Source organism: Geodermatophilus sp. SYSU D00698 (genome assembly GCF_054050335.1).
Window position 1 is genome coordinate 1 of sequence record NZ_JBJGZD010000020.1, and the last position, 98905, is coordinate 98905.

Annotated in this window: 90 protein-coding genes, 4 tRNA genes and 1 other RNA gene; 54 read left to right on the plus strand and 41 right to left on the minus strand. The window is 76.2% G+C overall.

What is annotated here, in order from left to right:
• The first annotated feature begins 283 nt into the window (after positions 1–283).
• On the plus strand, positions 284–508 hold the full coding sequence (locus ACI8AB_RS17145) for a hypothetical protein (RefSeq protein WP_387988482.1): 225 nt from the start codon (positions 284–286) through the stop codon (positions 506–508).
• 113 nt (positions 509–621) lie between these two features.
• Here ACI8AB_RS17145 and ACI8AB_RS17150 read toward each other — a convergent pair whose 3' ends face one another.
• A complete protein-coding gene (locus ACI8AB_RS17150) occupies positions 622–3588 on the minus strand; it encodes an acetoacetate--CoA ligase (protein WP_456951108.1) in 2967 nt (988 codons plus the stop codon).
• Positions 3585–4298 (minus strand): 4'-phosphopantetheinyl transferase family protein, encoded by a 714-nt coding sequence (locus ACI8AB_RS17155; RefSeq protein WP_456951109.1) that lies wholly within the window; start codon positions 4296–4298, stop codon positions 3585–3587. The genes ACI8AB_RS17150 and ACI8AB_RS17155 overlap by 4 nt, the downstream gene beginning before the upstream one ends.
• A 309-nt stretch (positions 4299–4607) precedes the next feature.
• Here ACI8AB_RS17155 and ACI8AB_RS17160 point away from each other — a divergent pair, with 309 nt between their 5' ends.
• Both ACI8AB_RS17160 and ACI8AB_RS17165 read left to right on the plus strand, forming a co-directional pair.
• Complete coding sequence (locus ACI8AB_RS17160) at positions 4608–7181, plus strand: alpha/beta fold hydrolase (protein WP_456951110.1); 2574 nt, start codon at positions 4608–4610, stop codon at positions 7179–7181.
• A gap of 334 nt (positions 7182–7515) precedes the next feature.
• Complete coding sequence (locus ACI8AB_RS17165) at positions 7516–8517, plus strand: glycosyltransferase (RefSeq protein WP_456951111.1); 1002 nt, start codon at positions 7516–7518, stop codon at positions 8515–8517.
• A 56-nt stretch (positions 8518–8573) separates the two neighbouring features.
• Here the strand turns inward: ACI8AB_RS17165 and ACI8AB_RS17170 are convergent, their stop codons facing one another.
• A complete protein-coding gene (locus ACI8AB_RS17170; RefSeq protein ID WP_456951112.1) occupies positions 8574–9662 on the minus strand; it encodes a glycoside hydrolase family 16 protein in 1089 nt (362 codons plus the stop codon).
• Between the two features lie 421 nt (positions 9663–10083).
• Here ACI8AB_RS17170 and ACI8AB_RS17175 point away from each other — a divergent pair, with 421 nt between their 5' ends.
• Both ACI8AB_RS17175 and ACI8AB_RS17180 read left to right on the plus strand, forming a co-directional pair.
• Complete coding sequence (locus ACI8AB_RS17175; protein ID WP_456901607.1) at positions 10084–10752, plus strand: glycoside hydrolase family 16 protein; 669 nt, start codon at positions 10084–10086, stop codon at positions 10750–10752.
• A 14-nt stretch (positions 10753–10766) separates the two neighbouring features.
• Positions 10767–11780, plus strand: coding sequence for an endonuclease/exonuclease/phosphatase family protein (locus ACI8AB_RS17180; RefSeq protein WP_456951113.1), 1014 nt, complete (start codon positions 10767–10769; stop codon positions 11778–11780).
• Between the two features lie 68 nt (positions 11781–11848).
• Here the strand turns inward: ACI8AB_RS17180 and ACI8AB_RS17185 are convergent, their stop codons facing one another.
• The 12 genes from ACI8AB_RS17185 to ACI8AB_RS17240 all read right to left on the minus strand — a co-directional run bounded on the left by ACI8AB_RS17185 (position 11849) and on the right by ACI8AB_RS17240 (position 24935).
• Positions 11849–12406, minus strand: a complete 558-nt coding sequence (locus tag ACI8AB_RS17185) for a serine acetyltransferase (RefSeq protein WP_456951114.1) — start codon at positions 12404–12406, stop codon at positions 11849–11851.
• Complete coding sequence (locus ACI8AB_RS17190; RefSeq protein WP_456951115.1) at positions 12403–14244, minus strand: hypothetical protein; 1842 nt, start codon at positions 14242–14244, stop codon at positions 12403–12405. The genes ACI8AB_RS17185 and ACI8AB_RS17190 overlap by 4 nt, the downstream gene beginning before the upstream one ends.
• Complete coding sequence (locus ACI8AB_RS17195; RefSeq protein ID WP_456951116.1) at positions 14241–14612, minus strand: hypothetical protein; 372 nt, start codon at positions 14610–14612, stop codon at positions 14241–14243. The genes ACI8AB_RS17190 and ACI8AB_RS17195 overlap by 4 nt, the downstream gene beginning before the upstream one ends.
• A 32-nt stretch (positions 14613–14644) precedes the next feature.
• Positions 14645–15247 carry an acyltransferase gene (locus tag ACI8AB_RS17200; RefSeq protein ID WP_456951117.1) on the minus strand — a complete coding sequence of 201 codons (603 nt, stop codon included), beginning with the start codon at positions 15245–15247 and terminating at the stop codon, positions 14645–14647.
• On the minus strand, positions 15244–16560 hold the full coding sequence (locus ACI8AB_RS17205) for a lipopolysaccharide biosynthesis protein (protein ID WP_456951118.1): 1317 nt from the start codon (positions 16558–16560) through the stop codon (positions 15244–15246). The genes ACI8AB_RS17200 and ACI8AB_RS17205 overlap by 4 nt, the downstream gene beginning before the upstream one ends.
• Positions 16557–19130: a glycosyltransferase family 2 protein gene (locus tag ACI8AB_RS17210; RefSeq protein WP_456951119.1), complete on the minus strand. Its 2574-nt coding sequence runs from the start codon at positions 19128–19130 to the stop codon at positions 16557–16559. The genes ACI8AB_RS17205 and ACI8AB_RS17210 overlap by 4 nt, the downstream gene beginning before the upstream one ends.
• Positions 19131–19163: 33 nt before the next feature.
• Positions 19164–19988 (minus strand): polysaccharide deacetylase family protein, encoded by an 825-nt coding sequence (locus ACI8AB_RS17215; protein ID WP_456951120.1) that lies wholly within the window; start codon positions 19986–19988, stop codon positions 19164–19166.
• A complete protein-coding gene (locus ACI8AB_RS17220; protein WP_456951121.1) occupies positions 19985–21007 on the minus strand; it encodes a glycosyltransferase family 2 protein in 1023 nt (340 codons plus the stop codon). Before ACI8AB_RS17220 ends, ACI8AB_RS17215 begins: the two co-directional genes overlap by 4 nt.
• Positions 21004–21897, minus strand: coding sequence for a glycosyltransferase family 2 protein (locus ACI8AB_RS17225; protein ID WP_387988466.1), 894 nt, complete (start codon positions 21895–21897; stop codon positions 21004–21006). Before ACI8AB_RS17225 ends, ACI8AB_RS17220 begins: the two co-directional genes overlap by 4 nt.
• Before the next feature lie 374 nt (positions 21898–22271).
• A complete protein-coding gene (locus ACI8AB_RS17230; protein WP_456951122.1) occupies positions 22272–23234 on the minus strand; it encodes an alpha/beta hydrolase family protein in 963 nt (320 codons plus the stop codon).
• Positions 23235–23340: 106 nt separating this feature from the next.
• Positions 23341–24393, minus strand: a complete 1053-nt coding sequence (locus tag ACI8AB_RS17235; RefSeq protein ID WP_456951177.1) for a PHP domain-containing protein — start codon at positions 24391–24393, stop codon at positions 23341–23343.
• Positions 24390–24935, minus strand: a complete 546-nt coding sequence (locus ACI8AB_RS17240) for a DoxX family protein (RefSeq protein WP_456901616.1) — start codon at positions 24933–24935, stop codon at positions 24390–24392. Before ACI8AB_RS17240 ends, ACI8AB_RS17235 begins: the two co-directional genes overlap by 4 nt.
• Positions 24936–25077: 142 nt before the next feature.
• On the opposite strand from ACI8AB_RS17240, the gene ACI8AB_RS17245 reads away from it, so the two are divergent.
• Entirely contained in the window at positions 25078–25719 is a 642-nt protein-coding gene (locus ACI8AB_RS17245; RefSeq protein WP_456951123.1) for a hypothetical protein, read from the plus strand.
• 85 nt (positions 25720–25804) lie between these two features.
• Here ACI8AB_RS17245 and ACI8AB_RS17250 read toward each other — a convergent pair whose 3' ends face one another.
• The gene (locus tag ACI8AB_RS17250) at positions 25805–27247 is read right to left on the minus strand and encodes a phosphatase PAP2 family protein (protein WP_456951124.1); all 1443 of its coding nucleotides are present in this window, start codon (positions 27245–27247) and stop codon (positions 25805–25807) included.
• Positions 27248–27267: 20 nt separating this feature from the next.
• Complete coding sequence (locus ACI8AB_RS17255; protein WP_387988461.1) at positions 27268–27801, minus strand: CGNR zinc finger domain-containing protein; 534 nt, start codon at positions 27799–27801, stop codon at positions 27268–27270.
• Between the two features lie 136 nt (positions 27802–27937).
• On the opposite strand from ACI8AB_RS17255, the gene ACI8AB_RS17260 reads away from it, so the two are divergent.
• From ACI8AB_RS17260 to ACI8AB_RS17270, 3 genes are all read left to right on the plus strand, one after another.
• On the plus strand, positions 27938–29098 hold the full coding sequence (locus tag ACI8AB_RS17260) for an MFS transporter (RefSeq protein WP_456951125.1): 1161 nt from the start codon (positions 27938–27940) through the stop codon (positions 29096–29098).
• Positions 29099–29192: 94 nt separating this feature from the next.
• Positions 29193–29281 (plus strand) — tRNA-Ser (locus tag ACI8AB_RS17265).
• A gap of 21 nt (positions 29282–29302) precedes the next feature.
• Positions 29303–29375: transfer RNA gene (locus tag ACI8AB_RS17270), tRNA-Arg, on the plus strand.
• A gap of 62 nt (positions 29376–29437) precedes the next feature.
• Here the strand turns inward: ACI8AB_RS17270 and ACI8AB_RS17275 are convergent.
• The gene (locus ACI8AB_RS17275) at positions 29438–29905 is read right to left on the minus strand and encodes a DUF6194 family protein (protein ID WP_456951126.1); all 468 of its coding nucleotides are present in this window, start codon (positions 29903–29905) and stop codon (positions 29438–29440) included.
• A 63-nt stretch (positions 29906–29968) separates the two neighbouring features.
• On the opposite strand from ACI8AB_RS17275, the gene ACI8AB_RS17280 reads away from it, so the two are divergent.
• Positions 29969–30709, plus strand: coding sequence for a MerR family transcriptional regulator (locus tag ACI8AB_RS17280; RefSeq protein ID WP_456951127.1), 741 nt, complete (start codon positions 29969–29971; stop codon positions 30707–30709).
• Positions 30710–30830: 121 nt separating this feature from the next.
• On the opposite strand, the gene ACI8AB_RS17285 is transcribed toward ACI8AB_RS17280, so the two are convergent.
• The 3 genes from ACI8AB_RS17285 to ACI8AB_RS17295 form a co-directional block, all read right to left on the minus strand.
• Positions 30831–31676: a universal stress protein gene (locus ACI8AB_RS17285; protein ID WP_456951128.1), complete on the minus strand. Its 846-nt coding sequence runs from the start codon at positions 31674–31676 to the stop codon at positions 30831–30833.
• The gene (locus tag ACI8AB_RS17290) at positions 31673–33097 is read right to left on the minus strand and encodes an amino acid permease (protein ID WP_456951129.1); all 1425 of its coding nucleotides are present in this window, start codon (positions 33095–33097) and stop codon (positions 31673–31675) included. Before ACI8AB_RS17290 ends, ACI8AB_RS17285 begins: the two co-directional genes overlap by 4 nt.
• Before the next feature lie 64 nt (positions 33098–33161).
• Positions 33162–34478 (minus strand): alpha-hydroxy-acid oxidizing protein, encoded by a 1317-nt coding sequence (locus tag ACI8AB_RS17295; protein ID WP_456951130.1) that lies wholly within the window; start codon positions 34476–34478, stop codon positions 33162–33164.
• Between the two features lie 264 nt (positions 34479–34742).
• On the opposite strand from ACI8AB_RS17295, the gene ACI8AB_RS17300 reads away from it, so the two are divergent.
• The 9 genes from ACI8AB_RS17300 (at position 34743) to ACI8AB_RS17340 (ending at position 44077) form a co-directional block, all read left to right on the plus strand.
• The gene (locus ACI8AB_RS17300) at positions 34743–35660 is read left to right on the plus strand and encodes a hypothetical protein (RefSeq protein WP_456951131.1); all 918 of its coding nucleotides are present in this window, start codon (positions 34743–34745) and stop codon (positions 35658–35660) included.
• Positions 35661–35685: 25 nt separating this feature from the next.
• Positions 35686–36183 (plus strand): MarR family winged helix-turn-helix transcriptional regulator, encoded by a 498-nt coding sequence (locus ACI8AB_RS17305; RefSeq protein ID WP_456951132.1) that lies wholly within the window; start codon positions 35686–35688, stop codon positions 36181–36183.
• 97 nt (positions 36184–36280) lie between these two features.
• Positions 36281–37771 carry an HAD-IIIA family hydrolase gene (locus ACI8AB_RS17310; RefSeq protein WP_456951133.1) on the plus strand — a complete coding sequence of 497 codons (1491 nt, stop codon included), beginning with the start codon at positions 36281–36283 and terminating at the stop codon, positions 37769–37771.
• Entirely contained in the window at positions 37768–38790 is a 1023-nt protein-coding gene (locus ACI8AB_RS17315) for a glycosyltransferase family 9 protein (protein ID WP_456951134.1), read from the plus strand. Before ACI8AB_RS17310 ends, ACI8AB_RS17315 begins: the two co-directional genes overlap by 4 nt.
• Positions 38787–39767 carry a glycosyltransferase gene (locus tag ACI8AB_RS17320; protein WP_456951135.1) on the plus strand — a complete coding sequence of 327 codons (981 nt, stop codon included), beginning with the start codon at positions 38787–38789 and terminating at the stop codon, positions 39765–39767. The genes ACI8AB_RS17315 and ACI8AB_RS17320 overlap by 4 nt, the downstream gene beginning before the upstream one ends.
• Complete coding sequence (locus ACI8AB_RS17325; RefSeq protein ID WP_456951136.1) at positions 39764–41008, plus strand: glycosyltransferase; 1245 nt, start codon at positions 39764–39766, stop codon at positions 41006–41008. The genes ACI8AB_RS17320 and ACI8AB_RS17325 overlap by 4 nt, the downstream gene beginning before the upstream one ends.
• 20 nt (positions 41009–41028) lie before the next feature.
• Positions 41029–41709 (plus strand): D-sedoheptulose-7-phosphate isomerase, encoded by a 681-nt coding sequence (locus tag ACI8AB_RS17330; RefSeq protein WP_456951137.1) that lies wholly within the window; start codon positions 41029–41031, stop codon positions 41707–41709.
• A complete protein-coding gene (rfaE2, locus tag ACI8AB_RS17335; protein ID WP_456951138.1) occupies positions 41706–43085 on the plus strand; it encodes a D-glycero-beta-D-manno-heptose 1-phosphate adenylyltransferase in 1380 nt (459 codons plus the stop codon). The genes ACI8AB_RS17330 and rfaE2 overlap by 4 nt, the downstream gene beginning before the upstream one ends.
• 74 nt (positions 43086–43159) lie before the next feature.
• Positions 43160–44077, plus strand: a complete 918-nt coding sequence (locus ACI8AB_RS17340; RefSeq protein ID WP_456951139.1) for a glycosyltransferase family 9 protein — start codon at positions 43160–43162, stop codon at positions 44075–44077.
• On the opposite strand, the gene ACI8AB_RS17345 is transcribed toward ACI8AB_RS17340, so the two are convergent.
• From ACI8AB_RS17345 to ACI8AB_RS17375, 7 genes are all read right to left on the minus strand, one after another.
• The gene (locus ACI8AB_RS17345; protein WP_456951140.1) at positions 44068–45708 is read right to left on the minus strand and encodes a VWA domain-containing protein; all 1641 of its coding nucleotides are present in this window, start codon (positions 45706–45708) and stop codon (positions 44068–44070) included. The genes ACI8AB_RS17340 and ACI8AB_RS17345 overlap by 10 nt on opposite strands.
• A gap of 124 nt (positions 45709–45832) precedes the next feature.
• Entirely contained in the window at positions 45833–46810 is a 978-nt protein-coding gene (locus ACI8AB_RS17350; RefSeq protein WP_456951141.1) for a UDP-glucuronic acid decarboxylase family protein, read from the minus strand.
• A 173-nt stretch (positions 46811–46983) separates the two neighbouring features.
• Positions 46984–48327 carry an ABC transporter substrate-binding protein gene (locus ACI8AB_RS17355; RefSeq protein ID WP_387988443.1) on the minus strand — a complete coding sequence of 448 codons (1344 nt, stop codon included), beginning with the start codon at positions 48325–48327 and terminating at the stop codon, positions 46984–46986.
• Between the two features lie 113 nt (positions 48328–48440).
• Complete coding sequence (locus ACI8AB_RS17360; protein ID WP_456951142.1) at positions 48441–49604, minus strand: branched-chain amino acid ABC transporter permease; 1164 nt, start codon at positions 49602–49604, stop codon at positions 48441–48443.
• Between the two features lie 5 nt (positions 49605–49609).
• Entirely contained in the window at positions 49610–50491 is an 882-nt protein-coding gene (locus ACI8AB_RS17365) for a branched-chain amino acid ABC transporter permease (RefSeq protein WP_387988441.1), read from the minus strand.
• A gap of 35 nt (positions 50492–50526) precedes the next feature.
• Positions 50527–51327 carry an ABC transporter ATP-binding protein gene (locus tag ACI8AB_RS17370; RefSeq protein WP_456951143.1) on the minus strand — a complete coding sequence of 267 codons (801 nt, stop codon included), beginning with the start codon at positions 51325–51327 and terminating at the stop codon, positions 50527–50529.
• Complete coding sequence (locus ACI8AB_RS17375) at positions 51320–52120, minus strand: ABC transporter ATP-binding protein (protein WP_387988439.1); 801 nt, start codon at positions 52118–52120, stop codon at positions 51320–51322. The genes ACI8AB_RS17370 and ACI8AB_RS17375 overlap by 8 nt, the downstream gene beginning before the upstream one ends.
• Before the next feature lie 258 nt (positions 52121–52378).
• On the opposite strand from ACI8AB_RS17375, the gene ACI8AB_RS17380 reads away from it, so the two are divergent.
• Positions 52379–53614, plus strand: coding sequence for a PucR family transcriptional regulator (locus ACI8AB_RS17380; protein WP_456951144.1), 1236 nt, complete (start codon positions 52379–52381; stop codon positions 53612–53614).
• Positions 53615–53689: 75 nt separating this feature from the next.
• Here ACI8AB_RS17380 and ACI8AB_RS17385 read toward each other — a convergent pair whose 3' ends face one another.
• From ACI8AB_RS17385 to ACI8AB_RS17395, 3 genes are read right to left on the minus strand one after another with little or no spacing between them, the layout of a single operon-like run.
• Complete coding sequence (locus ACI8AB_RS17385; protein ID WP_387988437.1) at positions 53690–53923, minus strand: DUF2630 family protein; 234 nt, start codon at positions 53921–53923, stop codon at positions 53690–53692.
• A gap of 36 nt (positions 53924–53959) precedes the next feature.
• The gene (locus ACI8AB_RS17390) at positions 53960–54871 is read right to left on the minus strand and encodes a prephenate dehydrogenase/arogenate dehydrogenase family protein (RefSeq protein ID WP_456951145.1); all 912 of its coding nucleotides are present in this window, start codon (positions 54869–54871) and stop codon (positions 53960–53962) included.
• Complete coding sequence (locus tag ACI8AB_RS17395; RefSeq protein WP_387988435.1) at positions 54868–55311, minus strand: PaaI family thioesterase; 444 nt, start codon at positions 55309–55311, stop codon at positions 54868–54870. Before ACI8AB_RS17395 ends, ACI8AB_RS17390 begins: the two co-directional genes overlap by 4 nt.
• On the opposite strand from ACI8AB_RS17395, the gene ACI8AB_RS17400 reads away from it, so the two are divergent.
• The 5 genes from ACI8AB_RS17400 (at position 55310) to ACI8AB_RS17420 (ending at position 57753) form a co-directional block, all read left to right on the plus strand.
• Entirely contained in the window at positions 55310–56017 is a 708-nt protein-coding gene (locus ACI8AB_RS17400; protein WP_456951146.1) for an O-methyltransferase, read from the plus strand. The genes ACI8AB_RS17395 and ACI8AB_RS17400 overlap by 2 nt on opposite strands.
• Positions 56014–56517 carry a tRNA adenosine deaminase-associated protein gene (locus ACI8AB_RS17405; RefSeq protein ID WP_387988433.1) on the plus strand — a complete coding sequence of 168 codons (504 nt, stop codon included), beginning with the start codon at positions 56014–56016 and terminating at the stop codon, positions 56515–56517. Before ACI8AB_RS17400 ends, ACI8AB_RS17405 begins: the two co-directional genes overlap by 4 nt.
• A complete protein-coding gene (locus tag ACI8AB_RS17410) occupies positions 56514–57170 on the plus strand; it encodes an HAD-IA family hydrolase (RefSeq protein WP_387988432.1) in 657 nt (218 codons plus the stop codon). Before ACI8AB_RS17405 ends, ACI8AB_RS17410 begins: the two co-directional genes overlap by 4 nt.
• Positions 57167–57655, plus strand: a complete 489-nt coding sequence (locus tag ACI8AB_RS17415) for a nucleoside deaminase (protein ID WP_456951147.1) — start codon at positions 57167–57169, stop codon at positions 57653–57655. The genes ACI8AB_RS17410 and ACI8AB_RS17415 overlap by 4 nt, the downstream gene beginning before the upstream one ends.
• A 10-nt stretch (positions 57656–57665) precedes the next feature.
• Positions 57666–57753: transfer RNA gene (locus ACI8AB_RS17420), tRNA-Ser, on the plus strand.
• Positions 57754–57867: 114 nt separating this feature from the next.
• On the opposite strand, the gene ACI8AB_RS17425 is transcribed toward ACI8AB_RS17420, so the two are convergent.
• The gene (locus tag ACI8AB_RS17425; RefSeq protein WP_456951148.1) at positions 57868–59562 is read right to left on the minus strand and encodes a protein kinase domain-containing protein; all 1695 of its coding nucleotides are present in this window, start codon (positions 59560–59562) and stop codon (positions 57868–57870) included.
• A 43-nt stretch (positions 59563–59605) separates the two neighbouring features.
• Entirely contained in the window at positions 59606–59953 is a 348-nt protein-coding gene (locus ACI8AB_RS17430) for a hypothetical protein (protein ID WP_387988429.1), read from the minus strand.
• Positions 59954–60109: 156 nt separating this feature from the next.
• Here ACI8AB_RS17430 and ACI8AB_RS17435 point away from each other — a divergent pair.
• Positions 60110–60194 (plus strand) — tRNA-Ser (locus ACI8AB_RS17435).
• Between the two features lie 59 nt (positions 60195–60253).
• Here the strand turns inward: ACI8AB_RS17435 and ACI8AB_RS17440 are convergent.
• A complete protein-coding gene (locus ACI8AB_RS17440; RefSeq protein ID WP_456951149.1) occupies positions 60254–61195 on the minus strand; it encodes a DMT family transporter in 942 nt (313 codons plus the stop codon).
• 189 nt (positions 61196–61384) lie between these two features.
• On the opposite strand from ACI8AB_RS17440, the gene ffs reads away from it, so the two are divergent.
• The 21 genes from ffs (at position 61385) to ACI8AB_RS17545 (ending at position 82950) form a co-directional block, all read left to right on the plus strand.
• An RNA gene (ffs, locus tag ACI8AB_RS17445) (signal recognition particle sRNA small type) lies at positions 61385–61480 on the plus strand.
• Between the two features lie 93 nt (positions 61481–61573).
• Positions 61574–62245, plus strand: a complete 672-nt coding sequence (locus ACI8AB_RS17450) for a YceI family protein (RefSeq protein WP_456951150.1) — start codon at positions 61574–61576, stop codon at positions 62243–62245.
• A gap of 123 nt (positions 62246–62368) precedes the next feature.
• Positions 62369–63229, plus strand: coding sequence for an IclR family transcriptional regulator (locus ACI8AB_RS17455; RefSeq protein WP_456951151.1), 861 nt, complete (start codon positions 62369–62371; stop codon positions 63227–63229).
• Positions 63226–63696: a pyridoxamine 5'-phosphate oxidase family protein gene (locus tag ACI8AB_RS17460; protein WP_387988425.1), complete on the plus strand. Its 471-nt coding sequence runs from the start codon at positions 63226–63228 to the stop codon at positions 63694–63696. Before ACI8AB_RS17455 ends, ACI8AB_RS17460 begins: the two co-directional genes overlap by 4 nt.
• Positions 63660–64934, plus strand: coding sequence for a M20 family metallopeptidase (locus tag ACI8AB_RS17465; RefSeq protein WP_456951152.1), 1275 nt, complete (start codon positions 63660–63662; stop codon positions 64932–64934). Before ACI8AB_RS17460 ends, ACI8AB_RS17465 begins: the two co-directional genes overlap by 37 nt.
• Positions 64931–65971 carry an ABC transporter permease gene (locus ACI8AB_RS17470; RefSeq protein ID WP_456951153.1) on the plus strand — a complete coding sequence of 347 codons (1041 nt, stop codon included), beginning with the start codon at positions 64931–64933 and terminating at the stop codon, positions 65969–65971. Before ACI8AB_RS17465 ends, ACI8AB_RS17470 begins: the two co-directional genes overlap by 4 nt.
• Positions 65968–67170 carry a substrate-binding domain-containing protein gene (locus ACI8AB_RS17475; RefSeq protein ID WP_456951154.1) on the plus strand — a complete coding sequence of 401 codons (1203 nt, stop codon included), beginning with the start codon at positions 65968–65970 and terminating at the stop codon, positions 67168–67170. The genes ACI8AB_RS17470 and ACI8AB_RS17475 overlap by 4 nt, the downstream gene beginning before the upstream one ends.
• Positions 67171–67174: 4 nt before the next feature.
• The gene (locus tag ACI8AB_RS17480) at positions 67175–68692 is read left to right on the plus strand and encodes a sugar ABC transporter ATP-binding protein (RefSeq protein WP_456951155.1); all 1518 of its coding nucleotides are present in this window, start codon (positions 67175–67177) and stop codon (positions 68690–68692) included.
• Complete coding sequence (locus ACI8AB_RS17485) at positions 68689–69666, plus strand: ABC transporter permease (protein ID WP_456951156.1); 978 nt, start codon at positions 68689–68691, stop codon at positions 69664–69666. Before ACI8AB_RS17480 ends, ACI8AB_RS17485 begins: the two co-directional genes overlap by 4 nt.
• Positions 69663–70547, plus strand: coding sequence for an amidohydrolase family protein (locus ACI8AB_RS17490; protein WP_456951157.1), 885 nt, complete (start codon positions 69663–69665; stop codon positions 70545–70547). The genes ACI8AB_RS17485 and ACI8AB_RS17490 overlap by 4 nt, the downstream gene beginning before the upstream one ends.
• 29 nt (positions 70548–70576) lie before the next feature.
• On the plus strand, positions 70577–71725 hold the full coding sequence (locus tag ACI8AB_RS17495) for a pyridoxal phosphate-dependent aminotransferase (RefSeq protein WP_456951158.1): 1149 nt from the start codon (positions 70577–70579) through the stop codon (positions 71723–71725).
• Complete coding sequence (locus ACI8AB_RS17500) at positions 71722–72381, plus strand: bifunctional 4-hydroxy-2-oxoglutarate aldolase/2-dehydro-3-deoxy-phosphogluconate aldolase (RefSeq protein ID WP_456951159.1); 660 nt, start codon at positions 71722–71724, stop codon at positions 72379–72381. Before ACI8AB_RS17495 ends, ACI8AB_RS17500 begins: the two co-directional genes overlap by 4 nt.
• On the plus strand, positions 72378–73349 hold the full coding sequence (locus ACI8AB_RS17505; RefSeq protein WP_456951160.1) for a sugar kinase: 972 nt from the start codon (positions 72378–72380) through the stop codon (positions 73347–73349). The genes ACI8AB_RS17500 and ACI8AB_RS17505 overlap by 4 nt, the downstream gene beginning before the upstream one ends.
• A gap of 69 nt (positions 73350–73418) precedes the next feature.
• A complete protein-coding gene (locus tag ACI8AB_RS17510) occupies positions 73419–75749 on the plus strand; it encodes a DNA polymerase III subunit gamma and tau (RefSeq protein ID WP_456951161.1) in 2331 nt (776 codons plus the stop codon).
• Positions 75750–75808: 59 nt separating this feature from the next.
• Positions 75809–76150: a YbaB/EbfC family nucleoid-associated protein gene (locus ACI8AB_RS17515; protein WP_387987505.1), complete on the plus strand. Its 342-nt coding sequence runs from the start codon at positions 75809–75811 to the stop codon at positions 76148–76150.
• A gap of 37 nt (positions 76151–76187) precedes the next feature.
• A complete protein-coding gene (recR, locus tag ACI8AB_RS17520) occupies positions 76188–76787 on the plus strand; it encodes a recombination mediator RecR (RefSeq protein ID WP_387987503.1) in 600 nt (199 codons plus the stop codon).
• Positions 76788–76980: 193 nt separating this feature from the next.
• Positions 76981–78687, plus strand: coding sequence for an ABC transporter substrate-binding protein (locus ACI8AB_RS17525; RefSeq protein ID WP_456951162.1), 1707 nt, complete (start codon positions 76981–76983; stop codon positions 78685–78687).
• Between the two features lie 88 nt (positions 78688–78775).
• Complete coding sequence (locus tag ACI8AB_RS17530) at positions 78776–79780, plus strand: ABC transporter permease (RefSeq protein WP_456951163.1); 1005 nt, start codon at positions 78776–78778, stop codon at positions 79778–79780.
• A gap of 16 nt (positions 79781–79796) precedes the next feature.
• Positions 79797–80738: an ABC transporter permease gene (locus ACI8AB_RS17535; protein ID WP_456951164.1), complete on the plus strand. Its 942-nt coding sequence runs from the start codon at positions 79797–79799 to the stop codon at positions 80736–80738.
• The gene (locus tag ACI8AB_RS17540; RefSeq protein WP_456951165.1) at positions 80735–81814 is read left to right on the plus strand and encodes an ABC transporter ATP-binding protein; all 1080 of its coding nucleotides are present in this window, start codon (positions 80735–80737) and stop codon (positions 81812–81814) included. The genes ACI8AB_RS17535 and ACI8AB_RS17540 overlap by 4 nt, the downstream gene beginning before the upstream one ends.
• Positions 81811–82950 carry an ABC transporter ATP-binding protein gene (locus tag ACI8AB_RS17545; protein WP_456951166.1) on the plus strand — a complete coding sequence of 380 codons (1140 nt, stop codon included), beginning with the start codon at positions 81811–81813 and terminating at the stop codon, positions 82948–82950. The genes ACI8AB_RS17540 and ACI8AB_RS17545 overlap by 4 nt, the downstream gene beginning before the upstream one ends.
• 3 nt (positions 82951–82953) lie before the next feature.
• On the opposite strand, the gene ACI8AB_RS17550 is transcribed toward ACI8AB_RS17545, so the two are convergent.
• A complete protein-coding gene (locus ACI8AB_RS17550; RefSeq protein ID WP_387987494.1) occupies positions 82954–83313 on the minus strand; it encodes a Rieske (2Fe-2S) protein in 360 nt (119 codons plus the stop codon).
• A gap of 99 nt (positions 83314–83412) precedes the next feature.
• Here ACI8AB_RS17550 and ACI8AB_RS17555 point away from each other — a divergent pair, with 99 nt between their 5' ends.
• Positions 83413–85497, plus strand: coding sequence for a TPM domain-containing protein (locus tag ACI8AB_RS17555; protein WP_456951167.1), 2085 nt, complete (start codon positions 83413–83415; stop codon positions 85495–85497).
• A gap of 63 nt (positions 85498–85560) precedes the next feature.
• On the opposite strand, the gene ACI8AB_RS17560 is transcribed toward ACI8AB_RS17555, so the two are convergent.
• The 4 genes from ACI8AB_RS17560 to ACI8AB_RS17575 form a co-directional block, all read right to left on the minus strand.
• The gene (locus ACI8AB_RS17560; RefSeq protein WP_387987491.1) at positions 85561–85989 is read right to left on the minus strand and encodes a PPOX class F420-dependent oxidoreductase; all 429 of its coding nucleotides are present in this window, start codon (positions 85987–85989) and stop codon (positions 85561–85563) included.
• Positions 85986–86957: a pirin family protein gene (locus tag ACI8AB_RS17565; RefSeq protein ID WP_456951168.1), complete on the minus strand. Its 972-nt coding sequence runs from the start codon at positions 86955–86957 to the stop codon at positions 85986–85988. The genes ACI8AB_RS17560 and ACI8AB_RS17565 overlap by 4 nt, the downstream gene beginning before the upstream one ends.
• A 34-nt stretch (positions 86958–86991) precedes the next feature.
• Entirely contained in the window at positions 86992–87903 is a 912-nt protein-coding gene (locus ACI8AB_RS17570) for a DUF5996 family protein (RefSeq protein WP_456951169.1), read from the minus strand.
• 132 nt (positions 87904–88035) lie between these two features.
• The gene (locus tag ACI8AB_RS17575; protein WP_456951170.1) at positions 88036–89022 is read right to left on the minus strand and encodes a pirin family protein; all 987 of its coding nucleotides are present in this window, start codon (positions 89020–89022) and stop codon (positions 88036–88038) included.
• Between the two features lie 107 nt (positions 89023–89129).
• Here ACI8AB_RS17575 and ACI8AB_RS17580 point away from each other — a divergent pair, with 107 nt between their 5' ends.
• Complete coding sequence (locus ACI8AB_RS17580; RefSeq protein WP_456951171.1) at positions 89130–90149, plus strand: methylenetetrahydrofolate reductase C-terminal domain-containing protein; 1020 nt, start codon at positions 89130–89132, stop codon at positions 90147–90149.
• Complete coding sequence (locus tag ACI8AB_RS17585; protein WP_456951172.1) at positions 90146–90910, plus strand: class I SAM-dependent methyltransferase; 765 nt, start codon at positions 90146–90148, stop codon at positions 90908–90910. Before ACI8AB_RS17580 ends, ACI8AB_RS17585 begins: the two co-directional genes overlap by 4 nt.
• Positions 90911–90933: 23 nt before the next feature.
• Here ACI8AB_RS17585 and ACI8AB_RS17590 read toward each other — a convergent pair whose 3' ends face one another.
• Complete coding sequence (locus tag ACI8AB_RS17590; protein ID WP_456951173.1) at positions 90934–92466, minus strand: Mur ligase family protein; 1533 nt, start codon at positions 92464–92466, stop codon at positions 90934–90936.
• A 111-nt stretch (positions 92467–92577) separates the two neighbouring features.
• On the opposite strand from ACI8AB_RS17590, the gene ACI8AB_RS17595 reads away from it, so the two are divergent.
• The 3 genes from ACI8AB_RS17595 to ACI8AB_RS17605 are packed head-to-tail and all read left to right on the plus strand — an operon-like array spanning position 92578 to position 96013.
• Complete coding sequence (locus ACI8AB_RS17595; RefSeq protein ID WP_456951174.1) at positions 92578–94173, plus strand: circularly permuted type 2 ATP-grasp protein; 1596 nt, start codon at positions 92578–92580, stop codon at positions 94171–94173.
• On the plus strand, positions 94167–95117 hold the full coding sequence (locus ACI8AB_RS17600; RefSeq protein WP_387987478.1) for an alpha-E domain-containing protein: 951 nt from the start codon (positions 94167–94169) through the stop codon (positions 95115–95117). The genes ACI8AB_RS17595 and ACI8AB_RS17600 overlap by 7 nt, the downstream gene beginning before the upstream one ends.
• Positions 95114–96013: a transglutaminase family protein gene (locus tag ACI8AB_RS17605; RefSeq protein ID WP_456951175.1), complete on the plus strand. Its 900-nt coding sequence runs from the start codon at positions 95114–95116 to the stop codon at positions 96011–96013. The genes ACI8AB_RS17600 and ACI8AB_RS17605 overlap by 4 nt, the downstream gene beginning before the upstream one ends.
• A 23-nt stretch (positions 96014–96036) precedes the next feature.
• Here ACI8AB_RS17605 and ACI8AB_RS17610 read toward each other — a convergent pair whose 3' ends face one another.
• Entirely contained in the window at positions 96037–96810 is a 774-nt protein-coding gene (locus ACI8AB_RS17610; RefSeq protein ID WP_456951176.1) for a hypothetical protein, read from the minus strand.
• Positions 96811–96969: 159 nt separating this feature from the next.
• Here ACI8AB_RS17610 and ACI8AB_RS17615 point away from each other — a divergent pair, with 159 nt between their 5' ends.
• Positions 96970–98790, plus strand: a complete 1821-nt coding sequence (locus ACI8AB_RS17615) for an ABC-F family ATP-binding cassette domain-containing protein (protein ID WP_387987475.1) — start codon at positions 96970–96972, stop codon at positions 98788–98790.
• Positions 98791–98905 lie beyond the last annotated feature (115 nt).

Here is a 98905-nt window from a genome sequence, read left to right on the forward strand (position 1 = left end):
GTCCGGAGCAGCCGAGCCCCCCCCCCCCCCGCCCCCCCCCCCCCCCCCCCCCCCCCCGGCCCCCCCGCCCCCCCCCCCCCCCCCCCCCCCGCGGGGAGGAGCCCACGGTCTCGTCGTCAGGTCCACCCCGACGTGCCGTCGCCACGCCGATCACCGTGACGAGTGAGGCGGCTGCGCCACCTGGCCATTCGGAACGGTGCGTGACTAGGCGATTGCGAAGCGGAGCCCTAGGCTCAGGTCGGTGCACGGCCCACCGGGGGCCCGCAGCCCCAGGAGGTCGACCATGGAGCCCGCTCGCCGCGCCGAGTTCACCGGCAACACCGCGCTCGCCCAGCCCGAGGTCCGGCCGGCGCCCGCCCCCGCCCCGAGCGCCGGCGTGGCGACCTGCAGCGACTGCGGCCACGGCCGGCAGGCGCACCAGCACTACCGCCGCGGCACCGACTGTGCGCTCTGCGACTGCGACCGGTACCGCCGCTCGCTCCTCGCCCGGCTCCTCGGCGCCCGCTGAGCACCGTCCGGCGGGCGGTCGGCTGACCGCCCCGCCGGCCAGGCGGCGCGAGCCGCCGTCGGCCCGGCACGCCGGGCGCCGTCAGCGCGGCGACCCCGGCACGCCGGGCACCGTCAGCGCGTCGACTCCCGCAGCGCGGCGTCCATGCGCGCCGCCAGCTCGGGCGTGTGCTCCCCACTGAGCAGGACGTGGTGGGAGCCGGGGATGGAGACGACCCGCAGGTCCGGCGCGACCCGGCGCCACACGTACAGCAGGTTCGCGATCACCGGCACCCGGAAGCGTGCGCGGAAGTACGTGACCGGCCCGGCGTACGGCTCGAGCCGGTAGGCGTTGAACACCCGGTAGGCGGCTGCGAACGTCTGCTTCTCCTCGTCCAGGGGCGTCACCGTGCGGCCGAAGCGCCGGCGCAGCACCCCCAGCACCGTGTCCTCGACCATGCCGGGCACCAGGAGCGCTATCCACCACGCCACGGTCCGCAGGGCGCGGGAGAACCGGGACAGGTGGTCGAAGGGCGGCTCGGTGTCGAGCAGGCCGAGGAAGGTGACCGTCCGGCCGGCTGCGGTGAGCTGCCGCGCCATCTCGTAGGCGACCAGGCCCCCGAACGAGTAGCCGGCCAGCCGGACGTCCCCCTCGGGGACCGTCTCCTGGACGGTGGCCACCAGCGGGGTGGCGATCTCCTCGATGGTGATCCCCTCGGTCGCGGCGATCCGGGGATCGGACGTCAGGCCGTAGACCGAGGCCGAGGTCTGCAGCGCGTCCACCAGGGTGCGGTAGATGTCGACGTCCCCGAGATAGCCGTGCACGAGGACGAGCGGGGTGACGTCCGGATCGCCGCGGCGCAGCACCTCGCACCGGGAGTGGGCCGTGGCCCCGGTGGTGACGGCCTTGGTCACACCGCGCACGGACGGGTCGACCAGGAAGTCCTCCAGGAGCACCGGGCGGTGCAGTTCCATCCGCAGGCGCCGCATCAGCGTCATCGCCTGGCGCGAGGTGCCACCGGCGTCGGAGAAGTGGACGTCGTCGGCCACCGGGCCGCCGAGCACCTCGGCGAACACCCGCGCCACGACGGCGTGGACGTCGTCGTCCCCGTCCGGGACGGCTGCGGCGGTCGCGGCCTCCTCGGCACGCCGGGCCGCCGCGCCGATCGACTCCAGGGACCGCGGGTTCTTCAGCGCCGACAGGTTGCGGACCGGCTGGCCCTGGAGCACGGCCCGCGCCGCGCTCTCCGACCGCTTGCCGTTGTGGGTCAGCGGGATCTCGTCGACCGCCAGGATCACCGACGGCACGTGCGCGGGTGACCCCTCCCGGCGCAGTCTCGCCCGGATGTGCCGGCTCAGCTCGTCGTCGAGCTCCGTGCCCTGCTGCAGCACGACGAGCAGCACCATGCGGCTGCTCCCCGGGGCGGCGGGGTCGTCGGTCTCGACGGCGATCGCGTCGGCGACGCCGGGCACCGCGCGGACGATCGTGTAGACCTCCGAGGGGCCGATGCGGATCCCGTTGACGTTGAGGACGCCGTCCGATCGACCGTGGAGCCGCGAGGAGCCGTCCCCGGCGATCTCGATGCGGTCGCCGTGGGTCCACGTGCCGGGGTGCTGTGTGAAGTACGCGGTCCGGAAGCGCTCCCCGTCGGGGTCCTGCAGGAAGCGGACCGGCCGCGACGGGAAGGGGTTGCGGCAGACCAGCTCGCCGACCTCGTCGAGGACCGGGCGCTCGTGGTCGTCCAGAGCGGCCACGTCCAGGCCCAGGCTGAGCGACTGGCAGCGACCCGGACGCACCGGGACCTCCGGGTGGCCGAGCACGAAGCAGCCGACGATGTCCGTACCGCCCGAGATCGACTGCAGCGGCACGGGGCCGACGTTCTCGGCGACCCAGGCGAACTGCCAGTCGTGCAGGACCGCCCCGGTGGACAGCACGGCACGGATGGCACTGACGTCGACGTCGGCCCGCGGGACGTAGCCCTCGTCCTGGCACAGCTGCAGGTAGGCGGGGCTGGTGCCGAGGACGGTCACCCCGTACCGCGCCGCCAGGCGCCAGAGCGTCTCCGGGCCGCTGATCGGGCCGTCGTAGAGGACGACGTGCGCGCCGACCGACAGGGCCGACAGCTGCCAGTTCCACATCATCCACGCCGTGGTGGTGTGGAAGTACAGGACGTCGGTCGGGCGGAGGTCGACGTGGAGGCGGTGCTCCTTGACGTGCTCGAGGAGCGAGCCCCCGATCCCGTGCACCATCGCCTTCGGCGGTCCGGTGGTACCCGAGGAGAAGAGGACCCAGAGCGGGTCGTCGAAGGCCATCCGCGGCCAGTCCGGCCCGGGGTCGTCGGCCGGCACCGCCGACACGAGGTCGGTCAGGCGGCTCACGGGGAGCCCGGCCGCCTCGGGCAGCGGCCCGTCGTCGAGCAGGACCACCCGGCGGGTCGCCGGCAGCGCCGACACGACCTCCCGCAGCACCTCGTCGGCGGGCCTCTCACCGCCACCGAGGCTCGAGCGGTCGACCAGCAGCGTGGTGGCGCCGACCTGGCCGAACCGCCCGAGCAGGCTGCTGACGCCCATGTCGGGGGTGGCGGTCGACAGTGCGGCCCCGAGACCCGCCACGGCGAGCCCGGCGACGACGATCCGCGCGTTGTTGGCGGAGATCGCGGCCACCGTGTCCCCGGCGCGCACACCGGCGTCGGCCAGGGCGCGCGAGGTCCGGCGGACCAGCGCGCGCAGGTCCGACCGCGAGAGCTGTTCGGACGAGCCGTCCCCGTGCACGGAGGTGAGCGCCGGCGACGCGTCGTCGACGCCGGCGAGCGGGCGCAGCAGGTTCTCGGCGTAGTTCAGCCGGACGTCCGGGAAGAAGCGGGCGGTCCACACGTCGTCCGACGTGCTCACCGTGTCCGCGGACCCCTCCCAGGCCAGGTCCGCCCAGTCGAGGAAGGTGCGCCAGAAGCCCCGGTACGAGGCCACCGACCACTGGTGCAGCGCCGTGGCGGTGGGGAGCCGGCGGCCGGCCACGGACTCGCAGCGGGTCCTGAAGTCCGCGACCTGGCGCACCGGTGCCGGCGCGCGCACCTCGTCCGGTGCGGTGCCGAGCTCCGTCATCTCCTACCTCCTGGCGTCAGGGCCACAGGGCTGATCACGTCCGGGTCCAGCGGGACACTCGTCGCCAGGCTGGCGACGTAGCCGGGTCGGACCGGCACCGGGGAGACGTGCAGGCCACCGACCTGCCCGCGGTCGGCGACCGGCGTCGCGAGGTCAACGGGCGACCGCCGGATGCCGGTTCCCCTCGCCTTGGCCACGGCCTCCTTCTGCGTCCACGCGCGCGTGACGGCCTCCGGCCGGTCCTCGTCCCGGAGCGCACGGAGCCGGACCCGTTCGGTCTCGGCCAACCAGTCCTCGTCCGCGGCGTCGCGGACCTCCTCGGAGCGGTGGCGCTGCACGTCCACGCCCACCAGACCGCGGCGCGCCACGGCGACCAGGGCGAGGTCCTCGCTGGCGGAGCAGGAGAAGCGCAGGGGGTCACCGGGCAGGAAGGGCCGGCCGTCGTCGGACCGCAGCGGGACGCCGGCCGGTCCCGTGCCGAGCAGGTCGCCCAGCACCCGTCGCAGGCAGGCCCGGACCAGGACACGTCGCCTCCGCACGGCGGCCGTGCCGCGCTCGGCCCGCGCCCGCTCGACGTCGTCGAGGCACCCGGCCTCCGCCGCGACGTCCCACCGGGGATCGGCGAGGTCGATCACGCGCAGGACGACGGGTGCGGGGCCGGAGGCGACGTCGGGGCGGGCGGACGCACCGCGGACCAACCGAATGACCATCACGCTCCGTGTGTGGCGTCGTCCACCCACCGTCAGGGGACGTCAAGCTAGTGGCCGGCCCGACCACTGCCAAGGGGACGGTCCGGCCGCTGACCACCGATCATGGGCTCCCGACGAGCCGCGGTGCCCGCGCGGGACGCGCACTCACCCCGATGGATGACCCCGGGGACGCGCCTCTGGGCGGCGCGAGGACGACGGAACACGATCGGAGGACCGAGGTACGACCTGACGGCGCCGGCCGCTACCGTCGTCGAGTCCAGACACGCAGAAGGAACGGTGTACATGTCTGCCCCTGCGTCCGGTTCACCCGTGACCGGCCCAGCCCGCCGCACAGGCAGCGTGGCCCCCGTCTTCGAGGCGGTGGTGGCCCAGCGGGGCACTGCGACCGCGCTGTCCGGACCCGACTCGAGCATGAGCTTCGCGGAGCTCGGTTCCCGTGCGCGGGCCGCCGCCCACCGGATCCGCTCGCTCCTGCCGTCGGGCGCTGCGCCGGATGCGCCGGTGGCGGTCCTCGCGACCCCGACCCCGGAGCTCGTGGTCGCCATGTTCGGTGTGGTGCTCACCGGTAGGCCGCTGGTCGTCCTGGACCCGCAGCTGCCGACGGGGCGTCTCCAGCAGATCCAGGAGATGGCCGGAGCGGCGCTCGCCGTGGCCGAGGGCCGGCTCGCGGCGCGTGCCGCGGAGGTCGGGACCTTCCCGGCCCTGACCGACCTGGACGCCCTCATCGCTCTGCCGGGCCCGGAGGACGCCGCGGCGGCCGACGGGGAGCCGGCCGTGGAGCCGGGGCCCGACAGCCCGGCGACCATCGTCTTCACCTCCGGGTCGACCGGCCGGCCGAAGGGGGTCGTCCACGGCCAGGCGTTCGTCGTCGCGGAGGCCGCCACCACCGGCCGGCTCATGGGCCTGACGGCGGGGGAGCGGCTCGGGCTCGTCCTGCCGCCGTCCTTCGCCCTCGGTGAGCACGCCGTCTTCGGCGCCCTGCTCAACGGGGCGAGCCTGCACGTCTACGACCCCCGGGACCGTGGCATGCGGGGCCTCCCCGCCTTCCTGCGGCAGCAGGGGGTCACGGTCCTGTCGATGACGCCGTCCCTCCTGCGTGCGCTGACCGGTGCGCTGTCGCCGGGACAACGCCTGGACGACCTCCGGCTGGTGGTCACCGCGGGCGAGGCGCTGCACGGGCGCGACGTGCGGGCGGCCCGCGAGCGCCTCGGCGCGATCACCATCGCGAACCACCTCGGCTCCTCCGAGACGGGGCAGCTGACGTTCGGGCCCCTCCTGCCCACCGACCCGGTGGGCGACGGCCCGGTCCCCGCGGGACACGTGGTCGAGGGGAAGGAGATCCAGGTCCTCGGCGAGGACGGTCGTGCGGTCCCGCGCGGCGAGGTCGGCACGCTGCTCGTCCTCGGTCCCCACCTGGGGGGATACCTGGCCGGTGGCGCGGACGGCCCGTTCGGCCGCGCCGAGGACGGCCGGGCCACGTTCCGCACGGGCGACCGGGGCCGTTACGACGAGCGCGGCGTCCTGCACCAGCTGGGCCGCACCGACGACGCGGTGAAGGTCAACGGCTACCTCGTCGAGCCCTCCGAGGTCGAGGCGGCGCTGCGCGGTCTGACCGGGGTGGCGGACGCGGCCGTCGTCGCGGTGAAGAACGACACCGGCACCGGACTCGTCGGCTACGTCGCGCCCAACAGCGACCGGCGCACCCCCTCGCCGGCGCAGCTGCGTCGCGACCTCGTCGCGCTGCTGCCGAGTTGGATGGTCCCCGCCGAGCTGGTGCTGCTGGACGAGATGCCGCGCAACGAGCGCGGCAAGGTCGACCGCGCGGCGCTCCCCGCTCCCGCCCGGCACGATCCCGAGCCGCCCCAGGGGCACTGGGAGAAGGTCGTGGCCGGGCTGTTCGAGTCCGTCCTGCACCGCTCCGGCGTCGGCCGGGACGAGACCTTCACCGCCCTGGGCGGTGACTCGCTGAGCGTCGAGGAGATGCTGACCCGCCTCGGCGAGGAGCACGGTGTCGTGCTGACCTCGGGGGACGTGGCCGAGAACGCGACGGTGCGCCAGCTGGCGGCGGTCGTGTCCCGGTCCCGGGCGGGTGCCGACGGCGGCGCGCGGGCCGGGACCCGGCGCCGGCACGCCAGCGTCGTGGCGCTGCGGCAGACGGGCTCACGCCCGCCGGTGGTGTGCTTCGCGGGCGCCGGGGCCGGAGGCCAGGCCTTCCTGCCCCTGACCGAGGCCCTCGGCGAGGACCAGCCCGTGTACGCCTTCCAGCCGCACGGCTTCGAGGAGTGGGGGCTGCCCGACTACTCGATCGGCATGGCGGCGCGCCGGCACCTCCGCCGACTGCGGGAGATCCAGCCGCACGGGCCGTACCGGCTGGTCGGGCACTCCATGGGGGGGCTCGTCGCCCTGCAGGTCGCGCGGCGCCTGGCCGCCGCGGGCGAGGAGGTCGCCTCGGTGACCCTCATCGACACCGTCCTGCCGCAGCGGCTGGTCGAGCAGGCCTGGTCCCCGGAGGCGACGGCGAACGGGGAGCACCCCGCGGTGGCCCCCCTGCCCGGGGACGACAAGTACGGCGCGCCGAAGACGACGCGTGAGCTGTGGCGGCGCCGTGTCCTGGCGCTCGCGGCCGGGGCACTGCCCCCGTCGGGCGCACGCATGGAGGGCATGCTGGAACTCGGTGTCCGGGTGTCGCTCCTGCACCGCCCGCAGCCGTGGGACGGCCGCGTCGACGTCTACGTCAGCCACCTCAACGAGGCGAGTCTCGTCGTCTGGCGGCAGCTGCTGGTCGGGGACGTCCGGATGACCACCCTGTCCGGCGAGCACAACTCGCTCCTGCGGTCGCCGTTCGTGGAGCAGATCGCGCAGGGCTTCACCACGGCTCCCTGACCGCGCCCCTCATCCCGGGGCCGATCCGCCGGACGGTGTCCACACGGACACCGTCCGGCGTCGTCTTGCCCGCCGTGACGGACGGCCGGTCCATGATCGCGGTCACGTCGCGGCGATCTCACAGGTGTGTCACAGTTTCACTGGGCAACATCCCCGCCGTGGTCGGAGCGGACGCGTGGGGGAGTGCTCGCGCAGCGACAGAGCGGTCATCGCCGATCACCGCACGCGGGACGTCCCCGTCCCGCGCGTGACGCCGGCCCCGTTCGGGTCCGGGAGGTCGCAGGAGCCCTGCACCTCCCCGGACGCCGAGCTCTGAGCACTGCGGAGGACGCCCGTGCCGAACCTGCCATCCCCGTCGGCCTGCGAGTCGGTGGTCGCCGTGGCGCACCCGGCGGAGGAGCGCCCCGCCGAGCCGACGGTCTCGGTGGTCATCGCCTGCTACACCGAGGCGCGGTGGGCGGGGATCACCGCCGCCGTCCGGTCGGCGCTCGAGCAGGACCGGCGCCCGCTCGAGGTCGTCGTCGCCGTCGACCACGCCCCCGCACTGCTGGACCGGGTCCGACGCGCGTTCCCCGAGGTCCGCGTCGTCCCCAACACCACCTCGCGCGGCGCCTCCGGCACCCGGAACGCCGGGGCGAGAGCCGCACGGGGCGACGTCGTCGCCTTCCTGGACGACGACACGCGCGCGGCACGCACCTGGCTGACCAACCTCGTCCGCGGGCTGGAGGAGACCCCCGGGGCCGTCGGCGTCGGGGGGCGGGTCGAGGCGGACTGGCCCGGGGGCGTCGTACCCCGCTGGTTCCCGCCGGAGTTCCTCTGGGTCGTGGGCGCGTCCTACGAGGGGATGCCGACCGGGCGCAGCGAGGTGCGCAACGTGTGGAGCGAGAGCATGGCCGTCTGGCGTGAGGACTTCGCCCGGGTCGGGGGCTTCCGCGACGGCTTCGGGAAGCTGGGGGCCGCCTCCAGCCCGGAGGACACGGAGTTCTGCATCCGCGCGGCCGCCGTGACCGGCCGGTCCTGGCTGTACGTCCCGGAGGCCGAGATCGTCCACGACGTCCCCGCCGCCCGGGCGAGCTGGAGCCACTTCGTCCGCCGGTGCCACTCGGAGGGGCGCGGCAAGGCCGCGATGGCCGCCCTGGACCAGGGGAGCGCGCTCGGGGAGGAGCGTGGTCACGTGCTGGGGGCCATCCCCCGCGGCGTGTGGCGTGACCTGCGCCGGTTCCTCCGCGGGGACGGGTGGGGTCTGGCCCGTGCCGTCACGGCCGGGGTGGGCCTGCTGGCCGCTGCCTCGGGGTACGCCGTCGGCCGGACCGGCGCGGTCCGGGCCGGCGCCTGACGACGGCGGCGCCGGTGACCGCCCCCGGGGGGTGGTCACCGGCGCCCGGTCCCGGGTCAGGCCGGCGCGTAGATCGTGACCCAGTCGACCTGCATGGTCGTCGTCCGCGGGTTGCCCACGCCGCAGCCGAAGGCGCCGCCACCGCCCTGGCAGCCGCCCGGCTGGGTCTGGATCGCCAGGTGCATCGGCTCGTTCGGCACGCCCTGGTGGACCGTCGTCGCCCACGGCCGGCCGTCGAGGGTGTAGACGAGGCGGCCGGGGGACCACTCGACGCCCATGGTGTGCCACTGCGTCAGGTCGACGGCGACCCGCTCACCGACCATCGCGTCGTCCCCGCCGTGGTGCAGCGTCGCCGTCGTGCCGCTGCGGTTGCCGCCGGCGTCCTCGGCGAAGTCGATCTCCGGCGGCCAGTTCGGGCCGTCCGGCCAGAGCAGGGCGGCGTACTTGATCTCGTCGCCGGCGTCGATGCGGAACCGCATCTCCCACTTGCCGTAGGTCTGACCGATCCGGCTGGCCAGACCGCCGCTGACCCACTGGCCGTTCAGCAGCTCGTTGCGCAGCTGGAGGAAGCCGCCGCTCACCTGGACCTGGGAGGGTGACCAGGTCCCGTACGGGGAACCACCGGGCTGGCCGGAGTAGGTGCGCCACTGCGGGCCCAGCGTCGAGCCGTCGAAGCCGTCGGAGAAGACCTGCCGCCACCCGGTGACGTCACCCGTGGGAGCCGGGGTGCTCGCCCCGCTCGTCGTCGTCGACGCCGGCGGCACGGCGGCCGGCTGGGGCGCGGTGGGGGACGGGGGCGTGGCCTGCGGCACCGGGGTGGAGGCGGTGGCGGACGGCGTGGGCGCGGTGGCCGGCGGCGGTACGGCGGCCGGCGGAGGCACGGCGGCCGGAGTGGTCGGCGGCGTGGTCGGCGTGACCGCCGGCGCAGGGGGGCCGGACCGCCGGGTGTCGCGGGGGACCTCGTTCCGGAGCCGGCGCTGCGAGGTGTCGCCGTGGCCCCAGGAGTTCCACCAGGAGGCGGCCTCGGCCAGCGGACCGGCGGCCGCAGCGTCCTCCGGCGCCTCCAGGGACAGGGCGACGAGGCTGCTGGCGGCCGTGAAGGCGGCCGTCAGGGCGATGAGGCGGATGGCGAGGCGCCTCCTCACGTCGCGCGGTCGGCCGGATGCACGGTGTGACGACATGGCTCTGAGTAAATATGTCGACACGGTGCGATGTGAAGAGTGCACAGGCGATGGGGACCGGTTCGTCTCTCCCAGGCCCCCTGCGCACCACTGGTCACACGCGCCCCGTCGCCCGAGGCCGGCCACGACGACCACCCGGGCCCGCCCGTCCTCCGATCCGGTTGCGTCCACCACATCCGCTGATCTCGCCTGTCCGGGCCCGTATCCTGGACTGACCATGCCGTCGCACGCTCGAGCCGCCGGGTCGCACGCCCGGACCGGCCGGCCCCGCCACGCCCTCCGCAGCCGGATGGGTGGCTGGCTCGCCGCCACCACCGTGCTGGGTCTCCTGGCGTCCTGCAGCACGGACGGCACGGAGGCTCCGGCGCCCGGCCTGAACGACGGGGTGCCCCCCGCGTCGACCGCGGCCGAACGTCTCGGCTGGCAGCAGTTCGACGGCGACGAGTTCGACGGCGCGCAGCTGGACCTCACCGACTGGCGGCTCTACGGGAGCCTGGGCGCCAACGGCATCGGGGTCCGCAGCCCGGATGCGGTCTCGCTCCGCCAGGGCTCACTGGTGATCACCGCCTGGCAGCAGTACTCCGGTGGCCTCGCATGGCACGGCGAGCCGGCCACCACCTACGGCAGGTGGGAGTTCCGGGCCAGGGTCGAGGAGGGCACGGGTTACGCGCCGGCCATCCTCCTGTGGCCGGACTCGGACAACTGGCCGATCGACGGCGAGATCGACGTGATGGAGATCGTCGCGGGCGACCGGGGGGTCAACCACACGACCGTCCACTACGGCGCCGACGACCAGCGGATCGACAGCACGGTGACCGGCGACTTCACCCAGTGGCACAACTACGCGGTCGACTGGCAGCCGGACAGCATCACCGTCTACATCGACGGCGAGCAGGTCTTCCGGACCACGGAGCCGGCCGCCATCCCGCACGGCCCGATGCACCTGGCGATCCAGCTCGACGTGGGACCTCAGGGCACGTGGATCCCCGCTCCGGACGCGACGACCCCGGAGACGGTGAGCCTCTACGTGGACTGGGTCCGGATGTACCGCTGACTCCCGGGGAGGCCGTGCCGGGTGGGCCGGGTGCGGCCGGGCGTCCCTGCGGGCGGCAGCGCGCCCGTCGCGTCGCGGGCCTGGCCGGTGCCCTCGCCGGGCTGTCGGCGGGCATCGGCCTCGCCGCGCACCACCACCTCTCCGGCAGCAGTCTCCTGGTCGCGTTGAGCGCCTTCTCCGCCCACCTCCTGGCCCTCGCCCCCGTGTCCACCGCACTGCTGGTCGCCGGCCGGCGGTGGATCGGAGCCGGCGTGGCCGCCGCACTGACCGTCGCCGCCGTCGCCGCCGTGGCCCCCACGTACGCGGGCGACCCGGTGGAGGTGCCCGGCGGGCAGCCGCTGACGCTGCTGACGGCGAACGTGAGGCTGGGCGAGGCCGACGCGGAGGGCCTGGTGGCCGTCGTGGAGCGCTCCGGCGCGGACGTCGTGTCCCTCCAGGAGCTGACCCCGTCGCTGCGCCGGGAGCTCGAGGCGGCGGGCCTCGACGAGCTCCTGCCGCACAGCGTCGTCCTGGCCGCCCCCGGCGCGGACGGGATCGGGCTGTGGAGCCGTTCCCCGCTGACCGACGAGACACGCCACGACGAGCTGACCTTCCCCGCGGTGTCGGCCCGGGTCGGCCTGGCCGACGGACAGCCGGGCCCCACCGTGCTCGGGGTCCACGCAGCCGGCCCGTGGCCGCAGGCGGCCGACGACTGGGTCCGCGACCTGGCCAAGCTCCCTGCCCTGCTGCAGCGGCTCGGCCAGGAGGCCGACGAGCACGACTCCGCCGTCCTCGTCGGTGGCGACTTCAACGCGACGTGGGGCAACGCCCAGTTCCGCGGGTTGCTGCAGGACGGGTACCGGGACGCGGCGGAGCAGCTCGGTGCCCGGTGGACGGCGACCTTCCCGGCCGGCGCGGCGATCCCCCCGGTCATCGGCATCGACCACGTCCTGGTGCGCGGCGCCGGTGCACGGGACCTGCGCACGGTGACCGTCCCCGGTTCCGACCACCGGGGGCTGCTGACCACCGTCACCCTCCCCGCGGGGTGACCCGCGCGGCGGCGAGGCCGGCCCGACCGGAGCCGCCGGCGGGCGCGGTCCCGGCTGCGCGACGGTCCTCAGACCTCCGACGCGGCCTCGGGCCGCCGGTAGCCCGGGTCGTCCACGCGGACCAGCTCGGCGGGGACGCCGAGGACGACGCCCCACTCGGGGACGTCCCGCAGGACCAGGGACAGCGCGCCGACCCGCGCGTGCGAGCCGACGTGCACGGCGCCGACGACGACGCACCCGGCCCCGAACTCCACGTCGTCCCCGGCGCTGGCGACGCCCTTCTCCGAGCCGTCCCGCCGGACCACGTTCCCGATCGTGACGTGCTGCCGGAGCACGCAGTCGGCGCCCAGGCGCACCCCCGGGTTGAGCACGATGCCGTGCGGGTGGAAGACGCGCAGCCGGGGTCCCACCTCGAGTCCGGGCGGGAGCTCGACGCCCACGAACAGGGAGGTGAACAGCGAGTAGCCGAAGGCCAGGGCCCTCCCGGGGAGACCCCACCGCCGCACCGCCCACTGCGCGGTGCGGAACGCCACGAGCAGCAGTTGCGAGTCCGGGTACCCGGCGTTGACCTTCCAGTCCTGCGTCGCCCAGCGGAGGAACCCCCCGCCGGGGACGGCGTCGCTCACGGCTGGACGCCGTCGAAGCGGACGATCAACGCGTCGTCGTTCTCGTAGACGGTGGTCCACCCCGGCGCGCCCGTGACGGCCTCCTCGAGCCGCTGGAAGGAACCGTCGGTCACCAGGCCGTAGTACTCGGCGTACTCGATCATGCTGCGGGTGACGACCAGGTACGGCCGCTCGCCCTGGGTCGCCATGAACTCCTCGACCGCGGGCAGCCCGCCCTCGTCGAGCTGCTCCCCGCCCAGGCCGGCGAACGTGAGGAGGTCCGGGTCGCCGCCGGAGGACGGCACCCCGAAGGCGTTGTAGTCGGCCGTGAGGCGCCCGGGCCCGTTCTGGGCCCCGATGACCAGCGTGCGGCCCGGTTCGCCGTTGTCGTAGATCCACTCCATGGCCTCCACCTCGTCCTCCGAGAAGGTCGACCAGGCCAGCGTGCCGTGCAGCCCCTGGATGCTGGCCAGCGAGACGGCGACCAGGACGACGGCCAGCGCCGGGACGACGACGCGCCTCCACCGGATGCGCACCACCGCCTGGGCGATCAGGAAGGCGGTGAAGGGCAGGGAGAACAGGTAGACGCGGTAGATGGCCTCGCCGCCGTAGCTCTGCCCGAGCAGGATGAGGAACGGCGCGAACGCCAGGGCGGCGGGCACGAGCACCCGGCCGGGCCTGCGCCAGGACGCGAGCACGGCGACGGCGCCGGCGAGCCAGACGCCGAGCGCGAGCGCGGAGGCGACCGTGCTCGTGAACACCTGGCCGGCGCTCCCGGTCGTCGTCGTCACGACGCCGCCGGCGTTCTCCCAGAACCGCAGGCTGTCGAGCAGGCCGTAGGCGCTGTTGATGAAGTCGAAGCGCGGGAGCAGGTAGGCGACGGCGATGAGCAGGCACCCGAGCACCGTCCAGCGGGGCCGGACCGTCCCCAGCACCGTGAGGAGCACGAAGGCCACGACCAGCATGTACGGCGACAGCTGGTGGGCGATGGTGACGGCGGTGAAGAGCCCGTACAGGAGGGCCAGGGCGACCCAGCGGCTCCTCCGCGACACCGGTGGCACCGGTTCCGCACCCCGCACCGACCAGGCCTTGAGCCGCCGCAGCCGCGACGGCCCGCGGCGCCACTCCGTCGGGGTCCGGCGCAGCCAGGTGAGCACCACCAGCACGCAGCCCAGGCTCAGGTGGAAGGCGTACGCCTGCGGCGACAGGTAGGCGGTACCCACCCACAGTCCCGCGTGGAAGAGGAAGACCGTCAGGAACGCCACCCGGCGGTCCTCGGACAGGGTCCGGGCGATGGCGAAGACGGGCAGGCACACCAGCAGGCTGGAGGCGAACGGGGCCCACGTCGCCAGGGTCAGCGTGCTGACGCCGGTGAGCTCGCCGAGGGCGGCCACCGCCGTGAAGAGCGCCGGCCACTGCTGGTAGATGTCACGGGGGTCGGTGATGCCGTTGCCCTCGCGGAACCACTCGACGACGCCGAGGTGCTTGTACGTCCAGGCGTACTCGGGGTTGGTGTAGAGGATCGGCACCGTCGCGTCGACGACCGCCACGAGACCGACCACCCCGGCGACCAGCACCCAGGTGCGCCGCTGGTCGAAGAGCTCCACGACGAACCCGGCGCACACCAGCGCCAGGCCGACGTGGAACAGCGGACCGACCAGGGCCAGCAGGCCGTAGTCGGAGCGCGTCGCGGTGTCGACCTGCGTGAGGCTCACCGCCCACGCGGCCAGGCCGGCGAGGACCACCAGGGGCGCCAGTGCCCGGCGGAGGAGCGACGGCCGGTCCCGGTGGGGGCCGCTCTCGTCGGGGACGCCGGGGAGGGCGTCGGGCGTGCCGGCGTCGGCGAAGGCGCGGGTCACCGGCCGGCCCCCCGCACCCGGAGCAGCGCGACCGCGCAGGACACGACGGTGCCGGCGGCGAGGACCAGCAGGAGGGTGGTCGGTGACCACACGTCGAGCCAGGCCGTGACCGCGGAGGCGATGCCCCAGACCGCCAGCGAGACCACGTCGGTCAGCGCCCACGACGTCGACTGCCGGGAGGTCGGCACGTGGGCCAGGACGGCCGCGCCGGGACCCGCGCAGACGAAGGCGAGCACGGTCACGAGGCGGACCGCCTGCGGGGCGTCCACGGCGACCGCCAGGGCCGAGGCCACGGACGTGCCGATGCCGGCCCAGGCGACGAGCGTCCGGGTCCGGGCGCCGGTGCGCTCGCCGGTCCGGAGGGACACGTCCGGCACTCCCGTCGGTGCACTGGTGGAACTCATGTGGTCGCCTCTCCTGCGCCGATCCTGCTGGGTCCGACCTCGCGGACACGACGGGCGGGGACACCGGCGTAGACGCCGCGGGGCAGGCAGTCGGCCGCCACGACCGCTCCCGCCGCCACGACCACGTCGTCGCCGATCGTCACGCCGGGCAGGACGGTGACGCGGGCGCCCAGCCACACGCGGTCCCCGATCACCACGGGCAGGCCACTGGCCTGCGACCGCCACGTCCCGCCCGGACCGCGGTGGTCCGAGGTGATGATCATCGTCTGCATGCCGACGGCGCAGTCGACGCCGATCTCGACCGGCGCGACGGCCTCGATGTAGCACTGCAGGTTCAGGTAGCTCCGCGCCCCGATCCGGACGTTGCGCGGATCCCCCTCGAAGCGGCAGGCGGGGCTCACCGCGAAGGAGTCGACCGCCATGCCGCCGAGCCGGTAGAGCGTGCGGCGCAGCACCTTGGGGACGGCGAAGGAGGCCGCCACCCGGTTGAACCAGAGGTTGCGCCGGAAGACGCGCGCGTCGAGGCGCAGCGACTCGACCAGCAGCCGGAGGTCGGACCGGCGCGGCGTCCCCCGGCCGGCGGGCGGCGCCGTGGTCACGACGCGGCCTCGGGCCGGGCGGGCACCTCGGTCTCCGCCTGCCGCGGCCGGCCCGCGCTCGCCACGAGCTCCCGGTACAGCCGCCGCCCGATCGGCAGGACGGCGAGCGCCGTGACGACCTCGGCGGCCAGGTACACCAGCGCGAGCCCCTCGAGGCCGAAGTCGGTGAGGCCCACGGCGGTGACCGCGAGGAACACCACCGCCTTGACCGCGAGGGCCGTCACCAGCGGCCGCAGCCGCTTGCGCGCCACGCTCAGGGCGGTGAAGACCACGAACCCGGCGCTGAAGGGGAAGGACAGGGCGATGATGCGCAGCAGCGTGGTCCCCTGGTCGGCGTACTGGGAGCCGAGGAGGGCGAGCAGCAGGGGCGCGGCGGCCACGGAGACCGTCGTCGCCGCGACGCTCACCAGCGCGGTGAGGCGCATCGACCGCTTGATCAGCCGGCGGAAGGCGGCCGCGTCGTTGGCGTACTCGACGACGAAGGCCATGGCGATGCTCCACACCAGCGTGCCGAAGGAGACGCTGACGTACCACGGGACGTAGAAGTAGGCGGCCGCCTCGCTGCCGAGCTCCGCGGAGACGAGCACGGGCGGGAGCAGCGCGACGCAGCTGGCCAGCGCGCTGGCCGCGTAGTCCCCGGCCACGAACCCCTTGATGGAGCTCCAGCCGACGTCGGCCGACCCGGTGGACGTCGCGACGTGCCGGGGGACCAGCCGGCGGAACACGAAGGTGTTGACCACCAGGACGGCCAGCAGGGTGGGCACCACCAGCGCGGCGAGCGCACCCCAGCGGCTGGACAGGAGCACCAGCGGGAACAGGAGGGCCACGCGGAGCAGCCCGGCCACCAGGTTCTCCAGGGGCACCCACACGGCTCCGCCGAGGGAGGTCAGCGCGCCGTCCTGGACCAGGAACAGGGCGTAGCACAGCGTCGCGCCCACGAAGACCAGCGGGACGAACCACTCGTCGCCGAGGATGGCGCTGCCGAAGCCCAGTGCGACGAAGCCGAGGGTGACCACCAGGCCCATGCCCAGCGCCAGGCCGTAGGCCCGGGCGATGAAGCCCCCGGTCGCGCGGCCGGCCTGCGGGACGAAGCGCAGCAGCACGCTGACGATGTTGAGCTGGGCCAGCCCAGCCAGGAAGGTGATGGCGGACAGGGCCGACGACGCCTGACCGACCGCCGAGGCCGGCAGCAGGCGGGCGGCCACGATCCAGAACACGATGCCCAGGACACCGGTGAGGACCGTGGAGGCCATCAGCGCCACGGCGTTGAGCTCCATGGCCCGGCGCTTGCGCGGGGCCGCGGTGGCGGTCACGAGGTCTCCTTCGCGCGGGCTGCGAGGTAGGCGCGGGGCCCGGACACCATGCCCCGGAGGCGCAGCCGGCGGAGCTCCGCCGGGAGGCCCTCGAGCAGGGTGGTCACGCCGGGGTCCCGGGGGCGGAGCCGACTCCGTGCCACGGTGCGCGCTGCGTGTGCCAGCCCCACCAGGTGGCGGGGGTCGCGCGCGACGACGGCCGTCAGCAGCGCGGTGAACCCCGTTCCGTAGCCGGCCATCTGGCGGGCGAGCTCCGCGTCGGTGCGGCGGTGTGCGTGGCTGGTGATCGCCGAGGGCTCGTACCCGAGCGCGCGGCCGGACGCCAGCATCCGGACGACCATGTCGACGTCCTCGCCGCCGCGGCTGGGGGTCCCGGTGCCGAGGGCCTGGTCGAACGGCCCCTGGGCACGCAGGGCCGCGGTCCGGAAGGCCATGTTCGCGCCCATGAAGGTGCCCAGCTGGTAGAGCGAGTGCGTGCGGACGGTCCGGAGGGCGCCGTCCACGCGTCGCTGCACCAGGACCCGGTAGCGCGCCGGGTGCCAGGACCGGGCGCGCGGGCGCTCGAGGCGGAGGGTCTCGGCGACGAGCACCTTCGCCGCCCCACCGCTGTGCTGCTCGAACAGCTCCTGCGCCGGGGTCTCCAGCTCGCTGGGGACGACCAGGCCGCCCAGCCCGTCGAGGGCCGGCTCCGTCGCGAACCGCTCCGCCAGGGCCCGGACCCAGTGACGATCGGCCTCGACGTCGTCGTCGGTGAAGGCGACGACCTCCCCCACGGCCTCGTCGACGCCGCGGTTGCGTGCCGCCGAGATCCCGGGGACGGGCTGGCGGAGCAGGCGCACCCGCGGGTCGCCGAGCTCCGGCACGGCCGCGGCGGCGTCGCCGTCGGGGGTGCCGGGGCGGTTGTCGACGACCAGCACCTCGACCGGCGGGAGCTCCTGGTCGAGCAGGGCCCGCAGGCAGCGGGAGAGCCCCGCGGGCCGCTCGAGCATCGTCGGGATCACCACGGAGACGCTCGGCAGCGCACCCCCGGCCGCGACCGGGGCGTCCTCCGGCGCGGGCTCCACCAGCCGCTGCACCGCGGCGTCGCGGGCGTCGCGGTCGAGCGCCTCGGGGAGGGGGAGGGTGAACAGCCCCACCGGCCGGGCCCCGCGCCGGGCGACGACGTGCACCGCCCCGTAGCGGGCGACGTCCTCGTCGGCCAGGACGGGACCGTCGGTCCCGTCGAGGTCCCAGTGGACGACCTTGGTCGGCCGCCACCCGCCGTCCCCGGCGGGCGACGCCGCGGGGACGGCGCCGGCCTCCCGGTCCAGCCGCCGGTCCAGCCGCCGCTGCCGGATGTAGGCGCCGGGTCCGCGGAGCATCCCGGCCCGGTTCGCCGACAGCAGCTCGGCGGGGAAGTCCGCCGCGAGACCGGAGACGCGCAGGCTGTCGGAGCTGGTCATGTCCCGCACCGCCCTGCCGGCCAGCGCGGCCAGCCGGAGGAGGACGGGCGGCGAGTCGACGACCAGGGAGGTGTAGAAGGCGGTGAGGCCCGTGCCGTAGCCCTCCATCTGCCGGCGGAGCCCGGCCACGTCGCGGCGGTGGAAGTGCCGGGTGACCGCGCTGGGGCGGTAGAGGGTCGGGAGGCCCGAGCGCAGCAGGTCGGTGAAGACCCGCGTGTCCTCGGCGCCGTGCGTCAGGGTGCCGGCGCCGAGCGCGGCGTCGAAACCGCCGACGGCGCGCAGGGCCGCCGTGCGGAACGCCATGTTGGCGCCGACCCCGAAGGGGGGCAGGGGGTACAGGGGGCTCTGGCGGTCCCCGCTGCCCGGCCCGAAGTCGGCCGGCGTGAACCCGCGTCCCTTGCTGTGCCCGCCGAACTGCTCGAACCAGACCTGCGCACGGGTCGCCAGCTCGGCGGGGACGACCAGCCCGGACACGGCGGCGGCCTGCGGCCGCTCGGTCAGGGCGCGGGTCAGCTCCGACAGCCACATGGGGTCGGCGACCTCGTCGTCGTCGATCCAGGCGACGACCTCACCCTCCAGCGGCTCCTGCAGGGCCCGGTTGCGTGCCCGGGACAGGCCGGGCCGCGGCTCGACGACGTACCGGATGTCCAGACGGCCGGCGAAGCCCGCGACCACGTCCGCGGTGGCGGTGGTGACCGGCGCGTTGTCGACCACCCAGACCGCGAAGTCGGGGTGGTCCTGCGCGGTCAGGCTCTCCAGGCAGCCGGCCAGCGCCTCCGGCCGCTCCCGGGTGCACAGGACGACGCTGGCGCGGGGAGCGACGGCGAGGTGGCGGGCGTGCACCTCGCCGAAGCCGGGACCCGCGGCGCGACGGCGGCGCACGACGTCGCCCCACCGGCTGTCCAGGAGCCGCTGGAGCTCGTCGGCCCGCATCCCCTGATCGGGGAGCGGCACGACCTCCCACCCCACGGGCTCGCCGTCCAGGCGCAGCAGCAGCCACGCCTCGTCCGCGGTCGTCCCGTCCGGAGCCGTGCGCTGCAGCGGACCCACCGGGTCCGAGAGCTCGACGTCCAGGACGTGTGCCGCGGCGGTGTCGACCGCCGGGGCGGTGTCGTCGACCAGCGCCATCTCAGTTCGATCCGTCCGTTCCCCCGGTGGAGCTCATGTCAGCTCGCGGCCCAGCACGTGCTTGGCGGCGCGGCGAGCGGTGCGCCAGGCCGGCGCGGCGACACGCTTGAGGTGCGGCGCGAGCCCGGGCTCGCCCTTCTCGACGAGCGCCCGGAAGGCGTCGCCGGTGTCCCCCGGCCGGACGTGCAGGCGGGGAACACGGTACGGATCATCCGCGGACGTGGCGATCCTCCGCCCGACGATGCATCCGTTCGAGTAACCCGCCTCGGCCACCGCGCGCGCGACCCGGCGGCTCGAGTAGCCGTGGGGGTAGCAGAAGGAGACCACCGGCCGGCCGAGGGCGTCCTCGAGGGCCCGCCGGCTGTCGACCACCTCGGTGCGCAGGTCGCGGGAGGAGAGCGTGTCGAGCGTCCGGTGGTTGACCGAGTGGCTGCCGATCTCGACGCCGGCGTCCGCGGCGTCGGCCAGCTCCGACCAGCTCAGCCGTGACCCGTGCGGGTCGCCGGGCGGCAACCGGAGTCCGACGTCGCCGGTGGGGACGTACATGGTGGCGCGGGCGCCCAGCGAGACCAGCACCTCGACCGCGTTCGTGAAGTCGAGCAGGCCGTCGTCGAAGGTCACGCCCACGACCCGGGCGTCGGGGTCGGCGGCGCGGGCCGCGAGCGCCTCGGTGAGGCCGAGGAGGCGCCATCCCTCCGCGGCGAGTGCGCCGAGCTGCTCGGCGAGCTCACCGACGGGGACGGCGTGCTCGTTCGGTGCGGCCGGCGGTGCCGCCGGGGTCGAGTGGTACATCAGCACGGGCATCCGCCACCGCACCGACGGGCGCAGGAGGTCCCCGGCCACGGCGAGGGCGCTCACCGTGCACCTCCGGCCCGGGGACGGCGCGCCGGTGCGGCCCTGCCCTCGTCCGGGGTCCCGCGGCCCAGGTCGTCGACGACGGCCACGGGGGCGGCCGGCCGGGAGGAGCCCGGCCGTGCGGTGAGGTACCCGAGCCCTGCCGCCGCGACCCCGGCCACGATGGCGGCAGCCCGGCCGAGTCCGCCGACGACGTCCCCCCGGAGCGCCGCGGCGAGGTTGCGACCCACGCCGGCCAGCAGCACCGAGCGCACGTAGGCGGCCTCCTCGGCCAGGACGTGCTCGCCGGCGGTCGGGAGCGCCGCCATGTGCCGCTTGCCGGCGCCCTCCAGGTGGCTGCGGCGGAGGAAGAAGCGGAACGTCCGGCGCTCCGGCGGCACCTCGTGCCACACGACCGCGGAGGGGGTGAACCGCCAGCGGGAGCCCGGGCCGTTGTGCGCGTTGAGGCGGAGGCACAGCTCGGTGTCCTCGGGCTGGGAGGCGTCACCGACCTTGCCGAAGTCGTTGCTGAAGCCCCCGACCGCCAGGAGCGCGGTCCGGCGGACCAGCAGGTTGGCGCCCCAGACGTTGCGGACGTCGGTGCCCCCGCGCCGGGGGATCGAGCCGCCGACGACCCAGGAGAACTCCTCGGGGAACCACCGCGGCGCACCGCCCGGCCAGCGGGCCTCGATCGCTCCGCCGACGCCGGTGGCGAAGGGGGCCGCCCGGTGGGCCCGCAGCAACTCCTCGATCCAGGTCGGCTCGGCCACCTCGTCGTCGTCGAGGAAGGCGATGAGCTCGGCCGTGCTGACCATCGCCCCGGTGTTCCGCCCGCCGGACGCACCCCGGGAGTACTGGTTGGCCACGACGCGCGCCCGGTCACCGATCTCGCGGCGCAGCCGGTGCAGGAGGGTGTCGTTGTGGTCGACGACCACGATCAGCTCGACCGGGACGGTCTGCGCTGCCGCGGAGTCCACCGCGCGCAGGATGTCGGTCCAGCGGGCCTCGCTGAAGCAGGGCACGACCACGGCGACGGTGGTCATGCCACCTCCTCGACGCCGACCACGCCGGCGCGCGGCCGCAGCGCCGCCCAGTCCCCGGCCGACGGCTGGTGCCCGGTGCCGAGCGGGGACGGAGCCGTCGTCGCGGACGTGACCGACGCCGGCCGGGTGACCGGTCCCCGCGTGCCGTTGACCCGCTCGACGAGCAGGGCGCGCAGGACCCGCAGGCCGTCCCGCCAGGTGTTGAGGTTGCTCTGCCCGTGCAGGCGGGGGAACTCGAAGCTGGGGACCTCGGCGATGGTCAGCCGGGCCTTCGCCACGCGCGTGTTGATGATCGTCTCGATCTCGAACCCGTCACCCCAGGCCTTGTGGTCGCGCTCGCCGTCGGAGGCGTCGAGGGCGAGCACCGGCAGGCAGTGCGTCCAGAAGGCGTTGTACCCGTAGCAGAGGTCGCTGTAGGAGGTGCCGTAGAGCACGTTGACGATCCGGTTGAGCCAGCGGTTGCCCCACGCCCGCAGCTTGGTGATGTCGGCACTGCCGCCGCCCGGGGCGAAGCGCGTGCCCTTGGCGAAGTCGGCACCGGACGTGAGCGCCGCGACGTAGGCCGGGATCTCCCGCGGGTCGGCCGAGCCGTCGGCGTCCAGCATGACCACGATGTCGCCGGTCACCGCCCGGAAGCCGCACGCCAGGGCGTTGCCCTTCCCCCGCCGGTTCTGGCGGACCACCACGACGTCGGGACGGAGCCTGCGGGCCACCTCGACGGTGTCGTCGACGCTGCGCCCGTCCACCACGATGACCTCGTGCAGGTCCTCCGGGAGCAGGGCGAAGACGTGCGGGAGGTTCTTGGCCTCGTTGTACGTCGGGATGACCACGCTGATCCGGGGCGCGGTGCCGGGGTGGTGGTGCAGTGCGGTGCCCTCGTGTGGGCGCATGCCGGTCCTCTCGTTGCGGAGTCGGGTCCGGTTTCGCCTCTGCTCGCCGTCGGGTGGATGGCGACCAAGTCGCCCGACGGGTCATCGCTACCCGTGGTGCTGCTGCTGAGTGGTGTCCTCGCTGGCCGGTCAGTCGGCGCAGGGGAACCCGGGACGCGTGACGGCACATCGGTGTGCTGGTCCCCCGTGCCACCTGGCCGGCGTCGCACTCCCATGCTGACGGAGAGTCGTCGCCGTGTCCACAGAGTGATGGGTGCGTCACGTCATCGGGTGAACACCGCTGACGGTCGAGGACCCACGGTAGCCGATCGCCGGAGCCGTCCACCCGCCGGGGTGGACGACCCACCCGGGCGGGTGTCCCGGCCCCGGCGGGATCAGCCGAGTCGGTCGTCGACGATCTCGGCGGTCCCGGACTCCTCGACGGCCGACCGCATCTGCGTCAGCGCCTCCGGGTCGGCGTCGAGCGCCCACTCGAGGTAGTCGGTCGTGGCCTCGGCGATCACCGGCCAGGTCGGGGAGCTGTCGTCGTCGTAGGCACGGCTGTGGTCGGCGTCGGGGACCTCGATGAAGGCCTTGGGCTCCGGGGCCCTGCCGTAGAGCTCCGCGCCCTGCTCCAGCGGGATCGCGTCGTCGTTGCCGCCGTGGACGAACAGGACGGGGGCGCCGGCCTCGGCGAACGGCCGGGTCAGCTGCTGCCCGAGCTCCGGGACGAGGTAGGTCAGCTCGCCGCCGGCGAGGACGAGCGCGGCGTCGAAGCGGTCGTCGAGGTCCCCCTCGCTGCGCAGCAGGGCCGTCGTCAGGGCGCCGAGGGAGTGCCCGGCCGCGGCGAGCCGCTCCTCGTCGACGACGCCCTCCACGTCGCTGCCCTGCGTCCGGCCGAGCTCGAGGACCTGGTCGAGGACGAAGGACACGTCCGCGGGCTGCTGCAGCACGTCGGCGCGGATCTCCTCGGTCCCCTCCGCGCTCAGCGGGAACCGCGGCGCCGCGACGACCATGCCGGCCGAGGCCCAGCGGCTCAGCAGCTCCTCGTAGGCCTCGGGCGAGGCCAGGTAGCCGTGGCTGAACACGACCAGCGGGTAGGGGCCCCCACCGCCGTCGGGGTACCAGATCGTGGTCTCCAGCGTCCGGCTCGCCGCCAGTTGGTTGCCCTGGTCGTCCACGGTCGGCCTCGACGGGTCCTCGAAGGTGACCGTGGTGCTCGTCACCTGCAGCGCGGTGGGCTCGGCCGGCGTCGCGTCCTCGGGCGTCGCGTCGTCGGGCGTGGCGGAGGTGCAGCCGGTGACGAGCAGGGGAGCCACGAGTGCGAGGAGGACGCGGTCGCGCCAGCGGTTCGCCATGACCCCAGTCTCCGGCATCGGGCTGGAGCACCCCGGGACCAGGGCGCCCGGTGGGAGGTCTCACACGTCACCGCCCGACCGGCCACCGGGGGGCCGGGGACCGCGCTCAGCCGGCGGTCCACTCCAGCAGCTCGTCGGCGGTCCAGGTGTTGACCACCCGGTCGGGGTCGACGCCGGTCTCGACGGCGCGCTCGCAGCCGTTGTCCTGCCAGTCGAGCTGGCCGGGGGCGTGCGCGTCGGTGTCGACGGCGAACCGGCAGCCCAGCTCGACGGCGAGGGACAGCAGCCGCAGCGGCGGGTCCAGCCGCTCGGGCCGGGAGTTGATCTCGACGGCGGTGTCGTGCTGCGCGCAGGCGGTGAACACGGCCTCGGCGTCGAAGGCGCTCTCCGGCCGCGGCCGCTGCCGCCGTCCCTCCCGCTGCTCGCGGGGGATCAGCAGCCGCCCGGTGCAGTGCCCGAGGACGTCGGTGTGCGGGTTGGCGACCGCGGCGAGCATCCGCTCGGTCATGGCCGCGGACTCGGCGCGCAGGTCCGAGTGGACGCTGGCCACCACGACGTCGAGGCGGCCGAGCAGCTCGTCGGTCTGGTCGAGGCTGCCGTCGACGTTGATGTCGCACTCGATGCCGGTGAGGATCCGGAACGGCGCGAGCTCCGCGTTGAGCTCGGCGACGACGTCGAGCTGGCGCTCCAGCCGCTCCGCCGTCAGCCCGTTGGCCACGGTCAGCCGCGGGGAGTGGTCGGTCAGCGCCATGTACTCGTGGCCCAGCCCGATCGCCGCCTCGGCCATCTCGCGGATCGGGCTGCCGCCGTCGGACCAGTCCGAGTGCGTGTGCAGGTCGCCGCGGAGGGTGGCGCGGAACTCGGCGACGTCGTCGGCCAGCGGCACGAGCTCGGAGTGGGCCTCCTCGAGCCGGGCCAGGTACTCCGGCACCTCGCCGGCGTGCGCCTGCACGATCGCGGCGCCGGTCTTGGGACCGATGCCGCGCAGGTCGGTGAGCGTGCGCGTGCGGATCCGCCGGTCGAGCTCCTCGGGCCCGATCGTGTCGACGACGGCCGCCGCGGTGCGGAACGCGGCGACCCGGTGCGTGGGCTCGCGGGCGCGCTCCAGGAGGAAGGCGATCCTCCGGAGCGCGGCCGCGGGTCCGAGGGGTGTGCTCAGCTGGCCTTCCTCGCCTTCCTGGCGGCCTTCTTCTGGGCCTTGGCCGCGCGCCGGGTCGCCTTCTCGTAGTTCTTCTCCGTCGACTCGGCGGCGCGCCTGGCCGCGCGGCGGGCCCGGTAGCCGACCGACGGGCGGCCCTCGGTGTCGACGGCGGCGATCAGCAGGCCGCCGAGCAGGCCGGCGTTCTTGAGGAAGTTCGACAGCTGGCCGAAGCGCTCCTCCGGGTCCTCGTGCTCCCAGAAGCGGTGTCCGGCGAAGGTGGTCGGGACGATGCTCCCGGCCAGCGCGAGCGCGCTTAGGCGGGGCAGCTTGCCGAGCGCGAACAGCGCGCCCGCGCCCACCTTGATGCCGGCGTCGATCTTCACCCACTGCTCGGTGTCGCGCGGCACCTGGACCGGCAGCTGCTGGTCCGCCGTCCTGGTGATCGTGTCGACCACCGGCTGGGCCCCCGGCACACGGGTCTGCGGGTTGCGCAGGGTGTCGACGCCGCCGTAGAGGAACGACGCTGCGAGCAGGGGCCGGGCGATCCGGCGGACCAACATGGATGACCTCTTCCGTCGATGGGACCTCAGGCGTGTCCCTTGCCCAGGCAGCGGTTCGGGACACCTGATCGGAACCTAGTGATCCGCACCTCCCCGCGCTCGGTCGGTGCAGGTGCCGCCCGCAACACGGGATGATCGGCCGGTGCACCCGTCGGCCCGTCCGCAGTGGCGGCGCGCGTGGTGGGTGCTCCTGCTCGGGCTGGCCGCGATCGTCCTCTTCGGGACCGCCTTCGCGGTGCGGCTGAGCTGCGTTCTCGGGCACTGTGCGGTCCCGTCGGTGCGGCACCTGCTCGACCTCGACGCGGTCGGCGGGCTCCCGCGCCTGTTCACCACCGGCGTCTTCGTCGCCGTGGCGGCACTCGCGGGCCGCGCGTGCCGCTCGGCCACCGGCCGGGCCCGGCCGTGGTGGGCGGCGGTCGCGGCCGCGGGGCTGGCGCTCGCGGTCGTGAAGCTGGCGAGCGCGCACTCGCTGGCGGAGGCCGGGACGTCCCCGCTGACGACGCTGCTCCTCGGGCTCGCCGTCGCCGTGCCGTCGCTGTGGCTGCTCGCGGTGGCGGGCCGGGCGTGGGACGTCCCCGCGACGGTGCCGGTGGTGGCCGCGCTCGCGGGCTACGCCCTCGCCGCCCTGGGCCTCGACGTGCTCACCCACCTGGCCGGGCTGCTCGCCGGTGGTGCCGGGGCGGCGTCGGCGACGTTCGTCGAGGAGCTCGGCGAGGCGCTCGCCGCGGTGGCGGTCCTGGCGGTGGTCCGGTCCGGGACGTCGGCCGCTCACCCCGGCCGGTGAGCGGACCGGGTGGGGGTGTTCCCCGTGCGTCGCGGGTGCCGCCGGGCCGGCAGGGCGCGAGGAACGCCCGCGACGGGGCGCGGGGTCAGGCCGTGCGGCTGCAGTACACCGTCAGCGGCGCGCGCTTGCCGAACACGAACGACGACGCCGCCTCGCCCGTCTCGCCGTCGTAGGCGACGCGCTGCGGGCCCGACCACAGGTGCACGTGCAGCTCCGGCGTCGCGGAGGTGGCGTAGCCGGAGCTGCGGTCGCTGATCCCGAGCAGGGCGCCGAGCACGGCGCGGGTGCGGCTGAACGGGACGTCGGCGCGCAGGTACTGGACGTCGAGCAGGCCGTCCTCCAGCCGCGGCCGCCACGCCGGCGCCAGGCCGCGGGGGGTGTAGCGGCAGTTGCCGACGAACAGGATCCAGACCTCGACCGGCCGCCCGCCGAGCACCATCGACACCGGCGTCCCGGCGCGCAGCACCTGCGCCGCCGCCACCGCCGTCGCGGTCCACCGGCCGAGCCGCCCCTCGAGCGCGTCGCGGCGCCGCACGAGCTCCGGGTAGACGCCGATGCTCGCGGTGTTCAGGAACGGCACCCCGTTGACGTCGGCGACGTCCACGCGCACCGCCTGCCCGGCCGTCACCGCGTCGGCGGCGTGCTCGAGCGTCTCGACCCCGAGGTCGCGGGCGAAGTGGTTGAGCGTCCCCGCCGGGAGGACGGCCAGCGGCAGCCCGGCCTCCAGCGCCACCGCCGCGGCGGCCGCCACGCTGCCGTCCCCGCCGGCCACGCCGAGCGCCGTGGCCCGCCCCGACCGGGCGGCCTCCTCGAGCAGGTCGCCCACGCCGCACCCCTCGGACGCCGCCAGCACCTCGGCGCGGGGCAGCAGGCGCCGGATCTCCTCGGCGGGGTCGTAGCCCTCCGGCCCCGACCGCGGGTTGACGGCGACGACGAGGCCCTCGCCGTCGGGCAGCGCGGGGGCGCTGCTCCCGGGCCGCACGCGCGCCGGCTCGGTCGGGCGCACGGGCCACCACCGCCGGCCGGCCAGCGCCACGCCGGCCCCGATGGCCAGCCCCGAGACGACGTCACCCGGGTAGTGCACGCCCACGTGCACCCGCGAGTACCCGACCGCGACCGCGAGCGGGGCCAGCGCGGCGCCGGCCAGCGGGTCCTCCATCGCCACGCCGGTGGCGAAGGCGGCCGCCGACGACGAGTGGCCGCTGGGGAAGGAGAGGGTGTGCGGCGCCCGGCGCAGCCGACGGTCGGCCGCCAGGTTCGCCAGGTCCGGCCGCACCCGGCCGAACAGCCGCTTGAGGACGGCGTTGACCACGCCGCTGGCCACCGCCAGCGAGCCCAGGCCCCGCACCGCGCCCCGCCGCGGCGCCCCGCGGCGCAGCCCGAGCACCAGGGCGATCGCGAACCAGAGCTTGCCGTGGTCGGCCGCCCGCGACAGCCGCCGCAGCCAGCGGTCGGCCGGGCTCGCGGGCAGCGCGCCGACGGCGGCGTGCAGCCGGGCGTCCCAGTGGCGCAGCCGCAGCGGGGTCACCCGCGGGACGCTAGCCCTCCTCAGGCCTTGCGGCGGGCCCGGTAGGCGGCGACGGTCGAGCGGCTGGCGCAGGTGTTCGAGCAGTACCGGCGGCTGGCGTTGCGCGAGGTGTCCACGTAGACGTCGTCGCAGCCCTCGGCCGAGCAGACGCCGAGCCGCTGCCACCCGTGCTGGGCCACCACCTGGGACAGCCCCATCGCCACCGTCGTCGTCAGCTGCTCGAGCGCGGAGGCGTCGGGGCGCGCGTAGTGCAGGTGCAGCTCGCCGTCGTGGTCGGTGGCGTAGGGGTGCGGCCGGGCCAGGGCGAGCAGCTCGTTGAGCCGGGCGATGACGTCGTCCTGCGTCCCCGCGACGGCGACCGCGCGGACCAGGTCGGAGGTCGCGGCGGCGCGGCGGGTCTCGGCGGGGGAGAGCTCCAGCGCCGTCTCGGGGGTGAACCACTCGTCGTGGGCGCGCAGGAACGCCACCGCCCAGTCCGGATCCGCCGCGCGGTCGGCGTTGGCCAGGTCGATGGCCAGCTCCACGGCGTTCGACCCGTAGGTGTCGTAGTCCATGTGACTCCCTACCGCCCTGCTATCGTCGTAGGGGGTCAACGACTCTTGACCCCCTACTGTTCCTCTTCCTCGATCTTCCGAAGCGAGTTCCGTCGTGCGTGCGTACCTGTCCGTCTGGCGCCTGCCGTCCGCCCCCGTGCTGCTGCTCGCCGGCTTCGCCGGCCGGCTGCCCTCGGCGATGGTCCCGCTGGCGCTGCTGCTCATGGTGCAGCAGCAGACCGGTTCCTACGCCGCCGCCGGCCTCGCGTCGGCGACCTACGGCCTCGCGATGGCCGCCATGGCGCCGGTGCTCGGCCGGCTCGCCGACCGGCGCACCCCGCGCCCGGTCCTGCTCGGCCAGGCCGGCGCCTACCCCCTCCTGCTCGCCGTGCTGGTGGCCGTCGTCCTCGGCGGCGCGCCGATCGCGGTCGTCGTCGCCGCGTCGGCGGCGGCCGGTGCGGCGACGCCGCTGGTGTCGGGCACCGTGCGGGCGCTGTGGTCGCGGGTCGACCCGCGGGTGCGCGGCACCGCCTTCGCCCTCGACGCCACCGCCACCGAGCTGGTCTTCGTCGCGGGCCCCACGCTGGTCGCGACGCTCGCCGTCCTCACCGGCCCGGCGTGGGCGCTCGGCGTCGCCGGCCTGCTCGCGGTGGCCGGCGCGCTGGGCATCGCGACGTCGAGGGCGCTGCGCGGCTGGACGCCCGTGCCGGCCGCCCAGCGCACCAGCCCCTTCGCCACCGTGCTCGCCCCCGGCATGCCGCGGGTGCTGGTCAGCGGCTCGGCGCTGATGCTCGGCTTCGGCGCGCTGGAGGTGGCCATCCCGGCGTTCGCCGACGCCGCCGGCTCGCCCGGCATGTCGGGCCTGCTGCTGGCGCTGTGGTCGCTGGGCTCGGTGGCCGGCGGCCTGTGGTTCGGTGCCCGCGTGGTGAGCGCCTCGCTGCCGCGCCAGTACCGGTGGCTGCTGCTCGGCGTCACGATCGGCCTGGCGCCGCTGGCCGCGGCGTCGAGCCCGTGGGTGCTCGGCGCGCTGCTGTTCCTCGGTGGGACGGCGATCGCGCCGACGCTCACCGTGCAGAACTCGCTGGTCGGCGCCCTCGCCCCGGCGCACGCCACCACGGAGGCCTTCACCTGGCTCTCCACGATGGCCACCGGCGCCTCGGCGGTCGGCGCAGCGCTCGGCGGGGCGCTGATCGACGGCCCGCACGGGGTGACCGGCAGCCTGGTGCTGGCGGTGGCCGGCGCCGCCGTCGCGGTGCTGGTGACCCTGCTGCCAGGGCGTCGCGCGGTGTCGTCCCCGCGGGAGCGGGTGGCCGTCTGAGCCCGCCCTCCCGGCCCGGACCCCCCGGGCTGGGAGGGCCGCGGAGGCCGCTGGTAGTCTCTTCCCCGGTGGTTCCGGGGGGACTCGGACCCCGGGAGGCTTCGCCTAGTCCGGTCTATGGCGCCGCACTGCTAATGCGGTTTGGGTTAATCCCCATCCCGGGTTCAAATCCCGGAGCCTCCGCGCACGACAACTGCACAGCACGCACCCGTAGCTCAACGGATAGAGCATCTGACTACGGATCAGAAGGTTAGGGGTTCGAATCCCTTCGGGTGCACGTCTTGGTTGAGACACCGCCACGGCCCCGCTCCTCGCGCAGGAGCGGGGCCGTGGTGTTCCTCACGCCCGCGCCCGCCGCTCCGTCCGCGCCCGGGCCCGCGCGTGCGCCCGGGTCAGCAGGTCGCGCACCGTCGCCCCCGTCCGCGGCCCCGGGTCGACCACGCAGACCCAGCCCAGCTCGCCGTAGACCGGGTGGGCCAGCACGGTGTCGGTCGTGTCCGGGGCGGGCTCGTCGTCGCCGGCCGGCTCCCGCGGCGCCCGGCCGACCAGCGCGGTGAACTCCTCCCGCCCGACGCCGACGTTCACCCGGAACGTCCCGGGCCGGTCCAGCCGCGACGACCGGTCGCCGGGTGCGTCCTTCGTCACGACCGTCGCGAACGGCTGGGTCCGCGGCACGACGCCGTCGGGCGCCCAGTGGAGGAAGACGTCGCCCCAGGCCGCCTCCGGCGAGCCGTCGCCCGGGCCCGGCCGCAGGACCAGGACGCCGCCCAGTGAGGTGACGTGACCGATGATCTCGTCGATGTCCACGCCTTCGAGCGTGGCATCCAGGTCCCTGTGGAGGGTCGGGCCCGAGGAGACGGGGAGGAACCGGTGCGGAGTCTCCAGTCGGGCCTGCGGACGGTCGACGTCGCCCGGCGGGCCGGGTGCTCGGTGCAGCACGTGCGTGACCTCGAGGCCGCGGGCGTGCTGCCTCCGGCCGGGCGCACCGCGTCGGGGTACCGCACCTTCGCCGAGGAGCACGTCCGCGCGGCGCAGGCCCACCGCGCGCTCGCGGCCGCCGTCGGGCCGGTGCACGCCACGGAGCTCCTCCGCGCCGCCCACCGGGACCCGCCGGGGCTGCTCCGCCTCCTCGACGCCGCCCACGCCCGGCTCGACGCCGAGCGGCGCGACCTGACCCTCGCCCGCGAGGCCGCGGAGCTGATCGCCGGTGAGCCGATCCGGGACGTGCGGCCCTCGGACGCGATGGGCGTCGCCGAGCTCGCCGCGGCCCTCGGCGTGCGCCCGTCGACCCTGCGGCACTGGGACGCCGAGGGGCTGGTCAGCCCGAGACGGGGAGCCGGCGAGGCGCGCCGCTACTCGCCGGCCGACGTCCGGGACGCCCGGATCGTCCACCAGCTCCGCCGGGCGGGGTACGGCATCGGCCCGCTCCGGGAGCTCGTGCCGCGGTTCCGCGAGGCGGGGCGGCACGACGACGTCCGCGCCGCGCTGGCCGCCCGGGACGCCGACGTCGACGCCCGGTCCCGGGCGCTGTTCGAGGGGACCGCCGCGCTCGCCGCGCTGCTCGGCGCGGGCCTCGGGGGAGGGGATCGAGGGGCGGGGGGCCGGTCCTGACGGTCTGGCCGCGTTGGTCGGTCCACCGAGCTGTCGGTGGCCACTCGATTGCCGGCTGCCCCCGCCCACGTCCACTGTGAGCCGCATCACAGGAGGCGTCAACCCCGGGCGGGCGTGTCCCTCAACCCTCCGTGCCGCGCGGGACCACGACCACCGGGACCGGCGCCGCGCGCACGATGCGGGTCGCCGTCGAGCCGAGGAACACCCGCGCCAGCGGGCCCAGCCGGGACGAGCCCACGACCAGCAGGTCGCCGTCGGACCACCCCGCGGCGGACACCGCACCGGGCCACCCCGGGCCCCGCGCCACCGCGGTCCCCGGCGGGCCGGGCAGGCCGGCGGCCACCCGGTCCAGCTCCTCCCGCGCCTGCCCGGCCCACGCGGAGGCCACCTCGCGCTCGACGTGCAGGCCGGTCTCCGAGGGCAGCAGCGGGTCGCGCTCGGGCGCGAAGGTGACCAGGCGCAGCGGCACCTCCCACGCGGCCGCGGTGCGCTGCGCCCAGGCCAGCGCGGCGCGGGAGCGGTCGGTGCCGGCCCACGCGCAGGTCAGCCGCGTCACGCGCGGCCCCGGCGCGCCCGCCCGCGCGGCCAGCGCCAGCGGCACGGGGGAGGAGCGCAGCAGGTGCTCGGGCACCGCGCCCTCCCGGCCGAGGACCAGCAGCGTCCCGCCGACCTGCCCGACCACGGTGACCAGCCCGGCCGGCACCGACGGCGCCTCGAGGGCGACGGTGCGCACCTCGGCCACCCCGGCCTGCCGCAGGTCGTGCGCCGCCCGGCCCTGGCGGGAGCGGACGACGTCGGCGACCCACGTCCGGTACTCGTGGTCCACCCGCGGGTCGGGGAAGCCGCGCGGGACCACCGTGGCCACCACGACGTCGTCCCCGCCCGTGCGGGCGAGCGTCGCGGCCAGCCGGAGGTGGGCCGCGCCGCCGTCCTCGAGGTCGGCGGGGTGGCCGACGACGAGGGTCACCGGGGCGTCCGCAGCGCCGAGTGGGTGCGGGCGTAGGTGACGTAGACGACCGCGGCGATCGCCAGCCAGCCGGCGAACAGCGCCCAGGTGACGCCGGGCAGCCCCCAGATCAGGTAGAGGCAGAAGACCACCGACAGCAGCGGCACCACCGGGAAGCCGGGCACGCGGAAGCCGCGCGGCAGGTCCGGCTGCGTGCGGCGCAGCACGACCACCCCGATGGACACCACCGTGAACGCGACCAGCGTGCCCATGCTGGTGAGGTCGACGAGGAAGTCCAGCGGGACGAACCCGGCCAGCAGGCCGACGAACAGCGCGACGGCGACCGTGCCGCGCACCGGGGTCAGCGTGCGGCGGTCGACCCGGCTGAACAGCGACGGGATCATGCCGTCCCGGCTCATCGCGAACAGGATCCGCGTCTGGCCGTACATGGTCACCAGCGTCACCGAGAAGATCGAGACGACCGCCCCGGCGGCCAGGACGATCGCGGGCCAGCGCGACCCGGTGACGTCCTCGAGGATCACCGCGAGCCCGGCCTCCTGACCCTCGAAGGCGCCGGCGGCCTGGGCGCCGACCGCGGCGACGGCGACCAGCAGGTACACGGCCGTCACCACGACGAGGGCGCCGACGATCGCCCGCGGCAGCGTCCGGCGCGGGTCGCGCACCTCCTCGCCGGCGGTGGAGACGGCGTCCAGGCCGATGAAGCTGAAGAAGATCGACGACGCCGCGGCGCTGATCCCGGCCACGCCGAGCGGGGCGAAGGGCGCGAGGTTGCCGGCGTCGAAGGCGGTGAACGCGACGGCGGCGAAGAACAGCAGGACGCAGACCTTGAGCACGACCATGACGGCGTTGGCCCGCGCGGACTCGCTGGCCCCGCGGACCAGCAGCAGCGCGCACAGGGTCACCAGCACGATGGCCGGGAGGTTGACCGCGCCACCCGCGCCGGGGGCGAAGGCCAGCGCGTCGGGGATGCGCACGCCCAGCAGGTCGTCGAGCAGCTCGTTGAGGTACTCGCTCCAGCCCACCGACACCGCCGCCGAGCTGACCGCGTACTCCAGCACCAGGCACCAGCCGACGACGTAGGCGACGACCTCGCCGAGCGTCGCGTACGCGTAGGAGTACGACGAGCCCGCGACCGGGATGGTGGAGGCCAGCTCCGCGTAGCAGAGCGCGGTGAACCCGGCGGTGATCGCCGCCAGGACGAACGACACGACGACGGCGGGGCCGGCCTCGGGCACGGCCGTGCTCATCACGAAGAAGATCCCGGTGCCGATGGTGGCGCCGATGCCCAGCCCCATGAGCTGGCCGACGCCGATGCGGCGGGCCAGCGCTCCGCCCTCGGGGTCGCCGGCGCCGGTCTCCTCGACCATGAGCGCGACCGGCTTGCGGCGGAACAGCTGGGAGCGCACGGAGGGAGCACTCACGCGGACCTCCTCGACGGCGGGTCGACCGCGCCCACCCTCCCGCCTCTGCACGGGGGCGGCGAGTTCAGCCCACCCGGCGGAGCACCTCCGGGCCCAGCTCGGCGACCGAGGTGTGACCGGTGAGGCCGAGCGTCAGGTCGAACTCGCCGAGGACGTCGGAGACGACCTGCCGCACGCCTTCCTCCCCGGCCAGCCCCAGGCCCCAGGCGTAGGGCCGGCCGAGCAGCACCGCCCGCGCGCCGAGGGCGACGGCGACCAGCACGTCGGCGCCGCTGCGGACGCCGCTGTCGAGCAGCACCGGCCCGCGGTCGCCGACGGCCGCCACGACGTCGGGCAGCGCGTCCAGCGCGGAGATCGAGCGGTCGACCTGCCGGCCGCCGTGGGTGCTCACCACCACGCCGTCGACGCCCTCGTCCAGCGCCCGGCGGGCGTCGTCGGGGTGCAGGACCCCCTTGAGCAGGATCGGCAGCCGGGTGCGGGCCCGCAGCCAGGCGAGGTCGGCCCAGGTGATCGAGGGCCGGGAGTAGGTGGCCAGGAACGTCTCGACGGCGGCCCGCGGCAGCGGCGAGCGGAGGTTCTCCCGGAGCGGGCCGGGCCAGGCGCGGGCCATCCCGACCATCGCCAGCACCGCGGCGAGCGTGGGCCGGGGCTGGCGGTCGCGCCCGGCGGCCTCGCCCGCCTGCGCGGGGGCGGCGTCGCCGGCCGCGGCGACGCGGGCCTCGACCAGCCGCCGGAACGCCGGGTCGGAGGTGTACTGGGCGATCCCCTTGCCGAGCGCGAACGGCAGGTGCCCGAGGTCGAGGTCGCGCGGGCGCCAGCCGAGCATCGTGGTGTCGAGGGTGACCACCAGCGCCTCGCAGCCGGCGGCCTCGGCCCGGCCGACCAGGCTCTCGACCAGCTCGTCGGAGGTCGACCAGTACAGCTGGAACCAGCGGGGCGCGTCGCCCATGGCCTGCGCGCACGTCTCCATGGGCACCGACGCCTGGTTGGAGAAGACGAACGGCACCCCGAGGGACGCCGCGGCGCGGGCCACCGCGAGGTCGGCCTCCCGGTGCACCAGCTCCAGCGCCCCGACCGGGCCGAGCAGCACCGGCGCGGGGATCCGCCGCCCGAGCAGCTCCACGGAGGTGTCGCGGTCGCTCACGTCGCGCAGCACCCGGGGGACGACGGCCCACCGGTCGAAGGCGGCGCGGTTGGCCCGCTGCGTGTTCTCCTCCCCGGCGCCGCCGGCCACGTAGGCGTAGGCCCGGGCGGTCAGCCGCGCCCGCGCCCGGCGCTGCAGGGGCTCCGCGGTGGTGGGGACGAGCGGCGAGCGCCCGTACACCCCGGCGCGGTAGACCTCGTTCTGGCGGCGGCGACCGGTCCCGGCTGCTGAGTCCACGGGGCCACCGTAGTGATCCGGCTCACCGGCCCCGCCCGGCCCTCGCGGCCCCCGCGGTCCCGACACGCCGGGCCGTTCGCCGCGACGCGCCGTCGGCCCGTCGTCAACGGGCGTTCCCGGACCGCATGATGGGGGAGCGCCGCCGCCGGAACCACCGGTGCCGCGGCGTGCACGACCGCTCGAGGGGGAAACGTGCCGGTCGGGTCAGTGCCGAGGCGCACGCCCCGCCCCGTCGTGCCGACGGGGCCCGCTCTCCTGTTCGCCGTGTCCGGCCTCCTGGCCGGCTGGGTGGCGCTGGCCGGCCCCGCGCTGGCCGCCGACGACCCGGCCCGGCCCGACGCGCGCGTCACCCACGGGCCGAGCTGCCGCCCCGGCGGGGTCGCGGTCGAGGTGACGGCCGGGACCGTGGCCTACGCGGTCACGCTGGCCACCACGCGCAGCCCGGACGGCGAGGACTCCGCCGAGCTCGCCCCCGGCGAGACGGTGGTGCTGCGGACCGGTGACGTCGACTGGGGCGAGACGATCGACAGCCGGCTGGAGTACACCGCGCTCGACGGCTCGGGGACGGCGTACACCGACGAGCTCGACGGCTTCTCCTTCACCCGCCCGGCCGAGGAGGACTGCGCCGCGATCACCGCGCCGTCGCCCGCGGAGGTCCCGCCGGCCCCGATGCCGACCCCCGTCCCGGAGCCCGGTGCCCCGGCGGGCGAGGCCGTGCCGATGCCGGTGCCCGGCCTGCCCGCTCCGGAGACCGCCCCGGGAGCTCCCGCCGACGGCCCGGACGCCGGCGCCTCGGTGTCGGCCTCGGCCGAGCAGGTGGCCGCCGGCGGTGAGGTCGTGCTGAGCGCGGCGGGCTTCGGCGCGGGGGAGCAGGTCACGGTCAGCGGCCCCGACGGCACGGTGCTCGGGACCGCGGTGGCCGCGCCGGACGGCACGGTCGAGGTCGCCGTCCGCATCCCCGACGGCGGGGTCCCCGGGCCGACGACGCTCGAGGTGGTCGGCGCCGACAGCGCGCGCACCGCCGCGGTGGACCTGCGCGTCGCCGCGGCGCAGGGGCCGGTCGACCCCGACCCGCTGCCGCTGCCGCTGGTGGCGGCCGGCCTGGCGCTGGTCACCACCGCCGCGGGGCTGGTGCTGGCTGCGGGCCGGCGGCACCCCGCGGACCCGACCGGGAGCGCCTGACGCGGACCTGGGCGACGATGGTGCGGTGACCCCCGACGACGTGCTGACGACCGGGATCCCGGCCGACCCCGCGGCACTCGCCGGAGCCGCGCCGGGCGCCGCGGAGACCTGGCTGCGGATCGTGCAGGTGCACGACCGGATCACCCACCGGGTCGACTCCGCGCTGCACCGCGAGCACGACCTGTCCCTCACCGGCTTCGAGGCGCTGCGGCGGATCGCCGAGGCGCCGGGCGAGCGCGCCACGATGGGCGAGGTCGCCGAGGCCCTCGGGCTGTCCCGCGCCGGGGTCACGAGCACCGTCGGCCGGCTGGTCGAGCAGGGCCTGGTCGTGCGCGAGCGGCGGCCGGGGGACCGGCGGCTGCTGCACGCGCGGCTCACCGAGGCGGGCCGCGAGCGCGTCCGCGCCGCCGCGGTCACCCACGACGAGCTCGTCGCGCACCTGCTCACCCTCCTGGGTGACGACGCCGCGGTCGTCACCGACGCGCTCGCCCGGGTCTCCGCCGCCACCCGCATCCGCCGATGAGCTGAGGACCCTCCCGTCCCCGGCCGGAACGACGTCGTCCGGGGGAACTTCAAGCCCGTAGTGTTTGCGGGCGGTCGTGCCCGGGCAGGGCGCGATCATGTCCGTGAGCTGCGCCGTCGTCGTGCCGACCATCGGCCGGCCCTCGCTCGACGTGCTGCTCGACGCGCTGGCCGCCATGCCCGGCCCCCGCCCGGCCGAGCTGATCATCGTCGACGACCGCCCCGCCGGGTCCCCGCTGGCCGTCGACCGGCCCGGCCTCCCGCCGACCCGCGTCGTCCGCACCGGCGGCGGCGGGCCGGCCCGCGCGCGCAACCTCGGCTGGCGCACCGCCCGCACGGAGTGGATCGCCTTCCTCGACGACGACGTCGTCCCCGACCCCGACTGGTACGAGCGGCTGGCCCGGGACCTCGCCGACCTGCCCGCCGACGTCGCCGGCAGCCAGGGCCGGGTGCGGGTGCCGCTGCCGGAGGACCGCCGGCCCACCGACTGGGAGCGCGGCACCGCCGGCCTGGCCACCAGCTCCTGGATCACCGCCGACCTCGCCTACCGCCGCGCCGCGCTGGCCGCCGTCGGCGGGTTCGACGAGCGCTTCCCCCGCGCCTTCCGCGAGGACTCCGACCTGGCGCTGCGCGTCATGGACACCGGCGGCCGGCTGGTGCGCGGGCAGCGCCGGATCACCCACCCGGTCCGGCCCACCGACCGGTGGGTGAGCGTGCGCGTGCAGGCCGGCAACGCCGACGACGTCCTCATGCGCCGGTTGCACGGGCCGGGCTGGCGCGAGCGCGCCGACGCCGCGGTCGGCCGCCGTCCGCGGCACCTCGCCGTCACCGCCGCCGGGCTCGCCGCGCTCGGCCTGGCCGCCGCCCGCCGTCCCCGCGCCGCCGCGGCCGCGGCGCTGGCCTGGGCCGCCGGCACCGCCGAGTTCGCCTGGGCCCGCATCGCGCCGGGCCCGCGGGACCGGGCCGAGGTGACCACCATGGCGCTCACCAGCGCGGCCATCCCGCCGCTGGCCACCTGGCACTTCCTGCGCGGCGCGGTGCGGCACCGCCGCGTGGCGCCGTGGCGCGGGCTGCCCGACCTGGTGCTGTTCGACCGCGACGGCACCCTCGTGCACGACTTCCCCTACAACGGCGACCCCGACTGGGTCCGCCCGGTCGACGGCGCCCGCGAGGCCCTCGACGCCCTGCGCTCCCGCGGCGTCCGGGTGGGGGTCGTCAGCAACCAGTCCGGCGTCGCCCGCGGGATCATCACCCGCGGCCAGGTGGACGCCTGCATGGCGCGGCTGGCCGAGCTGCTGGGCCCCTTCGACACGCTGCAGGTCTGCCCGCACGGCCCCGAGGACGGCTGCGACTGCCGCAAGCCGGCACCGGGGATGGTCAAGGCCGCCTGCGCCGAGCTCGACGTCGACCCGGCGCGGACCGTCGTGATCGGGGACATCGGCGCCGACGTCGAGGCCGCCGCGGCCGCCGGCGCCGGCGGCATCCTGGTGCCCACACCGGTGACCCGGCGGCAGGAGGTCGACGCCGCGCCGCGCGTGGCCGCCTCGCTGACCGCCGCGGTCGACGACGTCCTGGCCGGCCGGTGGTGAGGCCCCGCCGGGGCACCGTCCTCGTCGCCCGGCTCGACAACGCCGGCGACGTCCTCCTGCAGGGGCCGCTGGTCCGCGCCGTCGCCGCGTCCGCCGAGCGCGTCGTGTTCCTCGCCGGCCCGGCCGGCGCCGAGGCCGCCGCGCTGCTGCCCGGTGTCGACGAGGTCTGGACCTGGGCCTGCCCGTGGATCCTCGGCGACCCGCCGCCGGTCGACGCCGCCGACCTGGCCGCGCTGACCGACCGGGTGCGCGCGCTCGCCCCCGACGAGGCGGTCGTCAGCACCTCGTTCCACCAGTCCCCGCTGCCGCTGGCGCTGCTGCTGCGCGCCGCCGGCGTCCCGCGGATCTCGGCCACCAGCGTCGACTACCCCGGGTCGCTGCTCGACGTCCGGCACCGGGTCGGCCAGGACGACGAGGTGGACCTGCCGGAGCCCGAGCGCGCGCTCTCGCTCGCCCGGGCGGCCGGCTTCGACCTCCCCGACGGCGACGACGGCCGGCTCGCCGTCCGCCGCCCGCTCCCGGCCGTCGGTCACGAGCCGGGCTACGTGGTCCTGCACCCCGGCGCCTCGGTGCCCGCCCGCGCCTGGCCCGCCGAGCGCTGCGCCGAGGCGGTCGAGGCGCTCGCCGACGCGGGCCGCCGCGTGCTGGTCACCGGCGGGCCGGGGGAGCGGGCGCTCACCGCCGCGGTCGCCGGCACCCGCGGCACCGACCTCGGCGGGGCCACGAGCCTGCCGGAGATGGCCGCGCTGCTCGACGGCGCCGCGGCCGTCGTCGTCGGCAACACCGGCCCCGCGCACCTGGCCGCCGCCGTCGGCACCCCGGTCGTCTCGCTGTTCAGCCCGGTCGTGCCGGCCGTCCGCTGGGCGCCCTACGGCGTCCCGACCGTGCTGCTCGGCGACCAGGACGCGCCCTGCCGGGACACCCGGGCCCGCGTGTGCCCGGTGCCCGGCCACCCCTGCCTCTCGTCGGTGAGCGCCGCCGACGTCGTCGCCGCCGTCGAGAAGGTGATCGCCGCATGAGGGTCCTGGTCTGGCACGTGCACGGCTCCTGGACGACGGCGTTCGTCCAGGGCCCGCACGAGTACCTGCTCCCGGTGACCCCCGACCGGGGTCCCGACGGGCTCGGCCGCGCGCGCACCTGGGACTGGCCGGCGTCGGCCCGCGAGGTGACGCCGGAGCAGCTGCGCGACGAGCACGTCGACGTCGTCGTGCTGCAGCGGGTGCGGGACCTGGAGCTGGTCCGCGAGTGGCTGGGCCGCGAGCCCGGCCGGGACCTGCCGGCGGTGTTCCTCGAGCACAACGCCCCCGGGCTGGAGGAGGGCGCCGCCCCGGTGCCGTACACCCGGCACCCGCTGGCCGACCGCGACGACGTCCCGATCGCGCACGTCACCCACTTCAACCGGCTCTTCTACGACAACGGCCGCGCCCCGACGACGGTCGTCGAGCACGGCATCGTCGACCCCGGCGAGCGCTGGACCGGCGAGCTGGCCCGCGCCGCCGTCGTCACCAACGAGCCGCTGCGCCGCGGCCGCACGGTGGGCGCCGACCTGCTGCCCGGGCTGGCCGCCGCCGCGCCGGTCGACGTGTTCGGGATGGGCCTGTCCGGCCTGCACGAGCGGTACGGCCTGGACCCCGGCCGGGTGGCGCTGCACGACGACCCGCCGCAGGCCGCCATGCACGCCGAGCTGGCCCGCCGCCGGGTCTACGTGCACCCCGTCCGCTGGACCTCCCTCGGGCTCTCCCTGCTCGAGGCGATGCACCTGGGCATGCCGGTGGTCGCGCTGGCGGCCACCGAGGTGGTGGAGGCGGTGCCCCAGGGCGCCGGCGTGCTGTCCACCCGGCCCGAGGTGCTGTGGGAGGCGGTCCGCACCTACCTGCACGACGAGGACGCCGCCCGGCTGGCCGGCAAGGCGGCGCGCGCCGCCGCGCTGGAGCGGTACGGGCTTCCCCGGTTCCTCTCCGACTGGGACACCCTGCTGGAGGAGGTCACCCGATGAGGACGCACCGGGGCACCGGCGCACCGCTGCGCATCGACCTGGTCAGCGAGCACGCCTCGCCGCTGGCGGCCATCGGCGGCGTGGACGCCGGCGGCCAGAACGTGCACGTCGCCGCCCTGGCCGCGGGCCTGGCCGCGCGCGGCCACGACGTCACCGTGCACACCCGCCGCGACGACCCGGACCTGCCCGACGAGGTGCCCACCGCCGACGGCTACGCGGTCAGCCACCTCACCGCGGGGCCGGCGCGGGCGCTGCCGAAGGACGACCTGCTCGGCCACGTGCCGGAGCTCGCCGCCGCGCTGCGCGCCCGCTGGGGCGTGCGGCCGCCCGACGTCGTCCACGCCCACTTCTGGATGAGCGGGCTGGCCGCCGTCGAGGCCGCCGGGAGCCTGCTCACGCCGGTGCCGGTGCTGCAGACCTTCCACGCCCTCGGCTCGGTCAAGCGCCGCCACCAGGGCGACGCCGACACCTCCCCGGCCGGGCGGATCGAGCTCGAGCGGGACCTGTGCGCGGCGGTCGACCACGTGGTGGCCACCTGCAGCGACGAGGTGTTCGAGCTGCGCCGGCTGGGCCTGTCGCGCGACCGCGTGTCGATCGTCCCGTGCGGCGTCGACACCGCCGTGTTCACCCCGCGCGGCCCGGTGGCGCCGCGCTCGGGCCGGCCGCGGCTGCTCGTGCTCGGCCGGCTGGTGGAGCGCAAGGGCCAGGAGGACGCCGTCCGCGCGCTGGCCGCCGTCCCGGACGCCGAGCTGGTCGTCGTCGGCGGCCCGCCGGCCGACGCGGTCGACGCCGACCCGGAGGTGCGCCGGCTGCGCGCCGTCGCCGCGGAGGTCGGCGTGGCCGACCGCGTGTGCTTCGCCGGGTCGGTCGCCCGCACCGACGTGCCCGCCTGGGTGCGCTCGGCCGACGTCGTCCTGGCCGTGCCCTGGTACGAGCCGTTCGGCATCACCCCGCTGGAGGCGATGGCCTGCGGCCGCCCGGTGGTCGCCACCGCCGTCGGCGGGCTGCAGGACTCCGTCGCCGACGGCGTCACCGGCGACCTCGTGCCGCCCCGCGACCCGGCCCGGCTCGGCGAGGTGCTCGCCGCGCTCCTGGCCGACGACGCCCGCCGCGCCGCCTACGGCGCGGCCGGGGTCCGGCGCGCCCGCGCCCGCTACCGGTGGGCCCGCGTGGCCGCCGACACCGAGGCCGTCTACCGGCAGGTCCTGTCCACCCGGCGTCCCGTCGAGGCCGTCCGATGAGCGCCCCTGGAGGCCGCCCCGTGAGTGTCGCTCCCCACCATGCCCACGAGAGCACTGCCGGCGAGGCCGTCTCACCCGACTCCTGCACGCACCTCACCGGCCGCGACCACGTCGCGTCGCTGCAGGCGGCCGTGCGCAGCCTCGACGCCTCGGTCGACACCCTCGACCGCTGGGGCCGGCTGCTGGCCGACGTGCTGTGCGGGGAGTCCCGCGGGCGGCTGCTGGCGGCCGGTAACGGGGGCAGCGCCGCGCAGGCGCAGCACCTCACCGCCGAGCTGGTGGGCCGCTACCGCGCCGACCGGCCGCCGTTCTCGGCGATCTGCCTGACGGCGGAGACCTCCTCGCTCACCGCGATCGCCAACGACTACCCGGCCGACGAGCTGTTCGCCCGCCAGGTCGAGGCGCACGGGCGGGCGGGCGACGTCCTGGTGCTGCTGTCCACCTCCGGGCGCAGCCCCAACGCCGTCGCCGCCGCCCGCCGGGCCCGCGAGTGCGGCATCACCGTCCTGTCGATCACCGGTCCCGCGCCGAACCCGCTGGCCGCGGCGTCGGACGAGGCGGTCTGCATCGACTCCCCGTGGACGGCGACCGTGCAGGAGTGCCACCTGGTCGCGCTGCACCTGCTGTGCGCCGCCTTCGACGCCGCGGTGCTGGCCGAGCCCGCCCGCGTGCCGCAGACCCGCCTCGGGATCGCCCGGTGAAGCCGCTGGTGGTCGTCGGCGACGCGCTGCTCGACGTCGACCTGGTCGGCACCGCGTCCCGGCTCACCCCCGACGCGCCGGTGCCGGTGGTCGAGGACCTGGAGGCCCGCGAGCGCCCCGGCGGCGCCGCGCTGGCCGCGGTGATCGCCGCCCAGGCGACGAACCGCGAGGTCGTGCTGGTCGCCCCCCTCGCCGACGACGACGGCGCGGCCCGGCTGCGCGCGCTGCTGGCCGGGCGGGTGCGGCTGGTCGCCGTCCCGGCCACCGGCGGCACCGCGGTCAAGCGGCGGGTGCGCGTGGGCGACCACTCCGTCGTGCGGCTGGACAGCGGCGCGCCCACCGTCACCCTCGGCGAGCTGCCCGAGGAGGCGCGCGCGGCCGTCCGCGACGCCGCCGCGGTGCTGGTGGCCGACTACGGCCGCGGCACCACCGCCGACCCCGCCGTCCGGGCGCTGCTGGCCGAGGCCGGCGGGCCGGTCGTGTGGGACCCGCACCCCCGGGGCGCCGACCCGGTGCCGTCCGTCCGGCTGGTCACGCCCAACGGCCCCGAGGCCGCCCGCGTGGCCGCGGACGTGCCCGCCGACGGCGACGGCCTGGCCGCCGTCGGGGCGCGGGCCGAGGCGCTGATCCGGCACTGGGGCGTGGGCGCGGTCGCGGTGACCCTCGGCGCGCGCGGCGCGCTGCTGTCCTACGGCGAGGGCGCGCCGATGGTCGTGCCCGCCGTACCGGTGACCGGCGGCGACCCCTGCGGCGCCGGCGACTCCTTCGCCGCCGCCGCGGCGCTGGCGCTCGCCGACGGCGCGGTGACCGGCGAGGCGGTGGCCGCGGCGGTCGCCTTCGCCGGCCGGTTCGTCGCCGCGGGCGGGGCCGGCAACTGGAGCGGGGCGTGGGACGCCGCCGCGGTGCCCGAGCCGGACGTGGCCGCCGAGGACGACGTGTCCGCCCTGCTCGCCCGCGTGCGCGTCGCCGGCGGCACCGTGGTGGCCACCGGCGGCTGCTTCGACCTGCTGCACGCCGGGCACGTGGCCACGCTGCGCGCCGCCCGCGGGCTCGGCGACTGCCTGGTCGTGTGCATCAACTCCGACGACTCGGTGCGCCGGCTCAAGGGCCCCTCGCGGCCGCTGGTGACCGCCGCCGACCGCGCGCGCGTGCTCGAGGCGCTGGAGTACGTCGACGCCGTCGTGGTGTTCGACGAGGACACCCCGGCGGAGGTGCTCGACCGGCTGCGGCCCGACGTCTGGGCCAAGGGCGGTGACTACGCCGGCGCCGACCTGCCCGAGGCCGCGGTGCTGCGGCAGTGGGGCGGCCAGGCCGTCGTCCTGCCCTACCTGGACGGCCACTCGACCACCGCCCTGGTCGAGCGCTCCCGCGTGTGATGGAGGACCCCCTCGCCCCCCACCGCTCGCGAGCTCGCGGCGGGTCCCTGCGAGGGAGCCGTTCCGGCAGTCCCGTGGCCGTCGTCCTGCGGCCGCTGGGGCTCGGTGACCTGCTCACCGGGGTCCCGGCGATCCGGGCCGTGCGGGCGGCCGTGCCCGGTCACCGGCTGGTCCTGGCGACGACGACCGCGCTCGCGCCGCTGGCCGGGCTGGTCGACGCCGTCGACGAGGTGCTGCCCGCCCGCGAGCTCGAGCCGCTGGACTGGCCGGGGCCGCCGCCGGAGCTCGCCGTCGACCTGCACGGGAAGGGGCCGGCCTCGCACGTCGTCGTCGCCGACCTGCACCCGCGGCGGCTGCTGACCTTCGCCAGCCCCGGCTGGCCGGGCCCGGCCTGGTACCCCGACGAGCACGAGGTCCGGCGCTGGTGCCGGCTGGTGTCCGAGGGCCTGGGCGTGGCCGCGGACCCCGACGCGCTCGACCTCGCCGTCCCGGACGTGCCCCCCGCGGTGCCCGGCGCGGCGCTCGTCCACCCCGGCGCGGCGTTCCCCGGTCGGCGCTGGCCGCCGGAGCGCTTCGCCGCCGTCGCGCGGTGGCTGGCCGACGCCGGGCACGACGTCCGCGTCACCGGCGGCCCGGCCGAGCGCGAGCTGGCCTGCGCCGTGGCGCACGGGGCGGGGCTGTCCGACGACGCGGTGCTCGCCGGGCGCACCTCCACCCTGGAGCTGGCCGCCACGGTCGCCGCGGCGCGGGTGGTGGTCAGCGGCGACACCGGCGTCGCGCACCTGGCCACCGCCTACCGCCGGCCGTCGGTCGTGCTGTTCGGCCCGGTGTCACCGGCGCTGTGGGGCCCGCCTCCGCGCGAGCAGCACGTCGTCCTCTGGCACGGCGACGGCACCGGCGACCCGTGGGCCACCGAGCTGGACCCGGCGCTCGCGCGGGTCAGCGTCCCGGAGGTCACCGCCGCGCTGGAGCGGCTGGGCCCCTACCTCTGACGCAGCGCGTCGAAGAGCACGCCCTGCAGGTCGTTGGGGTCGACGGCGGAGTAGGCGGCGCCGCCGGTGGCCTGCGCGATCTGCTCGAGGGCCGCGACGTCGGCGTCCGGGCCGAGCGCCACACCGATGACCTTCACCGGCCGCTGCGGGTCGGCCTCGTCCTGCAGCGTCTGCACCAGCTGGTCCAGCGCGATGCCCGACGAGTCCTCATTGGTGCCGTCGGTGACGAGGACGACGCTGCTCACCGCGTTGGGGTCGTACTGCTCCTGCGCGGCGCGGACGGCGGCCAGCGCGGTGTCGAACAGGCCGGTGCCGCCGGGGGACAGCCGCCCGGGGAGGGTGTCGAGCTGCTCGTCGAGCGCGTCGCGCTGCGTGCCGCCGTCGACCTCCTCGTCGAGGGTGCGGATGGGCGCGAGCTCCACCCAGTCCTGCTCGCCCTGCAGCTGGTAGGCGAAGACCCACAGCCCGATCGACGAGGTGCCGGGGATGAGGGTCAGCGCGCTCTTGGCGGCGTCCCGGGCGAGCGTGGCGCGGGTGCCGTCGCCGGCGGGGGCCTCCATCGACTGGGACACGTCGATGACGGTGAGCAGCCGCGACGGCGCGGCGAGCCGGGCGAGCTCGGCCAGCAGGCCCTGCACCTGCTCGGCGTCGACCGGCAGCACCTCGGGCGCCTGCTCCCGCACGCCGGGGCCGGGGTCGGTCGGCGCGGTCCCGTCCGCGTCGCGGAAGCCGGCGGCGAGGACGGCGGTGCGCGCGGCCTCCGACGTCAGCGCCCGGACGACGGCGTCCACGGCGGCCCGGTCGTCGTCACCGGGGGAGCCGACCCGCAGCACCGGGTAGTCCAGCTCGGGCGACCCCTCGGCCGGGTACACGGCGACCAGCTGGGGGTCCTCGGCGCCGCGGTTGACGCTGATGACCTCCTGCTCGCTCACCGGCACCAGCGGGGACCCGGGGTCGCCGGACTGCGCCGTGGCCAGCGCGTCGGCGGGGCTGACGGCCGGCCCGCGGCGGGCGGCCAGGACCGCCTGGACGACGGCGTTGTCCGCCGCGTCGCCGCCCCCCAGCGACGTGCGGACGGCGGCCAGCGCGGCGACGCCCTCGGCGCTGGCGGCGAGGTCCGGGACGGCGACCGGGCGGGCGCCGGACAGGGCCTCGCTCCACTGCGGCGCCTGCTCGCTCCAGCCGAGCGCGTCGGCGGCGGCCCGGCTGGTGCCCAGCACGACCGGCGAGGTGGCCATGGAGCCGGACGGGTCGAGCGGCGCGTCGCCGGCGCGCACGGTCCACAGCGAGCTGTCGGGCACCCAGACCTGGGGCAGCGCGGAGCCCTCCAGGGCGGAGAGGTCGCCGACGGTCTGCAGCGGCTCCTGGGCGGCGACCTCGGCCGCCGCGCAGGCGCCGCCGCCGAGGTCCTGGGGCTCGGCGAGGAGGTCCTGGGCGACGTCTCCGAGCTCCGGGGCGACGGTCACCCGGACGGTGCGGGTGGTCCCGCACCCGTCGCTGCTGCCCGAGCCGGCCAGCCACCACACCACGCCGCCGGCCACGAGGGCCACCACGAGGAGGGCCACGACCAGGGCGATCGGGGCCGGGCGCTGCACGCGGCGCGCAGAGGTGGTGTCGGCGTGGCGGCCCATGGGTTGCTCTCCGTCAGTGTCCGGTTCCTCGGCGTGCCCCCTAGCCGCCTGTCCCAATGTAAACGTGAACCAGGACACCGAGGAGGGGTGCCGCCGGAGAAGTGGCCCAGGACACCCGCCGGGCTCAGCCGGCGCGCAGCGCGGCGGCCTCCCGCTGCTCGGCGAACCAGGCCACCGTGCGGCGCAGACCCTCCTCGGAGGGGACCGTGGGCCGCCAGCCGAGCAGCTCCTCGGCGCGGCGGGTGTCGGGCCGGCGGACCTTCGGGTCGTCGACGGGCAGGTCGACGTACTCGATCCCCGACGACGACCCGGTGAGCTCGATGATCCACTGGGCCAGCCGCAGCATCGACAGCTCGTCGGGGTTGCCGACGTTCACCGGACCGGGCTGGTCGGAGCAGGCGAGGGCGAGGATGCCGCGGACGGTGTCGTCGACGTAGCAGATCGAGCGGGTCTGCGAGCCGTCGCCGGCCACGGTCAGCGGCCGCCCGGCCAGCGCCTGGCCGACGAAGGCGGGGATGGCCCGGCCGTCGTCGGGGCGCATGCGGGGGCCGTAGGTGTTGAAGATCCGCACGATGGCGGTGTCGGTGCCCTTGGAGGTGCGGTAGGCGGTGGTCATCGCCTCGCTGAAGCGCTTGGCCTCGTCGTAGACGCCGCGCGGGCCCACCGGGTTGACGTTGCCCCAGTACTCCTCGGGCTGGGGGTGCACCAGCGGGTCGCCGTAGACCTCCGAGGTGGAGGCCAGCACGTAGCGGGCGCCCTTCTCGTGGGCCAGGCCCAGGGTGTGCAGGGTGCCCAGGCTGCCGACCTTGAGCGTCTCGATCGGCATCCGCAGGTAGTCCAGGGGGCTGGCCGGCGAGGCGAAGTGCAGCACGAGGTCGACGGGTCCGGGGACGTGCACGAAGTCGGTGACGTCGCAGCGGACCAGGCGGAAGCCGGGGTGCTCCATCAGGTGGACGACGTTCTCGGGCGAGCCGGTGAGGAAGTTGTCGAGGCACACCACCTCGACGCCGCGGTCGAGCAGGTGCTCGCACAGGTGGGAGCCGAGGAACCCGGCGCCGCCGGTCACCACCGCCCGCCGGATCGTCCGCGCCGCGTGCACCATGCCGTGCTCCTCGTCTCGCCGTCGTACCCCGGGACGGGGGCCTGCGCAGAGCCCTACCCGGAGATCAACTGCCGACACTTCGGGAGCTGAGCGTTCTCGCGGCGGTCACCCGGGACGGCGAACGGGCCGCCGACCCCGGTGGGGGTCGGCGGCCCGTCGCCGTGCGGGGAGTCCTAGTTGACGGGCTCCTCGTCCGGGATGCCGTTCTCCGGCGGAGTGGCGGCCTGGCCGTCGTACTCCTCGATCTCGGCGTCGCCGTTGTCGGTGACGAGCACGGGGGTCAGGTCCTCCGAGCCCTCGCCGACGATCCGGCTGACCGACATGCCGCTGTAGCCGGCGTGGCGGTCCTCCGAGTAGCGGAAGGGCGCGAAGCCCGGGCCCTCCCACTCGGAGCCGGCCTGCTCGACGGCGGCGACCAGGTCGTCACGCGTCGGGTTCTGGCCGGCGGACTGCAGGGCCTGCACCATCGTGTAGGCCTGCGACATGCCGTAGACCCGGTAGTTGGTGAGCTCGCCCTCCTGGCCGGACTCGTCCCAGACCCGCTGGAACAGCTGGATCCAGGGGTTGTCCGGCTGGTCGACCGTCGGGATGTACTCGGTGGTCAGGACGCCGTCGAGCAGGCTGGCGTCGCTGACCTGGCCCTCGGAGAAGCGGGCCAGCAGCGAGCCGACCAGCTGCGGGTCCGAGCCGATGTTCGAGTAGAACCACTGCGGCCGGTAGCCCAGCTGCAGCGCGGTCAGCTGCGAGAGTGCGGTGTAGCTCGGCACGTTGAAGCCCAGGACGAGGTCCGCGCCGGCGGCCTGGAGGGCCGAGATCTGCGGACGGACGTCGGTGTTGCCGGGGACGTAGGTCTCCTCGGCGACGATCTGGTCCTCGAGGTACCGGCGGGCACCGGCGGCGCCGTCCTCGCCGAGGTCGTCGGCCTGCAGGAACAGGCCCACCTTGGCGTCGGGGAAGTTCTCGGCCACGTACTGGCCGATGATCTTGGCCTCGATCTCGTAGTCGGGCTGCCAGCCGAAGGTGTACGGCTTCTCCTCGACGTCGTCCCACAGCCGCGAGCCCGACGACACGAACAGGTCGGGCACGCCCTCGCTGTTGAGGAAGTCGGTGACCGCGTTGTGGGTCGGCGTGCCCAGACCCGACATGAGCGCGAACACCTCGTCCTCGAGGACGAGCTGGTTCACGACCTGGCTGGTGTTGGTCGGGTTGTACGCGTCGTCCCGGTAGACGAACTCGATCTGCCGGCCGTTGACCCCGCCGTTGGCGTTGACGTAGTCGAAGTACGCCTGGACGCCGGTCGGGATCTCGCTGTAGCCGGGCGCCGCGACACCGGTGAGCGGGTAGTGCGCACCCAGCTTGATCGAGTCCTCGGTGATGCCGACGTCCGAGGCCTCGTTCTCCTCGCTGCCGCCACCGCCGCCGCCGCCACCGGAGTCCCCGCCGCCACAGGCGGCCAGGGTGGTGGCGACGGTCGCCGCGGCCACGAAGCTGACGAGGCGTCGTGAGGATCGTGTCAAGGGTTCTCCTCTGGAGGGACCCGGGCGCCTTCGCCCGGGGGTCTGGTGGGGGGTGGGGAAGCTGAGATGCGGCCGCTGGCCGGGGTGGGGGACAGCCGTCGGGTCCCGGCTCCTCACCCCCTGGCGCGGGCGGCGGTGCGCCGCGCGCGCTGCTTCATCCAGGCCAGCCGGACGGACCCGACCAGCCCCGCGGGGGCGAAGAGCATGACCAGCACGAGGATCACGCCGTAGACGACGTAGGAGATCTCGGCGGCCTGGGCGGCGTCCATGTCGAAGGACTCCCCGAGGTCCCGCAGGTACCGCGGCAGGAAGACCAGCAGCGCCGAGCCGATCAGCGCGCCGAAGAGGCTGCCCAGACCGCCGATGACGATCGCGGTCAGCAGGGACAGCGACAGGACGATCGTGAACGCCGTCGGCGCGGTGAGCCGGACGACGAGGGCGAGCACCGCGCCGGCCAGGCCCGCGGCCGCGGCGCTGACGACGAACGCCGTCACCCGCCAGGCGCCCAGGTTGATGCCGGCCAGCTCGGCGGCGACCTCCTGGTCGCGGACCGCGCGCCAGGTGCGCCCGACCCGGCTGCGCATGAGGTTCGCCAGCAGGAAGTAGGTGAGCAGCAGGCAGGCGACCGCGATGTAGGCGATCCACTTCACGCCCGAGGCCGAGTTGCCCGACAGGGTGCGGATCGTCTCGACGAACCAGTCCGGCCGGTCCGGGGTGGAGACCGTCAGGCCCTGCTCGCCGCCGAGGGTGTCGGAGAAGTACAGCGCCAGGCCGGGCAGGCCGACGGCGAGCGCGAGCGTCGCGCCGGCCAGGTAGGGGCCGTGCAGGCGGGCCGCGGCCACGCCGACGATCGCGCCGACGATCGAGGTGAGCGCCACCGCGATCAGGAAGACCACGGCCAGCGGCAGCGGCTCCTCGGCGTCGAGCAGCAGGGCGGTGGTGTAGCCGCCGACGGCCATGAGCGCGCCGTGGCCGAGCGAGATCTGCCCGTTGAGGCCGGTCAGCACCGTCAGCCCGCCGGCGGCGATGGCGTAGAAGGCCACGTAGCCGATCTGGGCGTTGAAGCCGAGGTCGGTGGCCTCGAGCAGCAGCACCGCGAGGACGGCGCCGATGACGAGCACGACCAGGTGCCGCAGCAGCGTGTTCCGCGGCAGGAACGTGCGGCCGCCGGTGGCCTGGGCCGAGCTCGCGTCGGCCGCGGCCGTGGCCAGCGACGGCGCGTCGGAGGACGCGGCGCCGGCCTGCGGCGGGGATGCGGGGGTCTGCAGGTCGCTCATGCCGCTCACGCCCTCCGGGTCTGGGTGGTCGAGAAGAGGCCGCCGGGCCGGACGAGCAGGACGATCACGAGGACCACCAGGGCGGCCAGGCCGACCAGCTCGTCGGCGACGTAGCCGCGGACGTAGCTCAGCAGGAGGCCGAGCAGCAGCCCGCCGACGACGGCGCCGACCGGCGAGTCCAGCCCGCCGAGCACCGCGGCGACGAAGCCGAACACGATCAGCGAGTCCATGAACGTCGGGGTGACGAAGGCGGTCTCGGCGGCGATGAGCATCCCGGCCAGCGAGCCGACGACGGCGGCCAGCGCCCAGCCGAGGGTGAGCATCCGGCCGACCCGCACGCCGAGCAGCCGGGCGACCTCCTGGCCGAACGCCGAGGCGCGCATGGCCAGGCCGACGCGGGTGAACCGGAACAGGGCGGTCAGGCCGGCCATGACCACCAGCACCGCGAGGAGGGTGAACACGGTGTTGGGGCTCAGCGCCAGGTTCGAGTCCCCGACGGTGAAGCCGATGTTCGAGAACGGCGGGACGAAGGCCCGCTGGTTGACGCCGAACAGGACCGAGATCAGCGCCTGGATCGCGATGAACAGACCGAGGGTGACGATGACCGCGTTGAGCTCCGGCCCGCCCTCGACCGGGCGGATGACGACCCGCTCGACGACCGCGCCGATGAGCAGGCCGGCCAGCAGGGCGACCACGAGACCGACCCAGTAGGACTGGCCGTTCTCGATGAGGGCGAGGGCGATGAAGGTGGTGAGCGCGGCCATCGCGCCCTGCGCGAAGTTGACGATCCGGGTGGACCGCCAGATGAGCACGAGGGCCAGGGCGAACGCCGCGTAGACCGCTCCGTTGATCACCCCGCCGAGGGTGAGGTTGACGAACTCTCGCACGTGGCTGCCTTCCTGGTGCTGCGGGGGAGCGGGGTCTAGAAGCCGAGGTAGGCGTGCCGGAGGTCCTCGTCGCCGGCGAGCCGGGCGGCGTCGTCGGTGACCACGACCCGGCCCAGGTTCAGCACGACGCCGGTGTCGGCCACCGACAGCGCGCTGCGCGCGTTCTGCTCGACCAGCAGCACCGAGAGGCCCTCGGTGTCGACCAGGTGGCGGACCAGGCCGAAGATCTGCGCCACGATCCGCGGGGCCAGGCCCAGGGACGGCTCGTCGAGCAGCAGGACCTTCGGCCGGGCCAGCAGCGCGCGGCCGATGACGAGCATCTGCCGCTCGCCGCCGGACAGCGTGTGCGCCGTCTGGTTGCGCCGCTCCCGGATCCGCGGGAAGAGGTCGTAGACGCGGTCGAACTCGTCCTGCGCGACCTTGCCGCGGAACAGCGAGCCGACCCGCAGGTTCTCGTCCACGGTGAGCTCGGCGATGACGCCGCGGCCCTCGGGCACGTGCGCCATGCCCTTGGTGACCATCGCCTCGACCGGGGCGCGGGTGACGTCCTCCCCGTTGAGGGCCACCCGGCCGGCGGTGGGCCGGACCAGGCCGCTGATGGTGCGCAGCAGCGTCGTCTTTCCCGCGCCGTTGGCCCCGAGCACCGCGGTGATCCGGCCCTGCTCGGCGCGCAGGGTCACGCCGTCGAGCGCCTTGACCGGGCCGTAGGAGGCCGACAGGCCCTCGACGTCGAGGACGGCGGTGGCGGTCGCCGTGCCGCCGGCGGGGGCCGTCGCGCCCTTGGTCAGGCCGGTCCCGGCGGTGCCCGCCGCCGTGCTGCCGTGCGCCTCAGCCACGGGTCGTCCCCCCGTCGGTCGCGGCCAGCTCGCTGGCGTCGATCGTGTCGTCGACGGCGTCGCCGAGGTAGGCCTCGGTGACCGCCGGGTCGTTCTGCACCTGCTCCGGGGTGCCGGCGGCGATCAGCTGGCCGGAGTCCAGGACGGTGATCTGGTCGCACACCCGCATGACCAGGTCCATGTGGTGCTCGACCAGCAGGACGCTCATCCGGCCGCTCAGGTGCTGGATGAGCTCGCCCAGCTCGTGCATCTCGTCCTCGCTGAGGCCGGAGGCCGGCTCGTCGAGCAGCAGCAGCTCGGGCTCGGAGACCAGCGCGCGGGCCAGCGCGACCCGCTTCTGCACCGGGTACGGGAGGCTGCCGGGGTAGCGGCCGGCGTAGTCCGCGGCGTCCAGCTCGCCGAGCGCGGCCGTGGCCCGCTCGCGCAGCCGGGCGTCGTCCTTGTCGGCGGTCGGGATCGCGAACAGCGCGGAGAAGAAGCCGGCGCGGGCGTGCTTGTGCGCGCCGACCATCACGTTCTCGAGCACCGTCAGGCCGGGGAACAGGCCCACGCCCTGCAGGGTGCGCGCGATGCCGAGCTTCGCGAGCTGGTTCGGCCGCAGCCGCCGCAGCTCCTGGCCGCGCCAGACGATCCGGCCCTCGGTGGGGCGGACCAGCCCGCAGGCCACGTTGAACATCGTCGTCTTGCCGGCGCCGTTGGGGCCGATGAGCCCGTGCACCTGACCCGGCTCGACGGTCAGTGACACGTCGGTGAGGGCCTTCACGCCGCCGAAGGCGACGCTGATCCCGGTCATCTCGAGCCGGGCGGTGGGCGATCGGTCCTGGTGCCGGGTGCTGCTGCCTGCGGTTTCCGGCGGCTGCGCCAAGGTGCCCACGTCTCCTCTGCGTCGGGGAGGTCGCCGCGCTGCCGACCGCCGCCCGGGGGGCGACGATTGGGTCACGGCTACGTCCGTATGACTCTGCGGGCCGGTGAAGACCGTCACAATGGGCGCACCGCACAGTGATCGGTGCCACGTGTTGTGCTCTGTGCGATGAACACAGGAGGTGAGCGCGTGCGGACGGCCCCCTGGGGTGTGGAGGAGCGCCTCGCCGAACTGGTCCCGGCCCTGCTGGACCGGCTCGACGAGATGACCGACCGGATGGTGGAGGTGCTGGTCGAGACCGAACCCGCCTACCGCGAGGCCCTGCTCGGGGGCGACCAGCAGATGCGCGCGACGCTGCGGCGCAACCTCGAGGTCGGCGTCCGCGGCCTGCGGCCCGACGTCCCCGCGGCCTACCACCAGAGCCACGCGGAGGGCGCCCGCGCCGTCGGCCGGCTGCGGGCCGCGCAGGGCATCCCGCTCGAGGCCGTGCTCCGCGCCTACCGGCTCGGCGGCCAGATCACCTGGGAGGCGCTGGTCGCGCTGTCCCGCCAGGGCGCCCGGCACGACGACGGGCTGCTGCTCGAGGTCGCGGGCTCGCTGTGGCGCACCAACGACCGCGGCTGCAGCGCCGCCGCGGAGGGCTACCGGGACGAGGAGCGGCGCCGCTCGGGGCTCGACGCCGCCGAGCGCCAGCGGCTGCTCGACGGGCTGCTCGACGGCCGCGGCGGGGACCCGGCCTACGCCCGCACCGCCGCCGACCTGCTGTCGGTGCCGCTGGCCGGCCGGCTGGCGGTCGTCGTCGCGCCGGCCGGCGAGGAGGGGGACGCGCTCCCCGAGCCGACGTCGGCGCTGCTCAAGCGAGGCATCCGCTCGGCGTGGGGCGCCCGGTCGCAGGCCGCCGTCGGCCTGGTGGCGCTGGGGACCCGCCGGTTGCCGGAGCTCCTGACCTGGCTCGGCGCCGTGGCCACCGGGCCGGTCGGGGTGTCCTCCGTCGTCGAGGGCGCGGCGGCCGTGGCCGGCGCCTACCGGCTGGCCGAGACCGCCGCGCGCACCCTGCCCGAGGGCGTCGCCCGGGTCGTCACCATCGACGACCGGCTGCCCGAGGCGCTGCTGAGCAACTCCCCGGAGATCGCCGCGCGGCTGGTCGGCCAGACCCTCGGCCGGCTGCTCGAGCTGCCCGGGGACGAGCGCGAGGTGCTGCTGGAGACGCTGTCGGCCTTCCTCGACGCCGACGGCTCGCCGACGCGCGCGGCCGACCTCCTGTACTGCCACCGCAACACGGTCATGCACCGGCTGCGGCGGATCGAGTCGGTGACCGGCCGCAAGCTCACCGACCCGCGGGCCCGGCTGCTGTGGCAGCTGGCCCTGCTGGGCACCGGTCACCACGACGCCGGGCACCGCCGGCCGGTCCGCGACTCCGCCTAGCGACCTGCTGGAACGGCCCCCTCGCAGGGGCCCGCCGCGAGCTCGCGAGCGGTGGGCGGCGAGGGGGCCCTCCGGCTACTGCAGGTAGCCCTCGACCTCGGACCTCGGGCGCACCTCGGCGGTGTCGGGGTCCTCGTCGTACTGCCGCTTGGCGTCCCGCTGGCGGACCAGGTCCCAGAGCTGGTCCCGCTCCTCCTCGATCTGACGGAGCCGGGTGCGCTGGTCGGCGGTGTGCTCCCCGCCGTCGCGGAGCCGGTGCTCCTCCTCGACCAGTGCGTCGATGCGGCTGCGGATCTCGCTGTCGTCCATGGGCGCTCCCTGCCCGCCGCGACGGAGGCGAAACGGTCAGGCCTCGGGGACCCAGCCCTCGACGAACGCGGCCAGCCGCCGGGTCACCGCGCCGCCGGCCCGGCCCAGCGCCAGCAGCGCCGGCCGGTCCAGCGGGACCCGGACCGCCCGGCGCCCGGGGACCGCGCTGCGCACCGCGTGCCCGGCGGCGACCAGCTCCGGCCACGGGCGGTCCAGCTGCGCGCGCACCCGCGCCAGCGCGGCCGCCGTCGGCCCGGCGTTGCCCTCCACCATCGCGGTGACGAGCGCCGGGTCGCTGCCGGCCACCCGGGTGCCGTCGCGGAAGCTGCCGGCCGCCAGCGCGAGCGCCAGCGGGCCGGCCTCACCGGCGGCGGCGGCGAGCGCGGCGGCGAGCAGGTGCGGCACGTGGCTGACCGCGGCGACGGCGTCGTCGTGCTCGGCGGCGGTCACCGGCACCACCTCGGCGCCGGCGTCGAGCGCGACCTCGGCGGCGCGCAGCCAGCGCCGCAGGTCGGTCCCCGGCTCCAGGCACAGCGCCCAGCGCGCGCCGCGGAACAGCCCGGGGTCGGTGGCCCCGTGCCCGGACCGCTCGGTCCCGGCCATCGGGTGCCCGCCGACGAACCGGCCGCCGAGCGCCGCGCCCACCGAGGCGAGCACCGGGACCTTCACCGAGCCGAGGTCGGTGACGGTGGCGTCCGGGTCGACGTCGAGGCCGTCGAGGGCCGTGGCCGTCGCCGGCAGGGGGACGGCGAGGACGACGACGCCGCCGAGCTCGCGGCCGACCCGCACGCCGCGGGCCGCGGCCGCCTCGCGCGCCGCCGGGTCGACGTCCCACCCGGACACCTCGCGGCCGGCGGCGACCAGCGCGGCCGCCAGGGACCCGCCCAGCTGGCCCAGGCCGACCACCCCGACCGGCGGCGCCGGCATCGTCGGGACGGGGAGGCTCATGCCGGCGACCCCCAGGGCCGGTCGGTGCGGAAGACGCGGGCCAGCGCGGTGGCCACCAGCCGGCCGTCCTCGCCGCGGGCGTCGATGCGGTAGACGGCGGTGCGGCGGCTCCGGTGCAGCTCGCTGCCCTCGGCCACCAGCCGCTCCCCGGGCCGGCCCGCGACCAGGAACTCGGTGTGCACGTCCTGCGCGACGGCCACCGTGCCGTGGCTGTTGCCCACCGCCGCGTGGACGACGTCGAGCAGCGCCATCGTCGCGCCGCCGTGCGCGGTGCCGACGGCGTTGAGCAGCCGCGGGCCGACGGTCATCGCCGCCCGCGCGTAACCCGGCCGCACCTCCTCGAGCTCGATGCCGAGCAGCTCCGCGAGCGGGTCGGCGGCCAGCCGGGCGAACAGCGCGGCGTCGACCTCGGCTCCGTCGGAGGGTGCGGGATCGGCCATGATCAGAGGCTATGCCGCACTCCCCGCGCTCCTGGCCTCCGGCATGACCCCCCGGTCGTTCCTCCTCACGCAGGAGGTCTCCGACTACGTCCGCGCCAGCTCCGAGCCGCTGGACGAGGTGGCCGCCGCGCTGGTCGCCGAGACCGCGGCGCTGGCCGACCGGGGCGAGGTCCCGGCCACCTTCCAGATCGCCGTCGAGCAGGGCGTGCTCATGCGGCTGCTCACCGCCGCGCTCGGGGTCCGCCGGGCGGTCGAGATCGGCACCTTCACCGGGTTCTCCGCCCTGTGCATCGCCCGCGGCCTGGCCGAGGGCGGCTCGCTGCTGTGCCTGGACCGCAGCGCGGAGTGGACGGCGATCGCCCGCCGGTACTGGGAGCGGGCCGGCGTCGCCGACCGGGTGGAGCTGCGGCTGGGGGAGGCGCTGGACCTGCTGCGCGCGGTGCCCGCCGAGCCCGCGTTCGACCTGGCCTTCGTCGACGCCGACAAGGGCGGCTACCCCGCCTACGTCGAGGAGCTGCACCCGCGGATGCGGCCCGGCGGCCTCGTGCTGCTGGACAACACCCTGCGCAGCGGCCGCGTGCTGGCGCCCGAGAGCGACGAGGACCGCGTGATCGCCGGCCTCAACGCCTCGCTCGCCACCGACCCCCGCTTCGAGACCGTGCTGCTGCCGCTGGCCGACGGCCTGACCGTGCTGCGGGTCCGGTGAGCGCCCCGGGGACGGCCGCCCCGCCGAGCTGGGCGGTGCGGGTCGCCCGCCGCGGCGGCCGCTGGCGGGTGGAGCTGCTGGCCGCCGACGCCTCCGACGAGCTGCCGGTGCTCGAGCGGGCGCTGGGCGACCCCGGCACGGAGGAGTGGCCGGGGCCGTTCGTGGTCGTCGTCGACTCGCGGCTGTACTTCGTCGTGCTGCGGCACGGCCCCGGGGGCATGGTCCGCGCGCTGATCTCGGACGCGACCATGCAGGAGTGGGTGCTCGGCGCCGAGGTGGTCGAGCGCTACGGCATCGCCGTCGACGAGGACGGCGCCTTCGACGACGACGAGACCGGATGGCCGGGAGGGGACCTGGACGTGTTCGCCGACGACGGACTGCCCGCCGACGAGCTGCGGCCGATCGTGACCGCCGACGACCTGTGGGCCGACGAGATGGTCGCGCGGATCGCCACCCGGCTGGGCTTCGCCGACGAGCTGGCCGCGGCGGTGCGGGCGTGAGCGCGACCGCGACCGCCGTGGTGTTCGACCTCGGCGGGGTCATCACCGAGAGCCCGATGCTGGCCTTCGCCGCCTACGAGGCCGAGGCCGGCCTGCCCGAGGGGCTGATCCGGCGGCTCAACAGCACCGACCCCGACACCAACGCCTGGGCGCGGTACGAGCGCAACGAGCTCGACGTCGAGGGGTTCGTCGACACCTTCGAGGCCGAGGCGCTGGCCGCCGGCCACCGGGTGGACGCCCGCCGGGTGCTGGCCGCGCTGTCCGGGGAGATCCGCCCGCAGATGGTGGAGGCGGTGCGGACGCTGAGGGCCGCGGGCCTGCCGCTGGGGATGCTGTCGAACAACGTCGCGCCGATGGAGCGCACCGGGCGGCTGGCCGAGCTGCTCGACCTCTTCGACGCCGTCGTCGAGTCCTCGGTCGAGGGCGTGCGCAAGCCCGAGCCGGAGATCTACCGGCGGGCGCTGGCCCGGCTGAACGAGGCCACCGGCCGCGACCTGGCCTTCTCCGACTGCGCCTACCTCGACGACCTGGGCATCAACCTCAAGCCGGCCCGGGCGCTGGGCATGCACACGATCAAGGTCGCCGACCCCGCGACCGCGCTCGCCGAGCTGTCCGCGCTGGTCGGCCTCCCGCTGGCCGGCGCCCGGCCGTGACGGCTCCCGGCGGCGTCCTGCCCGACGACGTCGTCGACGCGGCGATGGTCCGCGCGCTGCGGCTCGCCGTCGCCGCGCAGGAGTGGGGCGACACGCCGATCGGCGCCGTCGTCCTGGGGCCGGACGGCGCGGTGCTCGCCGAGGCGGCCAACGAGCGCGAGAAGCGCGGCGACCCGACGGCGCACGCCGAGGTCCTCGCCCTGCGCGCCGCGGCCGCGGCCCACGGCGACGGCTGGCGGCTGACCGGCGCGACGCTCGTCGTCACGCTGGAGCCCTGCACGATGTGCGCCGGCGCCAGCGTGCTGGCGCGGGTGGCGCGCGTCGTCTACGGCGCCGACGACCCCAAGGCCGGCGCCGCCGGGTCGCTGTGGGACGTGGTCCGGGACCGTCGGCTCAACCACCGGCCGCAGGTCACCGGCGGGGTCCGGGCCGAGGAGAGCACGACACTCCTACGCGCGTTCTTCCGCCGGAGGCGGGCCCTGTAGTCTCTTCGGCGGTGGCGTGTCCGAGCGGCCGAAGGAGCACGCCTCGAAAGCGTGTGAGGTGCAAGCCTCCGTGGGTTCAAATCCCACCGCCACCGCCAGCAGGACCGGACGGCGGCGCCCCGCGACGGGGCGCCGCCGTCGTCGTCTCCCGGTCAGGGTCTCCCGGGTCAGGGTCTCCCGGGTCGTCGTCTCCCGGGTCGTCGTCTCCCGGGTCAGGCCACGACGTCGAGGTCGACCAGCAGCTCCCCGTCGTCGCCGCGGACGAACGTCACCGCGTGCGTCTCCACCACGCGCTCGCCGCCCCGCCGGAACTCCACCCGGCTCGTCGCGGTGAGGCCGCCGTCCTGCTCGTCGACGTCCCGGACGTCGACGAGCGACACCTCGTCCCAGCGGCCGAAGAAGTCCCGGTAGTAGTCGTAGCTCGCCCGCGACCGCAGGCTCGGCCCGGTCATCGCGTACGCGCTCTCGGGGTCGCCGGGCAGGTACTCGTAGTACTGCTCGAGGGTCTGCCGCACCTCGGCCTCCGCGTCCGACGCGGGCCCGGCCTCGTCGTCCGGCGTCGTCTCGTCCGCCGGCGTCGCCTCCTGCGTCGGCTCCGGGGTGGACTCCTCCGTCGGCTGCCCGGCGGACCCGGTCTCCGGCGCGGGAGCCGGCTCCGTGCCCGGCGACGTCAGGTCCGCCGAGGTCTGCGGTGCCGGGTCGGCCGACGGGCTCCCGCCGTCGCCGCGCACGGCCAGCCAGGTGCCCAGCGACGCGGCGAGCACGACGAGCAGGACCAGCGCGGCCACCAGCAGCGGACGGCGGCGCCGGCGCCGGGGCCCGACGGACGGCCCGGTCCGGGGCGGTCCGGGCCGGGCGGCGGGCTCCGGCTCCGGGCGGGCGGCCGTCCCGGGACCGGGGGTCGGCGGGCCGGCGGGGACGGCCGCGGGCTGGACGGCGGTCGGCGGGTCCGCGCGGGCCGCCGGGTCGGTCGGGGGCACCGGCGCCGGCACCGCGGCGGTCCGGTCCCGGTCGCGGGAGGACCGCAGGTCGGTGCGGGCCAGGAGCACCGTCGTCGTGTCGCCGTCGCGGCCGGCGGCCAGCTTGGCGAGCACGTCGCGGACCTCGGTCATCTCCGGCCGGTCGGCGGGGTCGCGGGCGAGCATCCGCAGCAGCGGCCGCTCCAGCGACCCGGCGCGGGCGGGCGGGCGGATCTCCCCGCCGGCGACCCGGTGCAGCAGGCGGAGCGCGTTGTCGTCCATGCCGAACGGCGGCTGCCTCTCGACGCAGGTGTAGAGGGTGGCGCCCAGGGAGAAGACGTCGCTGGCCGGCGTCATCCCGGCGCCCTGTGCCACCTCCGGGGCGAGGAAGGCCGGCGTCCCGGTGATCTGGCCGGTCTGGGTGAGGGTGACGTCGCCGCTGGCGTGCGAGATGCCGAAGTCGGTGATCTTGACCAGGCCCTCGACCCGGTCGCCGCGCCCGATGAGCACGTTGGCCGGCTTGACGTCGCGGTGGACGATCCCGGCCGCGTGGACGGCGGCCAGCGCGTCGGCCAGCTGGGCGCCGACCTGCGCCACCTGGTCGGTGCGCAGCGGCCCGTCCTCGGCCAGCACCACGGCCAGGCTGCGGGAGGGCAGGTACTCCATGACCAGCCACGGGATGCCCTGCTCCAGCGCCACGTCGTAGACCGAGATGGCGTGCGGGTGGGTGAGCCGCGCGGCGATCCGGCCCTCGCGCAGCGCCCGCTGGCGGTGGTGGTCGGTCGTCTCCGGGTCGGCGCCGGCCGGCAGCAGCACCTGCTTGATCGCCACCCGCCGGTCGAGGAGCTCGTCGCGCCCCAGCCACACCGCACCCATGCCGCCGCCGCCGATCCGCTCCAGGAGGCGGTAGCGGCCGGCCACCAGGCGGCCGGGGACGGTCGAGGTCACGGGCGGCTCCTACCCCGCGGGCGGGCGCCCGGCACGGGCCGGTTCAGACCGTGCTGGGGACGCCGTAGCGGCGCGCGTACTCCTCCTGCGCCCCCTCGGGCAGGACGTCGTAGAGCTCGCCCAGCTGCTCGACCGCGTCGGGCGCCAGGTCGTCGAACAGCCGCGCCCACGTCGGCGGCTCGTCGTAGCCGCGGGTCAGCAGCAGCTCCCACGCCTGGGCCTGGCGGTCGCGCTTGCTGCGCTCGGCGGCGAACTCCGACAGGTAGCGGTCCTTGGCGGCCGCCTTCTCCTCCGCGGTCGCCGACGGCGGCAGTCCTGACGGGTCGGCCCCGTGCAGGACGGCGACGATGGCCTCCACGACCTCCGGTCGGACCTGATCCGGCTCGCTCATCCGTCCTGCCTCCTCGGTTCCCCCGTGCGGTGCCCGTGCGGTGTGCGACCGGTCCAGCCTGCCCCGTGCCGCCCGCGCGGACCACCCGGGGCGGCACGCCCGTGCCGGGGCGGCGGCTGACCCGCGGCCCGGCGCCCGGTACCATCGGCGTGCACTGGAGGATTCGCCTAGTGGCCTATGGCGCTCGCTTGGAAAGCGGGTTGGGGGCAACCCCTCGGGAGTTCGAATCTCCCATCCTCCGCAGGCACGCGACGGGCTCCCGGCCACCGGCCGGGAGCCCGTCGCCGTCCATGCCCGGGCCTACGCCCCGGCCACCGGCTCCGGGCTCCGCCGCAGCTGGCGGACGTAGAGCCCGGCCACGGCGGCGAGCAGCAGCAGGCCACCGGCGACGGCGGCCGGCGCCAGCCGCTCCCCGAGGAACGCGGTGGCCAGGACGGTCGCGGTGAGCGGCTCGAGCAGCGTGACGATCGAGGCCACCGCGCCGGGCACCGTCCGCACGCCGGTGAAGAACAGGCCGTAGGCCAGCGCGCTCGGCACCAGGCCCAGGTAGAGCAGCACGGCCAGCGCGGCGCCGTCGGAGGGCACCGACAGTCCCTCGGCCAGGACCACCGGGGTCAGCAGCAGCGCGCCCCCGGCGAAGCCGGCGAGGGTGACCGGGACGCCGGCCGGCACGCCGCTCCCGGCCAGCGTGACGACGGCGTAGCCGAGCGCCGAGCCGCTGGCCATCAGGGCGCCGAGCAGCACCGTCGTCCCGGTGTCGGCGCCGGCGGAGACGCCGACCAGCAGGGTGAGCCCGACCAGGGCCACCGTCAGCGCGACGAGCGTCGCCCGGTTCGGCCGGCCGTGGCCGAGCAGCGTGCCGCCGACGGTGATCAGCAGCGGCGCGAGGCCGAGGGCGACGAGCGTGGCGATGCTCACACCGGCGCGCTCGACGGCGCTGAAGAAGGCGAGCTGGTAGGCGCCCAGCCCGGCGCCGACGAGGGCGAGCCGGACGGCGACCGGCCGGGTCAGGGGGACGGCGGCGGTGCGGCGGCGGGCGGTGGCGAGCCAGGCGACCGCGAGGGCGGCGGCACCGATCGCGAGGCGGTACCAGGCGATGTCGAGGGCGGACAGGTCGCTGCGGTCGGCGATCAGCCGGCCGGACAGGCCGGCGGTGCCCCAGCACAGCGCGGCGAGGACGACGAGGAGGAACCCGCGGCTCGACGCGGGGGAGGGGAGGGCGGGGGAGGGCAGGGTGGACACGACGCTCCTGGGCGCTGGTTCCGGACGGGGGGCCGGGTCCGGAGCACGGCGCAGCGGCGGACGGCGGGTGCGCCGGCCGCGCGGGTCAGCCCGCGGTGCTCCGGGTCAGGAGCGGGGCGGGGGCAGGACGAGGGCGCGCCGGGGGGCCATGGACCGTGAGGCTAGCGGGCGGCGTCCTCTACAGTGGGTGCAGACCCCTCGTGTGGCGTCACCCCGTGAACCTCCCCAGGGCCGGAAGGCAGCAAGGATAAGCGGGCTCTGGCGGGTGCGCGGGGGGTCCCTTCTTTCCCCGACACGTCGGGCTCCGTGGCGCGGCTCACAGCCGGCTCCCAGGTCGGTGCGCCAACATCCTTGAACCGTCAAGGAGAGGAGCTCGTCATGGCCCGTCGCCGTCGCGCGTGGTGGATCGTCGGGGGACCGGTCGCGGTCCTCGCCCTCGGCCTGGGCGTCGGTCCCCTGGTCTACGCCGCGCTCGAGGAGGACGCCGCCGCGGCCCCGACCGTGCAGGCCCAGCCCTCCGACGTCGAGCTGGCCGCCGACACCGACGGGACGTGGACGGTGGCCCCGGGCTCCTCGGCGGGCTACCGCGTCGACGAGGTGCTCAACGGGGCCGACGTGACCGTCGCCGGCACCACCGACCGGGTCACGGGCTCCGTGGTGGTGCAGGGCGGGGACATCGCCTCGGCCGAGGTCACCGTCGACGTCGCGAGCATCAGCACCGACTCGGGCCGGCGCGACGACTACTTCCGCGGCAACGTCATGGACGTCGGCACCCACCCGACGGCGACCTTCGCCGTCCGCGGGCCCGTCGACCTGCCCGAACTCGGCGGCACCCCGGTGACCGTGCCGGTGACCGGCGACCTCACGCTGCGCGGCACGACCCGCCAGGTGCAGACCGACCTCGCCGTCGTCCGCACCGCCGACGGGGTCGAGGCCTCCGGCGCGGTCCCGGTCGTGTTCGCCGACTTCGGCATCTCGGCGCCGGACCTGGGCTTCGTCCGCGTCGAGGACCGCGGCCAGGTCGAGTTGCTGCTCAAGCTCACCCCGTGAGCCGCGCCGGGCGCGGGCCGAGCCGGTCCCGCGCCCGGTGCCGGAGGCGCCGAGGCGCCGGGAAACGAGATCGTCACGCGCTCGGGTCTTGTGCGGGAACCTGATCCCCACAGAATGGACCCCGTGCCCAAAGCCGAACTGGACACTGCGTCCACTTCTGCGGCCGGATCGGCCAAGGCCCTGGTCAAGGGCCTGTGGCTGGTCGAGCACGTCGCCGACAGCGACCGCCCGCTGCGGCTGGTCGACCTGGTCGAGGCCAGCGGCCTGCCGCGCCCCACGGCGCTGCGGCTGCTCGACGTCCTCTGCCGGGCGGAGGTGCTCCGCGTGGACGGCCAGGGCGCGTACACGCTCGGCCCGCGCGTCGCCGCCTGGGGCCAGTCCTTCCTCGACCGGCTGGACCTGCGCTCGCAGGCCGCCGAGCTCATGGAGGAACTGGTCGAGATCAGCGGCGAGACCTGCTTCCTCGGGGTCCTGGACGGCCGGCAGGTGCTCTACGTCGCCGCGGTGAACAGCCCCAAGCCGGTCCGCCCGGCCGCCCGGCCCGGCTCCCGCAACCCCCTGCACTCCACCGGCATCGGCAAGGTGCTGCTGGCCGGGCGGGACGACGACCAGGTGCTCGCGCTGCTGACGGACCCGCTGGAGCGGCGCACCGAGAACACCCTCACGGAGGTGGCGGCGGTGCTCGCGCACGTGCGCGGCATCCGGGAGCGCGGCTACGCCATCGACGAGATCGAGAACGAGGAGGGCGTGCGCTGCGTCGCCGCCCCGGTCCGCGACCACACCGGCGCCGTCGTGGCGGGCCTGTCGGTGTCCGCGCCCGCCTACCGCTTCACCAGCGACGACGTGCAGCGCCTGGCGCCCGACGTGCTCCGGGTGACCACGGAGCTGTCCCGGCGGCTGGGTGCCCCGCTGCCCGGGGACGGCCCGGCCGGCGCCCTGACCAGCGGCCCGGAGACCCCGGGCGCCGAGAGGAGGACCCCGTGAGCGAGGACGAGAGCTGGCGCGGCAAGGTCGGCAAGCTCGACGAGGACGCGGTCGCCGCGTTCCTGGCCGAGCCGCGGATCGCCCGCCTGGCCTGCCTGGACGACCAGGGCTGGCCCTACGTGGTGCCGTGCTGGCAGGAGTGGGACGGCGAGGCGTTCTGGGTGGTGCCCCGCGAGAAGGCGGCGTGGGGCCGCTACCTCGAGGCCGAGCCGCGCTGCGCGATCACCGTCGACGAGGAGGGCGCCCAGCGGAAGGTCGTGGCCCAGTGCCGCGCCGAGCTGGTCGAGCGCCCCAACGTGGGCGGGCAGTGGGTGCCCGTCGCCGAGCGCATGTCCACCCGCTACCTGGGCGAGAACGGCCCGAAGTACCTCGAGCCGACGCTCGACAAGCCGCGCTGGCTCTACCGACTCGTCCCGGTCACGTTCCAGACGTGGCAGGGGCAGGACTGGGCGCGGCGGTACAAGTGACCGGGGCGGCGGACGGACCGGCCGGCGACGTCCTCGACGTCGTCGAGCTCGCGCGGACGCTGGTGCGGACGCCGAGCCCGAACCCCCCGGGGGACGAGCGCGCCGTCGCCGGCGTCGTCCGGGACGCGCTGCCGGCCCTCGGCCTCCCGGCCGCCGAGGTGCTGGCGCTGGACCCGGCACGTCCCAACCTGCTGGTGACGCTGGACCTCGGGCCCGGCGGCAGCCACCTCGTGCTGTCCGGCCACCTGGACACCAAGCCGGTCGGGGACGCCGCCTGGACCGTCGACCCGCTCGGCGCCGACCTCGACGGCGACCGGCTGTACGGGCTGGGCTCGGCCGACATGAAGGGCGCGATCGCCGCCATGCTGGTGGCCGCGTCCCGGCTGGCGCGCGCCCCCGGCGGACGAGGGCGGCTGAGCCTGCTCCTCACCGCCGACGAGGAGGACGGCGCCACCTACGGCGCCCACCACGTCGCCTCCACCCAGCCGCTCGGCGCCGACGCCGTCGTGATCGGCGAGCCCGGGGGGATCGAGGACGACTTCGACCGGGTGCACCTGGTCAGCCGCGGGATCGCCCGGCTGCGGCTGGTCGCCCGCGGCCGGCAGGGCCACTCGAGCCTGTCCGGCGTCCCGGGCACGCGCAACGCCGGGGTCGACGCCGCCCGCCTGGTCACCGCCGTCGCCGACGACCTCGAGCTCGCGGTGCCGGCCAACGACGACGCGCTCGAGGGCTGGGCGGCCACCGTCAACACCGGCATGACATTCCGCGGCGGCGTCGGCTACGGCGTGCTGCCCGGCCGGGTCGCCGTCGACACCGAGGTCCGGCTCCTGCCGGGGATGGACCGCGGCGGGGTGACCGAGGCGTTCACCGGGCTGGTCACCCGGGTGGCCGGCGACACCGGGGCCGACCTCGCGGTGGAGTACGACGCCGCCCCCAACGACTGGCTGCCGCCGGCGGCCGTGCCCGCGGGGCACGCCGTCGCCCGCGCCGCGCAGGAGGCGTGCAAGGCGGTGCTGGGCGCCGCGCCGCCGTTGTCGGTCTTCCCCGGCACCACCGACGCGACCTGGTTCGCCGCCGCCCAGGGGATCGCCACCCTGCCGGCGCTCGGGCCGGGGCTGCTGCGCCGGGCGCACGGGGCCGACGAGTGGGTCTCGGTCGCCGCCGTCCGGCGGGCCGTCGACCTGTACGAGCACCTGGCCCGGGCCTTCACGGCGCGGGACGGGGAGGGGACGTCGTGACCGCCGGCGCGCCGACGCAGGGCACCACGGCGGGGACGCCGGCGGCCGGCCCCGGTGCCGGCCGGGACCTGCTGCGCCGGGCCCTGTCCCTGGTGGCCCCCCTGGCCGGGCTCGCGGTCGTCCTGGTGCTGGCGGCGGTCACGACGCCGGGCTTCTACAGCGGCGGGGTGCTGCGGCTGGTGCTGTTCCAGGTCGGCCTGATCGGCGTGACGGCGATCGGCCAGACCCTGGTGCTGCTGGTCGGGGGCATCGACCTGTCGATCGGCGCCGTCGTCGGGCTGACCACGGTGATCCTCGCCGAGTACACGCAGGGCGACGACGACCGGCTGCTCGGCGCCGTCCTGCTCGCCCTCGGCGCCGGCGCGGTCGTCGGGCTGCTCAACGGGCTGCTCGTCGTGCGGCGGCAGGTGCCGGCGTTCGTCGCCACCTTCGCCACCTTCGTGCTGGTCCAGGGCGTCATCACCGCGTGGACCCGGGGCGCCCCCTCCGGCGACATCCCCGGCGGGCTCGGCGGGCTGGGGACCGGCCGGTGGCTCGGGGTCCCCGTCCCCACCTGGGTGTTCCTCGCCGTCGCGGTGGTGACGGGGGTCGTGCTGTCCCGCACCGGCCTGGGGCGGCGGCTCTACGCCACCGGGGCGAACGCCCGGGCGACGGCGCTGTCCGGGGTGCGCACCGGGTGGATCGTCGTGGGCTGCTTCGTCGCCGCGGCGCTGCTCGCGGTCCTCGCCGGGCTGATCAACGCCGGCTACATCGGCTACGTCGACGCGCGCCTGTCCCGCAGCCTCGACCTGAACTCCGTCGCCGCCGCGGTGATCGGTGGCATCGCCCTCACCGGGGGACGCGGCCGGATCGGCCAGACGGTCGCCGGTGTCGTCCTCCTGGCCGTGCTGCTCGCCTGGCTGCGGCAGCTCGGCGCCGGGGCGGGGGCGCAGCTGGTGGTGAGCGGCGCGGTGATCCTGCTCGCCGTCTGGCTCCAGAGCAGCGGGTGGACCGTCCGGTCCCCTCGTCGGAACAAGCAGAGGGATGGAGTGCGATGAGGACACACGTCAGCACCTCGCGCCGCGGGGGTCGGCTGCGCCTGCCCCTGGCTCTCGGCATGGCGGCCGCGCTCGTGGCGGCCTGCGGCACGGAGCAGGAGGGCACGTCCGCGAGCGAGGGCGCGGGCGGAGGGGAGGAGTGCGCCAACTCGGAGGAGGCGCAGGCGACCTACCGGGAGGCCTGGACCACGGCGGCCGAGCAGCTCGGCCTCGAGGAGCTCGAGCCCGTCGAGGAGGAGATCTGCGAGGTCGACACCTCCGAGTGGGCCGCCGAGCCCAAGAACGGCGACACCTACCGGATCGCCTTCGCCGCGCAGGGCCCGACCAACTCCTGGGGCCTGACCAACGAGGAGGCCTTCCGCGCCCACGCCGAGGAGCTCGGCGTCGAGGTCCTCTACGCCTCGGCCAACGGCGACGCCACCGCCCAGGTCGACAACATCCAGCAGCTGGCCTCGCAGGACCCCGACGCGATGGTGGTCGTCCCCATGGGCGACGGCATCACCGGCCAGGTCCAGGCGGCCGCCTCCCAGGGCATCCCGGTGGTCCTCTGCGCCGGCCGGCTCGGCGCGGACAGCGGCGCGGTGTCCACCGTGACGCGCCAGTACGAGCTGCTCGGCACCATGTACGCCGAGTGGCTGGTGCAGCAGCTGGGCGGCGAGGGCCAGGTGGCCGTCCTCAGCGGGCTGGCCGGTGTCCCGACCGCCGAGTTCCAGAAGGCCGCGGCGCTCGAGGTGTTCTCGCGGTACCCGGGCATCGAGGTCGTCACCGAGCAGTACACCGAGTGGTCGCCGACGGTGGCCAAGACGGTGGCCGCCAACCTCGTGACCCAGTACCCCGAGCTGGACGGCATCTGGTCGGACTCCGGCTACGGCGACCTGGGCGTCGTCCAGGCCTACCAGGAGGCGGGGCGCCCCGTGCCGCCGATGACCGGTGACGCGATCAACGCGTTCCTCAAGGCGGTCCAGGGCACCGACGTCAGGTTCGCGCTGTCGTCCTTCCCGCCCGAGCAGAGCACCCAGTGCCTGGACACGGCGATGTCGGTGCTCGAGGGCGAGCCGGTCCTCGACAAGGTCTACATCGAGAGCCCGAGCTTCACGCACGAGCAGATCGACCAGTACGTGCGGCCCGAGTGCAGCGACAACCTGTTCGTCCCCTCCGGCCTGCCGGACGAGCAGCTGCGCGAACTGGGGCTGTGCTGAGCCGATGGCGTCCTCCACGACGGCCGTCCTGCAGGCCCGGGGGCTGACCAAGTCCTTCCCCGGGGTGCGGGCGCTCGACCGGGCCGACCTCTCGTGTCGGCCCGGTCGGGTCCACGCCCTCGTCGGTGAGAACGGGGCCGGCAAGTCCACGCTCGTCCGGATCCTCACCGGCAACCAGGTCCCCGACGAGGGTGAGCTGCTGCTCGACGGCGAGCCGGTCCGGTTCACCGACCCCCGGCAGGCCATGGCGGCCGGGATCAGCGCCGTCTACCAGGAACTGACCGTGCTCCCGGCCATGAGCGTCGCCGACAACGTGATGCTCGGCCAGGAGCGGACCGCGCGGGGCCTGCTCGACCGCCCGACCCAGGACCGCGAGGTCCGGGCCGCGCTGGCCCGCGTCGGGCTCGCCGACCTCGACCCCCGCACCCGGGCCGAGGACCTGTCACTGGCCAACCAGCAGATGGTCGAGATCGCCCGCGCGCTGGTGCGGAAGAGCCGGGTGATCGTGCTGGACGAGCCGTCCGCGGTGCTCTCCGGCGACAAGCTGGAGGCGCTGTTCGGCGTCGTCCGCGGGCTGGCCGCCGACGGCGTGGCGGTGGTCTACATCAGCCACCTGCTGGAGGAGGTCACCGACCTCGCCGACGACGTGACCGTGCTGCGCGACGGGCGGGTCGTCTCCACCGGGCCGGCGTCGGACTACGACGTGCCGCGGATCATCCGCGAGATGGTCGGCCGCGACGTCGACGCCGTCTTCCCGCCGCTGCCCGAGCCGGGCGCGGAGACGGTGCTCCGGGTGCGCGGCCTGGTCCCCGTCAGCAGCTCCCGGACGCCCGCGCCGCTGGACCTCGACGTGCGGGCCGGCGAGGTCGTCGGCGTGGCCGGCATGGTCGGCTCCGGGCGCAGCCGGCTCCTGCGGACCATCGCGGGGGAGCACCGCCGGGCCGCGGGCACGGTCGAGGTGGCCGGGCGCCCGGTGCCCACCGGCACCCGCCGCGCCATCGCCGCCGGCGTCGCCCTGGTGCCGGAGGAGCGCAAGACCGACGGGCTGGTCCTGCCGCTGCCGGTGCGCGCCAACACCACGCTGGCCGCGCTGGGGCAGGTCCTGCGCGGCGGCTTCCTCTCCGCCCGCCGCGAGCGGGCGGTGTTCGAGGAGGAGCAGGCCCGCCTGGGCATCCGGGCGTCCGGGCCGGAACAGGGCACCTGGCAGCTCTCCGGCGGGAACCAGCAGAAGATCGTGCTGGCCAAGTGGCTGCGGCGGGGGCCGCGCGTGCTGCTGCTCGACGAGCCCACCCGCGGCGTCGACGTCGGCGCCAAGGCGGAGATCTACCGGCTGATCGCCGGCCTCGCGGCCGAGGGGATGGCGGTGGTCGTGGTCTCCAGCGACCTCCCCGAGGTCCTCGGGCTGTCCCACCGCGTCCTGGTCTGCCGCGCGGGGGGCGTCGCCGGTGAGCTGGCCGGCGAGGACGTCACCGAGGAGAACGTCATGCACCTCGCCCTGGACACCGCGGGGGTGACCCGGTGAGCGCCGCGGCCGGGGTCGCCCCCGCCCGCACGCGCGGCTCCCTGCTCGCGAGCCTCACCCGCACCGGGGCGGCGGTCTGGATCGTCGTCCTGGTCGCGGTGCTGGCCCTCACCGTCGCCGACGCCGGCGGTTTCTGGGCACCGGCCAACGTCGCGAACGTCCTCACGGCCACCGTGGTCCTGGGGCTGGCGGCGCTCGGCCAGCACCTCGTCGTGCTCAGCGGCGGGATCGACCTGGCGGTCGGCTCCCTCGCCACGCTGTCGGCCCTGCTGACGGCGATCCTGATCAACGGCTACCCGATCCGCACGGTGCCCGTCGTCGTCGGGATGCTCCTGCTCGGGGCGCTGGTCGGTCTCCTGCACGGGGTGCTCGTCGCCCGGGTGGGGCTGCCGCCGTTCATCGTCACCCTCGCCACGCTCTACCTCATCCAGGGCGCGGCCTTCACGATCAGCACGACGCCCACCGGCCGGGTCACCACCGCGCTGTCGACGATCGCGCTGCAGCGGATCGGCCCGGTGCCCTACTCCTTCGGCGTGCTGCTGCTGGCCCTCGCCGTCGTCGCGTTCGTCCTGCACCGGACGGCGTTCGGGCGGCAGCTGTTCGCGGTCGGCGGGGACCAGGCGGCGGCCCGGTCCAACGGCGTCCCGGTGGCGCGGGTCCTGGTCACCGCCTACGTCCTGGCCGGCGTCCTGGCCGCCCTGGCCGGCGTCCTGCTGGCCGCGCGGGCCACCGTCGGGTCGCCCACCGCCGGGCAGGGCCTGGAGCTGTCGGCCATCACCGTCGTCGTCCTCGGCGGCACGTCGCTGCTGGGCGGCCGCGGCAGCCTGGTCGGCACGATGGGCGGTGTGGTCCTGCTGTCGCTGGTCAGCAGCTCGGTCACCCTGCTCCAGCTGCCGGCGACGCTCACCGACCTCATCCGCGGCGTCGTGATCCTCGCGGCGGCGGCGGTGTTCGTGACCCGGACCCGGCGATGAGCGGCGTGGTCGACGGGCACGCGCACGTCTTCCGCTCCGCCGCCGTCTCCCCGCGGGGCGTCGACGAGCTGGCCCCGGCGGACCGGGAGGCGCCCGCCGAGGACCTGCTCGCCCGGATGGACGCCGCGGGCGTGGACGCGGCGGTGCTCGTCGCCCTGGACGCCGTCGACGACGACGTCGCCGACGCCCTCGACCGGTTCCCCACCCGGTTCGCCGGCGTCGCCGTCGCCACGGGGGCCGAGCTGGGGACCACCGGCGCCGACCCCGTCGCGGCGCTGCGCCGGCGGCGCGAGCGCTGGGACCTCGGCGCCCTGCGCACCGGCTGGCTCGGCGACCCGTCCCGGCCCGTCGCGGACTCCCCGGCCCTGCCGGTGCTCCGGCTGATGGCGGAGGAGGGGCTGCCGCTGTGGAGCTACCTGCCGCCGCCGCAGCTGCCGTTGCTCGAGGAGCTCGTGCGGCTGCTGCCCGACCTCGTCGTCGTCCTCAACCACCTCGGCTTCTGCCCCCACGACATGTGGGTGGACGAGCACCGCCGGCCCCGGTTCGACGACCCGCTGCCCGAGCCGCTGGTCCAGCGGCTGCTGCGGCTGGCCGACGCGCCGCGGGTGCACGTGCTCGTCTCGGGCCAGTACGCGCTCTCGGCCGAGGAGCCGCCGTACGCCGACCTGTTCCCGGTCACGCGCCGGCTGGCCGCCGCCTACGGCGCCGACCGTCTGCTGTGGGGCTCGGACCACCCGTGGCCCAGTGACGTCCCGGGGTACGACACCCTCGTCGGGCTCGTGGCGTCCGCGCTGCCCGGCCTGACCGAGCGGGAGGCGGCCCGCGTGACCGGCGGCACCGCCCGCTCGCTGTTCCCCCGCCTGGCCGCCGCCGCGGCCTGAACCGACCCCGACGAGGAGACGACCGACCCATGCCCAGCCTGGCCACGGGGGCGGAGACCATGCCGCGCTCCGGCATCCGACAGGTGATGGACCTCGCGTGGAGCCTGCCCGGCCCGGTGATCGGCCTGCACGTGGGGGAGCCGAGCTTCCCCTCGCCGGCGCACGTCGTCGAGGCGGCCCGGGCGGCGTACGCCGCCGGGGAGACGCACTACGTCCCGAACGCCGGGATCGACCCGCTGCGGCAGGCGATCGCGGAGAAGGTCAGCACGGTCAACGGCTTCCCGGCGACGCCCGCGCAGGTGGTCGTCTCCGCGGGCGGGGCGCAGGCGCTGCACAACGCGCTGTCCCTGACGATCGGCGCCGGCGACGAGGTGCTGATCCCCGACCCGGGCTGGCCGAACTACGCCATGGCGGTGCAGCTGCTGCAGGCGGTCCCGGTGCGCTACCCCCTGCGGCCGGAGAACGGCTTCCGCCCCGACCCCGGCGAGCTGGCCGGCCTGGTCACCGACCGCACCCGCCTGATCGTGGTCAACACCCCGTCCAACCCGCTCGGCACGGTGCTCCCGGCCGCCGACGTCGAGGCGCTGGTCCGCTTCGCCGAGGACCACGACCTCTGGCTGCTCTCCGACGAGTGCTACGACGCGCTGACCTTCGACCGGCCGCACGTCAGCCCCGGCCGGTTCGACCGGGACGGCCGCGTGCTGAGCGCCTTCAGCTTCTCCAAGACCTACGCGATGACCGGGCTGCGCGTCGGCTACCTGGTCAGCCCCGGGGAGGACGTCGCCCGGCAGGCGGCCAAGCTGCAGGAGCCGCTGCTGGCCTGCGTCAACGCCCCCGCCCAGGCCGCGGCGCTGGCCGCGCTGCGCGGCCCGCAGGACGACGTCGTCGCGATGCGGGAGACCTACCGGCAGCGGCGCGACCTCGCCGTCGAGGCGCTCGGCGCCTGCGGGCTGGGGTACCTGCGCCCCGAGGGGGCCTTCTACCTGTGGGTCGACGTCCGGGACCGCAGCGGCGGGGACGTGGGGGCGTGGTCCCTGGAGCTGCTGCGCCGGGACTCCGTCGCCGTGGCGCCGGGCACCACGTTCGGGCCGCTCGGGGAGGGGTGGGTGCGGCTGTCGCTGGCCACGGACACCGACGACCTGCTGGAGGGCATCCGGCGGATGGGTGCGGCGCGGTGACCGGCGCCCGCCTGCAGCCCGGGCCGGTGCTCACCGGGAGCGGTCTGGTCGCCATCCTGCGCGGCCGGTCCGGGGAGCGGCTGGCCGCCGCGTGCGAGGTGCTCCTCGACGCCGGCGTCCGCTGCCTCGAGGTCACGATGAACACCCCGGGCGCCCTGGACGTGGTCGGCCGGCTGACCGCCGACGCCGGCGCGGGGACCGAGATCGGCGTCGGCACGGTGCGCCGGCCCGAGGAGGTGGACCGCGCCGCCGACGCCGGCGCCGTCTTCGTCGTCGCCCCGAACACCGACGAGGCGGTCGGGCGGCGCGCCGCCGAGCGCGGACTGGCCTGGTACCCCGGCGCGCTCACGCCCACGGAGATCGCCCGCGCCTGGGACCTGGGGGCGACCGCGGTGAAGGTCTTCCCGGCGGGGTCGGCCGGCGGCCCGCGGTACCTGCGCGAGGTGCGCGGCCCCCTCGACGACGTCCTGCTGGTGCCCACCGGCGGCGTCGGCGTCGAGGACGTGCCCGGCTACCTGCAGGCGGGCGCGGTCGCCGTCGGGATGGGCGGCCCGCTGCTGGGCCGGGCGCTCGAGGACGACGCGGAGCTGGCCGGGCTGGCCGGCCGGGCCCGCGCCGCGCTCGACGCGGTGGCCCGGGGGCGGTCCGGCGCGTGAGCGCGGCGGGGGAGCCGGCCGTCGTCCGCGGCGTCGTCACGCTGGGGGAGACCATGGCGCTGCTGTGGCCGCCGGAGGTCGGCCTGCTGCGGCACGCGCCCGTGCTGCGGCTGGGGATCGCCGGCGCCGAGTCCAACCTGGCCGTGGGCGCGGTGCGGCTGGGCGTGCCGGCCACCTGGATCGGCCGGGTCGGGGACGACGAGTTCGGCCGCCTGGTCGCCACGACGCTGCGCGGGCAGGGCGTCACCACGACCGCCGTCGTCGACCCCGGCGCCCCGACCGGGCTGATGGTCAAGGAGCGGCGGACCGCGCGGGCCACCCGCGTCCTCTACTACCGCTCCGGCAGCGCCGGCTCCCGGCTGTCCCCGGACGACGTCGACCCCGCGGTCGTCGCCGCGGCCGGCGTCCTGCACGTCACCGGGATCACGCCGGCCCTCAGCGCCTCCGCGCGGCAGGCGGTCCTCGCGGCCGTGGAGGAGGCCCGGTCGGCCGGCGTGCCGGTGTCGGTGGACCTCAACTACCGCAGCGCGCTGTGGTCCCCGGCCGAGGCCGGGCCGGTGCTGCACGAGCTGGTGCGCGCCGCGGACGTCGTCCTGGCGACCGAGGAGGAGGCCCGCCTGCTCGTCGAGGGCCCGGACGACCGGACGCTGCTCGCCGCGCTGGGTGCCCTGGGGCCCCGGCAGGTCCTGCTGAAGAAGGGGGCCGCGGGCTCGCTGTCGAGCGTTGACGGCGTGGTCCACCGCGTCCCGGCCCGCCAGGTCGACGTCGTGGACCCGGTGGGGGCCGGGGACGCGTTCGGCGCGGGCTACCTCGGCGGCCTGTGCCTGCGGCTGCCGCCGGAGGAGCGGCTGGCGCTGGCGACCTCGGCGGGGGCGTTCGCGGTGACGGTGCCCGGCGACTGGGAGGGGCTGCCGTCGCGCGCCGACCTCGCGCTCCTGGACGCCGACCCGGACACCGTCGTGCGCTGAGCGCGGCCCGCGGGGACCGGGGGACCCGAGGTCCGCCGGGCTGTCCGCGGTGCCGCGTAACCTCGCCGCGTGGCTCTGGCGCTCTACCGGAAGTACCGCCCGGCGACCTTCGCCGAGGTGGTCGGCCAGGAGCACGTGACCACCCCGCTGGTCAACGCCGTCGACGGCGGCCGGATCAACCACGCCTACCTGTTCAGCGGCCCGCGCGGCTGCGGCAAGACGTCGTCGGCGCGGATCCTGGCCCGCTCGCTCAACTGCGAGCAGGGGCCGACGTCGACCCCGTGCGGGGTGTGCGCGTCCTGCGTCGCGCTGGCTCCCGACGGCCCGGGCTCGCTCGACGTCATCGAGATCGACGCGGCCAGCCACGGCGGTGTCGACGACGCCCGCGACCTGCGGGAGCGCGCCTTCTTCGCGCCGGTGAACAGCCGCTACAAGGTCTACATCGTCGACGAGGCGCACATGGTGACCACGCAGGGCTTCAACGCCCTGCTCAAGGTGGTCGAGGAGCCGCCGGAGTTCCTGGTCTTCGTCTTCGCGACGACCGAGCCGGACAAGGTGCTGCCGACGATCCGCTCGCGCACGCACCACTACCCGTTCCGGCTGGTGCCGCCGACGACGCTGCGCGGGCTGCTGGAGAAGACCTGTGCCGCCGAGGGCGTGCAGGTCGAGCCGACGGTGTTCCCGCTGGTCGTGCGGGCCGGCGGCGGCTCGGTGCGCGACTCGCTGTCGATCCTCGACCAGCTGCTGGCCGGCGCCGGGCCCGAGGGCGTCACCTACGCCGGCGCCGTCGGGCTGCTCGGCGTCACCGACGACGCGCTGCTCGACGAGGCCGTCGACGCGCTGGCCGCGCAGGACGCGCCGGGTGTGTTCCGGGCCGTCGACCGCGTCGTGGAGGCCGGGCACGACCCGCGCCGCTTCGCCACCGACCTGCTCGACCGGCTGCGCGACCTCATCGTCCTCGACGCCGTGCCCGACGCCGGCGCCAACGGCCTGCTCGACTGCCCGCCCGACCGGCTGGACCTGATGGTGCAGCAGGCCAAGGCGCTGGGGTCGGCGACGCTGTCGCGCCTGGCCGACACGGTGCACGCCGGGCTGACCGAGATGCGCGGCACGACCGCGCCGCGGCTGCTGCTGGAGCTGGTCTGCGCGCGGATGCTGCTGCCGGCCACCGACGACACCGCCGCGGGCGCGCTGCAGCGGCTCGAGCGCCTCGAGCGGCGGCTGGCGATCGGCGGCGTGCCGGAGGCCGGTGCCGGTGCCGGTGTCGCGCCCGTGGCGCCCGTCCGCGAGGCCGCGCGCCCCGCGCCGGTCCGCGAGGAGCCGGCGCCGGCGCCGGTCGGGCACGGCGGCCCGCCGCGGCGCGAGTACGTCCGCCCCTCGCAGCGGGCCGCGCAGCCCCCGGCCGCGCCCGAGCCGCCCGCGCCCGCGGCGCCTCCCGCCGCGCCGCCCGCGGCCCCGCCCGCCCCGGCGGCCGCGGGTCCGCTGCCGAGCCCGGCGCCCGCCGCGGCCTCCCCGGCGGCGGCTGCCGACGACTGGCCGGAGACCCGGGCGCCCGGCGCCGGTGCCCCGGCCGCGGCGTCCCCGGCGGCGTCCTCCCCGGCAGCCGCGGCCGACGACTGGCCCGAGACCACGCCGCCCGGGTCGGCGCCGTCCCGCCCGGCGCCCGCCCCGGCCGGCCCCCGGCCCGGCGCGCGGGTGGCCACCGGGGAACCCGACATCCCGCTGCCGCCCGAGCCGACCGACGACGAGGACTGGCCGCACCCGGCCCAGCCCGACGCCGCGCGCGCCGCGGCGGTCCGGGTGGCCGAGCCGCGCCCGCCGGCCGCGCCCCCGCGGGCCGCCGCCGGGTCCGCGCCCGCCCCGCGCGGCGGGGAGCCGACCCCGGTGGTGTCCGCGAACCCGCCCGCCGACCAGGCCGGGGACGCCGGCGAGGGCGGGCTGGGCACCGGCGACGTCCGCCGGGTGTGGCCCGAGCTGCTCGCCGTCGTCAAGCGGCACAAGCGCACCACCGAGGCGCTGCTCAAGAACGCGCAGGTGCACGAGCTGCGCAACGGCGTGCTCACGCTGTCGACGTCGTCACCCGCGCTGGCCCGCCGGATCGGCGACGACCTCAACAAGGACGTGCTGCGCGAGGCGCTCAACGAGCTGCTCGGCGTGCGCTGGAAGGTCGAGGCGGTCGTCGAGGGCGCGACCCGCGGCTCGGGTCCCGCCGGCCCGTCCCCGGAGGCCGCGCGCGAGGCGGCCCGGGCGGCGGAGGCCGCCGAGGCGCGCGAGCTCATGGCGCAGCGGGCGGCCGAGGGCGACGACCCCGCCGCCGACCGCGAGCCCTCCGTCGACCCCGAGCAGGCGGCGCTCGCGCTGCTGCGCGCCCAGCTCGGCGCCCAGCCGCTGGAGGGCTGACCGCGCCGGTCCCGGCCGCCGTCCCCCCGGATGTCGGACCGGCGGCCTACCCTCGGGTCATGTTCCCCGGTGGTGGCCAGCCCGACCTGTCCGCGATCCTGCAGCAGGCCCAGCAGATGCAGCAGGCGCTGGCCGCCGCGCAGGAGCAGCTGGCGAACGAGGAGGTCACCGGCTCGGCCGGCGGCGGCCTGGTCACGGCCACGATGACCGGCGACGGCGAGCTGCGGGCGGTCACCATCGCGCCGTCGGCCGTCGACCCCGACGACGTGGAGACCCTGCAGGACCTCGTCGTCGCCGCCGTCCGCGACGCCTCGCGCCTGGCGAGCGAGCTGACCGCCGACCGCATGGGCCCCCTGGCCGGTGGTCTGGGCGGCGGCTTCCCCGGGCTGCCCGGCGCCTGACCGGCGCACCACCTCTCCCTTCTCCCCGAGGAGCACCGTGTACGAGGGGGCCGTCCAGGACCTCATCGACGAGCTCGGCCGCCTGCCCGGCGTCGGGCCCAAGAGCGCGCAGCGCATCGCCTTCCACCTGCTCGCCGCCGAGTCCGCCGACGTCGGCCGGCTGGTCGCCGCGCTGCAGCGCGTGCAGGCCGAGGTCCGCTTCTGCGTGACCTGTTACAACGTCGCCGAGGGCGAGCAGTGCCGGATCTGCAAGGACCCGCGCCGCTCCGACGACGTCATCTGCGTCGTCGAGGAGCCCAAGGACGTCGTCGCCATCGAGCGCACCCGCGAGTTCCGCGGCCGCTACCACGTCCTCGGCGGCGCGATCAGCCCGATCGAGGGCGTCGGCCCCGACGACCTGCGGGTCAAGGAGCTCATGACCCGGCTCATGGACGGCACCGTCACCGAGCTGATCATCGCCACCGACCCCAACCTCGAGGGCGAGGCCACCGCGGCCTACCTGGCCCGGCTGGTCGGCCCCCTGGGCCTCACCGTCTCCCGCCTGGCCAGCGGGCTCCCCGTCGGCGGCGACCTCGAGTACGCCGACGAGATCACCCTGGGCCGCGCGTTCGAGGGCCGCCGCCGCATCGACGCGTAGCACCTGCACCCCCCTCGGGCCACAGGCGCCGTCCAGCGAGGTCACAGGATGGTGTCGATGGGAGCCGACGGCTCGGGGAGCGCTCCCCGGGAGACCTAGGGTCCGACGCACGTCCGTGCGGTTCTTCCACCGCACGGCCGCCCAGCGTCGAACCCATCCGGCCCATCGGGGTCGAGAAGGCAGGTCTTCCGCGATGCAGCGTCGACCACAGCGTGCGCTGGCCGCCTCGGCGGCCGTGCTCACCGCAGTGACCCTGGCCGCCTGTGCCTCCAGCGACCGGGACTCCGGCTCGGGCGGGGAGGGTGGCGAGGCCCAGTCCGGCGGCACCCTCGTCTTCGGGGCGGCCGGCGACCCGGCCATGCTCGACCCGGCCTTCGGCAGCGACGGCGAGACCTTCCGCGTCTCCCGGCAGATCTTCGAGGGCCTGCTGGGCAACGAGCTGGGAGGGACCGATCCCGAGCCCGAGCTGGCGGAGGACTGGGAGGTCAGCGAGGACGGCCTCGAGTACACGTTCAACCTGCGCCAGGGCGTGAAGTTCCACGACGGCACCGACTTCAACGCCGAGGCGGTCTGCTTCAACTTCGACCGCTGGTACAACTTCGAGGGCCTGGCGCAGAGCCCCAGCGCCTCGTACTACTACCAGGCGGTCTTCGGCGGCTTCGCCAGCACGCCGGACTTCCCCAGCATCTACGAGAGCTGCCAGGCGAGCGACGAGAACACCGCGGTCATCCGGCTGACCCAGGTCACGTCGAAGTTCCCCGCCGCCCTGGCCCTGCCGGCGTTCTCCATCCAGAGCCCCACGGCCCTGCAGGAGTACGACGCCGACAACCTCTCCGGCAGCGAGGACGCGCTCACCTACCCCCCGTACGCCCTCGAGCACCCGGTCGGCACCGGTCCGTTCAAGTTCGAGAGCTGGGACCGCGGCAACGGCGAGGTCACCATCGTCCGCAACGACGACTACTGGGGTGACCCCGCGCTCCTCGACGAGATCATCTTCCGGACGATCCCGGACGGGAACGCCCGCCGGCAGGAGCTGCAGGCCGGCTCGATCGACGGCTACGACTACGTGGCCCCCGCGGACTACCAGACGCTGGAGGACGAGGGCCTCCAGGTCCTGGTCCGCGACCCGTTCAACATCCTGTACCTGGGGATCAACGGCGGCAACGTGCCCGGCGTCAACGCCAACCCGGCGCTGCAGGACCCGCGGGTGCGCCAGGCCATCGCGCACGCCATCGACCGCGAGACCATCGTCAACTCGCTGCTGCCGGAGGGTGCGGAGGCGGCCACCCAGTTCATGCCGCCGACGGTCGACGGCTGGGCCGAGGACGTCACCACCTACGACTACGACCCGGACCGGGCCCGGCAGCTCCTCACGGAGGCCGGCCAGCTCGGCACGACACTGCGGTTCTACTACCCGACCGACGTCAGCCGGCCCTACCTGCCGGACCCGGCCGCGATGTTCCAGGTCATCAGCCAGAACCTGACCGACGCCGGCTTCACCATCGAGCCGACGGCGCTGCCGTGGAACCCGGACTACACCAACGCGGTGCAGGCCGGCCAGGCGGACGTCCACCTGCTCGGCTGGACCGGCGACTACAACGACGCCTACAACTTCATCGGCACGTTCTTCGCCGAGGACGCGAACAACCAGGCGTCAGCGGAGTTCGGTGCCTTCAGCGCGCCGGAGATCTTCCAGGCCCTGGCCCAGGCGGACCAGGAGCCCGACCCGAGCCGCCGCACCGAGCTCTACCAGGAGGCCAACCGGCTGATCATGGACTACCTGCCGGGTGTCCCGATCTCGCACTCGCCGCCGGCGCTGGTGGTGGCGGAGAACGTCCAGGGCCTGGAGCCCAGCCCGCTGACCGCCGAGGAGTTCGCGACGGTGTCGCTCAGCGACTGACCCGCAGTGCCGGCCGCGCCGGGCAGGTGGATCCTGTCCCCGGCGCGGCCGGCGCCGTTCCCGCCCCCCGGAGAGGTGAACCGAGCGCGTGCTCCGCTTCGTCGTCCGGCGGCTCCTGCAGCTGATCCCGATCCTGCTGGGGCTGTCGGTCCTGCTCTTCGCCTGGCTGCGGGCGCTGCCCGGAGGGCCGGCCCAGGCCGCGCTCGGTGAGCGGGCCACCCCCGAGGCGGTCGCCCGCTACAACGAGCTGTTCGGACTCGACCAGCCGCTCTACGTGCAGTACCTGCGCTTCCTCGGCCGCGCCGTACAGCTGGACTTCGGCAACTCCGCGCGCACCGGGCGCCCGGTCACCGAGGAATTTCTCGAGCGGATGCCCGGAACCATCGAGCTGACCCTGTTCGCGATGGTCTTCGCGATCGGCGTCGGCATCCCGCTGGGGTACCTGGCCGCCCGACGCCACGGCAGCTGGCTGGATTCGGCGTCGGTCATCGGCTCGCTGCTCGGCGTCGCCATCCCGGTCTTCTTCCTGGCCTACCTGCTGCGCCTGCTGTTCGCCGTCGAGCTGGGCTGGCTGCCCGGTTCCGGCCGCCAGGAGGTGCGCATCGACGCCACCCGGGTCACCAACTTCTACGTGCTGGACGGGTTGCTCACGCGCGAGTGGGACGCCGCCTGGGACGCCTTCGAGCACCTGATCCTGCCCGGGATCGCGCTCGGCACGATCCCGCTGGCCATCATCGTGCGCATCACCCGGGCCTCGGTCCTGGACGTGGTGAACGAGGACTACGTGCGGACGGCGAACGCCAAGGGCCTGGCGACGGCGACCGTCCGGCGCCGCCACGTCCTGCGCAACGCGCTGCTGCCCGTCTCGACGACGATCGGCCTGCAGACGGGCCTGCTGCTGTCGGGGGCGGTGCTCACCGAGACGGTGTTCGCCTTCGGCGGGGTGGGGTCGGCCATCTACGACGCGATCTTCCAGCGGGACTACGCGCTGCTGCAGGGCTTCGTCCTCATGCTGGCCATCATGTACGTGCTGGTGAACCTGCTGGTCGACATCTCCTACGGGCTGCTCGACCCCCGGGTCAGGGTCTCGTGAACCAGGGGGAGGGCCGATGACCGCGGTGGGCGACGTCCGCCGGCGGCGGATCGACGAGCTGGCCGCCCGCGCCGGCCAGGTGCCCGAGGGGGAGGGCGGCGTCTCGCTCACCCGCAGCGCGTTCCGCCGGCTGCGGCGCAACCCGGTGGCGATCCTCGGCGCGGTCATCGTCGTCGTGTTCCTGGTGGTCGCGGCGTTCGCGCCGCTGCTGGCCCCGCGGGACCCGCTGGCGCAGACGCTGCTGTCGGAGATCCGCCCCGGCTACATCCCCGGTGCCCAGGCGGGCTTCCCCCTCGGCGCCGACGAGCTCGGCCGCGACCTGCTGTCGCGGCTGATCGTCGGCTCCCGCCAGTCGCTGCTCATCGGGGTGGTGTCGACGCTGCTCGGCGTCGTCGTCGGCATGTCCCTCGGTGTCCTGGCCGGCGCGTTCGGCGGCTGGGTCGACACCGTGATCATGCGGTTCGTCGACATCGTCCTGTCCATCCCGAGCCTGCTGATGGCGATCAGCATCTCGGTGCTCCTGGGCCAGAACCAGTGGTCGCTGATGATCGCGATCGCGGTGACCCAGGTCCCGGTCTTCGCCCGGCTGCTGCGCGGGTCGATGCTGAGCCAGCGGAACAGCGACTACGTCCTCGCCGCCCAGGCCCTGGGCATCAAGCGCGGCCGGATCGTCTTCGGCCACGTCCTGCCCAACTCGCTGTCGCCGGTGATCGTCCAGACGACGCTGTCACTGGCGACGGCGATCATCGAGGCCGCGGCCCTGTCCTTCCTCGGCCTGGGCGACCCCGACCTGGCCCGGCCGGAGTGGGGGGCCATGCTGTCCAACGCGCAGGACTTCCTGTCCGTCCGGCCGGAGCTGGCGATCTACCCGGCCCTGTGCATCATCGTCGTCGCGCTCGGCTTCACCCTGCTCGGCGAGTCGCTGCGCGAGGCGCTCGACCCGAAGTTCCGGAGGTGAGCCCGCTGACCATCGAGGAGCTGCCGCCCCGGTCCGCCGACCGCACCGGCCTGCCCGTGCTCGAGGTCGAGGACCTCACCGTCACGTTCACGCGGCGCGGCGAGCAGCCGACGCGGGCGGTCGACGGCGTCAGCTTCGGCGTGGCGCCGGGTGAGACGATCGGGCTGGTCGGTGAGTCCGGCTGCGGCAAGTCGGTGACGTCCCTCGCGGTCATGGGCCTGCTGCCGCGCCGCGGCGTGGAGGTCGGCGGGTCGGTCCGGCTCGACGGCGCTGAGCTGCTCGGTGCTCCCGAACGGGAGCTGCGGGACCGGCGGGGCGCGGACATGGCCATGGTGTTCCAGGACCCGCTGTCCTCCCTGAACCCGACGGTTCCCATCGGGACCCAGGTCACCGAGGTCCTCCTCCAGCACCGGGAGCTGTCGAAGAAGGACGCCGTCGACGAGGCCACCCGCCTGCTCGACCGCGTCGGCATCCCCGATCCCCGGCGCCGGCTCAAGGAGTACCCGCACCAGCTCTCCGGCGGCATGCGGCAGCGGGCGCTGATCGCCATGGCGCTGGCCTGCGCGCCCCGGCTGCTCATCGCGGACGAGCCCACGACCGCGCTCGACGTGACGATCCAGGCGCAGATCCTCGAGCTGCTGCGCGAGCTCGTCGTCGAGTCGGGGACGGCGCTGGTGATGATCACCCACGACCTGGGCGTGGTCGCGGGGCTCTGCGACCGGGTGCACGTCATGTACGCCGGCCGGATCATCGAGTCGGCAGACCGGCACGACCTGTTCGCCCGACCCCGCCAGCCCTACACGGGGGGCCTTCTGGCCTCCGTCCCGCGGCTGGACGGCGCTCGCGGCGCGCCGCTGCACCCCATCCGCGGCTCCGCGCGCGACGCCATCCCCTGGGCCGAGGGCTGCGCGTTCGCGCCGCGGTGCGACAACGCCCAGGACGACTGCCTCACCGAGGTCGCGGGCAGCACGGTGCCGCTGGAGTACGACGGACCCGGCCGCGAGCTGCGCTGCCGGCACCCCCTCGAGTACCCCGGGCCCCCGGCCGGGGCCACCGCGTCCGGAGCCGCCCGATGACCGCCGCCCCGTCCGCCGACCCGCTGCTGCGGGTCGAGGGCCTCCAGGTGCACTTCCCGATCAAGCGGGGGGTCCTCGTCAACCGCACCGTGGGGCACGTCCGCGCCGTCGACGGCGTCGACCTGAGCATCGGCCGCGGCACCACGTACGGCCTGGTGGGGGAGTCCGGCTGCGGCAAGTCCACCCTCGGGCGCGCCGTCCTGCGCCTGGTCGAGCCCACCGGCGGGCGGGTCGTCTTCGACGGGACCGACGTCGCCTCCCTGTCGGGGGAGCCGCTGCGGACGATGCGCCGCCGCATGCAGATGGTCTTCCAGGACCCGCTGGGCAGCCTCGACCCCCGGCAGAACGTCGAGTCGCTCCTGTCCGAGCCGCTCGTCGCCCACGGACTGGGCGGTGGCCGGCAGGGCATCGCCGAGCGGATCCGGACGCTGCTCGACGCGGTCGGCCTGCCGTCGGCCGCGCTGCGGCGCTATCCGCACGAGTTCTCCGGGGGGCAGCGTCAGCGCATCGGCATCGCCCGGGCGATCGCCCTCGAGCCGGACCTGCTCATCGCCGACGAGCCGGTCTCCGCGCTCGACGTCAGCGTGCAGGCGCAGGTGGTCAACCTGCTCGAGGAGCTGCAGGAGCGGCTGGGCCTGACCTACCTCGTCATCGCGCACGACCTCGCGGTGGTCCGGCACATCAGCGACGTCGTCGGCGTCATGTACCTGGGCTCACTCGTCGAGCAGGCTCCCTCCGACGTCCTCTACACCGAGCCGCTGCACCCGTACACGCGGGCGCTCATGAGCGCCGTCCCGGTGCCCGACCCGGTGGTCGAGGAGAGCCGCGAGCGGATCCTGCTGGCCGGGGACCTGCCGTCGCCGGCCAACCCGCCCAGCGGCTGCCGTTTCCACACCCGGTGTCCGTGGCGGCAGGACACCCGCTGCGACGACGAGGCGCCCGTCCTGCGCGAGCTGGGCACCGGGCACCTGGTGGCCTGCCACTGGGCGGAGGAGATCCGCGACGGGCTGCTCGCGCCGCGCTCGCCGGAGGAGGTCGCCGCGACACAGGGCGTCAGCGTCCGCCCGACCGGCGCGGAGAGCCCGGAGAGCGATGCCCTCGTGCAGGGTCTCGACGCGCCGATCGAGCGGACCTAGGCCTCAGTCCTCCACGACGACGTCGTCGCCGCGGCGCAGCGCCCGCTTCACCCGCAGCCGCAGCACCTTCGCGTAGCCCCGGACGAACTGGGTGTAGCCCGGCGTGGGCCCGTGGTAGCCGAGGAAGCCGCGCGGGCCCTCGACCATCTCGCCGGTGCGCACGTCGAACCGGCTCTGGTGCCACGGGCAGACCAGGCAGCCGTCCTCGTCGAGGGACCCCTCGGAGAGGTCGGCGAGCTGGTGGCGGCAGCGGCGGGACACGGCGAAGTACTCGCCGTCGCGGTTGCCCACCGCCCACCTCCCGGCCCGGCCCACCGTCCCCGGGGGCAGCCGGTCGGCGGGGATGCGGTCGGTCTCGCTCACGGGTGGTCCTCCTCGGGTCGGGACTCGGTCGACCGCCCCCTACCCGGTCGTGCCCGTCCCATCCCGCCGAAAGGGAGGCGCCCACCTAGGGTCGGGACCGTGCGCCGGCTGATGGGGGTCCTCGCAGTCACGGCCGCGGTCCTGGTCGCCGGCGGCAGCCCGGCGCTGGCCGAGCCGCCCTTCGACGTCCCCGACGAGGTGACCGACCGCGCCGGCGTGCTCGGCTCCGGGGGACTCGCGCAGGTGCAGCAGGCGGTCGACGAGCGGCAGGCCGAGGACGGCACGCAGGCGTTCGTCGTCTTCGTGGCCAGCTTCGACGGCATCGACCAGGGGGCGTGGGCGCAGGCCACCGCGGAGGCGTCCGGGCTCGGGTCGACCGACGTGCTGTTCGCCGTCGCGGTGGACGACCGGCGTTACGGCTACTGGGTCGACGACGCGTTCCCGCAGACGGACGCGGAGGTCGAGGAGTTCCTCGCGCGCGACGTCGAGCCCGAGCTCGGCGCCGACGACTGGGCCGGCGCCGGGGTGGCCTTCGCCGAGGGCGTCGGCGACCCGGCGGGCTCCGGCTCCGACGGCGGCTCGGGGGCCGTCACCGCCGCCGTCGTCGGAGGGGTCGCCGTCGTCGGCGGAGGTGCCTACCTGGTGGCGCGCTCGCGGCGCCGCCGGCAGGGGACGCCGCCCCCGACGACGCGGATCGAGCGGCCCGACCCGAACGCCGGTGTGCCCACCGAGGAGCTGCAGGGCCGGGCCGGCGCCGCGCTGCTCGACCTCGACGAGGCGGTGAAGACCTCCCAGCTGGACCTGGACTTCGCCCGGCTGCAGTACGGGGAGGCCGCCGTCGCCGGGTTCACCGAGGCGCTGGGGCAGTCGCGGCAGGAGCTCACCCGCGCCTTCACGCTGCGCCAGCAGCTCGACGACGAGATCCCGGAGGACGAGCCGGCGCGGCGGCGGATCCTGGGCGAGATCCTGCAGCTCACCGCGGCCGCCGACGCCCGGCTCGACGAGCAGGCGCAGGCCTTCGAGCAGCTGCGCGACCTCGAGCGCACCGCCCCGCAGGCGCTGGAGGCGCTGGGCCCGCGGATCACCGCGCTGCACGGCCGGCTGCCGCAGGACGAGCAGCGGATGACCCGGCTGCAGCGGCGGTACGCGGCGTCCGCCCTGGCGCCGGTGGCCGACAACCTCGACCAGGCCCGCGCGCGGCTGGCCGCCGCCGAGCAGGAGGTCGCCGAGGCCCGGGCCGCGCTCGACGCCGGCCGCTCCGGCGAGGCGGTGGGCGACCTGCGGGCGGCCGAGGACGCGGTGGCCCAGGTCGGCACGCTGCTCGACGCCGTCGCCCGGCTCGAGCGCGACCTCGAGGAGGCCGCCGCCCGGCTGCCCGCCGTCCGCGCCGAGACCGAGGAGGACCTCGCCGAGGCACGCGCCCTGGTGGCCTCCGGGAACGCCGGCGGGCTGCGGCCGCAGGTGGCCCGGGCCGAGGCGGGGCTCGCCGCGGCGGAGGAGGCCATGGGCTCCGGCGACGGCGCGCTGCCCGACCCGCTCACCGCGCTGCGCCGGCTGGAGGAGGCCGACGTCGCGCTGGAGCAGGCGCTCGCCGTCGCCCGGGACGCGCAGACCCGGGCCCGCCGGGCGGCCGCGGCGCTGGACCAGACGCTGCTGCGGGCCCGCTCGGCGGTGGCCGCCGCGGCGGACTTCGTCGACACCCGGCGCGGCGCGGTCGGCCCCGAGGCCCGCACGCGGCTGGCCGAGGCGCAGCGCCACCTCGACGCCGCCGTCGGCACCGGGCGCACCGACCCCGAGGGCGCGCTGCGGGAGGCGCAGCTGGCCGACCAGCTCGCGCAGTCGGCGCTGCAGCTCGCGCAGTCCGACGTCGCCACGTGGTCCTCGGGCTACGGCGGCGGGTACGGCGGCGGGTACGGCGGCGGCTACGGCGGCGGCTACGGGCCGGGGTACGGGCCGGGCTACGCGCCGGGGTACGGCGGCGGGCGGGGCGGCGTCGACCTCGGCAGCCTCGTGCTCGGCGGCATCCTGGCCGGCGGCTTCGGCGGCGGGCACGGCCGGGGCCACGGGGGCGGGGGCCTCGGCGGTGGCTTCGGTGGTGGCCTGGGGAGCAGTGGCGGGCGGCCGCGGGGCGGCAGCTTCGGCGGCTCGCGCAGCCGCGGCCGCAGCGGCGGCGGCCGCTTCTGACGCGGCTCCGGGAGACAACCGGCTCCTCCCTGCCGGAGGAGCCGCCGGGCGCGCGAGGCCGGGTCAGCCGGGCAGCTGGCCGTAGGTGTGCTCGGGGGTGAACCGGACGACCAGGCGCCGCTCGGCCACCATCGCCCGGCGGTAGTCGTCCCAGTCCTCGTGCTCCTCGGAGATGCCGCGGTAGTAGGCGACGAGCTCCTCCACCGTGGCGTCGTGCGGGTCGGCGGCGACCGGGGTGAGCTCCGCGGTGCCCTCGACGGCCACCCACGACCAGAGGTCGCGCGAGGTCACGTGCAGGGTGAGCCGCGGGTCGGCCCGGAGGTTGCGCGTCTTGGCCCGGTCCGCGGTCACCGAGATCCGGAACAGCCGCCGCTCCGGGTCGTAGGCGTAGCCGACGGTGGACACCTGGGGCCGCCCGTCGCGCTTGACCGTGGCCAGCACGCCCATGTGGTGCTCCGCCACGAAGGCCAGGTGCCGCTCGTCGGCGGTCACCGGATCCGCCCCCGGGCCTTGAGCGGCACCGGCGGCAGCGCCGGCGCGAGCTGCCGCTGGTCCTCGTCGAACCCGGCGACGACGCCGAACCGCGGGTCGCCGTCGTTCCACCGCTCGGCGTACTCGGCGATCTCCTCGCCGGAGCGGCCGACGAAGTTCCACCACATGACCAGCCGCTCCTCGAACGGCTCGCCGCCGAGCAGCAGCAGCCTCGTGGCCGCCTCGGTCCGGATCCGCACCGACCGCCGGCCGGTGCCCAGGTAGACCATCGCCCCGTGCGCCAGCGGCGCGCCCTCGACGTCGGCCCCGCCCGAGGCGCCGAGGAGCGCGTGCTCGAAGTCCGGCTCCAGCGGCACCTCGACGTCGGCGCCCGCGGCCAGGTCCAGGTCGACGCCGACGATCGCCGTGTGCGCGGTGCCCGGCGACACCGCGCCGCCGAACCCGCCCATCAGCACCGTCGCGGTCAGCCCGTCGGAGGTGAACCCGGGCAGCGTCGCGTGGTGCTCGAAGGCCGGCGCGGTGTCGCGGGTGGCGTCGGGCAGCGCCACCCACAGCTGGGCGCCGTGCAGGAACCGCGGGTGCGGCACCGGCGACTGCTCGGAGTGCGCGATGCCGTGCCCGGCGGTCATGAGCGCGAGCTGGCCGGGGCCGAAGGTGACGTCGCTGCCGAGCGAGTCGCGGTGGTGCACGGTGCCCTGGAGCAGCCAGGACACCGTCTGCAGCCCGGTGTGCGGGTGCGGGGTCACCTGCATGCCGGAGGTCGCCGCGACGTCGTCGGGGCCGTAGTGGTCGACGAACGCCCAGGCGCCGACCATCCGGCGGCCGAGAGTCGGCAGCAGCCGCCGGACGACGGTGTTCTCCCCCAGCGGCACCTCCTTGGCGGGCAGCAGGTCGAGGGCCGGACCGGCGGCCGTGCCGTCCAGGCCACCCACCTCGCGCGGGGTGGGGCGGGGCTCGGTGTTGCTCATGGGCGGACCTCCGGACGGCGGACGGCGGGCAGGGTCAGCGGGGTTCGGGCGCGGTCGGGCAGCGCAGCGCGGCCAGGTCCCAGCCGGCGCGGCGGGCGCCGGCGGCGTAGGCGCTGTCCAGGAACTCCAGGACGGTGGCGCGCGGGTCGGCCGCCGCCCGCACGTCCTCGTAGGGCAGCAGCGCGAGGTGGGCGCCGCGGCTGTCGATCCACCGCGCCGCCGCCGGCCGCAGCGGCTCCTCGGCCAGGCCCGCGGGCTCGGGCGCGGTGTAGGAGTAGAACGCCGGCTCCGGGACCTGGTCGTCGCCGAACCAGAAGCCGGCGCTGATCACCTCGTGCGAGTAGGCCTCGCGGGTGACCGGGTCGACGGTGTCCGGCTGCTCCACCCGGCGGTCGGAGAAGCGGGTGACGGCCAGGTCGAAGGTGTGCCAGAAGTGGTGCACCGGGCTGGTCTTGGCGTAGCTGCGGCCGGCGAACTCCTCGAGCACCTGGGCCACCTGGCCGAGCACCACCCAGTAGCGGGTCACCGCGGCGCGGTCGTAGGCGGCGTGGTGCTCGTCCTCGGCGAACGGCGTGCGGTCGGCCAGGTCGAAGGGGACGGGCAGCTCGACGGTCGCGGGCAGGCCCAGCGCCGACAGGCTGCCGAGCAGCTGCCGGTAGAAGGCCGCCACGCTCAGCCCGGGCAGCGGGAACGACGTCCGCCGCCCGTCGGCCACGGCGATCTCGAGCCGGTGGTCGACCAGGTCGAGGTCGACGGCGAAGACGGGGTCGAAGCCCATCGGCCGGGTGGTCAGGCCGCGGCCGGTGAGGTGGAAGGGGACGTGCCACCAGTGGTTGCGCCGCGGGGCGTTGGCCAGCCGCAGCTTGCCCACGACCTGCAGGAACCGGTGCAGGGTGTCCTTGGTGTCGGCCCAGTCGGCCAGCGGCACGGGCGGGAAGACGGGCACGGGGGCTCCTCGGTCGGCGGTCGCGGCCAGCATGCAGGCCCCGGCGGCGGCGCGGAAGCCGCCACCGGGGCCGTGCTCACCGTCCGCTGCTCACCGTCCGCTGCTCACCGTCCGCTGCTCACCGTCCGGTGCTCACTGCCCCGTCCCGCCGCGCACGGCGGCGTGCGCGTAGGTGGCCGGGATGCTGCCGAGCCGGCCGGCCCGGGAGTCGGCGAACGCGTCGAGCAGCTCCTGCCGGGTGTTCATGACGAACGGCCCGTACATCGCGACCGGCTCACGGATCGGCCGCCCGCCGAGGACGACGACGTCGAGCGCCGGCGTGCGCGACTCCTGCCGCACCGCGCCGCGGACGGTCACCGTGTCGCCGGGGCCGAGGACGGCGAGCCGGCCGGTGCGCACCGGCGCCCCGTCGATGCCGACCGAGCCGGCGCCGGACAGGACGTAGACCAGTGCGTTGAACGAGGGGTCCCACGGCAGGTCGAGCGTCGCGCCGGGGGAGACGGTGGCGTGCACCATCGCCATCGGCGTGTACGTCGAGCCCGGCCCGCGGTGCCCGGCGACGTCGCCGGCGATGACCCGCAGCAACGCGCCGGCGTCGGGGCTGGCCAGCAGCACCGACAGGTCGGCGCGCAGGTCCTGGTAGCGCGGCTGCACCCACTTCTGCGCCCGCGGCAGGTTCACCCAGAGCTGCAGGCCGTGGAACAGCCCGCCGCTGACCACGAGGTGCTCCGGCGGCCGCTCGACGTGCAGCACGCCGCCGCCGGCGGTCATCCACTGCGTGTCGCCGTCGCCGATCGTGCCGCCGCCCCCGTGCGAGTCGGCGTGCTCGAAGGTGCCGTCGAGGATGTAGGTGACGGTCTCGAAGCCGCGGTGCGGGTGCCAGGACGTGCCCCTGGGCTCACCGGGGGCGTACTCGACCTCGCCCATCTGGTCCATGTGCAGGAACGGGTCCAGGTCGCGCAGGTCGACCCCGGCGAAGGCGCGGCGGACCGGGAAGCCCTCGCCCTCGAGGCCCGACGGCGCGGTGGTCACCGAGCGGGTGCGGCGGCGGACCGTGCCCGGCCCGGGCAGCGGGACGCGCGGCAGGGTGGTGGGGTCCTCGACGGTGACGGCGGGCATCGCCGGCCTCCTCAGTTGAGCTCTCAACCAGTGGCGACCACAGCACCGCGTGCGGCGGATCTGTTCCCGGTCGTTTCGCCCGCCCGCACACCGGTCACGTCCCGGGGGTGGACGAGGTCGGCCGGCGGTCCGGTTGCCCGAAGCGCATGGTCTTCGGTCCGTGCGGCGGGGTCCGGGACGACGGCCGCTGCGAGGTCGCCGAGGAGCGGTGCGTCTTCGTCGACGACCCCGCGCCGGCGTGGGACGCGCCGGCGCCGCCCCCCGCGCCGCCCCGGCCGGGCGGTCTGCTCGACCGCGCCCGCACCCGGCCCGTCGTGCTGACCGACCTCAGCGTGGCGCCCTACGACCCGGCCTCCCTGCGCCGGGTGGTCGGGGCGCTGGCCCCCGTCTCCGATGGGCTGCTGGTGGGCGAGCACGCCAACCGCCCGGACTTCCCGCCCACCCTCGTCGCCGCGGAGGTCCTGCAGGCCGGCGGCCGGCCGTGGACCACGCTGGCCTGCCGGGACCGCAACCGCGTCGTCCTCGAGCAGGAGCTGGCCGGCCTGGCCGCCGTCGGCGTCGACGGCGTCCTCTGCGTGACCGGCGACGCCCGCGGCCCCGGCGTCCGGCCCGGCGCCACCCAGGTCTTCGACCTCGACGGCGTCCGGCTGGCCGCGCTCGCGGCGACCGCCGGGCTGCCGGTCGCCGTCCCGGAGTCGCCGTCCGCGCCGCCGGTGCACCGGCGCCCCGCCCGGGTGGCGGACAAGCAGCGGGCCGGCGCGCAGCTGTGCGTGCTCAACCACGTGCGCACGCCGGCCGAGGTGGCGGTCTTCGTCGCCGCGGCCCGCCGGGCCGGGGCCACGCTGCCGTTCGTCGCCGCGGTGGCGGTCTACACCGACGAGCGGTCGGCCCGGGTGCTCCAGGGGTTCCCCGGCCTGCACGTGGACGACGCGACGGTCGAGCGCGTGCTCGCGGCCCCGGACCCCCGGGCGGCCGGCATCGCGGCCGCGGTGGCCGAGGCCCGGGCGCTGCTGGCGGTCCCCGGGGTCGTCGGGGTCAACCTCTCCGGCCCGGCCGCGGGCGGCGGGGAGGACGCCGGGGCGCAGGTCAAGGCGGAGGTCGCCGCCGCCGTCCGGGAGGTCGCGTGAGCGAGCTGGAGAGCGAGGCGATGGAGGCCGAGTTCGGCGACGTCGCCGGCTGGACCGAGGAGGCGGTGCGGGCGCTGGGAGCCGGGCACGCCATCCCGGCCGGGTGCCGGGGCAGCGGCAGCGAGGGCGCGCTGCGCTGGCTGGCCGACCGGCTGGCGCTGCGCCCGGGCAGCCGGGTGCTCGACGCCGGCGCCGGGGTCGGCGGGCCGGCCGGCTGGCTGGCCGCCGACCGCGGGGTCCGGCCCGTGTGCGCCGAGCCGATGCACACCGCGGCGCGGGCGGCCGCCCGGCTGTTCGGCCTGCCGTCGGTCACGGCGGTGGCCCAGCGGCTGCCCTTCCGCGACGCCGCGTTCGACGCGGCGTGGTGCCTCGGGGTGCTGTGCACGACCGCCGACAAGCCCGGTGCGCTGGCCGAGCTGCGCCGGGTGCTGGCCGACGGCGGCCGGCTGGGCCTGCTGGTCTTCGTCGCCGTCGGTCCGCTGCCGCCGCCGCTGCCGGAGGGCAACGAGTTCCCCGGCGAGCGCGAACTGGCGGAGCTGCTGGCCGCGGCCGGGTTCCGGCTGGGGGAGACCGCGACCGCGGACCTCGGGGACAGCCCGCCGGAGTGGAGCGGACGGGCCGACGCCGTCGACGCCGAGGTGGCCCGCCGGCACGGGGAGGACCCGCGCTGGCGCGAGGCGCAGGAGCAGTCCCGCCGGGTGGGCCGGCTGCTCGCCGACGGCGCGCTGCGGCCGTGGCTCGGGGTCGCCGAGGCGCGCTGACGCCGGCCGCGGGGAGGGGCGGGTCAGGAGGCGAGCTCGCCCTCGGCGGCGACCACCGGCGGGCCGTGCTCGGCGATCAGCGCGGTGGTGGCGACCTCGGCGTCGTCGAGGTGGACGGCGTCGCGCGGGTCGGCCGTGTCGAGCACCCGGGTCTCGTGCCCGCGGCCCACGAGCAGGACGACGTCGGCCGGGCCGGCGGCGCGCACCGCCGCCAGGATCGCCGCGCGCCGGTCCGGGACGGTGCGCACGGCCGCGTCCGCCCCCAGCAGGCCGACCCGCAGCTCGGCCACGATCGCCGCCGGGTCCTCCCCGTGGCTGCCCTCGTTGGTCAGCCAGACGACGTCGGCCGCGCGGGCGGACTCGCCCAGGCCCTGCCGCTTGTACCGGTCGCGGCGGCCGCGGGCGCCGAGCACGAGGTGCACCCGGCCGCCGGGCCGGCACAGGTCGCGGGCGGTGGTGACCGCCGCGGCCAGCGCGCGCGGGGTGTGCGCGTAGTCCACGACGACCAGCGGCCGCCCGCGCCCGCCGAGCACGGTGTTGCGCCCCCGCGGCGGCGCGACCGTGGCCAGGCCGTCGGCGATCCGCACCGGGTCCACCCCGAGCACCCGCCCGGTGGCCCACGCCGCGGCCAGGTTGGTCACGTGCACCCGGCCGACCAGCGGGCTGTGCACCCGGTGGCCGCCGGTGTCGTCGGCCAGCAGCACGTCGGTGCCGCCGACGCCGGTGCGCCAGCCCAGGACCCGGACGTCGGCGTCCGCGGCCGAGCCCACGCGGGTCACCGGCACCGGCGCCTGGTCGGCCAGCCGCCGGCCCCACGGCTCGTCGACCACCACGACGCCGGCCGCCGCGCGGTCGCGCTCGAACAGCCGCGCCTTGCTCGCCCAGTACTGCTCGAGGGTGCCGTGGTGGTCGAGGTGGTCCTCCTCGAAGCCGGTGAACACCGCGACGTCGAAGCGCAGCCCGTCGATGCGGCCCACGTCCAGCGCGATCGAGGACGCCTCGACGACGGCCCGCCGCGCCCCGGCGTCGACCATCCAGCGCAGCAGCTCGTGCAGCTCCGGGGCCTCGGGCGTGGTCAGCGCCGTCCCGCGCGAGCGGGTGCCGACGGACGCGCCGAGCGTGCCGACGACGCCGGTGCGGGCGCCCGCCGCGTCGAGCACCCCGCGCACGAGCGCGCCGGTCGTCGTCTTGCCGTTGCTGCCGGTCACCCCGACCAGGCGCAGGGCGCGCGCCGGGTCGCCGGCGAGCAGCGCGCCGAGCGGGCCGAGCTGGGCGCGCACCGAGGAGACGCGCAGCTGCGGCAGCGCGACGTCGACCGGTCGGTCCACCAGCAGCGCCGCGGCACCCGCCCGCGCGGCGGCCCCGGCGTGCCGGTGCCCGTCGCTGACCGCGCCGCGGACGCAGGCGAACAGCGAGCCGGGCGCCACCCGCCGGGAGTCGGTGACCAGGCCGCGCACGGTCAGGGCGTCGGTGCCCCCGACGCGGCGGACCTCCCCGCCGGGGACGGTGGCCGCCCGCCGCTCGACGTCCGGCCAGGTCACGGCGGGGAGGGGCACCCGGCCGACGGTAGGTGGCGCGCAATGTTCTCGCAGGTCGAGCAATCCGCCCCGGCGCGTCGTCGCCGTCCGGAAACGCGCCGGACACACGCCCGAACTAGGTTCCGGACCATGGCGGACCTCTTCGACGGCTACCCACTCGGGGAGCAGTGGGACGAGATGTTCGGCGGCCCGGCGCAGCCCCGGCCGGCCTACGCCGGGCTGTTCGCGTCGCTGCAGCCGATGGCCGGCGAGGAGCTCGCCGCGCGCGCGGACCTGCTGTCGCAGACCTACCGGGACGCCGGGGTCACCTTCGCCCACGCCGGCGAGGAGCAGCCCTTCCCGCTGGACATCGTGCCGCGGGTGATCGGGGCCGACGAGTGGGCGGTCGTCGAGCGCGGCGTGGCCCAGCGGGTGCACGCGCTGGAGGCCTTCCTCGCCGACGTGTACGGCGCGGGCGAGGTCTTCGCCGACGGCGTCGTGCCGCGCAGCGTGGTCACGACGAGCGCGCACTTCCACCGGCAGGCGCACGGGCTGGTGCCGCCCAACGGCGTGCGGGTGCACGTGGCCGGGATCGACCTGGTGCGCGACGAGGCCGGCGACTTCCGGGTGCTCGAGGACAACCTGCGCTCGCCGTCCGGGGTCAGCTACGTCATCACCAACCGCGCGGCGATGAGCCAGGTGCTGCCCGAGCTGTTCGCCGACCACCGCATCGAGCCGGTGGCGGACTACCCGACCCGCCTGCTCGAGGCGCTCAAGGCCTCGGCGCCGCCGAACGTCAGCGACCCGACCGTCGTCCTGCTCACCCCGGGCGTCTACAACTCCGCCTACTTCGAGCACGCGCTGCTGGCCCGGCAGATGGGCGTGGAGCTGGTCGAGGGCCGCGACCTGGTGTGCGCCGGCAACCAGGTGAGCATGCGCACCACCGACGGCCAGCGCCGCGTCGACGTCATCTACCGGCGCATCGACGACGACTTCCTCGACCCGGTGCACTTCCGTCCCGACTCGGTGATCGGCTGCGCCGGCGTCCTCAACGCCGCCCGCGCCGGCCGGGTGACCATCGCCAACGCCGTCGGCAACGGCGTCGCCGACGACAAGCTGCTCTACACCTGGGTGCCCGACCTCGTCCGCTACTACCTCGCCGAGGAGCCGGTCCTCGACAACGCCGAGACCCACCGGCTCGACGACGAGGACACCGTGCGCTGGGTGCTCGACTGCCTCGACCAGCTGGTGCTCAAGCCGGTCGACGGCTCGGGCGGCAAGGGCATCGTCATCGGCCCGCGCGCCGACGACGCGACGCTCGCCGAGCTGGCGGAGAAGGTCCGCGCCCGGCCCCGCGACTGGATCGCGCAGCGGCCGATCGGGCTGTCGACGTCGCCGACGCTGGTGGGCGGCCGGATCGCCCCGCGGCACGTCGACCTGCGGCCGTTCGCCGTCAACGACGGCGAGCGGGTCTGGGTGCTGCCCGGCGGGCTGACCCGCGTGGCGCTGCCCGAGGGCGAGCTGGTGGTCAACTCCAGCCAGGGCGGGGGCTCGAAGGACACGTGGGTGTTCAGCCCGCCGCGGCCGGCGCCCGAGGACGACGAGCCGCCGGCGCGCACCCGGATCGAGTTCACCGCCGCCGACCTGCCCGGCGACCCGCCCGGCCAGGACCCCGGCCCGTTCGAGGACGCCGTCGCCGGCCAGTCGCAACAGCAGCAGCAGACCCTGGGGGAGACGCCGTGCTGAGCCGGATCGCGGAGTCGCTGTTCTGGATCGGCCGGTACGTCGAGCGCGCCGACGACACCGCCCGGATCCTCGACGTGCACACCCAGCGGCTGGTCGAGGACCCGTGGATCGACGAGCGGCGGGCCTGCGCGAACCTGCTCGGCCTCATGGGCGCGGGCGTGCCCGAGGAGGAGGCCGACACCGAGCGGGTGCTCGCGACCCTGGCCTTCGAGCGGGACAGCCCGAGCTCGATCGTCGGGGCGCTGTCGGCGGCGCGGGAGAACGCCCGCGGCGCCCGCGAGGTGCTCTCGGCCGAGATCTGGGAGTCGCTCAACGTCACGCACAACGCGCTGCCGCAGCAGCGCACGATGGCCCGCCGGTACGGGCCGCACTCGCTGTTCCGGTTCGTCCGCGAGCGCTCGGCGATGGTCTTCGGCCTGGCCGACTCCACGATGAGCCGCGACGAGTCCTGGCTGTTCCTCGTCCTCGGCCGCTCGCTGGAGCGGGTGGACATGACCGCGCGGATCCTCTCCACCCGCGTGCTGGCCGGGGACGCGGCGCCGTCGTGGACGCTGGTGCTGCGCTCCACCGGCGCCTACGAGCCCTACCTGCGCACCTACCGCGGCGTCGTCGACTCCAGCCGCGCAGCGGAGTTCCTGCTGCTGGACCGGCTGTTCCCGCGGTCGGTGTTCGCCGCGCTGGAGCAGGCCGAGGCGTGCCTGGCCGAGCTGGAGCGCTCCACCGTCCGCGACGCCACCCGCATCGGCGTGGCCGGCGAGGCGCACCGGATCGTCGGCCGGGCGCGCACGATGCTCGAGTTCATGCCGCCGCCCGAGCTGCTGGACCGGCTGCCGCAGCGGCTCGACGAGCTGCAGCGCACCTGCTCGCTGGCCAGCGCGGCGGTCACCGGCCGGTTCTTCACCGAGCAGGCGCCGCAGGTGTGGGTGCCCGAGGGGGTCGCGTGAGCCAGTCGCAGGTCCAGACCCAGGTCCCCGGCCGGGCGCCGCGCCCGCCCGGCGACCGCTGGCGGCTGCAGGTCGTGCACACCACCCGGTTCCGCTACGGCGGGCCGGTGCGCTCCTCCTACAACGAGGCCCGGCTGACGCCGGAGAACAGCGGCCGGCAGACGACGCTGCGCTCGCGGGTGGAGATCGAGCCGGCCGCGACCGCGTTCGCCTACCGCGACTACTGGGGTTCGACGGTCACCGCCTTCGACCTGCACACCCCGCACCGGGAGCTGGTGGTCACCGGGACCTCGATCGTGGAGGCCGGCCCCGACGTCGTCGACCACGACCACGTGGGCTGGTCCGCCCTCCGCGGCCGGCTGGTCCGCGACCGCTTCGGCGAGCTGCTGGCCCCCACGCCCCGCACCGCCATGGACCCGACCGTGGTGCGCGCCGCCCGGGCCGCGGTCGGCGACGCCCCGCCGCACCAGGCCGGGCCCGCGGTGTGCCGGTTCGTCCGCGAGCACATGGAGTACCTGTCCGGCTCGACGTCGGTGCGGACCACGGCGATGCAGGCCTGGACGGCGGGCAGGGGCGTCTGCCAGGACATCTCGCACGTCACCGTGGGCCTGCTGCGCGAGCTGGGCCTGCCCGCCCGCTACGTCTCCGGCTACCTGCACCCGCGGCCGTCGGCCGGCATCGGCGAGACGGTGACCGGCGAGAGCCACGCCTGGGTGGAGTGGTGGGACGGCGGCTGGTGCGCCGCCGACCCCACCAACGGCGTCCCGATCGGGCCGCGGCACGTGACCCTGGGCCGCGGCCGCGACTACGGCGACGTCCCGCCGTTCACCGGCATCTTCTCGGGCCCGCGCAGCGACGGGCACACGGTGACCGTGGAGGTCACCCGGCTGGCCTAGGAGCCCCTCGCCCGGGAGCTCGCCTAGAAGCCCCGGAGCAGCCGGGCGACGCCGGTGAGCTCCTCCTCGGTGTCGGCGTCGGGGAGCACCTCGGTGCGGTCGGCCAGCCGCGGCCGCCACGCGGGCGGGGCGGACTCCAGCCAGGCGGCGCCGGCGTCGGTGAGGCGGCCGTCGGAGCGCAGCGGCGCCCAGCCGCGCAGGAAGCGCAGCCCCTCGGCGGCGGTGACCAGGGTGCGGGCCACGCCGCGGCCGCGGTACACCGGCTCGACGGTGACGTCGTCGACCAGGCCGGAGCGGATCCACCAGCGGACCTCGGCGATCCGGTCGGTCATCCTCACCCCGGCGGCGGCGACCTCGTGCGGGCGGACGACCGCGCCGGGCCGGAAGGCGTTGCCGCGGAAGGCCAGCAGCGAGGCGGCCGGGACGGCGCTGGTCGCGTGGGTGACCTCGGCGAACCACATCGGCGGGCAGGTCCCCGACAGCTCCTCGGCGACCTCGATGCGCACCACCCGGCCGTCGGAGGCACGGTGCCGGACGTCGACCTGCCAGCCGGCGGGGCGGCGCCCGCGGGCGTCGACGGCGGTCATGTCGACCGGGGTGCCGTCGGGGAAGCGGTCGGAGTTGACCGCCACCAGCGAGTACTCGACGGGGCCGGGGCCGTGGCGCAGCAGCCGGGCCCACCACAGCGCCGTCGTCCCCGGGGCGGGCTCGGCCAGCGGCGGGACCGCCCGCAGGCGCGGTGCCGCCGGCGCCGGGGCCGGGAACGCCGTGTCGTGGGCCGCTGCCGTCATGCTCATGTCGTCCTCCGCTCGTCCGCCCCGGACACCCGGGGTGTGCTGCCGATGACTCTCCGGACGCCGCTTGCGGGTGCCTTGGGGTCCACTAGCGGACCGCCCCGGGCGGCCGGGGCGTGCGGGCGGCCGGGGATACTGGGGTCCGATGACCTGGACCCGGCCGTGAGCGCCCCGCTGAACCTGCTCAACCTCGAGCGGGTCTCCAAGGCACACGGCACGACCGTGCTGCTCGACGGCGTCTCCCTCGGCGTCGCCGCCGGCGAGCGGATCGGCGTCGTGGGGCGCAACGGCAGCGGCAAGTCCACGCTGCTCGGCGTCCTCACCGGCCGCGAGGAGCCCGACTCCGGACGGGTCACCCGGCGCGGCGACCTCGCCGTCGGCGTCCTCGACCAGTCCGGCACGCTGCCGCCGGGCGCCACCGTCCGCGACGTCGTCCTGCCCGGGACGCTGTTCGCCGCCGAGCACGAGTGGGCCGCCGACCCGGCCGTCCGCAGCGTGCTGACCGGCCTGGAGCTCGACCGGCTCGGCCTGGACAGCCCGGTCGCCCCGATGTCCGGCGGCGAGCGCCGGCGGGTCGCCCTGGCCGCGCAGCTGATCCGGCCGCTGGACCTGCTGGTGCTCGACGAGCCGACCAACCACCTCGACGTCGAGGGTGTGGCCTGGCTGGCCGACTTCGTCAAGCGGCGGGTCGGCGCGCTGGTCGTCGTCACCCACGACCGGTGGTTCCTCGACGAGGTCTGCACGCAGACCTGGGAGGTCACCGACGGCGCGGTGCACGCCTACGAGGGCGGCTACGCGGCCTACACGCTGGCCCGCGCCGAGCGCGCCCGCGTCGCGGCGGTGACCGAGGAGCGGCGGCTGAACCTGGTGCGCAAGGAGCTCGCCTGGCTGCGCCGCGGCGCGCCGGCGCGCACCAGCAAGCCGCGGTTCCGCATCGAGGCGGCCGAGGCGCTCATCGCCGACGAGCCGCCGCCGCGGGAGTCGATGGCGCTGAAGGGCTTCGCCGCCCGGCGGCTCGGCAGGACCGTCTACGACGTCGAGGACGTCGACTACGCCGTGCCCTCCGACGACGGCCCGCGGGCGCTGTTCCGCGACCTGACCTGGCACGTGGGCCCCGGCGACCGCATCGGCGTGGTCGGCGTCAACGGCGCCGGCAAGACCTCGCTGCTGCGGCTGCTGGTCGGCGAGGTCGAGCCGGACCGCGGCCGGGTGGTGCGCGGGCAGACGGTGGCGCCCGCGTACCTGTCGCAGCACGTCACCGAGCTGCCCGGGCGGCTGCGGGTGCTCGAGGCGGTGCAGGAGATCGCCCGCATCGCGCGGATCGGCAACCAGGAGGTCTCCGCGTCGTCGCTGGCCGAGCGGTTCGGCTTCCCGGCGTCGCGGCAGTGGACGCCGGTCGGCGACCTCTCCGGCGGCGAGCGGCGGCGGCTGCAGCTGCTGCGCCTGCTCATGGCCGAGCCGAACGTGCTGCTGCTCGACGAGCCGACCAACGACCTCGACATCGACACGCTCACCCAGCTCGAGGACCTGCTCGACTCCTTCCCCGGCACGGTGCTGGTGGTCAGCCACGACCGGTACTTCGTCGACCGGGTCTGCGACTCGGTGGTCGCGCTGATGGGCGACGGCTCGCTGGCCGCGCTGCCCGGCGGGGTGGAGGAGTACCTCGCCCGCCGGGCCGCCGGTGAGGCAGCACTGCCCTCGGCCGGCTCCGGTCTCGCGCCCGCCGGCGGCGCCGCCCCGGCGCCCGCCCCGGCCGGCCCCTCGGCGGCGGAGGTGCGCGCCGCCCGCAAGGAGGCCGCCCGGCTCGAGCGGCGGCTGGAGAAGCTCGGCGCGGAGGAGGAGCGGCTGCACGCCGAGCTCGCCGCCGCGGCCACCGACCACGCGAGGGTCGTGGAGCTCGACGGCCGGCTGCGGACCCTGCTGGCCGAGAAGGACCGGGTCGAGACCGACTGGCTGGCCGCCGCGGAGCTCGCCGAGGGCTGACGCGGCGCCGTCGTCCTGGCTCACGCGAGCGCGGGCCGGGGGCACCCCGCGGGGGGGGGGCGGGAGGGCGCCCCTTTGGGGCCGGGGCCGGGGGTCGCGGGGGCGGGGGCCGGGG

Coding starts and splice junctions, on each gene's coding strand:
- ACI8AB_RS17345 (WP_456951140.1), bottom strand. CDS start 45,708: ATGGGCCGCCACGCCGACACCACCTCTGCGCGCCGCGTGCAGCGCCCG.
- ACI8AB_RS17535 (WP_456951164.1), top strand. CDS start 79,797: ATGACCGCGGTGGGCGACGTCCGCCGGCGGCGGATCGACGAGCTGGCC.
- ACI8AB_RS17450 (WP_456951150.1), top strand. CDS start 61,574: ATGGCCCGTCGCCGTCGCGCGTGGTGGATCGTCGGGGGACCGGTCGCG.
- ACI8AB_RS17430 (WP_387988429.1), bottom strand. CDS start 59,953: ATGAGCGAGCCGGATCAGGTCCGACCGGAGGTCGTGGAGGCCATCGTC.
- ACI8AB_RS17220 (WP_456951121.1), bottom strand. CDS start 21,007: ATGACCACCGTCGCCGTGGTCGTGCCCTGCTTCAGCGAGGCCCGCTGG.
- ACI8AB_RS17515 (WP_387987505.1), top strand. CDS start 75,809: ATGTTCCCCGGTGGTGGCCAGCCCGACCTGTCCGCGATCCTGCAGCAG.
- ACI8AB_RS17360 (WP_456951142.1), bottom strand. CDS start 49,604: ATGAGCGACCTGCAGACCCCCGCATCCCCGCCGCAGGCCGGCGCCGCG.
- ACI8AB_RS17610 (WP_456951176.1), bottom strand. CDS start 96,810: ATGAGCATGACGGCAGCGGCCCACGACACGGCGTTCCCGGCCCCGGCG.
- ACI8AB_RS17525 (WP_456951162.1), top strand. CDS start 76,981: ATGCAGCGTCGACCACAGCGTGCGCTGGCCGCCTCGGCGGCCGTGCTC.
- ACI8AB_RS17155 (WP_456951109.1), bottom strand. CDS start 4,298: ATGGTCATTCGGTTGGTCCGCGGTGCGTCCGCCCGCCCCGACGTCGCC.
- ACI8AB_RS17310 (WP_456951133.1), top strand. CDS start 36,281: ATGTCCGTGAGCTGCGCCGTCGTCGTGCCGACCATCGGCCGGCCCTCG.
- ACI8AB_RS17145 (WP_387988482.1), top strand. CDS start 284: ATGGAGCCCGCTCGCCGCGCCGAGTTCACCGGCAACACCGCGCTCGCC.
- ACI8AB_RS17385 (WP_387988437.1), bottom strand. CDS start 53,923: ATGGACGACAGCGAGATCCGCAGCCGCATCGACGCACTGGTCGAGGAG.
- ACI8AB_RS17210 (WP_456951119.1), bottom strand. CDS start 19,130: ATGGCGCTGGTCGACGACACCGCCCCGGCGGTCGACACCGCCGCGGCA.
- ACI8AB_RS17320 (WP_456951135.1), top strand. CDS start 38,787: ATGAGGGTCCTGGTCTGGCACGTGCACGGCTCCTGGACGACGGCGTTC.
- ACI8AB_RS17375 (WP_387988439.1), bottom strand. CDS start 52,120: ATGACCGGGATCAGCGTCGCCTTCGGCGGCGTGAAGGCCCTCACCGAC.
- ACI8AB_RS17395 (WP_387988435.1), bottom strand. CDS start 55,311: ATGGCCGATCCCGCACCCTCCGACGGAGCCGAGGTCGACGCCGCGCTG.
- ACI8AB_RS17325 (WP_456951136.1), top strand. CDS start 39,764: ATGAGGACGCACCGGGGCACCGGCGCACCGCTGCGCATCGACCTGGTC.
- ACI8AB_RS17575 (WP_456951170.1), bottom strand. CDS start 89,022: ATGCCCGCCGTCACCGTCGAGGACCCCACCACCCTGCCGCGCGTCCCG.
- ACI8AB_RS17545 (WP_456951166.1), top strand. CDS start 81,811: ATGACCGCCGCCCCGTCCGCCGACCCGCTGCTGCGGGTCGAGGGCCTC.
- ACI8AB_RS17255 (WP_387988461.1), bottom strand. CDS start 27,801: ATGGACTACGACACCTACGGGTCGAACGCCGTGGAGCTGGCCATCGAC.
- ACI8AB_RS17150 (WP_456951108.1), bottom strand. CDS start 3,588: ATGACGGAGCTCGGCACCGCACCGGACGAGGTGCGCGCGCCGGCACCG.
- ACI8AB_RS17240 (WP_456901616.1), bottom strand. CDS start 24,935: ATGTTGGTCCGCCGGATCGCCCGGCCCCTGCTCGCAGCGTCGTTCCTC.
- ACI8AB_RS17565 (WP_456951168.1), bottom strand. CDS start 86,957: ATGAGCAACACCGAGCCCCGCCCCACCCCGCGCGAGGTGGGTGGCCTG.
- ACI8AB_RS17230 (WP_456951122.1), bottom strand. CDS start 23,234: ATGGCGAACCGCTGGCGCGACCGCGTCCTCCTCGCACTCGTGGCTCCC.
- ACI8AB_RS17475 (WP_456951154.1), top strand. CDS start 65,968: ATGAGGACACACGTCAGCACCTCGCGCCGCGGGGGTCGGCTGCGCCTG.
- ACI8AB_RS17225 (WP_387988466.1), bottom strand. CDS start 21,897: ATGCGCCCACACGAGGGCACCGCACTGCACCACCACCCCGGCACCGCG.
- ACI8AB_RS17400 (WP_456951146.1), top strand. CDS start 55,310: ATGATCAGAGGCTATGCCGCACTCCCCGCGCTCCTGGCCTCCGGCATG.
- ACI8AB_RS17480 (WP_456951155.1), top strand. CDS start 67,175: ATGGCGTCCTCCACGACGGCCGTCCTGCAGGCCCGGGGGCTGACCAAG.
- ACI8AB_RS17490 (WP_456951157.1), top strand. CDS start 69,663: ATGAGCGGCGTGGTCGACGGGCACGCGCACGTCTTCCGCTCCGCCGCC.
- ACI8AB_RS17390 (WP_456951145.1), bottom strand. CDS start 54,871: ATGAGCCTCCCCGTCCCGACGATGCCGGCGCCGCCGGTCGGGGTGGTC.
- ACI8AB_RS17595 (WP_456951174.1), top strand. CDS start 92,578: ATGGCGGACCTCTTCGACGGCTACCCACTCGGGGAGCAGTGGGACGAG.
- ACI8AB_RS17350 (WP_456951141.1), bottom strand. CDS start 46,810: ATGGTGCACGCGGCGCGGACGATCCGGCGGGCGGTGGTGACCGGCGGC.
- ACI8AB_RS17495 (WP_456951158.1), top strand. CDS start 70,577: ATGCCCAGCCTGGCCACGGGGGCGGAGACCATGCCGCGCTCCGGCATC.